The sequence below is a fragment of the Curtobacterium caseinilyticum genome, assembly GCF_030363035.1.
In the GTDB taxonomy this organism is placed as follows: Bacteria; Actinomycetota; Actinomycetes; order Actinomycetales; family Microbacteriaceae; genus Curtobacterium; species Curtobacterium caseinilyticum.
This window is the reverse complement of record NZ_JAUCMN010000001.1, coordinates 113814-226856: the sequence shown is the minus strand read 5'-3', so window position 1 is coordinate 226856 and position 113043 is coordinate 113814. Positions and strand designations below refer to the sequence as shown.

Below are 113043 nucleotides of genomic sequence, written 5' to 3'. Positions count from 1 at the left end.
AGAAGCGTCACGAGATCATGCAGCTCGAGCTCCTCAAGCCGAAGTTCGCCGTGCTCGACGAGACCGACTCCGGCCTCGACGTCGACGCGCTGAAGATCGTCTCCGAGGGCGTCAACCGCGCGAAGGCAGCGACCGGCCTCGGCGTGCTGCTGATCACGCACTACACGCGCATCCTCCGCTACATCAAGCCGGACTTCGTGCACGTGTTCGTGGCGGGCAAGGTCGCCGAGCAGGGCGGCCCCGAGCTCGCCGAGCGCCTCGAGAACGAGGGCTACGACCGCTACGTGCAGGCCGCAGCGGCGGGCAACTGATGATCACCGCGCTCTCCCCGGAGAAGTTCGACGAGGTCGTCGAGGGCCTCAAGGAGGTCCAGGACCCGGAGCTCGGCGTCAACATCGTCGACCTCGGCCTGATCTACGACCTCGCGATGGACGACGAGGCGAACGCGCTCGTCATCAGCATGACGCTGACGAGCGCGGGCTGCCCGCTGACGGACGTCATCGAGGGCGACACCGCGAACGCGCTCGACGGCATCGTCGACGCGTTCCGCATCAACTGGGTCTGGATGCCGCCGTGGGGTCCGGAGCGGATCACCGACGACGGGCGCGAGATGATGCGCGCGCTCGGCTTCTCGATCTAGACGCCACCACCGCAACGGACGGGAGGCGCGGTGCCGGCCGGCACCGCGCCTCCCGTCCGTCTGTCCGCGCGCCGCGCGCGGGGCGCGCTACCGGGGTCGCCCGATCAGTTGCTCACGACGCGTTCCCGCGGCGTGTCGTGCGTCCTCGGCGAACCGCCCACAGCGCGTCGTGCGGCCGCTGTCCCCGCGAGACCGCGAGCCCCCATGACGACGGGCCCCGCACCGAGGTGGTGCGGGGCCCGTCGGTGTACGGAAGCGTCAGCGGCGGCCGACGAGCTTCCAGGCCAGGGGCAGGACGCCCGCGGCGATGAGGGCCTTGGCGACGCCCCCGACGATGAACGGGTAGAGGCCCGCGCTGAGCACCGACTGCAGGTCGTTCGGCAGACCGAGCGCGCCGAGGGCGACGGCGAGGTACGGCAGGCCGGTGACGAAGGGGATCGCGCTCGCGAGGAGCATCGCCACGGTGGCGCGGCCGACCTTGCGGTCCCAGTTGCGGCGGGCGAGCCAACCGATCAGACCGGCAGCGGGCACGAACCCGATCACGTAGCCGAAGCTCGGGAGCGCGAGGGCCTGCAGGCCACCCTGCATGTCGGCGAAGAACGGCGCGCCGGCGAGACCGGCGACCGCGTAGACGAGCAGCGCGAGCATGCCGCGCCGGGCGCCGAGCGTGGCACCGACGAGCACGACCGCCAGCGTCTGGCCCGTGATCGGCACCGGCCACATCGGGACCTCGACCTGCGCCATGGCGGCGGTGAACAGGGCGCCGCCGGCGACCAGGGCAGCGTCGGTGGCGAGCCCCGAGGTGCGAAGACGGTCGGCGAGGACTGCGCGGCGAGCGAACCCGGTGGCGTTCGTCATGGATTCTCCTAGAATGGACTGCTGGTCCCGTTCGGGACCATCGGTCCCGTCAGCGTAGCGGTGCACCTCCCGCACACGTCGTTGTGCACATCACCAACTGATTGGACGTCCTCCTGTGCTTGCCGTGCACGACCTCGAGATCCGCGTAGGCGCTCGCCTCCTCATGGAGCACGTGTCCTTCCGTGTCGAGAAGGGTGACAAGATCGGGCTCGTCGGGCGCAACGGCGCCGGCAAGACCACGATGACGAAGGCGCTGGCGGGGGAGTCGCAGCCGACCGACGGCAAGATCGAGCGGTCCGGCGAGATCGGCTACCTGCCGCAGGACCCGCGCTCCGGGAACCCCGAGGACACCGCACGGAAGCGGATCCTCGACGCCCGCGGGCTCGGTGAGCTCGTCGAGGGCATCCGTCAGGCGACGCTCGACATGGCGAGCGACGACGCCGACGTGGCCGAGAAGGCGATGCGGCGGTACAGCAGGCTCGACGACCAGTTCAACGCGCTCGGCGGGTACGCGGCCGAGGCCGAGGCCGCCTCGATCGCATCGAACCTCAAGCTGCCGGACCGGATCCTCGACCAGCCACTCAAGACGCTCTCCGGTGGTCAGCGCCGTCGCATCGAGCTCGCGCGGATCCTGTTCTCGGACGCCGAGACGATGATCCTCGACGAGCCGACGAACCACCTCGACGCCGACTCGATCATCTGGCTGCGCGAGCACCTGAAGACGTACCCGGGCGGCGTCATCGTCATCTCGCACGACGTCGAGCTCGTGGACGAGGTCGTCAACCGCGTCTTCTACCTCGACGCCAACCGGCAGACCATCGACGTCTACAACATGGGGTGGAAGCTCTACCAGCGGCAGCGCGCCGCCGACGAGGAGCGCCGCCGCAAGGAGCGCGCGAACGCCGAGAAGAAGGCCGCGACGCTCAAGGACCAGGCCGCCCGGTTCGGCGCCAAGGCCACGAAGGCCGCCGCCGCGCACCAGATGGTCGCGCGTGCCGAGAAGCTGCTGGCGGGGCTCGAGGACGAGCGCGCCGTCGACCGAGTCGCCAAGCTGCGGTTCCCGACGCCCGCTGCGTGTGGGCGGACCCCGCTCATGGCGGAGGGACTCTCGAAGTCGTACGGGTCGCTCGAGATCTTCGCCGGGCTCGACCTGGCGATCGACCGCGGCTCGCGGGTCGTCATCCTCGGCTTCAACGGCGCCGGCAAGACGACGCTGCTCCGCATCCTCGCGGGCGCCGACCAGCCGGACACCGGCGAGATCCTGCCCGGGCACGGTCTGCGGATCGGGTACTACGCGCAGGAGCACGAGAACATCGACGTGAACCGCACCGTCATCGAGAACATGGTGTCGGCGTCGCCGAACCTGACCGAGACCGAGGCGCGCCGCGTGCTCGGCTCGTTCCTCTTCACGGGCGACGACGGCTACAAGAAGGCCGGTGTGCTCTCCGGTGGTGAGAAGACCCGGCTCTCGCTGGCGATGATCGTGGTCTCGGGCGCGAACGTGCTGCTCCTCGACGAGCCGACGAACAACCTCGACCCGGCATCGCGCGAGGAGATCCTCGGCGCCCTCGCCGGCTACGAGGGCGCGGTCGTCCTGGTGTCGCACGACGCCGGCGCGGTCGAGGCGCTCAACCCCGAGCGGGTCCTGCTGCTGCCGGACGGCACCGAGGACCACTGGAACAAGGACTACGCCGAGCTCATCGAACTCGCGTAGCGGTCCGGTGCCGGCCCCGCTCGGCACCGGCGTCCACCCGACACACCCCCTCGTCAGCGAGACGCCGCCGGATCCGGCGGCGTCTCGCTGCGTCGACGGTGTTCCGGTGCGACGACGGCCTGCGGGCGCGAGGTGCGCGGTGCGACGCGACCGGGCGGCGGACGGGAGGCGCGGTGCGGGGCCGCCCCGCGCCTCCCGTCCGCCAGTGGGTCACCGGACGCCGTGTCCCGACCGGTCAGCAGCGAAGAGCGGTCAGCGAGCCGCGTTCAGCAGCTCGTCCTCGATCTCGTCGTCGGACCTCGGCTTGGCGTCCTTGCGGCGCTTCCGTTCGAGTGCGCGCTCCCGCTCCTCGGGGTCGTCCTGGTTGAGGTTCCGGTACTCCTGGACCATCACGTACGCCAGGAACCCGAAGCCGCCGGCGGCGAAGAGGAACCACTGGATGAAGTAGCTGAGGTGCAGCCCGGTGTCGGCAGAGGGGCGGTCCCAGCCGAGGGGCCGGGACTCTGCGGGCGCCGGCGACTCGGCGGCGAGCTGTCCGTACGCGCCCGTCCAGATCGGCGTACCGACCTTCTCGGCGACGTCGGTGAGGGTGACCGACTGCACCTGGTCGGTGTGCGACGGGTCGGACCGACCCGGGATGCGCGGTTCGCTCTCCTGCAGGCGTGCGGTCACCGTGACCTCGCCGCTCGGCGGAGCGGGGACGTGGTCGGGCGCGTCCTGCCGGTTACCGGTCGGGACCCAGCCGCGGTCGACGACGAACGCGCGGCCGTCGGCAGTGACGAGGGGGGTGAGGACCTCGAAGCCCGGCTGGCCGTTGTGCACGCGGTTGCGGACGAGCAGCTGGTCGTCGACGTCGTAGCGCCCGGTGACCTCGACGCGGAGCCACTGCTGGTCGTCGCTCCAACTCGATGGTCGCGGGAGCGCCTGCTCGACGGGGACCGGGGTGTGGTCGTAGTTCCGGGCGATCTGTTCGTTCTGCCGGACTGCCTCGTTCCGGCGGTCCCACTGCCACATGCCGAACAGCGTGCAGATGATCGCGAAGGCGACCGCGATGGCGAAGTACCCGAGCCACCGACGACTGCGGACGAAGCCCCAGCCGACGGAGGGTTCGCGCGACGCGGTGTCACCGGCGTCGTGGCTGTCGCTCGCGTCGCGGCTGTAACCTGCGTCGCGGCTGTCGCCTGCGTCGCGGTCGAGCACCGCCGTGTGGTCGACGCGGGACCGAGCAGCGCCCTCGCGCTGGAGCTTGGCGGCGTGCTTGCGGCCGTAGCGAGCGGTGGGGTCGAAGTCGTCCGTCATCGTCCGGTGCCGGTGGAGCGCACCCCGACGTCGTTCTTCGGAGCGTCCTCACGCGCGCGGACGTCGTCGAGGTGGTCGACGTCCTCCTGCATGCCGGTCACGCGGACCGGGAACGAGCGGGACCGCAGGTAGTCGGCCAGGAAGTCGCAGTGCTCCTCGCACGCGGCCCAGATCTTGACGCGGTCCGTCGCGTGGATGCGCGGGTTCCGCCAGTTGATCCGCCACTCGGCCGTGTTCGTGCAGCCGGCTCGGGAGCAGACCGGCGTCGAGCCGGGCTCGGTGAACAGGTCGAAGGTGGCCCCCATCAGCGGCGAGCCCGGGGCTTGGCGGACCAGACGCGGGAGCGGTCGCCGTTCCGCTGCCATTCCTCCTGCGCGTGCTGGGCCTGCTCGCGCAGCCGCTCCTGCTCGGCGCGGTAGGCCTGGGCCCTGGCGTCCTCCTGCTGCTCGCGGAGCCGCGGGTCCACGGCGTCGTAGAGCTCGATGGCGCCGGCGGGTGTGACGATGTCGCTCTCGGCGCGGCTGCCGGCGTTCGCGAGGATCACCGCGACCCAGGGGATGACGGCCGCGAACACGATCGGGATCACCGCGAGCCAGGTGTGCCAGGTCGTCCAGACCAGCACGGCGCCGATGAAGCACACCACGCGGACGGCCATCTGCCACACGTACTTGGACAGGCGGTGCGCACGGTCCAGCTCGGGGGAGTCCGGCAGAGACGTGATGCTCTGCGTGTGTCCCGTGGTGTGCGTCGCGTGGATCCGGCGCTGCGTCGACTTCATACGGTGTTCTTCCATTCGCCCGGACCCAAGCCTAAGCCCGCACCACCGACAGTGTGCCTGCCACCCGGGGGACAGCCGACGGGATCGGCTCCGGTACGCTCGTCCGGGCGTGTCCGGCTGGTCCACCGATCCCGGCGCGCCGCGTCACCACCACTCGAACGGAGCGATCATGACCACCCCCCGTACCGTCCTCATCACCGGCGGCAACCGCGGCATCGGCCACGCCCTCGCCACCCGCTTCGTCGCAGCCGGACACCGGGTCGCCGTCACGTCCCGCAGCGGCCAGGGCGGCCCCGAGGGTGCGCTGACCGTCGCCGCCGACATCACCGACACCGCCTCGGTGGACGCGGCCTTCACGCAGGTCGAGGCCGAGCTCGGGCCGATCGAGGTCCTCGTCGCGAACGCCGGCATCACGAACGACCAGCTCCTGCTCCGCATGTCGGAGGAGGACTTCACGAGCGTCATCGACACGAACCTGACCGGCACCTTCCGGGTCGTCAAGCGCGCCACGAAGGGCATGATGAAGGCGAAGTTCGGCCGCATCGTGCTGATGTCGAGCGTCGTGGGCGCCTACGGGCAGGTCGGCCAGGTGAACTACGCGTCCTCGAAGGCCGCGCTCGTCGGCATGGCACGCTCGATCACCCGCGAGCTCGGGTCGCGCGGCATCACGGCGAACGTCGTCGCGCCCGGCTTCATCCAGACCGACATGACCGCGGCGCTCCCGGAAGAGCTGCAGGCCGAGTTCAAGAAGCAGATCCCGGCCGCGCGGTACGGCACCGTCGACGACGTGGCCGACGCGACGCTGTTCCTGGCGAGCGACGGCGCCGGGTACGTCTCCGGCGCCGTGATCCCGGTCGACGGCGGCCTCGGGATGGGCCACTAGCCACACCGAGCTGAGCCGTCCCGCGCCGACCCGCGGCGTCCGCCAGCGGGGGCCGAGCCGGGCGAGACTCGCGCTGGGCGACGAGTCTCGCGGCCGGCAGCCCGCGATCGGTCGCTCAGCGCGAGCCTCGGGCACGCGCGGCGCCACGTGCGCGCGAGGCCGCGCCGGGTCAGCCGCGCAGGCCCAGTGCGGCGAGCACGGGGGACAGGTCACGGTCGACGACCGCGACGTCGGCCTGCTCGCGAACCCTCGGCTTCGCGTCGAACGCGACGCTGAGCGCCGCGACGCGCATCATCTCGAGGTCGTTCGCGCCGTCGCCGACCGCCACGGTGCGCGACGCGTCGATCCCGTCGGCCTCGGCCCACTCCCGGAGCGCGGTCGCCTTGGCGTGCGCGTCGACGACGTCGCCGAGCACCCGCCCGGTGAGCGTGCCGTCGACCACCTCGAGCCGGTTGGCACGGCAGTGGTCGAGACCGAGTCGCTCGGCGAACGGGTCGAGGACCTCGTGGAACCCGCCGGACACCACGCCGACGGTCCCACCCGCGGCGTGCACGCCGCGCACCAGGTCCGCAGCGCCGCGGGTGACGCGGACCGCCCCCTGCGCGCGCCGGAAGACGTCGGCCTGGAGGCCCGCCAGGGTCGCGACACGCTCCCGGAGGCTCTCGGCGAAGTCGATCTCACCGCGCATCGCGCGCTCCGTCACCGCCTGCACCTGTGGCCGGGTCCCGGCGTGGTCGGCGAGCAGTTCGATGACCTCGTCCTCGAGCAGCGTGGAGTCGGCATCGAGGACGACGAGGAAGCGGGGCACGCACCAACGGTACCGACAGCAGGAGGCGCGGCCGACGTCTGTGACGTCAGCCGCGCCTCCAGGCCGGTGGGGTGTCGCGGCTAGGCCTCGACGCGCACGCCCTTGCCCACCACCGTGATGCCCGACTCCGTGACCGTGAAGCCGCGGGCCTCGTCCGTCTCGCGGTCGACGCCGACCTGCGCGCCCGGCGCGATGACGACGTCCTTGTCGAGGATCGCGCGGTTCACGACCGCACCCGCGCCGATCGACGCGCGCTCGAAGACGATGGAGTCGAGGACCTTCGCACCCGAGTCGATGCCGCACCACGGGCCGATCACGCTGCGCTCGACCTGCGCGCCCGACAGCAGGCAACCCAGCGAGACGATGGAGTCCACCGTCGAACCGGTGTTGCCGTTGCCGTCACGGACGAACTTCGCGGGCGGCAGGTTCGTCTGCTGGTTGAAGATCGGCCAGTCCTGGTTGTACAGGTTGAACACCGGGACCGGCGCGATGAGGTCCATGTGCGCGTCGAAGAACGAGTCGATCGTCCCCACGTCGCGCCAGTAGTAGCGGTCGCGCTCGTTGGACCCGGGGACGTCGTTGCGCTGCAGGTCGTACACGCCGGCGTCACCGCGTGCCACGAAGTCCGGGACGATGTCGCCGCCCATGTCGTGCTTGCTCGACTCGATCTGGCCGTCGCGGAGCACGGCGTCGACGAGTGCGTCGGCGTCGAAGACGTAGTTGCCCATCGATGCGAGGATCTCGCCGGGGGAGTCGGCCAGGCCGACGGCGTCCTTCGGCTTCTCGAGGAACGCGTCGATCTTGGTCGGGTCGTCCTCGTCCACCTGGATGACGCCGAACTGGTCAGCGAGCCCGATCGGCTGCCGGATCGCCGCGACCGTGGCACTGCGGCCGGAGGCGATGTGGGCCTCGATCATCTGGTGGAAGTCCATGCGGTAGACGTGGTCGGCACCGACCACGACCACGATGTCCGGGCGCTCGTCGCGGAGCAGGTTGAGCGACTGCAGGATCGCGTCGGCGGAACCCGCGAACCAGCGCTTGCCGAGTCGTTGCTGCGCCGGCACCGACGCGACGTACGACCCGAGCAGTCCCTCCATGCGCCAGGTCTCGGCGACGTGACGGTCGAGGCTGTGCGACTTGTACTGCGTCAGGACGACGATCTTCTGCAACCCGGAGTTCACCAGGTTGGAGAGCGCGAAGTCGATGAGGCGGAAGTTGCCGCCGAACGGGACTGCGGGCTTCGCGCGGTCGGCCGTGAGCGGCATGAGCCGCTTCCCCTCGCCTCCGGCGAGCACGATGCCGAATACCTTCTTTGGTGCCATGTGGTTCACAGTAGGCGTCCGGACTGCGAACCCGTTACGTTGAGTCCGTGCGAGTCGATCTACTGACCAGGGAGTATCCGCCGGAGGTCTACGGCGGAGCGGGTGTCCACGTGGCCGAGCTCACGGCTGCGCTGCGGTCGGGGACGGACACGGACGTGCAGGTGCGTGCCTTCGGCGGCCACCGCGACGAGGAGGGCGTGACCGCCTACGGCACCCCGGCCGGGCTCGAGGGCGCGAACGGTGCGCTCCAGGCGCTCGGCACCGACGTCGCGATCGCCGCGGACGTCGAGGGTGCGGACCTCGTGCACTCGCACACCTGGTACGCGAACGCCGCGGGACGCATCGCGCAGCTCACCCACGGCATCCCGCACGTGGTGACGGCGCACAGCCTCGAGCCGCTGCGTCCCTGGAAGGCCGAGCAGCTCGGTGGCGGCTACCGCCTGTCGAGCTGGATGGAGCGCGAGGCGTTCGAGCAGGCCGACGGTGTCATCGCGGTGTCGAAGGCCATGCGCGCCGACATCCTCCGCTCGTACCCGTCGATCGACCCCGCGAAGGTCCACGTCGTCTACAACGGCATCGACATCGACGAGTGGAAGCCCACCGTCGACGAGGACGCCGTGCGGGCGCTCGGGATCGACCCGACCCGTCGCTCGGTGGTGTTCGTCGGGCGCATCACCCGGCAGAAGGGCCTGCCGTACCTGCTGCGCGCGGTCGCCTCGCTGCCCGAGGACGTGCAGGTCGTGCTCTGCGCCGGGGCACCGGACACGCCGGAGATCATGGCGGAGGTCACCGGCCTCGTCGACTCCCTCCGCGCGACCCGCCAGGGCGTGGTCTGGATCGACCGCATGCTGTCCCACCGGGAGATCGTCAACGTGCTGTCGTCCGGCACCGTCTTCGTGTGCCCCTCGGTCTACGAGCCCCTCGGCATCGTGAACCTCGAGGCGATGGCGTGCGGCATCCCCGTGGTGGGCACCCGGACCGGCGGCATCCCCGAGGTCGTGGCCGACGGCCTGACCGGGCGGATCGTCCCGATCGACCAGGCGCAGGACGGCACCGGCACGCCGAACGATCCCGATCGCTTCGTCGCGGACCTCGCCGCCGGCCTCGAGGAGGTCCTGGCGGACGAGGGGCTGGCCAAGCTCATGGGACGCGCCGGACGCCTGCGCGTCGAGAGCGAGTTCACCTGGGACGCGATCGCCCGTCGGACACGGCAGGTCTACGACGAGGTGCTCGCCCGGAAGCCGTAGGCTGGGGCCATGCCCTCGGTCGTGCGCTTGTCAGACGTCTCCGTGGTCCGCAACGGGGCCACCATCCTCGACACGATCTCGTGGGAGGTGCAGGACGACGAACGCTGGGTGGTGCTCGGTGCCAACGGCGCGGGCAAGACCACGCTGCTGCAGGTCGCCGGAGCGCAGACGTTCCCGACCTCGGGCACCGTCGAGGTGCTCGGCACGGAGCTGGGCGGCGCCGACCTGTTCGAGCTGCGTCCGCGCATCGGCTTCGCGTCGACGGCCCTGGCCCGCCGGATCCCGGTGACCGAGAAGGTCGTCGACGTCGTGCTCACCGCCGCGTACTCGGTGACGGGGCGCTGGAACGAGGAGTACGAGGAGCTCGACGTCCGCCGAGCCCAGCGCGTCCTCGACGAGTGGGGCCTCGGCGCGTTCACCGACCGCACCTTCGGCGAGCTCAGCGACGGCGAGCAGAAGCGGGTGCAGATCGCGCGCGCGGTGATGACCGACCCCGAGATCCTGTTCCTGGACGAGCCCGCGGCGTCGCTCGACCTCGGTGCGCGCGAGAGCCTCGTCCGGACGCTCGGTGGCTACGCGCAGAGTGCTGACTCACCGGCCATCGTGATCGTCACGCACCACGTCGAGGAGATCCCCGAGGGCTTCACGCACGCCCTGGTGCTCGCCGACGGGACGATCCAGGCCGCAGGGCCCATCGACGACGTGCTGACGGCAGCGACGCTGTCCGAGGCGTTCGGCGTCGAGCTGACCGTGTCGAAGGACGCCGGTCGGTACACGGCACGCGCGGCCTGACGCTCCCGATCCGTGCCGTCGTCTGGTAACGTGGACGGCTGGCGCACGCCGCAGACTTCCCGCGCGGTGCTCGTCCGGGTCCTCCCGGACCGGGCATCCGCGCACCTCCCACCATCTCCAACCGAGGAATCTCCATGAAGACCGACACCCACCCCGAGTACAACGCCATCGTCTTCCGCGACCTGGCTTCCGGTGAGACGTTCCTGACGCGTTCGACCGCGACCAGCGACAAGACCATCGAGCTCGACGGTGCGACCTACCCGGTCATCGACGTCGAGATCTCGTCCGCGTCGCACCCGTTCTACACGGGCAAGCAGCGCATCCTCGACTCGGCCGGTCGCGTCGAGAAGTTCAACCAGCGCTTCAAGGGCTTCAGCAAGTAAGCAGCCCACGCGCTCGGAACGGGCGGTCCTCCTGCGGGAGGGCCGCCCGTTCGACGTTGCGGGGCGTGTTCGCGTGGCTGCCCGACGGATGCCCGAGGTCCCGCGCCCAGCGACACCTCCCGGCATCGGCGGTGCGCGAGGTGTCGCTCTGCGCGTGAGGACGGGAGGCGCACGGCGGTCCGGCGCGGTGGCTGCCCGCGCGGTATGGCGGCCGGGAGGCGCGGAGGCGGTCCGTCGCGGTGCCAGCGGTCGTGGTGTGCGTGGCGGGGAGGCGCGTGGCGGCGAGGCGCGTGGTCGGTCGGACGCGTCGAACCACGGCTGCGACGACGAACCAGGGGCGGGCCGTGGTTCGACGTCGGGAACGTGGTTCGTCGTGTCCCACGGCAGCGCGGCCGCTCGCTGCGCGCCGGCAGCGGGGCGCGCGGCGGAGCGCCACCAGAGGGCGCCGGGTGTGCCCCGCGCCCGGGCGTCAGCTGTTGCGGTGGGGCCAGCGTCCGTCGGCGGTGAAGGACGGGTCGCGCTGCTTGCGCATGTACTCCTGGAACGAGGACGCCTGCTCCGAGCACCAGGCGACCTGCTTCCGGTGGAGCTCCTCGGCAGAGACGCCGAGCTCCTCCGGGTACTTCGCCGCGATGGCCTGCGCGACGCGCCCGGCAGCGACCGCGTCCGCTCCGGCGTCGTGCGCATCGGACAGCGTGACGCCGTAGAGCTCCGACGCCGCCTCGAGCGTGCGCTTCCCCTTCCGGTAGGTGTCGAGCGCCTTGTCCATCACGAGCGGGTCGACCACGTTTCCGATGACGGGCGAGGCGATGCCGTGGCGCTTCGCCTCACGGTCGAGCACGGTCAGGTCGTACGGCGCGTTGTAGATCACGAGCGGGATGCCCCGGGCGAACACGGCCTCGACCGCGGCGACGATCTCGGCGACGACCTCGGCCGCGGGTCGCCCCTCGGCCTGCGCGCGCTCGGTGGTGTAGCCGTGCACGGCGGCGGCGCCCTCGGGGATGGCGATGCCCGGGTCGGCGACCCAGGCGCCGCCCACGATGGAGCGGCCGGTCATGTCGATGAGCCCGACGTGGGCGGTGACGATCCGGGCGGTCTCGACGTCGACGCCGGTCGTCTCGAGGTCGAACACGCCGAGGGCGTGCCACCAGGGACGCCCGCTGAGGTCCTGCACCGCGGGGGAGGTCGGTGCGGGCGTGTCGAGCGCTGTTGCGGAGTACGTCACGGCACGAGGCTAACGGGACCCCACGACACGCTCGACGCGACCCGCCTGCCGGGGGCGAGCCGCGCCTCCCGTCCGGCGCGCACCTCGGCGGAGCCAGGCCGCTCTCCATGGAGCAGCACCTGTCGGGTCACGCGCCGCCACCCGACGACCCCTGCTCCACCTGGAGCGCGGCGACGCTGCACCGCCCGGCGAGGCGACGCCCGGCGCGGCGAAGCCCCGCGCGGTGCGGCGAGGCGCGGAGCGGCGACGCCCAGCGCCGCGCGCCCAGGGCGGCGACGCACGCGTCGCAGCCCCGCGCGCCCCGGGCGCGTCAGACGCCGACCGGCGCCCCGACGTGCAGCCAGTAGAACGACTGCGTGCCCATGGTCAGTGTGACCTTGCCCTCGTCGTCGAAGGACGGGAACGAGCCGCCGCCGAACAGGTCGTACAGCGGTCGCCCCGCGAACTCCGGCGCCGAGATCGTGACCGACGTCGGGTTCGTGGCGAACGAGAAGACGCACAGCACGTCCTCGGCGGACGGGCCGAACTGCTGCCCGGAGCCCTCCCACGAGCGCACGAACGCCAGCACGGAGTCGTTCGTCGTGTCCTGCACGTGCAGCGACCCCATGCCGAACACCGGGTGCGCCTTGCGGACGTGGATCACGTTGCGGACCCAGTGCAGCAGCGAGCGGGACTGGGCGAGCTGCGCCTCGACGTTGACCTGCGCGTAGTTGTAGACGAGCGACTGCACGACGGGCAGGTACAGCTTGCCCGGGTCGGCGGTGGAGAAGCCCGCGTTGCGGTCCGGCGTCCACTGCATCGGCGTGCGCGACGAGTCGCGGTCCGGCAGCCAGATGTTGTCGCCCATCCCGATCTCGTCGCCGTAGTACAGGAACGGTGACCCCGGCAACGAGAACAGCAGCGCGTGGATGAGCTCGAGCTCCGCGCGGGAGTTGTCGAGCAGCGGTGCGAGTCGACGGCGGATGCCGATGTTCGACCGCATCCGTGGGTCGTAGCCGTACCAGCCGTACATGGCCTGCCGGTACTCCTCGCTCACCATCTCGAGCGTCAGCTCGTCGTGGTTGCGGAGGAAGACGCCCCAGGCGGCCTTCTCGGGCACGTCGAGGGTCTCGGACAGGATCGCCTTGAGCTCGGCGGCGTGCTGGGCGCGCAGCGAGTAGAAGATGCGCGGCATGACCGGGAAGTCGAACGCCATGTGGCACTCGGGCTCCTCGTCGGTGCCGAAGAAGGCGGCGGTCTCGCGCGGCCACTGGTTCGCCTCGGCGAGCAGGACGCGACCGGGGTACTCGTCGTCGACCATCTCGCGGAGCTTCTTGATGAACTCGTGGGTCTCCGGCTCGCCCTCGCCGTTGCCCTCCTCCGACTCGAACAGGTACGGGATCGCGTCGAGCCGCAGCCCGTCGACACCGAGGTCGAGCCAGTGCCGCACGACGTCGTACACGGCCTCGACCACGGCCGGGTTCTCGAAGTTCAGGTCGGGCTGGTGCGAGAAGAACCGGTGGAAGAAGAACTGCCGGCGGACCGGGTCGAAGGTCCAGTTGGACTCCTCGGTGTCGACGAAGATCACGCGGATGTTCTCGTAGTGCTCGTCCGTGTCGCGCCAGACGTAGAAGTCGCCGTAGGGGCCGTCCGGGTCCTCGCGGGACTGCTGGAACCACTCGTGCTGGTCCGACGTGTGGTTGATCACCATGTCGATCACGATGCGCATGTTGCGTTCGTGCGACTTCGTGACGAGCTCACGGAAGTCGTCGAGGGTGCCGAACTCGGGCAGGATCGCCTTGTAGTCGGAGATGTCGTACCCGCCGTCGCGCATCGGCGACTGGAAGAACGGCGGCAGCCAGAGCGCGTCGACGCCGAGCCACTGCAGGTAGTCGAGCTTGCCGATGACGCCCTGGATGTCCCCGATGCCGTCGCCGTTCGAGTCGACGAACGAGCGGATCATGCACTCGTAGAAGACGGATCGCTTGTACCACTGCGGGTCCAGCGTCAGTCCGGGCAGCTGGATCGGGGCCGTGAACGTCAAGCGTGCTCCTCGTCGTCGGCGGGCCGCCGACGTGGCCCGACCAAGGACACAGTAGGCGCGTGCTCCTGCTGCTGTCCGCGGGTTGCGGTCACGACCGCGCGGGACGGCCGGACGGGAGGCACGCCCTCCTCCACGAAGCACGTCGCGCCCGGCGTCGTCCACGGGTTGGCGCGGGGCGCTCGCGCCGGGCCGCGGATTCGTAGACTGGCCGCGATGCAACCGCCCGTGATCTCCCCGTACCAGTCGCTCGTGGCGGCGACGCCCGTCGTGCACCGTTCGGTCACGGCCGACGGGCGGACCACGCACTACTGGGTCTACGGGCCGGACGACGCCACGGAGACCGTGCTCGCCGTGCACGGCTTCCGCGGCGACCACCACGGACTCGAGACCATCGCGGCGCACCTGCGCGGTGTGCGCGTGATCGTGCCGGACCTGCCCGGGTTCGGCATCTCCGACCCGCTCCCGGTGTCGGACATCGACGCGTACGTCGGCTGGCTCACGGGCTTCCACCGTGCACTCGCGCTCGGGCGGGACACCGTCGTGCTCGGGCACTCATTCGGGTCGATCGTGACCGCTGCCACGGTCGCCGCCGGGCTCGCGACGCGGCTCCTCGTGCTCGTGAACCCGATCGCCGCGCCGGCGTTGCAGGGGCCGCGGGCGATCGGCACCGGCATCGCCATCGGGTACTACCGCGCCGGTGCGGTGCTGCCGCGGCCCCTCGGTCTCGGTCTACTCCGGAACGGTGCGATCGTCCGGGCGATGAGCGTGGCCATGCTCAAGTCCCGTGACCGCGAGCTGCGCCGCTGGGTGCACGACCAGCACGACCGGTACTTCTCGGCGTTCGCGGACCGCACGAGCGTGCTCGAGGCGTTCCGCACGTCGGTGACCCACGACGTGTCGGAGTACGCGGACCGCATCGACGTCCCCGTCCTGCTGGTCGCCGCGGAGCACGACGACATCACCGCCGTGCCCGAGCAGCGTGCGCTGGCGGCACGGCTGCGCGACGCCGAACTGGTCGTGGTGCCGGAGGTCGGCCACCTCGTCCACTACGAGACGCCCGGTGCCGCTGCCGACGCGGTCCTGCGCCGCATGGAGGACACACGTCGGAAGCGTGGGGGCAGGGGCTCCGCGACGAAGACAGCGCCGGGGTCCGCAGCGCCGAGGTCTGCAGCGCCGAAGGGTCCGGCGGCCACGGGCGCGGGGGAGTCGGCGTCGTGACGCGGCTGCGCATCGGCATCGACTGCCGCTACGTCCGGATCGGCCGCCACGACGGGATCAGCCGCTTCACCGCCGGTGTGGTGGCGCACCTGCCCGACCGGCACGACCACGTCCTGCTCGTGCACGACGAACGGCAGCTCGAGTCCCTGCCGGACGGGATCCCGTGGGAGCTCGTCCCCGCGCCCACGGACGCCGGCGAGCCGTTCGTCGCGCGCGTGGTGAACCGCCTCGGGCTCGACGCGGTGTTCTCGCCCATGCAGACGATGGGGTCGCGTGGGCGGCGGTACGCCCTCGTGCTGACCCTGCACGACCTCATCTACTACCGGAACCGCACGCCCCCGCGGGAGTTCTCGTGGCCGATCCGGCTCGGGTGGCGGCTCTTCCACCTGAGCTGGGCACCGCAGCGCTTCCTGCTGAACGGCGCCGACGGGGTCGTCACGGTGTCGGTGACGACCGCCGGGCTCATCGAGCGGCACCGTCTGACGAAGCGTCCGGTCACCGTTGCGTACAACGCCGCAGACCCCGCCGAGCCCCGGGTCGCTGCGGACGGCCGACGGCGCACCCTCGTCTACATGGGGTCCTTCATGCCGTACAAGAACGTGGAGACCCTGGCCGCAGCGCTGCCGTTGCTCGGCCCCGAGTGGACGCTCCACTGCATGTCGCGCGTGTCCGACGCCGACCGTCGGCGGCTCGAGCGGCTCGCGCTCGCGGGGTCGATCGTGTTCCACGACGGCGCCTCCGACGAGGAGTACCTCGACACGCTCCGCTCCGCCACCGCGCTGGCGACGGCATCGTACGACGAGGGCTTCGGCATCCCGCTCGTCGAGGCCATGGGTGTGGGCACGCCGGTCGTGGTCAGCGACGTACCGATCTTCCGCGAGATCGGCGGGGACGCGGCCGAGTACTTCGACCCGTCGTCCCCCTCCGCGGTGGCAGCGGCGGTCCGTCGGCTCGAGGACCGCTGGGACGAGGCGTCCCGGGCGTCACTCGCGCGGGCTGCCCGGTTCCGCTGGCGGGACTCGGCGGAGCAGGTGACCCGAGCCGTGGAGCGGGCGGTGGCCGACCGACAGCGGCGTCACTGACCCGTGTGGTCCTCCCGGCGAGCGGAGGTGTCAGAACGACGTCCGGGACGCCACCTCGGCATCCGGGAACACCGCGTGCGTCCGGTCGGTCGCGACGGCCATGACGGCTCCGAGCCCCTGCCCCCGGCCGGCCGTGACGACCTCGACGCGCTGCGCGTCGGGATCCTCGGAGGGGCCGTCGGCGGTCCACGAACACCGCACGGCGGAGACACCCCCGATCGTGGCGAGGGACCGCGCGAGCGTGAGGCGCCGCTCCGACACGGCCGCGTCCTTCGTCACCCCGACGCGCAACGACTCGAAGCGGACCTCGACGCCCACGCGCACGCCGTTGCCGTCGGCCTGCGCCACTGCTGCGCTGAGCGCCCGCACGAGCGCCGTCTGCCGGTCCTCGGACATCCCGGGTGCCGCGACGACGACGGCAGTGGCGTCGTAGCCCGCGAAGGACCGCTTCTCGCTGCGTCCGTCCTGCACGCGCTGGACCCCGTCCACGTCGGACGCGAGTGCGCGGAGCCGGTCGAGCGCGGCCTGCGGCTGGGGGAAGACACCGCCGACCCCGCTCTGGACGCTGCCGATGATCGTCGTCAGCACGAGGGCGAGCACGACGCCGACGACGACGACCGAGACCGCGATGACGGAGCCACGGCGGACGCGCTGCCGGTTCGAGGGACTGGCGACCGACGCCGTGTCCGGGCCGAACGCTCGGTCGAGGTCGTCCTCGTCCGGGCCGGTGCCGCGGCCGGACCACCGCGCCCACTCCGGTCCTGAGTCCGGTCCCTGGATCGTCATGGTGTCCCCCTCGCGCGCGGATGCGAGCACGGCCGACGCGGTGCGGTCGTCCGTGGATCGGAGCCTAGTCCGGCGCGGCCCGGGTCCAGACGGCGTGGCGGGTCACGGTCCTGCAACGGTGCCGCAGCTGCGCCGCGCAGCGCAGACACCCGCGAGGCAACACGGGCGCCCCCGAGGGCCGAGGGCGCCCCCTCCGCCCGTCGATGGAGCAGGAAACGTCGGCGCGGCGGCCCACACTCGACAGTTCCTGCTCCACCGACGTCGCGGGGGAGGGCGCGAAGCGCGCGCGGGAGGGCGCGGAGCGGGCAGGCGCGGCCCGGGGTGCGCCCGCGCGGCGCTCAGCCCCGGCGCTCGAGCGGGTTCTGCTCGGCGAACGACTCGTCGCCGGTCAGCTCCGACACCTCGTCGACGGGGTCGTCGAACCGGACGAGTTCGGCGCGGAACCGCTCCGGGTCCCAGCGGAACGAGTGCACCGAGCCGTTGCGGATCGGCGTCGACCAGCGCTCGGCGGTGCCCGGGGCTGCGGCGTTCACGACGCTGCGGATCACCGCACCGTGCGTCGCGACGACCACCGACCCGGCGTCGAACCGCACGGCGATCTCGGCGAGGGTCTCGGTCGCCCGCGCGAGCAGGGCCGTGCGGGACTCGCGCCCCGGGATCGCGTCGTCCGGGTAGCGTGCGGCGACCTCGGAGTCGGTGAGCCCCTCGGCCTCGCCGTAGGAGCGCTCGGCGAGCCCCGCGTACGTGTCGGGCTCGGGCAACCCGAGGTGCCGGGCGATGATCGCGCCGGTCTCGAACGCGCGGGACAGCGGCGACGCGACGACGGCGTCGAAGCGACGTCGCCGGAGCAGCAGTGCGGTGGCGGTCGCCTGCGACCGGCCGGTGTCGTTGAGGGGGATGTCGGTCGAGCCCTGGATGCGGCGCTGCGCGTTCCAGTCGGTCTCGCCGTGCCGGACCAGGGTGAGGAGCGTCGTCACCCGTCGATCATCGCAGACGGCAGCAGGCGTGCTGCCAGGGCCTCGAGCGTCTCGGTGGTGCCGGCGTCGAGCTTCGCGACGGCACGACGGTCGCTGCGGGTCGAGCCCCGGTTGACGATGACGACCGGGTGCTTGCGGCGGGTGGCGTGGTCGACCAGGCGGACGCCGGAGTTCACGGTGAGCGACGACCCGACGACGAGCAGGGCGTCGGCGTCGGCCACGATCGACACGGCCTCGCGGAACTTCTCGGCGGGCACGAACTCGCCGAAGAACACCACGTCGGGCTTGAGCACGCCGCCGCACACCGAGCAGTCGGGGACGCGGAAGCGCTCGACGTCGGTGATCTCGACGTCACCGTCCGGCTGCAGCTGCACGGTGCCGGGGTCGTCGATCCACGGGTTGTCGCGGTCGAGCACGGCGGCGAGGTCGGCACGCGAGAACACCTGCCCGCAGGTCAGGCACACCGCCCGGTCCATCGACCCGTGCACCTCGACCACGCGACGCGACCCCGCCCGGAGGTGCAGGCCGTCGACGTTCTGCGTGACCACGCCGTTCACGACCCCGGCGTCCTCGAGTGCGGCGAGCGCCCGGTGCCCGGCGTTCGGCCGCGCCGCGGCGAACGTCCGCCAGCCCAGGTGCGAGCCCGCCCAGTAGCGCTGTCGCTTCGCCGGGTCGGAGCGGAACTCCTGGAACGTCATCGGCTTCCGGACGACGCGGCCCGCGCCGCGGTAGTCGGGGATGCCGGAGTCGGTGCTCAACCCGGCGCCGGAGAGCACTGCGATGCGCTTGCCCGCCAGGAGTTCGACGACGCGGTCGAGCTCGTCCTGCATCGGGTCGGTCAGCACGTCGTCCACGGTACCCTCAACAGCCGTACGCCCAGCCCTCTTCCCACGAAACGAGCCCCGTGCACGCCGTCCGCATCGACTCCCTCGACGACCCCCGCCTCGACGACTTCGCCCGGCTCACCGACGTCGCGCTCCGCCGCGTGACCGAGCCGGAGGGCGGTCTGTACATCGCCGAGTCGAACACGGTGATCGAGCGGGCCGTCCGCGCCGGGCACGTCCCGCGGAGCGTCATCGTGCAGGAGAAGTGGCTCGACAGTGTGCTGCCGCTCGTGGCGGACCACGACGGCCCGGTGTTCGTCGGGCCGGACGAGCTGCTCGAGGACCTCACCGGCTTCCGGATGCACCGGGGCGCCCTCGCCGCGATGCACCGACCGGCGCTGCCGACCGTCGCCGAGGTCGTGCGCGACGCGAAGGTCGTCGTCGTGCTCGAGGACGTGGTCGACCACACGAACGTCGGCGCCGTCTTCCGGAGCGTCGCCGGGCTCGGTGCGGACGCGGTGCTCGTCAGCCCGCGCTGCGCCGACCCGCTGTACCGCCGCAGCGTCCGCGTGAGCATGGGCACGGTGCTGCAGGTGCCGTGGACGCGCATCGGGGAGTGGCCCGCCGCGGGCGAGGAGCTACGCGAGCAGGGCTTCCACCTCGCCGCGATGGCGCTGACCGACCGCTCGGTGGACCTCGACGCCTTCGTCGCCGACGTGCCGGAGCGGGTGGCGCTCGTGATGGGCACCGAGGGGCAGGGCCTGACCGACGCCGCGATCGCCTCGGCGGACACGACCGTCCGCATCCCGATGGCGCACGGCGTCGACTCGCTCAACGTCGCCGCCGCCAGCGCGGTCGGGCTGTGGGCCGTCACGCACGCGCAGCGCGCCGCGCGCGCCGCCGGCTGACTGCGCCGTCGACGCGCGTCCCGTCGGCAGCCCGGACCGAGCGCTGCTCGCGCCGCCGGCTGGACCCCGTCGTCGAGTGCGTCCCGCTCCCGGCCCGGGCGGAGCGGCGGGGCCTCAGGCGGTGTCTGACGGGAGGCCCGTGCCGACCCCGTCGGTCGTCCAGCGTGCCGCCGTGGTCACCAGGGTGCGGTCGGATCCGGCACCGCCGGTCAGGCACAGCCCGACAGGAGCGCCGTCCACCACCAGCGCGGGGACGCTGAGCGACGGCACCCCGCCGACGCTCGCGAGCGCGGTCATCGCGGTCGTCGCGGTGCGGACCCGTTCGAGCTCCGCGGTGCCCGCACCGAGCGCCGGTGCCGGCCCCGGTGCGGTCGGCGCCACGAGGACCCGTCCCGCCAGCGCCGCGCGGACCGCTGCGCGGATCCCCGCGAAGCGTTCGCGGGCTCCGGCGACGAGGTCCGGCGGGTTCGCGGCGGCCGCGGCGAACCGGTCACCGACGACGGCACCGAGCGCGCCCGGGTGGGCGGCGATCCATGCGCCGTGCACGGCCGTGGCCTCGGCGCCCTGCACGAGCCGGAGCAGTTCGCGCAGGTCCTCGAGCGTCGGCAGGCCGAGGTCGTCGAGCGTCACCACCGCCAGGTCCCGGACGACCGCGCGGAACGCGTCCTGCGTCGCGGGGTCGGCTGCCGCGACGAGCTCGGCGAGCACGACGGGCTCCGGTCTGACGGCTTCCCCAGCGGCCGGGAGGACGGACGCGTCGAGCGCGCCGAGCAGCGTCGTCGCGTCACGGGTGAGCCACCCGACGGTGTCGAAGGACGGCGCCAGGGGCAGCAGCCCGCTGCGGTCCACCAGCCCGTGGGTGGTCCGGAGGCCCCAGAGTCCCTGGTACGAGGCGGGGATCCGCAGCGAACCCGCGGTGTCGGTGCCGAGTCCGACGTCCGCCGCTCCGGACCGGACGGCCGACGCGGATCCGCTGGACGAGCCTCCCGGCAGTGCCGACGGGACCGCGCCGTTCGGGGCCGTGCCGTGGTGCTCGTTGCGACCGGTCAGGGCGTAGGCGAACTCGTCGGTCCGCGCGATCCCGCGCACCGCCGCACCGGCGGCGAGCAGCGCGGCGACCGCCCCGGCGGACGCCGTGGCGGGCTCGGACTCCCGCAGGTACGTCGGGTTGCCCGCACCGACGCGGTGCCCGGCGATCGCGTACAGGTCCTTGACCGCGACCGTCGTGCCGTCGAGGGGGCCGCTGCCCGTCGGCGGGACGAGCGGGTCACCGACGACCCGCCACACCGTGGTGTCGAGGGGCCGCGCGCGGCCGGTGACGTGCGCCGCCTCGATGCGCCAGACGTCGTCGCGTCGGCGCCAGAGCTGCGTCTGCAGACCCGACCCGCCCGCGTCGAACGACGACGCCGAGACGACGAGCGCCAGGTCGTCGGCGAGGGGGCGGACCTCGACGCGGCTGAGGTGGCGCGACGCGACGCCGCCGCGGGCACCGCGGAAGGCGCTGATCGCCTCGTGCCCGACGAGCAACCCGCGGTCGTCGCCGCGGAGGGTGTCGGGGGAGCGGACGAAGGCGTCGTCGAGCGCGGCGAGGTCGTCCTCGGCGAGGGCACGTTCGTAGGCGTCGAGCGCGTCGAGCAGTCCGTCCGGGACCCCGGCGGTGGCCGTCACCGGACGTCCGCGAAGTCGGCCTTGCGGATGCGTGCGTGCGCTCCGGTGACGAGGTCGACGACCTGGGAGACGTCGAAGTCGGTCGCGGCGCTGAGGTAGGCGTACGCGAGGTGCGGCTCCATGCCGTACCGCGCCCCGAGGATCGCGATCGCGTGGCGCACGCAGTGCCGGACGGCCTCGTCCAGGTCGGGGTCGAGGCCCGTGGGCACCAGGTACTCGTGCGTCTCGACCAGCGGCCACGCGAGCTCGCCGAACCGCTGGGCGGCCTCGGCCGCCGGGGTGACGTCGAAGCGGATCGTCGCGCGGAGCGAGGCCTCCATCGCGGTGAGCGCCACCTCGCCGTCGCCCTGCGCGAAGTGCGGGTCGCCGACGTACGCGAGGGCGCCGGGGACGAGCACGGGCAGGTGGAGCTGCGCACCGACCTGGAGCAGGTTCACGTCGATGTTGCCGCCGTGCCGGCCGGGCGGGACCGAGTGCAGCCGCTCACCCGGTGTCGCGACGCCCATGATGCCGAGGAACGGCGCGAGCGGGAAACGTGCGTACCGGTCGCCGCCCTCGGTGATCGGGATCCGTCCGCGCGGGCCGTCGTCGCCGGGCACGACGTCCGCGAAGACGCTCACGGTGCGGCCGTCGACGGGGTACTCACCGTGCAGGGCGCCGCGGCCGTGCCGGTTCGACACCACGCCGTACGGGACGCGGGGGAGCGTCTCGAGGACGGTCATGGTCAGGACGTCCCCCGGCTCGGCGCCCTCGACGGCGATCGGGCCGGTGACGACGTGCGGACCGTCGTGCTCGGGGTGTCGACGACCGGTGCGGGCGACGGCGACGGCGTCGTCGAGCACCTGCTCGGGCGGGACGCCGTACCGCCCGAAGAACGCGACCGGGTCACCGCCCTGGTCGGGCAGCAGGCCCTCGTGGCTGACGGTGTCGATCGTGGCGTCGTCACCGGGCGCCAGGGAGAGGACGGGCCGGTCGTCGGCGTTCGGCAGGCGGCCCCACAGCACCCGGTCGGCCTCGGCCGGCAGGTAGCGACGTGACCGCACCGGACCCGCCCCGGGCTGCAGGACGGTCGTGGTGTCGGTCGGTGACGCTCTGCGGGGCCGTGACGCCGGGTCGGACGGGGACGCCGTGGTGTCGCGTGCGGTGCCGTGGTGCATGTCCAGCACGCTAGGGGCTGGCCTCCGGTCGACCAGGGTCGGGCGCTGATGTTTTACGTGATCGTCACACGGACCTGCGGCCCTCGCCGGCCGGGGTGCGCCGCGCACGCACCCCTCAGCTGGGCCGTCGGTCCCGCCCGGTACGCTCGGGTGCCGTGCCACGAGTCGTCAGCAGCCCTCGCTCCGCCGTCCGGCGGCCCGTGACCATCGCCGTGGTCGCCGTGCTGGTGCTCGTCGCCGGGTACCTGGCGGCCGCGGCCCTCGTGCCGTTCGCACCGGCGAGCGCGACGACCACCGGGTACGCAGCACCGACGTCCACGGTGCCCGACCTCCGGTTCCCCGGGTACGGAGCGACCGCCGTGGAGGCCACCGACTTCCCGGAGAGCCTGCGGACGAGCGGGGACACCGGGCAGCGGTCGATCGCGAGCATCACCAAGGTCGTCACGGCGCTCGTGGTGCTCGACGAGGAGCCGCTCGACCGCGGGCAGGACGGGCCGACGATCCGGTTCGACGCCGAGATGCGGGCGCTCTACGCGACGTACCTGGCGAAGAACGGCGAGGTCGCCCCGATGCCGGACGGGCTGCGCCTGTCCGAGTACCAGACCATGCAGGTCATGCTCATGGAGTCGGCGAACAACTACGCCGGGGCACTCGCGCTGTGGGCGTTCGGGTCGATGGACGCGTACCAGCGCGCCGCGTCGGCCTGGCTCCAGCAGCACGGGCTCGACGACACCGAGATCCACGAGCCCACCGGCCTCGACCCCGACAACCGGTCGACCGCCACCGACCTGGTCCGGCTCGGGCAGCTCGCCCTGGCGGACCCCGTCGTCAAGGAGATCGTCGGGACGAAGCAGGTGACGGTGCCCGGTGCCGGGACGGTCGAGAACTCGAACGAGCTGCTCGGACTCGACGGCGTCGAGGGCATCAAGACCGGCACCCTGGACCAGGCCGGGGCGTGCCTGCTCTTCGCCGCCACCTACGAGCGGGGCGGACGCCAGGTCACGGTCGTCGGGGCGATGCTCGGCGGGGTCGACCACGACACGCTCGACGTCGACGTGCAGCGACTGCTGCGGTCGGTCGCCGACAACTTCCAGGTGGTGCCCCTCGCCCACGCCGGGCAGACCTTCGGGACGTTCTCGACGCCCTGGCGGGACGAGGCCGACGCGGTCGCGGCGCAGCCGGCCGAGGTCCTCGTGTGGGGAGCGACGAAGGTCACCGCGAAGGTGCGCCTGGACACGATCACGGTCGGTGTCCGCGGTGAGCGCGTCGGTTCCGTGCGCTTCTCGGTCGAGGACCACGACCCGGTGACGGTGCCGCTCGTGCTCGAGCGCTCCATCGAGGACCCCGGTGTCCTCTGGCGGTGGACGAACCCGTTCCGGGGCGTGGCCGTCACCGCAGCCCCGACGGCCGCGGCAGCCCCGACGGCTGCGGCGGCCCCGACGGACGCTGCCGCCCCGGCGGACGCCGACGCCGTCGTCGCCGGTCCTGGTGCTCGGTGGAGTCCGTACCGCCTCGCCGCGTAGTGTCGTGCGCGTGACGACGACGTTCCCGCGCAGCACCCCGTCCGCCCTCGGCATCGACGCCCGCGGGATCGCCGCGTTCCTCGACGCGCTCGAGACGACCCCCGACGTCGAGCCGCACAGCGTGATGCTCCTGCGCCACGGCCAGCTGGCGGCGTCCGGCTGGTGGTCGCCGTACGCTCCCGACCGGGTGCACCTGCTCTACTCGCTCAGCAAGAGCTTCACGGCGGCGGGCGTCGGCATCGCCGTCCGCGAGGGCCTCGTCGACCTCGACGCCACCGTGCTGTCGTACTTCCCCGAGCTCGACGACGACGTCACCGACGAGCGCAGCCGCCGGATGCGGGTGCGGCACGTCCTCGCGATGGCGAGCGGGCACCGCGAGGAGACCCTCGAGCGCGCCAGGGCCGCCGACCCGGACGACCTGGTGCGCGGCTTCCTGCTCACCCCGCCGGACGAGGAACCCGGCACCGTCTTCGCCTACAACCAGCCGTGCACCTACACGCTGGCCGCGATCGTGCGTCGGGTCACTGGTGGGTCACTCGTCGACTGGCTCCGGCCGCGGCTCCTCGACCCGCTCGGCATCGACGACCTCGCCTGGAAGCGCGACGAGACCGGCGCGGAGCTCGGGTTCAGCGGCTGTCACGCCCCGACCTCGGCGGTCGCGGCGCTCGGGCAGCTGTACCTGCAGGGCGGCGTGTGGGACGGGCAGCGGATCCTCGACGAGGACTGGGTCGCCCTCGCCACGAGTCGGCAGGTCGAGAACCCGGACGAGGAGAACCCCGACTGGTCCCAGGGGTACGGCTTCCAGTTCTGGATGGCCCGCCACGGCTTCCGCGGCGACGGCGCCTACGGGCAGTTCTGCGTCGTGCTGCCGGAGCAGGACGTCGTCCTCGCCCTGACCGGGCAGACGGTCGACATGCAGGCCGTCCTCGACGCGGCCTGGCAGCACCTCCTGCCCGCGATCGACGCCGCGGACACCGCCTCCGCTGCGGACACCGCCCTGGAGGCTCGGCTCGCCTCCCTGGGGCTGCCGCCGGTCGCCGGGGCGGTCCCCACCGAGGGCGCGGCCGGCTCCTACGAGACGACCGGCGTGTTCGACGCGGTCCGGCTCGACCACGGCGACGGCGGCTGGCGGGCGACACTGGAGGTCGACGGTGGCCTGCTCGCGGTGCCGGTCGGGACGGGCGAGTGGGCGGTCGAGGGGCCCCTCGCGGCGAGCGCGGCGACGGCTCCCGACGGTGCGGTGCTGCTCGACGTCCGGTTCGTCGAGACGCCGCACCTCGCGCACGTCCGCCTCGACCCCGCGACGGGCACCGCCACGAGCGAGTGGGCGACCCAGCCGCTGCACGACGGGCCGCTCACGCTCCGCCGCCCCGCGGACTGAGCAGCGCGGGCCGACCAGCGGAGACCGAACAGCGGGGACTGCGCAGTGCGGGCTGCGCAGCCGGGCCGGTGTGCGAGCGGTGCCAGCGGACCGACCGGAGTGCGCGGTCAGGGCGTGTCGGAGCGGTGCTCGACGACGTCCTGCAGCTCGGGGCGCTTCGGCGAGATGCCGTCGCCGGACGACGTGTGCCTGATCCGCCGCACGACCCAGGGCACGAGGTACTCCCGCGCCCAGCCGAGGTCCTCGACGCGGGCCTCCCGCCACGGCCGTGCCTCGAGCGGCTCCGGCACGAACGGCTCGAGGCCGTGGTCGACGTCGAGCGTGTCGAGGACCGCGGCCGCCACCGTCGCGTGCCCGGTCGGGGAGTGGTGCAGTCGGTCCGGCGCCCACATCCGCGGGTCGCGGAGCACCCGCAGCGCCCACATGTCGGCGACGAGCGCGCCGTGCTTCAGCGCGATCGCGTGCAGGTTCTCGTTGTAGATCGCCGTCTTGCCCCGCACCATGCCGAGCACCGGCGTCATGCCCACGTCGGGTCCGGTGAACAGCACGACCGTCGCACCTCCGCCGCGCAGCCGCTCGACCATGCCGTCGAACCGCTCGGCGAGCTCGTCCGGGTCCGAACCGGGACGGATGATGTCGTTGCCGCCGGCGGAGACCGTAACCAGGTCCGGTCGGAGCGCGAGGGCGGGTTCGACCTGCTCGTCGACGATCTGCCCGAGCAGCCGTCCGCGGACCGCGAGGTTCGCGTAGGCGAAGTCGTCGGTGCGGTGTGCGAGGACCTCGGCCACCCGGTCGGCCCAGCCACGGTTGCCACCCGGCACCGTCGGGTCCGGGTCCCCGATCCCCTCGGTGAACGAGTCACCGATCGCGACGTACCTGGACCACGGATGACGATCTGACACGCACCGAACCGTAGTCTCGTGCCATGACGAAGGCCAACCCCGCCTGGAGCCTGCCCGACGACCTGCTCGACCGGATCGCAGCGCGGGCGCCCGGGTACGACGCCGACAACGTCTTCTGCGCCGAGGACCTCGACGAGCTTCGGGCGGCGGGGTACCTGCGGATCGGCGTCCCGACCGAGCGCGGCGGGGCGGGGCTCGGACTCGCGGCGACGGCCGAGGTGCAGCGGGTGCTCGCGCAGGCCGCACCGGCGACGGCGCTCGGGCTCGGGATGCACCAGGTCTGGGTGCAGGCGGCCCGCAGCGTGTCCGCGCGGGGCGGGTCGTTCCTCCAGACCGTCACCGACCACGCGGCCGACGACCACCTGCTCGCCTTCGGGGTCAGCGAACCCGGCAACGACGCCGTCCTGTTCGACTCGACCACGACGGCGGAGCCGGACGGCGACGGCGGCTACCGGTTCACCGGGACGAAGGTGTCGACGTCGCTCGCGCCCGCGTGGGACGTGCTGAGCGTCTTCGGGAAGGACACCAGCGGTCCGGAGCCGCGTCTGGTCCACGGCTTCGTGCTGCGGTCCGACGGCGACGTGGAGCACCTCGACGACTGGGACACGCTCGGCATGCGGGCGACGCAGAGCCGGACGACGCTGCTGCGCGGGGTGCACGTGCCGGCGGCGCGGATCGTGCGGGTGCTGCCGGTGGGGCCGACGCAGGACCCGCTCGTGTTCGGGATCTTCGCCGCGTTCGAGCTGCTCGTGGCATCGGTGTACGTCGGGATCGCCTCGCGTGCCGTGGACCTGGCGGTCGCCGCGGTCTCGGCGCGCGCCGGGCGCGACGGGGTCCTCCGGTCGCAGGACCCCGACGTGCGCCGGGCGATCGCGGACGCCCGCGGAGCCGTCGACGCGGTGGCGCTGCAGGTCGGCTCCCTCGCCCGGTCGGTGGACGAGCAGGACGACCTCGGCGCGCGGTGGTTCCCGCTGCTCGTCGGGACGAAGGCACGTGCGGTCGACACCGCGCAGCACGTCGTGGACGAGGCCATGCGGCTCGTCGGCGGGCGGGCGTACGGCGCGACGTCGGAGCTCGCGCGGCTGGCCCGTGACGTCCGAGCGGGGCAGTACCACCCGTCGACGCGGGACTCGGCGGCGCGGACGATCGCCGCGGCGGAGCTCGGGCCGCTGGCGTAGGACCCCGGCCGGCGCTGTCGGTGGGCCGTGGCATCATCGCCGGGTGAGCAAGCAGGACGGACGCAACCGACTCGTCTCCGACCGCCCGGTCGACGACGTCACGGCGACGGTCCTGCACGTCGACATGGACGCCTTCTTCGCATCCGTCGAGCTGCTGGACCGCCCCGACCTCCGCGGGCTGCCGGTCATCGTCGGGCACGACTCCGACCGGTCCGTCGTCACCGCTGCCACGTACGAGGCCCGCAGGTACGGCGTGAACTCGGCGATGCCGATGGCGGTGGCGAAGCGCCGGTGTCCGAACGCGGTGATCGTCGAGCCGCACTTCGAGAAGTACAGCGCCAAGTCCGCCGCGGTGATGCGGGTCTTCGAGCAGTTCACGCCCCGGGTCGAGAAGCTCGGCATCGACGAGGCGTTCCTCGACGTCTCGGGGGCGATGCGCCTCTACGGCACCCCGTGGGAGATCGGCCGGGCGATCCGTGCGGCCGTCCTCGCCGAGACCGGTCTGCACTGCTCGGTCGGCGCGGCGTCGACGAAGTTCGTCGCGAAGCTCGCCTCGAGCCGGTCGAAGCCGGACGGCCTGCTCGTGGTCCCCGCCGAGCACACCGTGGCGTTCCTGCACCCGCAGCCGGTCTCCGCGCTGTGGGGCGTCGGGGGCACCACGCAGGAGAAGCTCGAGCGCCGCGGCATCCGGACCGTCGGCGACCTCGCGCACACCCCGTTGCCCTCGCTCGTCGCCGCGCTCGGACCCGCCGGCGGACAGCGGCTGCACGACCTGTCGTGGGGACGTGACCCGCGCGTCGTCGACACCGGCGTCAGCGAGAAGTCCGTCGGGCACGAGGTCACCTTCGGCCGCGACCTGACCGAGCGCGACGACGTCGCCCGCGAGCTCCTCCGGCTCGCGGACAAGGTCGCCGTCCGACTCCGCCGCGCCGACGTGCAGGCCCGGACCGTGGCGCTCAAGGTCCGGTACACCGACTTCTCCACGCTCACGCGCTCCCGCACGCTCGCCGAACCGACCGACGTCGCGAAGCGCTTGCACCACGAGGCCGTCGAGCTGTACGACGTGCTGCACCGACCGGGCAACCGCATCCGGCTCATCGGCGTCCGTGGCGAGAACCTCGTGCCGGCCGCCGCGAGCAACGCCCTGTGGGACGACGACGCGCCGTGGCGCGAGACCGAGACCACCGTCGACGCCGTCGCCGCGCGCTTCGGTGCGGGCGTGCTGCGGCCGGCCTCGCTCGTCCGCGGCACGCCCGAGCAGCGGCCGCCGCACGCTCGGCAGGACCCCGCGTGACGGTAGGATCGCGTGAAGTGAGCGCAGCGGAACAGGACGACCAGCAGCAGCCCGCGACGCTGTGGAGCGACGGCTCCGGGCCGATCGCCGGCGGCGCAGGGCAGGACCCGGCGACCGGTCACGAGCCGGCAGCCGTGGGTGCCGCCCGCCCGCACGACGAAGCCGTGCAGCAGGCCGAGAACGCCGGCAACGCCGCGGCCGAGCACCTGTCGCCGGCGTTCCCCGAACGCGCCGCCTGGGGCACCGCGTCGAAGCTCCGCGCCTGGCAGGTCGAGGCGCTGACGAAGTACTTCGAGACCGAGCCGCGCGACTTCCTCGCGGCGGCGACCCCCGGCGCCGGCAAGACCACGTTCGCGCTGCGGCTCGCCACCGAGCTCCTCGCGCGGGGCACCGTCGACCGCATCGTCGTCGTCGCCCCGACCGAGCACCTCAAGCGCCAGTGGGCGGACTCGGCCGACCGGGTCGGGATCCGCATCGACCCGATGTTCAAGAACGGCGACGGCATGTTCGGTCGCCACTACCAGGGCGTCGCCATCACCTACGCCCAGGTCGGCATGAACCCCGAGGTGCACCAGAAGATCACCGAGGGCGGTCGCACGCTCGTCATCCTCGACGAGGTCCACCACGGCGGCGACGCGTTGACCTGGGGCGACGGCATCCGTGAGGCCTTCACCAAGGCCACCCGCCGGCTCTCGCTCTCCGGGACCCCGTTCCGCTCGGACACCGCGCCGATCCCGTTCGTGCAGTACGCCCCCGACGAGCAGGGCATCCGCACCTCGGTCTCCGACTACAACTACGGCTACGGCCGCGCGCTCAAGGACGGTGTCGTCCGTCCGGTGCTGTTCATGGCGTACGCGGGCCAGATGCGGTGGAAGACCCGGATGGGCGACGAGATGTCGGCGTCCCTCGGCGAGCAGGTCACGAAGGACATCACGGCCCAGGCCTGGCGCACCGCGCTCTCACCGGAGGGCGAGTGGATGCCGGCCGTGCTGTCCGCTGCCGACAAGCGCCTGACCGAGGTCCGCCGGGGCGTGCCGGACGCCGGCGGTCTGGTCATCGCGACGGACACGACGACCGCCCGTGCCTACGCGCGCATCCTGCAGCAGATCACCGGGGAGCGACCGACCGTGGTCCTCTCCGACGAGGCCGCCGGGTCGAGCCGCATCCAGGCCTACGCCGAGGACACGTCGCGCTGGATGGTCGCCGTCCGCATGGTGTCCGAGGGTGTCGACGTGCCCCGGCTCTGCGTCGGCGTCTACGCGACGAGCGCGAGCACGCCGCTGTTCTTCGCGCAGGTCATCGGCCGGTTCGTCCGCGCGCGGCGACGCGGGGAGACCGCGAGCGTGTTCCTGCCGAGCGTGCCGAACCTGATGGCGCTCGCGGCGACCCTCGAGCTCGAGCGTGACCATGCGCTCGACCGGCCGAAGGACGCCGACGACGGGATGTACAACCCCGAGGACGCCATGGTCGCCGAGGCGAACAAGGAGGACCGGGCGTCTGAGAGCCTGCTCGAGGTGCAGCCGTTCGAGGCGCTGGACTCGCAGGCGTCGTTCGACCGGGTGCTCTACGACGGCGGCGAGTTCGGCACCGGGGGAGAGGTCGGCTCGCTCGAGGAACTCGACTTCATCGGCATCCCCGGGCTGCTCGAGCCGGACCAGGTGCGCGACCTGCTGCGGGCCCGCCAGGCCACCCAGGCGAAGCGGTCGAAGGGACGGACGGCGAAGGACGGCCTGCCCAAGCCGAAGCCGGACGAAGCCCGACCGATGTACCAGACGCTCAAGGAGCAGCGCACCGAGCTCGCGCGGCTCGTCTCGATCTGGTCGCGCCACGCGAACGAGCCGCACGGCGCGATCCACGCCGAGCTCCGCCGGATCAGCGGCGGCCCGGCCGTGGCGCAGGCGAGCATCGAGCAGATCCAGAAGCGCATCGACGTGCTCCGCTCCCGCATCGGCAACCGCCGGTGACCGCCTGTGACTCCAATGACCGCCGGCGACCTCGGTGACCGCCGGCAACCGCCGGTGACCGTCGGCCGGACCGCACCGTGATCGAGCCCGTCGACGACCGCACCTGGCTCGTCAGGCGCACCCCGGAGTCCTCACCCGAGGCGATCATCGACCGCTTCGGCGGCGGCTACCGGCTCCGACGGTTCTCGCTCACCGAGTCGCGGCGTACCCAGCACGGCGTGTACACCGGCCTCGACCTCGCCGAGACCGCGTGGTGGCGCCTGCAGGACCGTCCGCGCGGACGGTAGCGATCCGCACCCACGGTCGCCGGATCGTGCGGCGCGGCTTGGTGACGCGGACAGGGTTCTTCCGGTAGACCGGACCCATGGCAGACTCCATCCCCCACGTCCTCGTCCTCGGCGGCGGCTCCGCCGGCTACACCACGGTCAAGCAGCTGCAGAAGCACGCCGCGACCGTGCCGATGCGCATCACGCTGGTGGACCAGAACACGTACTACACGTACCTGCCGTTCCTGCCCGAGGTGGCCGGCGGGCACATCGCCCCGAAGGACGTGACCTTCGAGCTGCGTCGCGCGCTCAAGAAGACCCGCGTCATCCAGGGCAAGGTCACCGGCATCTCGTCGAAGGACAAGACCGTGTCGATCGCCACGGCCGGCGGTGACGACCGCACGCTCGGCTACGACCAGCTCGTCGTCGCGCTCGGCTCGGTCACGCGCACGTTCCCGACCCCCGGGCTCGAGGAGTACGGCGTCGGCTTCAAGACCGTCGAGGAGGCCGCCTACGTCCGCGCGAAGCTGCTCGACAACATCGCGAAGGCCGCAGCGACGCGTGACGAGGACGAGCGTCGTCGCCTGCTGACGAGCATCTTCGTCGGCGGCGGCTACACCGGCGTCGAGGCGATCGGCGAGCTCTTCGACGTGTCGCAGGCCGCCATCAAGACCTACCCGTCGCTCGCCGGCGAGCAGCCGCGCTGGGTCCTCATCGACGCGCTCGACCGCGTCGCACCCGAGGTCGGTCCGGAGCTGTCGAAGTGGACCCTCGAGTCGCTGCGCGCCCGCGGCATCGACGTCCGCCTGAAGACGACGATGCCGAGCGCCGAGGGCGGCGTGATCAAGCTCTCCGACGGCGACGAGTTCGCCGCCGGTCTGCTCGTCTGGACCGCCGGCGTCAAGCCGAACCCGCTCCTCGACGCCACCGACCTGCCGCGTGGCCCGAAGGGGCACCTCGCCGCGAACGCGAAGCTCCAGGTCGAGTCCGAGGACACCCACGAGGTCGTCCCGGGCGTCTGGGGCCTCGGTGACGTCGCCCAGGTCCCCGACCTCACCGCCGAGAAGCAGCCGGCGTACTACCCGCCGAACGCGCAGAACGCGGTCCGCCAGGCCGTCGTCGCGGCCGACAACGTGGTCGCCACGATCACCGGCAAGCCGCTCGAGGAGTACCGCCACCCGTCGATCGGCACGGTCGCCTCGTACGGCGTCGGCAAGGGCGCTGGCAACATCAAGGGCGTCAAGATGACGAACCTGCTCGCCTGGCTCGCGCACCGCTCGTACCACGTCTACGCGATGCCGACCCTGAACCGGAAGGTCCGCATCGTCATCGGTTGGATCACCGGTGCGGTGTCCGGTCGGGACGCGACCTCGCTCATCAAGGAGACGGACCCGCGACGCAACTTCGTCGAGGCGTCCAAGAGCTGACGTCACCACCTGACGGACGGGAGGCGCGGTGCCGGACGGCACCGCGCCTCCCGTCCTTTGTGTGTCACCTCACACCGTGCCGCGACGATCGTGACGCGCACGAGCGAGAGGAGCGTCCATGCGCGCCATGACGTACCGCGGACCCTACCGGGTCCGCGTCGAGGAGAAGCCGGATCCCCGGATCGAGCACCCGAACGACGCCGTCGTGCGGGTGGAACGGGCTGCGATCTGCGGGTCGGACCTGCACCTGTACCACGGCATGATGCCGGACACCCGGATCGGTCACACCTTCGGGCACGAGTTCATCGGCGTCGTCGAGCAGGTGGGTCCGTCGGTACGCAGCCTGGCCGTCGGCGACCGCGTCATGGTGCCGTTCCACATCTCCTGCGGCAGCTGCTGGTTCTGCGCCAGGGGCCTGTTCACGAACTGCCACAACGTCAACCCGAACGCCACCGCGGTCGGGGGCATCTTCGGCTACTCGCACACCACGGGCGGGTACGACGGCGGGCAGGCGGAGCGCGTGCGCGTGCCCTTCGCCGACGTCGGGCCGCAGGTGATCCCGGAGTGGCTCGACCCGGACGACGCCCTGATGATGACGGACGCGCTCGGCACCGGGTACTTCGGGGCGCAGCTCGCCTCGATCCGGGAGGGCGACACCGTCGTCGTGCTCGGCGCCGGCCCCGTCGGCCTGTACGCGGCGAAGTCGGCGTGGTTCATGGGCGCGGGCCGCGTGATCGTCGTCGACCAGCTGGAGTACCGGCTGGAGAAGGCGCGGACCTTCGCCCACGCCGAGACGATCAACTTCGCCGAGGTCGACGACGTGGTGCTCGAGATGAAGAAGCAGACCGACTTCCTCGGCGCGGACAGCGTGATCGACGCGGTCGGGGCCGAGGCGGACGGCAACTTCACGCAGCAGCTCACGAGCGCGAAGCTGAAGCTGCAGGGTGGTTCGCCGACGGCGTTGAACTGGGCGATCGACGGCGTCCGCAAGGGCGGCACGGTCTCGGCGATGGGGGCCTACGGACCGATCCCGAACGCCGTGAAGTTCGGCGACGCGATGAACAAGGGCGTGACCATCCACATGAACCAGGCGCCGGTGAAGCGCCAGTGGCCGAGGCTGCTCGAGCACATCCAGGCGGGGCACCTCAAGCCGAGCGAGATCATCACGCACCGGATCCCGCTCGAGCACATCGACGAGGCGTACCACCTGTTCTCGGCGAAGCTCGACGACTGCATCAAGACCGTGATCGTGCCGTGAAGGAGGCATCCGTGTCCGACCACACCCCCTACATCGCCGACCCGCCCCGACGGGTGCCGTCGTCCGCCGAGCTCCGCGAGCGCATCCCCGGGTGGGGCAGCGACCTCGACACCGCCGACCGGCCGTCGGTCCCGAAGCTCTCCCGCGAGGTCGGGCTGGCCTCGGGTGCGCACTGGGACGTCCCCGACCAGCAGCCCGGTGCCGAGGGCCGCGAGCGGTCGATCGAGCACGCCCACGTCACGCCCGTGTTCGGCACGGCCCAGCCGCTGTCCGGGCTCGCCGGCGTCGTGAAGCGGTACGCCTACCGTCGGTTCAGCGAGGGGCGGCTGGCGCACTGGATGCTCCTCGTCCTCGGCGACCGCATCGACGTCGCGACCCACCGGGTCACCGATGCGCTGCGCGGCCGTCCGGACCGGGTGCTGCACGAGACCGGTGTGCGCGCCGAGCTCGGCAACCGTCCGCTCGCGTCCCGGTTCGGCTCGTCGCGCCGGGACTGGCGGCACGGCTTGCTCGACCCGGTGGTCGCGAACTGGGGCTGGCTGGCCGCGATCGGCGCCGTCGTGCTCGTGGTGCGGCGCCTGCGCAGGTCCTGACGGGGGGCGCGGCCGATCGCACGCCGGACGGTTGTGCGTCCGGCCACGCCCCGGACGGGGGTGCGGCCGGCCGGCCACGCGCCGGACGAGCTTGCGCCGGCTTGCGCCGGACTGGGTGCGGCCGGTCACGCGCCGGAGGGGTGAGCGGCCGGCCACGCGCCGGACGGGAGGCGTGGTGCGGGGCCGCCCCGCGCCTCCCGTACGACGCTGGGACGCCTGCCCGCGCGTGCTCGTGCCGTCCGCGCGCATCCGAGCGTGCGCCGCTGAGCGTGCGCGTCGGTTCGCACGCCTTCGACGATATCGCGCTCGTCGATCGACAGTCGCGATGTCGCACGATGCACATGCATCAACGGTGCGCGTCCGTTCGCGCGCCTTCGGCGACATCGCGCTCGTCGATCGACAGTCGCGATGTCGCACGATGCACATGCATCGCCCCGCACACGTATTGCCCCACAGGCGCACCGACGAGGAATGCCCCCCGGCCGACGGGCCAGGGGGCATCGCTCTTCTTGTGTCCGAGGGGGGACTTGAACCCCCACGCCCTAATACGGGCACTAGCACCTCAAGCTAGCGCGTCTACCAATTCCGCCACCCGGACAGGGTGTTCATTCACTTGTGCGGCTGTCGCACCGGGCTGTTTCCCCGGCGTTCCTGCCGAGAGAAGACACTAGCACGGCTCGGAACGGGCGATGAACACGGGCGCGCATCCCGGGCGAGTCCCCCGGAACGACGCGGATGTCCGGGGGTCGGGGTGGGGGAGGGGCGGCGCGTCGGGCGGGTAGCGTTGGGGGCATGAGCGACGCCCAGCCGACCGAGCCGGACCTCGAGGCCACCGCTGCCATCGCGCGGGACCTGATCCGCATCGACACGACGAACTGGGGCGAGGGGAAGTCGCGTGGGGAGACCGAGGCGGCGCACTACGTCGAGGCGAAGCTGCGCGACCTCGGGCTCGAGCCGCAGCTGTTCGAGTCGGAGCCGGACCGGGTGAGCGTCGTGGCCCGGGTGCCGGGGCGTGACCGCGACAAGCCCGCCCTGGTGGTGCACGGGCACCTCGACGTGGTGCCTGCCGACCCGACGAACTGGTCGGTGGACCCGTTCGGCGGCGTGGTCCGCGACGGCATGCTCTGGGGTCGCGGCGCGGTCGACATGAAGAACATGGACGCGATGATGCTGACGTCCCTGGCCGACGTCGTCGAGCGGCAGGGTGCGCCCGAGCGCGACCTCGTGATCGCCTACTTCGCCGACGAGGAGGCCGGCGGGGTGCTCGGCTCGCACCACGTCGTCGACCACCACCCTGAGGTCTTCGCGGGTGCCACGGCGGCGATCAGCGAGGTCGGCGGCTACTCCATCACGCTCGGGGACCGTCGCGCGTACCTGCTGCAGACCGGCGAGAAGGCGCTCATGTGGGTCAAGCTCGTGGCACGCGGCACCGCGGCGCACGGCTCGCACGTCATCCGGGACAACGCGGTGACGAAGGTCGCGGCGGCGGTCGCCCGGATCGGCAGCGAGGAGTGGCCGGTCCGCCTGTCCGCCACGACCGAGGCGATGGTCGCGGAGGTCGCCCGCTTCCTGGGCGTCGACCCGCAGACGACCGGCCCGGACGAGGTCGCGCTCGCCACCGGTTCGGCGTCGCGCTTCATCCACGCCGCCCTGCACACGACGTCGAACCCGACGGTGCTCACCGCCGGCTACAAGCACAACGTCATCCCGGACACGGCCGAGGCGCTCGTCGACATCCGCTGCCTTCCGGGCGACGAGGAGGCCGTGCTCGCACGCGTCCGCGAACTCGCCGGCGACGACGTCGAGGTCGTGACGTCGTTCCGCGACGTCGGGCTCGAGCAGGACTTCGGTGGCCCGCTCGTCGACGCCGTCCGCGACGTGCTCGGTCGGCACGACCCGGGTGCTCCCGTGCTGCCGTACCTGCTCTCCGGCGGCACCGACAACAAGGCGCTCTCGACGCTCGGCATCGCCGGCTACGGCTTCGTCCCGTTGCAGCTGCCCGCCGGCGTCGACTTCCCCGCGATGTTCCACGGCGTCGACGAGCGCGTGCCCCTGGACGCCCTGGCCTTCGGGCGGCGCGTCCTCGGGGACCTCCTCGCCACGTACTGATACATTGCCGGGTCGCCGCACCCCGGTGGCCCCGACGACCGGCACGAAAGGCCCCGCTCGATGCACATCCTCGAGGCGATCTTCCTCGGCTTCGTGCAGGGACTCACCGAGTTCCTGCCCGTGTCCTCCAGCGCGCACCTGCGCATCGTGGGGCTCTTCCTGCCCGATGCGAAGGACCCGGGCGCGGCGTTCACCGCCGTGACCCAGCTCGGCACGGAGACCGCCGTCCTGATCTACTTCTGGAAGGACATCACCCGGATCGTCGGGCGGTGGTTCCGCTCGGTGTTCCGCCAGGACGTCCCGAAGGGGGACCCGGACGTCCGTCTCGGGTGGCTCGTGATCCTCGGCACGATCCCGATCGGCATCGCGGGGCTGCTGCTCAAGGACTCCATCGAGACCACCTTCCGGTCGCTGTGGATCGTCGCGATCGTGCTCATCGTGTTCGGTGTGGTGCTCGGCGTGCTCGACGTCGTCGGGCGCAAGGTCCGTCCGATCGAGCAGATGACGTTCCGGAGCGGCCTGCTCATCGGCGTCGCGCAGATGCTCGCCCTCGTGCCGGGCGTCTCGCGGTCGGGTGCGACGGTGTCGATGGGCCTCGCGCTCGGCTACACCCGACCCGCAGCGGCGCGCTTCGCGTTCCTGCTCGCCGTGCCCGCCGTGTTCCTGTCCGGCTTCTACGAGGCCGCGACGAGCCTCGGCGACCACGGCGCCCCGTTCGGCCTCGTCGACACGCTCGTCGCGACGGTCGTGGCCTTCGTCGTCGGGTTCGTCGTGATCGCGGCGTTCATGAACTACATCGCGAAGCGCAGCTTCCTGCCCTTCGTGGTCTACCGGATCGCACTCGGTATCGTGCTCATCGTGTTGCTGTCGCTCGGAGTGATCCAGCCGTGAGGGCCTGGCAGGTCCCGTCCGTCCCGTCCGTCCCCGGTGACGCACCCCGGCCCGTGGTGCACGACACCGCGGCGGGGAAGCCCGTCGACCCGACGCGGGGTGAGGAGCGCGCGGCGCTCTACGTGTGCGGCATCACGCCGTACGACGCCACCCACCTCGGCCACGCGGCCACCTACCTGGCGTTCGACACCCTCGGGCGTGCCTGGCGCGACGCCGGGCTCGAGGTCGAGTACGCGCAGAACACCACGGACGTCGACGACCCGCTGCTCGAGCGCGCGGAGCGGGACGGTGTCGACTGGCGCGAGCTCGCCGCGTCGCAGATCGACCTGTTCCGCCGCGACATGGAGGCGCTCCGCGTCCTGCCGCCGGACGACTTCGTGGCGGTCACCGACGAGGTCGAGCGGATCGCCGAGGCCGTCGCGTACCTGCAGGAGACCGGCTACGCCTACGACGTCCCGACCGAGGGCTCCGAGGGTGACGACGTCTACTTCGACGTGAACCGTCCGACCGAGGCGTGGGCGCTCGGCGACGAGAGCCGTCTCGACCGCGAGACCATGCTCGTGCTGTCGGCCGAGCGCGGCGGCGATCCCGAGCGTCCGGGCAAGCGTGACCCGCTCGACCCGCTGCTCTGGCGTGCGGCCCGCGCGGGGGAGCCCAGCTGGGACACCGAGGTGGGTCCGGGCCGGCCCGGCTGGCACATCGAGTGCAGTGTCATCGCCGGCGACAAGCTCGGCCTGCCGATCAGCGTGCAGGGTGGTGGGAGCGACCTCGTCTTCCCGCACCACGAGATGAGCGCCGGGCACGCTGCCGCCCTCGCGCACCAGCCGCTCGCGAACGCGTTCGTGCACACCGGGATGATCGCCTACCAGGGGTCGAAGATCTCCAAGTCCCTCGGCAACCTGGTCACCGTGCGCGGCCTCCTCGACGACGGCGCGGACCCGCGGGCGATCCGCCTCGCGCTGCTGTCGCACCGGTACTCCGACGACTGGGAGTGGTTCGACGGCGAGCTGACGAGCGCGACCACGCGGCTGCGGACCTGGGACGCCTGGGCGACGGGCGAGCGCGAGGGGCACGTGGACGACGCAGACCAGGCGATCGCCCGCATCCGCGCCCGCGTCGCCGACGACCTCGACACCCCGGGTGCGGTCGCGGCGGTCGACACCGCGATCGCAGCGGGGACGCGCGCGACGCCCGAGCTCGTCGACCTCGTCGACGCCCTGCTCGGCATCCGTCTGGGCTGACGCGGACCGGACGGCCCGCCCGGGCAGTCGCGGCGACCGCGGACGGACAGGAGGCGCGGTGCCAGCCGGCACCGCGCCTCCCGTCTGCAGCCTGGTCGCGGCTACTGCTGCGGCGGCTGCGGGGGCCGCCACGGGCCCTCGCCGCCGGCTGCGCCGCCGTCCTTGCCGTCCTTGCGCTCACGGCGGCGGAGGTACTGCTCGAACTCCTGCGCGATCGCGTCGCCCGATGCCTCGGGGGAGTCGACCGTGTCCCGCGCCTGCTCGAGCTGCCCGATGTAGCTGGCCATGTCCTCGTCGTCGGCAGCGAGGGCGTCGATGCCCTCCTCCCACTCGGTCGCCTCGTCGAGCAGGCTGCCGCGCGGCACCGTGACGTCGGCGAGCTCCTCGATCTTGTCGAGGAGCGAGAGCGTGGCCTTCGGCGACGGGGAGTTGTGCACGTAGTGCGGGACCGATGCCCAGAGCGAGAGCGTGGTGAGTCCGGCGGTGTCCATCGCGTCGGAGAGCACCCCGAGGATGCCCGTCGGGCCCTCGTACGACGACCGGTCGACGTCGAACGCGGCACGCACACCCGCGTTCTCGCTCGACACGAACACCGAGATGGGACGGGTGTGCGGGACGTCCGCGAGCATCGCACCGACGAACACCACCGCGTCGATCGAGTACACGTCGGCCAGGTCGATGACCTCGGCGCAGAAGCCGCGCCACGTCCGCGACGGCTCGGGACCGACCAGGACGAAGACGTCGCGCTCGGTCTCGGAGCCGGTCGCACCGACGACCGGCCGGCCCTCGGCGCCGGGACCGTGCAGCACGATCCGGGGCCACCGGATGCCGCGCGAGCCGTCCTCGGCGGTGCCGACCTCGGGGCGGTTGAACTGGTAGTCGACGTACCGCTCGCCGTCGATCTCGCGCAGCTCGTCGAGCTCCAGCGCGTCGACGATGCGGCGGGCGAGGCCGCTGGCCGCCTCGCCGGCGTCGTTCCAGCCCTCGAACGCGACGACGAGCAGCCGGCCGTCGCTGAAGGGGGAGTGCTGTGGCACGGAGGGGCCTCCTGGTGGTGGAGCGGGGCGCGCGCGACACCGCGCGCGGCCGGACACGGTCGATCACCCAGGATAGGCCGAGGCCGGGCAACGACACCGCCCCGTCCGCCCGGAGCGGAACCCGTGGCGCCGTCCGCGCCCCGGTAGACTCGTCGCCCGTGACCGCCCAGCACCCCGAACGCGTCCTCCCTGCAGCCGTGCTGTGGGACATGGACGGCACGATCATCGACACCGAGCCGATCTGGCAGCAGTCCCAGGTGGAGCTCACCGCCCGGTACGGCGCGGAGTGGACCCACGAGGACGGTCTGTCCCTGGTCGGCAGCGGACTCGAGCGGTCCGGCGAGATCCTCCGCGACAAGGGCGTCGACATGGAGGTCGAGGAGATCGTCGAGTGGATGACGGACTACGTGATGGAGCGCCTGCAGGCCGGTGAGCTGCCGTGGCGCCCCGGTGCCCGGGAGCTCGTCGAGGAGCTGCACGACCGCGGTGTCCCCACCGCCCTGGTGACCATGTCCCGCCGCAAGATGGCACTCGTGACCGCCGACGCGCTCGGTGCCCGCGGTTTCCGTGTCGTCATCGCCGGTGACGACGTCGAACGCCCGAAGCCGCACCCGGACGCCTACCTGGCGGCCGCCGCGCAGCTCGGGGTCGCGCCGACCGCCTGCGTCGCGATCGAGGACTCGGCGACCGGTGTCGCCTCGGCGGTGGCGTCCGGTGCGGTGACCGTCGCGGTCGAGCACATCGTGCCCCTGTCCGAGATCGCGGGCGGCGACGTGCACCTGACGACCCTGGCCGACGTGGACGTCGACCGGCTCGTCGAACTGACCAGCCCGGCCCTCGCGGCCCGTACCGAGACGGCGACCCGATGACCGACGCACAGCCCACCGACCAGACCGCGGCACACAGCACCGCCGCGCAGCCGACGGACGGCACGGAGGCGCTGCCGCACACCGCGGGCGGGGCGCCGCACACCCCGCCGCGCGGCCCGTTCCGCGCGGGGGACCGTGTGCAGCTCACCGGGCCGAAGGGCAAGCTCACGACGCTGTCGCTCGAGACGGCCGGCGAGTACCACACCCACCGTGGCGTGCTCCGCCACGACGACGTCATCGGCCGGCCGGACGGGTCCGTCATCCGCGCGAGCACGGGCGACGAGTACCTGGCGTTGCGTCCGCTCCTCAACGACTACGTGATGTCGATGCCCCGCGGTGCGGCCATCGTCTACCCGAAGGACGCGGCACAGATCGTCGCGTTCGCCGACGTCTTCCCCGGCGCCCGCGTCGTCGAGGCGGGCGTCGGGTCGGGCGCGCTCTCGCTCTTCCTGCTCCGCGCGATCGGCCCGACCGGCCGGCTGCAGTCCTTCGAGCGCCGCGAGGAGTTCGCGGCCATCGCCCGGGGCAACGTCGGCACCTTCCTCGGCGCCGTCCCGGACAACTGGTCGGTCACCGTCGGCGACCTCGTCGAGGAGCTCCCCGGAGCCGCCGAGCCGCAGAGCGTCGACCGCGTGGTGCTCGACATGCTCGCCCCGTGGGAGTGCGTCGACGCCGCGGCCGACGCCCTCGCGCCCGGCGGGCTCATCGTCTGCTACGTCGCCACGGTCACGCAGCTGTCCCGGACGGCCGAGGCACTCCGCGACACCGGCCGGTTCACGGACCCGCAGTCGAGCGAGACACTCGTCCGCACCTGGCACGTCGAGGGCCTGGCCGTCCGTCCCGACCACCGCATGGTCGGGCACACCGGCTTCCTGGTCACCGCACGACGCCTGGCCGACGGCGTCGTGCTGCCCAACCTGAAGCGTCGCGCAGGCAAGGCGGAGTTCTCCGACGAGGACGTCGAGGCATGGACGCCCGGCGCGGTGGGAGAGCGGTCCGCCAGCGACAAGAAGCTCCGCAAGGTCGCCCGCCAGGCGGCCGCGCAGGCCCGCAAGGTCGCAGCGGCCGAGGCCGGGGTGGGCCCGGACGACGCCGCCGACGGCGACCGCTAGGCTACGCATGCCCGTCCTGCACCGAACGGAAAGAGGGTCCGTGCGCACCATCCCCGCACTCCTGGTCACCATCGGCCTCGCCGCGTCGTTGACGGCGTGCGCGTCCGACGGTGCCGGTACGACGCCGTCCTCCTGCGCCGCACCGGGAGCCGCCTCGGCCGCGGTGACCGCATCGGGCGCGTTCGGCAAGGAACCGAAGGTCACGGTGCCGTCCGGGCTGACGACGACGGGCACCCAGGTGTCGGTCCTGCGCTCCGGTGACGGCCGCGAGATCGAGGACGGCACGCCGGCCCTCGTCGAGTACACCCTCGTCGACGGTGCGACCGGTCAGGTCGTCCAGACCAGCGGCTACTCCGGGCAGACCGCGCCGATCACGGCGGGCGCCCAGAACTACGGCCCGCTCGGGACCGCGCTCGAGTGCGCCCACGTGGGCGACCGGCTCGCCGTGGCGGTGCCGAAGAGCGAGCTGAGCGGCAGCGCGACCTCGGCGAGCGGTTCCTCGCGGAAGGCCGAGGACGCCGTCATCGCGGTGATGGACGTCAAGCAGGCCTTCGACGCGCGTGCGACGGGGACCCCGCAGCTCGCCGGTGACGGCATGCCCGCCGTGGTGCTGGCGCCGTCCGGCGCCCCCGGCATCACGATCCCGTCGTGGGACGCGCCGAAGGACGACGCGCTGCACCTGCTCCGCAAGGGCTCGGGCGCGCTGCTCACCGCGAAGGACACCGCGGTCATCAAGTACACGGCCGTCTCGTGGGCCGGCAGCAACGGCGACTCGACGGTCGTCGGGTCGAACTGGACCGACGGCTCGGGTGCCCAGGCGATCCCGTTGGCGAAGGGCCAGGTCATCGACGGCGTCCGGAACGCCGTGCTCGGCCACCGCGTCGGCGACCAGGTCCTCGCGATCGTGCACCAGCAGAGCGGCACCACCGCGTACGTGATCGACGTGCTCGGGAAGATGCCCGCCTGACGCCCGCCGAGCGTCCACCGACGGCAGCGCGGGTGCACTCCGGTGCATCCGCGCTGCCGTAGGATCGGGCTCGTGCCAGCCACCCGAGCCCCCCGCGTGCCCGCCGAGGAGCGGCTCTTCAGCCTGGTGCTCGCACTGCTGTCGACGGAGTCCGGCCTGACCAAGGCGGAGATCCTGGCGAACGTGCAGGGGTACCGGCAGCGCTACTCGCCCGGCGGCGACAACGCGTCGCTCGAGCGCCAGTTCGAGCGCGACAAGGACGACGTCCGCGAGCTCGGCATCCCGCTCGAGACGATCGAGACGCCCGGTGCCGCCGGCAACAACCAGACCCTGCGCTACCGGATCCCGAAGGGCGAGTACGACCTCCCGCTCGACGTCCGCTTCACGCCGGACGAGTCGGCACTGCTCTCCCTGGCGGCGATGGCGTGGCGCGAGGGGGCCCTGTCCACGGACTCCCGCCGCGCGCTGCTGAAGGTGCGCTCGGCGGGCGCCGACGACGGTGACGCGGCACCGGGCCGGACGACGGCGGGCATGACCGCCTACGCGCCACGGCTCCGTGCCCGCGACGCCGCGTTCGAACCGCTCCGGTCGGCGCTCGACCGAGCAGCGGCCGTCCGGTTCGACTACATCACCCCGGGTGAGCACGAGCCGCGTCGCCGCGAGGTCGCACCGCTCGCGCTCGTGCAGCACGCCGGTCGGTGGATGCTCGCGGCGCACGAGTTCTCCACCGGGGGCACGAAGAACTACCTGCTGTCCCGGATCGTCGGGCCGGTCTCGACGTTCGAGGCCGGGCAGCACCCGGCTCCGGCCGGTGCCGCGGAACGTGCCCTGGCCGAGCTCGACCGCGTGTGGGCCGAGCGCAGCGCGCGCATCCGGGTGGTGCCCGGATCGGACGCCGAGCGCCGACTGCAGCGCCGTCGGGGGACCGAGGTCGACGCGGACGGCGTGCTCGTGCTGCACCACGTCGACCCACAGATCCTGGCCGAGGAGCTCGCGGCGTTCGGACCGGAGGTCCGGGTGCTCGAGCCGGCGTCGCTGCGCGAGCGGGTCGTCGCCCGACTGCGCGCACTCGTCGCCGACCACACCGATCGCACCGGAGGCGCCCGTGGCTGACCAGCACCCCCTGCAGGCGCAGGACAAGCTCGCGTTCCTGCTCGTGCTGGTGCCCTACCTCATCGACCACGAGCGCGTGTCCGTCGCCGAAGCAGCACGGCACTTCGGCGTGCCGGAGCAGCGGATCCGTCGTGCGGTGGAGCTGATCGCGGTGTCGGGCGTGCCCGGCGAGACCATGCAGTACCAGCACGGTGACCTCTTCGACATCGCGTGGGACGACTTCGAGCAGAACGACATGATCGTCCTGACGAACCTCGTCGCGATCGACGACGCGCCCCGGTTGTCCGCCCGCGAGGCCTCCGCGCTCATCGCCGGACTGCAGTACCTGTCGGCGCTGCCCGAGGCGGCGGACCGCGACGCGATCCGGTCGCTCATGGCGAAGCTGTCCCGCGGTGCCGGGGGAGCGGCGTCGAACGTCGCCGTCGGTCAGGACCTCCACGACGCAGCCCTGGCGACGATCCGGAGTGCGGTGGCCGGCGGACGGGGCCTCGCGTTCGACTACGTCGGACCGCGCACCCAGGGCGGTCCCCGTCGTGTCGACCCGCTGCGCGTCGAGTCGATCGACACCGACTGGTACCTGCGCGCGTGGGACCTCGACCGGCAGGCCCTCCGCACCTTCCGGCTCGACCGGATGTCGAACGTCCGCGTCGACGACCGTGCCGCCGAGAAGTCCATCGACGACGTCGTCATCCCGGACACGCTCTTCCAACAGTCCGGGGGTGACGTCATCGTCACGGTCGAGCTCGACTGCTCGTCGCTGCCGCTCGTCGCCGACTACCTGGCGGACACTGCCGACTCCGAGGACGCCGACGGTCGCGTGCGCATCCGGCTCGCCGCGTCGAACGGCTTCGACGGGGTGGTCCGGCTCGTCGCCGGTCTGCCCGGTCGGGCCGTCGTGCTCGACCCGCCCGCGGCGCGGGCCGCCGTCCGCGCGTTCGCCGAGGCAGCCCTGGCCGCCGACTGATCGGTCGACGCGGCTCCGCAGCCCGGCGCGAACGACGCGGCGCAACGCCCCGGTGCGGCCGTCGCACCCCGGCAGAGCGGAACGCGACGTCCGCACCGGGGCGCAGCCGACGCAGGTGACGGACCGACCGGCTCCGCCGCGCCGGACGGGAGGCACGGCGTCAGCCCGCCCCGCGCCTCCCGTCCGGCCTCGCCGCGCCGGACGGGAGGCACGGGGTCGGCCCGCCCCGTGCCTCCCGTCCGGCAGCGGGCTGAGCGTCCGTCGTGCCCGGCCCGACTGTCGGTCCCGGTCCCGTAGGATCGATCCATGGCTTCGACGACCGCGAGCGGGCGAGCGAAGCGGCCCGGTGGTCCGAAGAAGGACGCCGAAGGTCGCATGTCGCTCGGGCAGCACCTCATCGAGCTGCGCAACCGGTTGTTCAAGGCCGTCATCGCGGTCGCTGCCTGCGCGATCGGCGGGTGGTTCCTCACCCCCTTCGTGCTCGACGCCCTGCGGCAGCCGGTCACGCAGCTGGCCGAGGTCGGCGGGCACACGGCCGAGCTGAACTTCCCGATGATCACCGGGGCGTTCGACCTGCGGCTGCAGATCGCGATCACCATCGGCATCGTCATCTCGAGCCCGGTGTGGCTGTACCAGGTCTGGGCGTTCATCGTGCCGGCGCTCGTCCGGCGCGAGAAGCAGTACGTGTTCGGCTTCCTCGGCACCGCGATCCCGCTGTTCTTCGCGGGGTGCTGGTTCGGCTGGTACGTCCTGCCGCACATCGTCGGCATCCTCGGCAGCTTCGTCTCGCAGCAGGACACCTCGATCGTCGACGCGAAGGCGTACTACGACTTCGTCATCAAGCTCATCGTGGCCGTCGGCATCGCGTTCGTGCTGCCGGTGTTCCTCGTGCTGCTGAACTTCGTCGGGGTGCTGTCGGCGAGCTCGATCATCAAGTCCTGGCGTGTCGCGATCCTCTGCATCCTCGTCTTCTGCGCGATCGTCACCCCGTCGGCTGACGTCATCTCGATGTTCCTGCTGGCGATCCCGATGACCGTGCTGTACATCGCCGCGTGCTTCGTCACGTGGATCCACGACCGCCGCGTCGCCAAGAAGCAGGCGAAGCTCGACGAAGAGTACGGACTGTGATGACGACCGGACTCAGCCCCGCCGAACGGTTCCAGGCGGCGAAGGTGCGGAACCGTTCGCGCAACCTCGAGCTCTTCCGCTCCGACCTGCGCTTCGACCTCGACCCGTTCCAGATCGCAGCGTGCGACGCGCTCGACCAGGGGCGCAGCGTCCTGGTGGCGGCACCGACCGGTGCCGGCAAGACCATCGTCGCCGAGTTCGCGATCTGGCTCGCGATGCGCCAGCCCACGGCGAAGGTCTTCTACACGACGCCGATGAAGGCGCTGAGCAACCAGAAGTACAACGAGCTCGTCGCCGACTACGGCGAGTCCGAGGTCGGACTCCTCACCGGTGACACGAACGTCAACCCCCGAGCCCGCGTGGTCGTGATGACGACCGAGGTGCTCCGCAACATGATCTACGCGGACTCCGACCTGCTCGACGACCTCGCGTGGGTCGTGCTGGACGAGGTCCACTACCTGGCCGACCGGTTCCGCGGGGCGGTGTGGGAAGAGGTCATCCTGCACCTGCCGACCGAGGTCCGGCTCGTCTCGCTCAGCGCGACCGTGTCCAACGCCGAGGAGTTCGGCGACTGGCTGCAGACCGTGCGCGGCGACACCGACGTCATCGTGTCCGAGGACCGTCCGGTGCCGCTCGAGCAGCACGTGCTGGTCGGTTCGAAGATGGTCGACCTGTTCGACTCCAGCGGCGCCGCGGCAACCAACCGCGTGAACCCGGAGCTGCTCCGGCTCGTCGGCGGTGCCGCGCGCAGCGAACGGCACGGCGGCGGGCACCGCGGACGACGCGGCCGCGGCGGGTACCCGGAGCGACGGGGGCCCCGCACCGAGAAGATGTACCGCGAGCAGATCGCGAAGGTGCTCGACGAGCGCATGCTCCTGCCGGCGATCTTCTTCGTGTTCAGCCGCAACGGCTGCGACCAGGGCGTCCGCCAGGTCCTCCGCTCCGGGATCTCGCTGACGACGGCCGACGAGCGCGCCGAGATCCGGGAGACCGCGGAGTACCACTGCCGGACCCTGCTCGACGAGGACCTCGCCGTGCTCGGTTACTGGGAGTGGCTCGAGGGCCTCGAGCGTGGCGTCGCCGCACACCACGCCGGGCTCCTGCCGGCGTTCAAGGAGGTCGTCGAGGACCTCTTCCAGCGCAAGCTGCTCAAGGTCGTGTTCGCGACGGAGACCCTGGCGCTCGGCGTCAACATGCCGGCCCGCACGGTCGTGCTCGAGAAGCTCGAGAAGTTCAACGGCGAGGCCCGGGTCCCGATCACGCCGGGGGAGTACACGCAGCTCACCGGTCGTGCCGGTCGTCGCGGCATCGACGTCGAGGGGCACTCGGTCATCCAGTGGTCCGACGGCCTCGACCCGCAGGCGGTGGCCTCGCTCGCGAGCCGCCGCACGTACCCCCTCAACTCGTCGTTCAAGCCGACGTACAACATGGCCGTGAACCTCATCGAGCAGTTCGGTCGGCAGCGCACGCGTGAGGTCCTCGAGACCTCGTTCGCGCAGTTCCAGGCGGACCGCTCCGTCGTCGACCTGGCGCGCAAGGTGCGGTCGCAGCAGGAGTCGCTCGACGGGTACCAGAAGGCGATGCACTGCCACCTCGGCGACTTCACCGAGTACGCCGCCCTGCGGCGCCGCCTGTCCGACCTCGAACGCACGAACGTCCCCGGCGGCCGCGAAGCGTCCCACGGCGCCCGTCAGGAACGCCAGGCGGCGATCACCGAGGTCCGGCGACAGCTGCAGCGCCACCCCTGCCACGCGTGCCCCGACCGCGAGGCACACGCCCGCTGGGCCGAGCGCTGGTACAAGCTCAAGCGCGCCAACGACAAGCTCGTGCAGCAGATCCGCTCCCGCACCGGCGCGGTGGCGACGACGTTCGACCGCGTGACCGACGTGCTGCTGCAGCTGGGCTACCTGGTGGCGACGGGGGACGACGAGGCGACCGTGGCCGCCGGCGGTCGTCGCCTGCAGCGGATCTACGGGGAGCGCGACCTGCTCGTCGCGGAGTGCCTCGAGGCCGGGGTCTGGAAGGACCTCACACCCGCGCAGCTCGCAGCCATGGCCGCGACGATCGTCTACCAGCCCCGCCGTGAGGACGCCCCCGGCACCGAGCACGCCCTGCCGCGGGGCGCGTTCCGCCCGGCCCTCGACGAGACCCTGACGATCTGGGCACGACTCGACGACGTCGAGCGCGACGCCCGGCTCGCCGGCTCGCAGCCACCCACCCCGGCGATGTCGGTCGGCATGTTCCGGTGGGCGTCGGGCTCGGCGCTCGACGACGTGCTGCGGACGCTCGACATGCCCGCCGGTGACTTCGTGCGCTGGTCCAAGCAGGTCATCGACCTGCTCGACCAGGTCCGGAACGCCGGCGACGACGAACTCGCCCAGACCGCTCGACGGGCGACGGACGCGGTGCGCCGCGGCATCGTCGCCTACGCGACGGTCTGACGGGAGGCCCGGTGCGCGTTCCCGACGCTGCCGCGCGTCCGCAGGACGCCGACGTCACCGCGAGACGCCGCGTCCCGCGCGGGACCGCGGCAGGTCCCGTGGCGCCCCGTGGAGTCGACGGCGTCCCGCCGGTCTGGCGGCGCTCCGAGTTCGCGGCGCTCCCACTCCGGACCGCCTTCCCGCTCGCGGTGGTCGGCGGGCTGCTGTTCGCCCTGTCCTTCCCGTCGCCGGGCTGGTGGTTCCTCGCCTACCCCGCGATGGCGTGCATGCTCCTCGCCGCGATGGGCCAGCGCGCCCGTCGGGCGGCGTGGCTCGGGTACGTGGCCGGTGCCGCGTTCTGGCTGCCGGGGATCTCGTGGGCCGGGCGGTACCTCGGGCCGGTCCCGTGGCTGGCGCTCGCGCTGTTCGAAGCCGCGTACTTCGCCCTCGGCAGCGTCGCCGTCGCCCTGGCGTACCGCTGGGTCGCACGCGTCCTGCCGTCGACCGCCTGGCGTGTGTGGGGCCTCCCGGCCGTCGTCGCCGGTCTCTGGACGGGCCGCGAGTGGTTCTCCGGGAGCTGGCCGTACGAGGGCTTCGCCTGGGGGCGCGTCGGCCTGTCGCAGTCCCAGGGCCCGTTCACGCACCTCGCCGCGTACGTCGGCGTGCTCGGTGTGACGTTCGTGGTCGTGTACTGCGTCGCGGTGGTGGTGTCCCTGGCGCTCGTCGTGCCGCACGCTCCCGGTGCCGTGCTGCGTGCGCCGGTGCGGGTCGCGACCGCGGGGCTGCTCGTCGCCGTCGTGCTCGCGGTGCCGGCGTGGCCGACCCGGGTGGACGGGAGCATCCGCATCGAGTCCGTGCAGGGCAACGGTCCGGCCGGCTACTTCGACCGGGCGCAGCCGGGCGAGGTCCTCGCCGCACAGGTCGCGGCCACCGACGTCGAGGCCCGTGACGTCGACCTCGTGGTGTGGCCGGAGGCGGCCGCCGAGGCCGACCCGCGGCAGTTCAGAGCCGTCGCCGAGGCGCTCGACTCGGTCGTCGACACCGTCGGTGCACCGCTCGTCGCCGGCGCGATCACGCAGACGCCCTCGGGTGTGCTGCACAACACGTCCTTCGTGTGGACCGCGGACGGCTGGCAGTCGTCCTACGACAAGAAGCGGCCCGTGCCCTTCGGCGAGTACGTCCCCGACCGCTGGTTCTTCTCGAAGCTCGCACCGTCGCTGATCGGACTGCTCCAGCGTGACTACACGCCGGGGACCAAGCCGAACGTCCTCGACGTCGCGGGCATCCGGGCCGGCATCGCGGTCTGCTTCGACATCGTCGACGACGGCTTGACCTCCGACATGGCCCGCGGGGGAGCGCAGGTGATCCTGGCGCAGACCAACAACGCCGACTTCTCCGGCACCGACGAGAACCTGCAGCAGCTGGAGATCGCGCGCCTCCGGGCGGTCGAGACCGGGCGGTCGCTCGTGAACATCTCGACCGTCGGCGCATCCCAGGTGATCGACCCGACCGGACGGACGATCGACCGGGTGCCCGCGTACACGGCGACGTCGATGGTGACCGACGTGCCACTCGGTACCGGGACGACGCCGGCGACCGTCGTGTCCGGCTCGGTGACGCTGCTGGTGTCCCTCGGGTCGCTCCTCGTGCTGCTCGCGTGTGCGCCGTGGCGGCGCCGCCCTTCCCGTTCGGCGCAGCGCGCTTCCTGAGCGCCGCGACCGCCCACTGGGAACGCTCTGTGAATGCGCCCCATCGGGATGCATCCTGCGTGGGACAGTGTTGAGGAGGGCAGACGAGCGAGAGGAGCACACACATGGCTGATCGGAGTCTCCGCGGGATGCGGCTCGGGAGCCAGAGTCTCCAGAGCGAGGAGGGCGTCGAGCTCTCCGACCGGAAGCGCGCGGTCTACCAGACGGAGTCGGGGGAGACGTTCGACGTCGTCTTCTCCGCCGAGGCCGACGTGCCGCAGACCTGGTCCCAGCCGCGGACCGGACGCGAAGGACGACTGCTGGGCGACGACGGGATCCCCGTCGAGGTCGCAGCCGAGGACGTCAAGGCGCCGAGGACCCACTGGGACATGCTGCTCGAGCGGCGGTCGCGTGAGGAACTCGAGGAACTGCTGCAGGAACGGCTGCAGTTCCTGCGCGCTCGACGCGGCGCCTAGGCAGACCACGAACGACGACGCCCGCCCCGGACCGGGGCGGGCGTCGTCATGTCAGCGGCGTGTGTCAGCGCCGACCGGACCCGTCGCTGCCTCGGTGGCCAGAGGCGTCGTCGGTCGGCGACGCCGGGTCGACGATCTGCTGGTCCGTCGCGTCGTCGGCGGCGGCGAGGTGTTCGTCGACGCTGCGGTCCGACTCCGCCAGCCGCTGGTCGAGTTCGGAGTCCGGCACGATGTCCGCGGCCGTGGCGTCGGCACGCGGAGCAGCCGCCGACGCTGCGTCGGCCGTCGCGGTGTTCGTGAGGCTCTCGTTCGCGAGCTTCGAGATGCGGGACAGGAAGTCCGTGCCGCCACCGGCTCCGGCGACCGGGCCGGTACCGGTGCGCCCGGTGGTGAAGCCCTTCGCGATGCCGGACAGCGCCTCGGTGAACTCGCTCGGGATCATCCAGAGCTTGTTCGCGGTGCCCTCGGCGATCTTCGGCAGCGTCTGCAGGTACTGGTACGAGAGCAGCTTGTCGTCCGGGTCACCGGTGTGGATCGCGTCGAACACCGTGGCGATCGCCTGCGCCTCGCCCTCGGCGCGCAGGACCTGCGCCTTGGCGTCACCCTCGGCGGCGAGGATCGCCGCCTGCCGCTGGCCCTCGGCCTCGAGGATCTGCGACTGCTTCGTGCCCTCGGCCTGCAGGATGGCGGCACGACGGCTGCGCTCCGCGCGGAGCTGCTGCTCCATGGCGTCCTGGATCGACACGGGCGGCTCGATGGCCTTGAGCTCGACGCGGCCGACGCGGATGCCCCACTTGCCCGTCGCCTCGTCGAGCACGACGCGCAGCTGTCCGTTGATGTTGTCACGGCTCGTCAGGGCTTCTTCGAGGTTCAGCCCGCCGACGACGTTGCGGAGCGTGGTCGTCGTGAGCTGCTCGACCGCACCGAGGTAGTTGGCGATCTCGTACGTGGCGGCTCGGGCGTCGGTCACCTGGAAGTAGACGACCGTGTCGATCGAGACGACCAGGTTGTCCTCGGTGATCACCGGCTGCGGCGGGAACGACACGACCTGCTCGCGCATGTCCAGCAGCGGACGCAGACGGTCGATGAACGGCACGAGGATGTTGAGGCCCGGGTTGAGCGTCTTGTGGTACTTCCCGAGTCGCTCGACGATGCCGGCCGTCGCCTGCGGCACGATGCGGATCGCGCGGGACAGGACGACGATCACGAAGATCACGACGACGAGGACGAGGACGAGCAGAGCGATCGTCCCGGGTGTGATGGTCACGAGGTGGCCCTTTCTCCGAGGCGGACGACCGCGGTCGACCCCTCGATGGACTCGACGACCACGGGGGTGCCGAGCGGTGGTGTGCGGTCGGGGGAGTCCGTCGCGAGGCGGGCGCTCCAGGTCTCGCCGTTCGCCAGGCGCACCTGGCCGGGCGTCGACGACGTGAAGGCGACCGCGACCGTGCCGGGGAGCCCGATGAGCCCCTCGATGTTGGTGCGGTGCGGGTCCGCGCTCCGGCCGAGTGCCGCGAGCAGCCGCGGCCGCACGAGCGACAGCAGGAGCAGCGCCACGGCGGCGGCGACGATGGCGGACAGCCACCACGGTGCTCCGAGCAGGGCTGCGATCAGCCCGCCGGCCGCACCGGCTGCGAGCATCAGGAAGATGAAGTCGAGGGTGAAGACCTCGACCACCCCGAGCAGCAGTGTGAGTCCGATCCAGACGATCGTCTGGATCCAGTCGGTGTTCACGCGATCTCCCTCCCTCGGTCGCGCGCTCCGGCGTGCAGCGTCGCGACGGCCGGTCTGATTCCGTTCAACATATCAAGCGGTGCTCGTCTCCGCCTGTGACCGTGCCGCTGGTTGGTAGGCTCGTCCGCGGCCGACCGGCCCGAACAGCGACCTGGAGAACACGACTGTGAGCAACCCCCTCGCCCCCGGATCCCTCGCCGACAAGCGCGCCCTCGTCACCGGGTCCTCGCGCGGCATCGGCGCCGACACCGTCGGCTACCTGGCGGAGGCCGGCGCGAAGGTCGTCGTGAACTACCGCAACAAGGCCAAGCGTGCCGAGCAGATCGCCGAGAAGGTCGTGGCAGCCGGCGGCGCCGCCCTCGCCGTGGGTGCCGACCTGACCGACCACGAGTCCGTGCAGGCGATGGTGGACACCGTCGTCGCCGAGTGGGGCGGCATCGACCTCCTCGTGCTCAACGCCTCGGGCGGCATGGAGTCCGGGGTCGGCGAGGACTACGCGCTGCGCCTCAACCGCGACGCCCAGGTCGACATGCTGCAGACCGCCGTGCCGCACATGCCCGCTGGGTCCCGCGTCGTCTTCGTCACGAGTCACCAGGCGCACTTCGTCGAGACCGCCGAGACCATGGACGAGTACGTGCCCGTCGCGAAGAGCAAGCGTGCCGGCGAGCTCGCGCTCCGCGAGCTGGTCCCGCAGCTCGAGGCCGCCGGCATCGAGTTCGTCGTCGTCTCCGGCGACATGATCGAGGGCACCATCACGGCCACCCTGCTCAACCGCCTGAACCCCGGTGCGATCGAGGGCCGTCGGCAGGAGGTCGGCAAGCTCTACAGCGTGTCCGAGTTCGCCGCCGAGATCGCCCTGGCAGCGGTCGAGCCGATCCCGGCCGACCACACGAAGCTCGTCGGCGACGTCAGCGGCTTCACCGCCTGACCCGACGCGGGTAGCGTCGGCCGCGTGACCGCTGCACCCGGCCTGCGCCTGACCTCCCGCATCCTCCTGCTCGACCCCGACGACCGCGTGTTCCTGATGGACACGCGGTCGCCGTCGTCCGACGGCTCGCACCGCTGGATCACGCCCGGCGGCGGGGTCGACCCGGGGGAGTCGCACCGCGACGCCGCCGTGCGGGAACTCCGCGAGGAGACCGGCATCGTGATCGACGACCCGGGCGAGCCCGTCTGGACGTGGGACTTCACCGTCGAGTGGGACCTGGCCGACCACGACCGCGGCCACGCCGAGTTCTACGTCGTCCACACCGAGGGGTTCGCGCTCTCCGACGCCGGGTGGACCGAGGACGAGCAGGTCGACATCCTTGCGTCGCGCTGGTGGACGGCCGACGAGCTCGACGCCACGGACGAGCCGTTCGAGCCGGCCGAGCTGCCCGCGTTGGTGCGGCGTCACAGCCGGACCTGAACCAAGCTCGCAGGAAGCGCATACCTTGTGCCCAGACGGCCGCGAGCAACCCGTGCCAGCGGCCCCTGACACGAGGAGCTCCCATGTCCACGAACGGTTACCCGCCGGCACCGAACACCCCGGGCGCTGCCCCCGCGACGCGTGGCGGCAACGGGCTGGCGATCGGATCGCTCGTCCTCGGCATCATCGGCACGGTCCTCGGCCTCTTCGTCGCCATCGTCGGCATCATCGCGGGTGTCGTCGGTCTGGTGCTCGGGATCCTGGCGCGCCGCCGTGGACTGAGCCGCGGCATGGTGCTCGCCGGCATCATCCTCTCGGTCATCGGCATCGTCCTGGGCATCATCGGCTACATCGCCACCGCCGTGCTGCTCACGCAGTCCTGAGCCACTGATCTGGCCGGAGACGGACGGGAGGCGCGTGGCGGACTCGCCACGCGCCTCCCGTGCGTCCGTGGCCGGGTCGCGCACCGACGCTCGCCGCCCGGAGACCGCCTCGGCTGGCGGCGAGTAGCGTCCGCTCCATGAGCTACAGCCAGCCCGACCCTGCAGAAGAGACCACCCAGGCCGAAGCGCCCGAGCAGCCGGACACCGGCAGCTCGGGCGTCGAGGAGGACGGCCGCGAACAGGCCGCCCTCGAGGTCGACACCGATGACGTCCCCACCGGGGACGAGGACCCGCAGTCCTCAGGCTCCTGACCGGAGCGTCGCCGCGACGAGCTCCCCGACCAGTTCCGGGTAGGGGAGCCCGATCGCGGCGAACATCCGCGGCACCTGCGACCGCTCCGTGAACCCCGGCGCGGTGTTCACCTCGTTCAGCACGACTCCGTCGCCCGTGACGAAGAAGTCGAACCGGGCGACGCCGGCGCACCCGAGGGCGGTGTAGAGGGTCCTCGCTGCGGACTCGATGCGGTCGTGCTCGGTGGACGTCAGCTGCGCGGGTACCGTGAAGGCCGCTGATCCGTCGTACTTCTCGGCCGTGCCGAACACCTCGCCCTCAGCGACACCGATCTCGAGCGTCGCGCCGACCCGGAGCGCTCCGGCGCGGTCACGGAAGACGGCGACGTCGACCTCGCGTCCGGTGACGAACCGTTCGACCAGGACGTCCGTGCCCGCGGCGCGGGCAGCGGCGATCGCACGGGCGTACTCCTCCGGTCGGTGGACGACCGAGACCCCGTTGCTCGACCCGCCCGTGGTGGGCTTCACCACGACGGGCAGCTCCGCGGGGAGCACCGGGTCGACCCCGGTCCCGACGAGCACGGCCGGAGCGGTCGCGACGCCGATCGCCTCGGCGACGAGCTTCGTCACCCACTTGTCCATCCCGAGTGCGCCAGCCCGGACGGGCGATCCCACGACCGGGACGCCGATCATCCGCGCGAGCCCGGCGAACGCGCCGTCCTCGCCGTCGACCCCGTGCAGGACGGGCAGGACCGCGTCGCACGACGTCAGGGCGGCGACGGCCTCTGCCGCGGTCAGCACGGCGCCGTCGGTGTGCCGCCACCCGCCGTTCCGGTCGATCGTCAGGGGGACCGCGACCGTCCCGTCGCGGCGGACGGCTCGGGTGGCCGCCGCCGCCGATGCGAGGGAGACCTCGTGCTCGTTGTTGGCGCCGCCGCCGACGACGGCGATCCGCAGGGTCCGGTCAGGCACGAGCGGCCGCCGTCCCCGTGGCTGCACCGGCCGGCGCGGTGCTGTGCACCCGGCGGACGCGGGGCCCGATGCCGGTGACGATCTCGTGCTCGATCGTGCCGGCCCAGCGCGCCCAGTCGGCGACGGTGGGCTCGCCGGCGGTCCCGCGGCCGAACAGCGTCACGGTCTCTCCGGGCCGCAACCGGTCGTCCCCGGTGTCGACGACGACCATGTCCATCGAGAAGCGGCCGACGACCGGGCGTCGCCGACCCCTGACCTGCACCTCGGCGCGGTCCGATGCTGCCCGGGGGAGTCCGTCGGCGTACCCGAGGGGGAGCAGGGCCAGGTTGGTCGGCCGCTCGACGACGTGGTCGTGTCCGTACCCGATCCCGGCGCCGGCGGCCACCGCACGCGTCGACACGACCGGCGCGGTGAGTGACAGTGTGGGGACGAGCGCGTCGGACGTCGCGGACGGGTCGATGCCGAACAGCCCGGCACCGATGCGGTGCAGACCGTGTCCGGACCCGACGCCCGTGATCGTCGCGGCGGTCGCCGCCAGGTGCGTCACGAAGCCGGACAACCCACGGCGGCGGGCCGTGCGGACCGCGTTCGCGAAGCGCAGCGTCTCACGCGCGTTCTGCGGGTCGTCGGGGCGGTCGGCACAGGACATGTGGCCCATGACCCCGACGACGCGAACCGTGCCGTGCCGTTCGAGCAGGGCGGCTGCTGTGCACAAGGCGGCCCAGGTGTCGTGCGGAGCCCCGTCCCGCGACATGCCGAGGTCGACGTGCAGGTGCACCCGGGACGTGCGACCGACCCGGGCTGCCGCGCGGCTGACGGCGTCGAGCAGTTCGGTGCTCGACACGGCGAGGTCGACGTCCGCCGTGACGGCCGAGTCGAAGTCCGCGTCGACCGGGTTGAGCCAGCTGAGCACCGGGACGTCGACGCGGTCGGCGCGGATCGCCAGGGCCTCGGTGACCGAGGTGACGCCGATCGCAGTCGCGCCCGCAGCGACGACGGATCGGGCGACCGAGCCGTGTCCGAAGGCGTCCGCCTTGAGGACAGCCATGAGGTGTCCGCCGGTCCGGTCCGCGAACCACGCGGTGTTGGCGCGGACGGCGTCGTCGTGGACGACGAGTTCCGCGGTGCTGCTCGACCTCGAGCCTGGTGTGTGCATGCTGTTGAGCCTGGCTCATTCGATCGCACCCGAGCATCGGTCGCGCGGATGATCGGAACCGGCCGCTGGACCGACGTCCGGACGGCGCGAGGATGACGTCCAGCGGAGCGCCGGCAGCGCTGGACCACCACCGGAACGCCGACCACGTCGGCCGCGGCGCTGCTCGCGGCTCGTTCAGATGCGCCGATAATGCATATTATGTCAACTCAGCGATTGCTGACTCGGTGTCACGGGGTCGGCCGCGGTGTCGCCAGGGGCTTCCCCGCGGCGTGCACCGCGACGAAGACCAGCACGAGTTCCTCGTCCGACACGTTCGACGCCTCGTGGTCGACCATCGGTGGTTCGACCAGGACGTCACCCGGCCCGAAGAACCGCTCCGTCTCCGCCGTCCGGTGACGCAGACGCCTGCTCGCGACGATGCCCGTCTGCCAGGCGTCGTGCCGGTGCCATCCGGTCGAGGTGCCCGGCGGGATCCTGGCGACGAGCGACCGGACCGCCGCTCCGTCCCCGCTCGACGGTCCTGACCCGACGAGCTCGGTCCCGAGCGGCTCGGTCCCGATCTCGACGGTACGGATGCTCGACTCCTCCACACCGGTAGTATGCACAACATCACCGGGATCGTCCACGGGTCCCGGCGCGTGTGTCTGCTGCCCACCCGTGAACTGCTCGAAGCTGGCACTGGCATCGTCGACAGTCACCGAGACCGACCGAGCGTCCCGGAAGGACCCCATGCCCTCGACTCCCCCGGCTCCGGATGCCCGGAAGGAACCTGCGTTCCCGGTCAGGATCACGAGCCGCCCCGCCGCTGCCCTCGTCACGCTCGGCTTCGTGGTGGTCCTCCCGCTGGTGTTGCTCGCCGTGTCGACGGTCCTGCCCGGCACGGACGGCAGCCCCCTCGGTTCGCAGGACGCGCTCGTGCGACAGGCGGTCGGTGACGGCACCGCGCTGGTGGTCGTCGCGGCGCTCGTCAGCCTGCTCGGCGGCTGGCGCAGCGTCGTCGCCGAGCCGCGCACGCGTTCCCGGTGGGGTGTCGTCATCCTCGTCGGCTACGCCGTCCTGGCCGCGGCCACCTTCACGACGCCGCTGCGTCCGGGCAGCGGCGACTACCTCGGGGCACTCGCCGTCGCCGTCGTGGCGGTCGCGCTCGTCGAGGAGCTCGTGTACCGCGGCGTCCTGGTCGTCGGCTTCCGACGGGCCCTGCCGGAGTGGGTGGTCTGGCTCCTGTCGACGGCGTCGTTCGCGCTCACCCACGCCCTCGGGCAGGGCCTCGACGGGTTGTTCCAGGTCCAGATGACGTTCGTGCTGGGATCGGCCGCCTACCTCGTACGCCGGGTGTCCGGTTCGATCGTCGGCCCGGTCGTGCTGCACGTGCTCTACAACGCCGTCCAGGGCTTCCGGACGCAGACCGCCGACGGGGTCCCCGCCGTGCTCAGTGCCGCGACCGTGCTGTTCCTGTTCGCGGCAGCCGTCGTCGGCCTCGTGCTGGCGATCCGCCACCCGCGCGACGACCGCCGGGCCTGATCAGCCGTCGGGCCTGATCAGCCGTCGGGCCTGATCAGCCGTCGGGCCTGATCAGCCGACGGGCCCGGTCGACTGCCGGGCCTGAGCTCGCAGACGGGCTCAGAACACGGCGACCGTCATGCCGGAGCCACTCGCGGGACGGTCCATCGCCTCGAGTGCTCCCGGCAGGTCGTCGAACCCGATCCTCGTACCGATCGACTCGGCGGGACGCAGTCGACCGGACACGACCTCGTCGAGCATCGCGGCGTACTCCCCCACGCCGATCCCGTGGCTCCCGAGGAGTTCGAGCTCGTCGGCGATGACGCGGCCCATCGGGATCGCCGGTGCCGCCTCGTCGTCGAGCAGGAGGCCGACCTGGACGTGCCGTCCGCGGGGACGCAGCGACGCCACGGCCGCCACCGAGGTGGCCCGGCTGCCGTACGCGTCGACGGACACGTGCGCGCCACCCGCGGTCTCCCGGTGCACGGCCGCCACGACCTCGTCGTCCATCAGGATCGGGGTCGCGCCCAGCGCGGCGGCGCGTTCGAGCGCCGGGACCGAGACGTCGACGGCGACGACCCGGGCGCCGGCCGCGACGGCGACGAGGACCGTCGACAGTCCGACACCGCCGCACCCGTACACGACGACCCACTCCCCCTCCGCGACCCGGCCACGGGCGTGCAGGGCGTGGAAGGCGGTGCCGAAGCGGCAGCCGAGCGCGGCTGCCTCGGCGAACCCGACGGCGTCGGGCAGGGCGACGAGGTTCACGTCGGCGTGCGGGACCACCACGGACTCCGCCCACGAGCCCTGCAGGGTGAACCCGGGCTGCTGCTGGCGCGTGCACACCTGCGTCGCCCCGTCGCGGCACTGGTCACAGGCGCCGCACGCGAAGACGAACGGCGCGGTCACCCGGTCGCCGACCGCGGACGCGGTGACGGCGGCGCCGACCGCCGTGACCACGCCGGAGAACTCGTGCCCCGGGACGTGCGGCAGCCGCACGGAGTCGTCGTGGCCCTTCCAGGCGTGCCAGTCGCTGCGGCAGACCCCGGTCGCCGCGACGCGGACGACGACGCCGTCGTCCGGTGCGGTCGGCTCAGGGAGCTCGACGATCGCGGGGGTGGATCCGAACCGGTCGTACTGGACTGCGCGCACCCGCCGATCCTGGCACACGCGGTGCGGTCACGAGCGAGTCGGCGACCCATGACGGACGGGAGGCGCGTGGCGGATCCGCCACGCGCCTCCCGTCCGTCGTCGGGTCAGTACGCGATGCGCCCGTTCCGGTCGTGGAACTCCCCCGTCGGCCCGTCCGCCCCGATCGTCGCCAGGGCGACGGTCGCATCCGTTCCCTCGGTCACGGTCTGGTGTCCGCCGAACCCGTTGAACGCGGTCGCCGTGTAGCCCGGGTCGCTCGCGTTCACCCGGAACCCGGGCAGGTTCTTCGCGTACTGCACGGTCATCGCGATGAGCGCCGCCTTCGACGCCGCGTACGGCACGGCGGCGACCGGGTACTCGTCGTGCCCCGGAGTCGTGAGCCACCTCGTGAAGCCGACACCGGACGCGACGTTCACGACGACCGGGTTGGACGATGCGCGCAGCAACGGCAGCGCCGCCTGGGTCACGCGCACCACGCCGGTCACGTTCGTGGCGAGCACGTCGTCGATCGCTGCGGCGTCGAGGTCGTCCACCCCGAACGCACTACCGAGCACGCCGGCGTTGTTCACCAGGACGTCGAGCTCCGGCAGCGACGCGACGGCCGCATCGACGGAGGCCTGGTCGGTGACGTCGAGCTGCACGACGTGGGCGCCGAGCGCCCGTGCGTCGTCGCCGGACGCGGTGTCGCGCATCCCGGCGTACACGGTGTGGCCGGCCTCGATGAGGCGTCGCGCGGTCTCGAGGCCGAGGGATCGGTTCGCTCCGGTGATGAGTGTCGTCGTCATGCCTCCACCCTGCTCCCCCGGTGCCCTGGCTCCCAGGCACCGGTCGACGGTGGGACCAGCGGTACCAGGACCGACGGCGCCGGTTCGTCCAGGATGGGACCATGAGCGAGTTCGCCGACGTCCTGCGGTCTTGGCGCGACCGGGTCCGTCCCGAGGAGGTCGGCCTGCCCGCCGGAGCGGGACGGCGGACGCCGGGGCTCCGGCGCGAGGAACTGGCTGCGCTCGCCGGGGTGAGCGTCGACTACGTCGTCCGGCTCGAACAGGGTCGCGCGACGAACCCGTCGCCGCAGCTGCTCGGGGCCCTCGCGACGGCGCTCCGCCTGACCGAGGCGGAGCGCGACCACCTCTTCCGGGTGGCGGGCGCGGCACCGCCCTCACGCGGGGTCGTCCCCCGCCACGTGTCGCCCGGCGTGCAGCGCATCGTCGACCGGCTCGGCGACGTGCCGATCGCGGTGTTCACGGCGGCGCACGACATCGTGCTGTGGAACGACCTCTGGGCGGCGCTCAACGGCGACCCCTCGCGGTGGACGGGGATCGAGGGCAACCTCGTCTGGCGCCACTTCACGCAGGGGCACGACGGCGTGGCGTGGGACGACACCCACCAGGAGGACTTCTCGAGCGACCTGGTCGCGGACCTCCGCGCCGCGTCCGGCCGCTACCCCGCCGACCGCGAGCTGGCCGCCCTCGTCGCCCGCCTGCGTCGCGAGTCGCGCGAGTTCGCCCGACGTTGGGAGACCGGCCGCATCGCCGAGCACCGGACGAGCCGCAAGGTCGTGACGAGCCGGGTGGGCCCGGTCGAGGTCGACTGCGACGTCCTCACGGTGCCGGGCAGTGACCTGCGCATCGTCGTGTACACCGTGACACCGGGCTCACCGGACGCCGCGGCCCTCGACCTGCTCCGGGTGACCGGTCTGCAGGAACTCCCGACGGCCTGAGGCCTTCCGGCCGGTACTACTCCCCGAAGCCGCTGCGCACGAGGGCGACGAGCGTGTCGACGGCGTCCTGCGCATCCGGGCCGTCGGCCTCGATCGTCACGGTCGCCCCCTGCGGGAGCGCCAGCGCCATGATCGCGAGCAGGCTCTTCGCGTCGACGCCGTTCACGCGGACGCGGGCCTCGTGCTTCGCGGCCGCCTTCACGAACTCGGCGGCGGGGCGGGCGTGCAGCCCGCTCTCGTTGACGAGCTCGACGGTCGCCGACGCGACCGTCTCGGGGACGGGACCACCGTCGTCGACGGGTGTCGCGCCTCCTGGCCGGTCGCCGGACGGACGGGAGGCGCTGCTCACGTCCTCCGCGGAGGCTGCGGCGGACGCCGCCGCGGCGAGCACGGCGTCGACGTCGCCACCCGTCTGCGCGGCCACGGCCGCGGCGACGGTGCCCTCGACGAGCGGGGCCTGCGAGACGTGCACGCGCGCCCGGTCGGCCTCGTCGAGGAAGTCGAGCGCGGTGTCGGTGGTCAGGTAGGCCGAGCCGAGGTCGCAGAGCACGACGACGGCGTCCGCCGACGACAGCGCGCCGATCCCCTCCGTGATCGCCTCGAACGACGTACCGATGCCGCCGTCCTCGGTGCCGCCCGCGGCGACGAGCGGCACGTCCGCCGCCATCTGCCGCGCGAGCTCGACGGTCCCCGTCGCGATCGCCGCGCTGTGCGAGACGACCAGGATGCCGACGGTCACGCGGCGTCCACCGCGGCGCGCAGGATGTACGCCGTCGACTGGGCACCGGGATCGCGGTGCCCGACGGCGCGCTCGCCCAGGTAGCTCGCACGACCCTTCCGTGCGACGAGCGGCTCGGTCGACTCGGCCCCGGCCACCGCGGCGTCCGCAGCCGCTGCGAGCACGCGCTCCGGACCCTCGCCGGCGGCGGCTGCCGTGCTCGCGGCGTCGACCGCGGCGGACCACGCGTCGACCATGGTCTTGTCGCCGACCTCGGCCTTGCCGCGCGACACGATGCCGTCGCGGGCGGCGGTGAGCACGGCGACCAGGGTGTCCGCGTCGAGCTCGGCGGTGTCACCGGCGGCCTGCGCGGCCTTCAGGTAGGCGGTGCCGAAGAGCGGGCCGGCCGCGCCGCCGACCGTCGAGATGAGCTTGGTCGCGACGGTCTTGAAGACCGCTCCCGGGGTGTCGAAGGTTGCGCTGTCGACGGCCTCCACGACGGCGCGGAACCCGCGGTCGAGGTTCTCGCCGTGGTCCCCGTCGCCGATCTCGCGGTCGAGCGTGACGAGTTCAGCCCGGTGGTCGTCGATGGTCGCGGCGGTGCGGCGCACCCAGTCGATGGCCCATGCGGTGTCGAGCGCCAATTCGTGTCCCTTCCTGGATGATGGTCGGTGGTCAGCGACCCCAGCGCAGCGCGGGGGTCTCCACCGGGGCGTCCCAGAGGGTGGTGAGCTCCTCGTCGAGCACCGTGACGGTGATCGAGAAGCCCGGCATCTCGAGGGACGTGACGTAGTCCCCGACCAGGCTACGCGCGACGTGGTGGCCGCGGTCGGCGAGCACCTCGGCGGCGCGCCGGTAGACGATGTACAGCTCGGACAGCGGCGTCCCGCCCATGCCGTTCACGAGCAGCAGGAGCTCCGAGCCCGCCGGAGCTGCGAGGTCGGTGAGGACCGGCTCGAGCACGCGGTCGACGAGCTGGTCCGCCGGCGCCATCGGGATGCGCTCGCGCCCGGGCTCGCCGTGGATCCCGATGCCGAGCTCGACCTCGTCGTCGGCGAGCGTGAAGGACGGCTCTCCGGCGTGCGGGACTGTGCCCGAGCCCAGCGCCAGCCCCATCGAGCGGGTGACCTCGTTGACGCGGCGGGCGACCGCCGCGACCGCGTCGAGGTCGTCGCCGCGCTCGGCGGCTGCACCGGCGCACTTCTCGACGACGACCGTCCCGGCGACGCCGCGTCGGCCGGCGGTGTACAGCGAGTCCTGCACGGCGACGTCGTCGTCGACCACGACGGCCTCGACGCGGACGTCGTCCATCGCCGCGAGCTCGGCGGCGGTCTCGAAGTTGAGCACGTCACCGGTGTAGTTCTTCACGATGTGGAGCACGCCCGCTCCCCCGTCGACGGCCTTCGTCGCCGCGACGATCGGGTCGGGCGTCGGGCTCGTGAACACCGGACCGGGGACGGCGGCGTCGAGCATGCCGGGGCCGACGAAGCCGGCGTGGAGCGGTTCGTGGCCGCTGCCGCCACCGCTGACGATGCCGACCTTGCCCTGCACGGGTGCGTCCGCCCGGTGGAGGTGGACCGGGTCCTCGACCAGGACGACGTGTCCCTCGTGGGCCCGGGCGAAGCCTCGGACGGTCTCGGTGACGACGGCCTGCGGATCGTTGATGAGCTTCTTCATGCTGACCTCCACGGGTGCGGGGCCGACCGCGGGCGGGGTCACACCGCCGTCGTCGACCGGAGTGCGACCACCCTACAGCGGGCGCCCGTTCGCACCCCGTGCACGTTCGTGCACAGCCTTGTCACCCGACGGCGTGCCGTCGACGCCCGAGGATGCCTCGGCGCACAGTCCTCGTGCACGTTCGTGCACTTTGCCCGACTTCGCTCGGCGGCGCATCGCGCGGTGGCGATCGCGCTCACTATGCTCGGCCCCAATCACTCAACGGGGAGTGCCGGACGCAGCAGCACCACCGGACCCCCACCCACTCGCACTGGAGGTCACCGATGGACGGCATCGGCGTCAATTTCATGTCAGAGCTCGTCGGGACGGCGTTGCTCATCATCCTGGGTGGCGGCGTCGTCGCCGCCGTCTCGCTCACGAAGTCGAAGGGCTTCGGCGCCGGCTTCCTCATGGTCACGATCGGCTGGGGCTTCGCGGTCTTCGCCGGTGTCCTCGTGTCCTACAAGTCCGGCGGCCAGCTGAACCCGGCGGTCAGCCTCGCGCAGATGCTGCTCGGCAACATCAGCTTCGGCACCATGCTCATCTACTGGGTCGCCCAGCTGCTCGGCGCGTTCATCGGTGCCGTCATCGTCTGGCTCGCCTACAAGCAGCACTTCGACGAGGAGCCCGACGCGGCCGCCAAGCTCGGCGTGTTCTCGACCGGCCCGGCGATCCGCAGCTACGGCTGGAACCTCGTCACCGAGGTCATCGGCACCTTCGTGCTGGTCTTCGTCATCCTCGGCATCACGAACGGCAAGGCCCCGGCCGAGCTCGGTGCCGTCCCCGTCGCCTTCCTCGTGATCGCGATCGGCGTCTCGCTCGGTGGCCCCACCGGCTACGCCATCAACCCGGCCCGTGACCTCGGCCCGCGCATCGCCCACGCGATCCTGCCGATCAAGGGCAAGGGCACCAGCGACTGGGCCTACAGCTGGGTCCCGGTCGTCGGCCCGCTCATCGGTGCCGCCCTGGCCGCAGGCGCCTCGACGTTCCTGCTCCCCGTCGTCTCCTGACGACGACCCGTCCACCACACCGAACGCAACCCCAAGGAGAACCCATGGCCGACTACATCGTCGCCATCGACCAGGGCACGACCTCGACGCGCGCCATCGTCTTCGACCACTCCGGCTCGATCGTGTCCGTCGGACAGAAGGAGCACGAGCAGATCTTCCCGCGCGCCGGGTGGGTCGAGCACGACCCGGCGGAGATCTGGGACAACGTCCGCGAGGTCATCGGCCAGGCCCTGTCCCGCGCCGACATCACCCGCCACGACGTCGCGGCGGTCGGCATCACGAACCAGCGCGAGACCGCGGTGGTCTGGGACAAGACCACCGGCAAGGCCGTCTACAACGCCATCGTCTGGCAGGACACCCGCACCCAGTCGATCGTCGACGAGCTGGCCGACGGCGACACCGACCGCTACAAGGCGATCGTGGGCCTGCCGCTCGCGACGTACTTCGCCGGTACGAAGATCGCCTGGATCCTCGAGAACGTCGAGGGTGCTCGCGAGAAGGCCGAGGCGGGCGACCTGCTCTTCGGCACGACCGACACCTGGGTGCTCTGGAACCTGACCGGCGGCACCGACGGCGGCGTCCACAAGACCGACGTCACGAACGCGTCCCGCACGCTGTTCATGGACCTCGAGACGCTGCAGTGGCGCGACGACATCCTGGCCGACTTCGGGGTGCCGAAGTCGATGCTCCCGGAGATCGTCAGCTCCTCCGAGGTGTACGGCCACGTCGAGTCGTCGAGCCTCCTCCGCGAGGTCCCGATCGCCGGCATCCTGGGCGACCAGCAGGCCGCGACCTTCGGTCAGGCCGCGTTCGACCAGGGCGAGTCGAAGAACACCTACGGCACCGGCAACTTCCTCATCTTCAACACGGGCACCGAGATCGTCCGCTCGGAGAACGGGCTGCTCACGACCGTCGGGTACAAGCTCGGCGACCAGGAGACGCACTACGCACTCGAGGGCTCGATCGCCGTCACGGGTTCGCTCATCCAGTGGCTCCGCGACAACCTCGGCCTGATCGGCAGCGCACCCGAGGTCGAGGCGCTCGCGAAGACCGTCGAGGACAACGGCGGCGTGTACTTCGTGCCGGCGTTCTCGGGCCTCTTCGCGCCGTACTGGCGTCCGGACGCCCGCGGCGCCATCGTCGGTCTCACCCGCTACGTCAACAAGGGGCACATCGCCCGTGCCGCCCTCGAGGCGACGGCGCTGCAGACCCGCGAGGTCCTGGACGCCGTCAACGCGGACTCCGGCGTGGACCTGACCGAGCTCAAGGTCGACGGCGGCATGACCGCGAACGACGCGCTCATGCAGTTCCAGGCGGACATCCTCGACGTGCCGGTCGTCCGCCCGGTCGTCGCGGAGACCACCGCCCTCGGCGCCGCCTACGCCGCCGGCCTGGCCGTCGGCTTCTGGGCCAACCTCGACGAGCTGCGCGCCAACTGGCAGGAGGACAAGCGCTGGGAGCCGCAGCTCGACGCGGCGGAGCGCGAGCGCACGCTGCGCCTCTGGAAGAAGGCCGTCACGAAGACCTTCGACTGGGTCGACGAGGACGTGCGCTGACACGCGTCTGAGGTGACCGCCTGGAGGCGCGGTTCCGGTCCCACGGACCGGCACCACGCCTCCAGTGCGTTGCGCTGGTGCGCGTGGCGGGGTCCGCGGTCCTGCCGGTCCCGCAAGACGCAACGAGGGCGCCTCCTCGCAGCGGAACAGTGCTGCGGGGAGTCGCCGACGTTGCGTCTTGCGGGCCTCGACGCGGGGTCAGACCGCGGGCGCCGCGCCGACCCAGTCGGCCAGTTTGCGCGCTCCGGCACCGGAGTCGACCGCCTCGGCCGCGACGGCGAGCTGCTCGCGGAAGCGGGTGAGGATCGGGCGGTCGGCCTGCTCCGGGTCCTCGGCCAGGCGGAAGGACACCAGGCCTGCCGCGGCGTTGAGCAGGACGATGTCGCGGACCGGTCCCGTCTCCCCCGCGAGCACGCGGTGCACCACGGCGGCGTTGTGCGCCGGGTCGCCGCCGAGCAGGTCCTCGGTGCGGGCCCGGGGGATGCCGAGGTCACGCGGGTCGAGGTCGTGCTCGGTCACCCGTCCACCGGTGACCTCCCAGATGTGCGAGTGCCCGGTCGTGGTGAGTTCGTCGAGGCCGTCGTCGCCGCGGAAGACGAGCGCGGTCGCCCCACGGGTCTGGAACACGCCCGTGATGATCGGGACGAGCTCGAGCTGCGCCACGCCCACCGCGTTCGCCTCGCACCGGGCGGGGTTCACGAGCGGACCGAGGAAGTTGAACACGGTCGGGACGCCGATCTCGCGGCGCACCGGCGCGGCGTGCGCGAAGCCAGGGTGGAAGGCGCTGGCGAACGCGAAGGTCAGACCGACACGCCGGAAGGTGTCCGCGACACGCGCGGCGTCCATCGTGAGGTCGAGGCCGAGCGCGGCGAGCACGTCGCTCGATCCGGACTTGGACGAGCTGGCACGGTTGCCGTGCTTCACGACCGGCACGCCCGCGGCGGCGATCACGATCGCGGCCATCGTCGACACGTTCACGGTCCCCACGACGTCGCCACCGGTCCCGACGATGTCGAGTGCCATCGGGTCGACCTCCAGCGGGACGGCGGCGTCCAGGATCGCGTCGCGGAACCCGACGACCTCGTCGACGGTCTCGCCCTTCGCCCGGAGCGCCACCGCGAAGGCCGCGATCTGGGCGGCGGTCGCGCGCCCCTGCACGATCTCCTCCATGGCCCACGTGGACTGCCTGATCGAGAGGTCCTCGCGCGCCATGAGCGAGCTGATGACTGCTGGCCAGGAGAGTGTGGGCGACATGGCTCGATCGTACTGAGTTCGAACGACCCGCCAGTGTCCTGCGAAAACACTGTCAGTGGTTTCGGCCATAATGGAGGACGTGACTAGCACCCCTCTCTCCAGATCCGCCAGCGGTCCGGTCCTGAACAGGCCGAACGCCGTTGCCGTGGGGACGATCGTGTGGCTGGGCAGCGAGGTCATGTTCTTCGCCGGCCTGTTCGCGATCTACTTCACGCTGCGCAGCACCTCGCCCGAGCTCTGGGCGACCGAGACCGCCAAGCTCGAGGTGCCCTTCGCCTCGGTGAACACGATCATCCTGGTGCTGTCCAGCTTCGCCTGCCAGTTCGCGGTCTTCGCCGCGGAGCGCTTCCAGGTGCACCGCACGAGCTGGAACCCGAAGGACTGGGGCATGACGGAGTGGTTCTTCGTCACGTACTGCATGGGCGCGATCTTCGTCTGCGGCCAGATCTTCGAGTACGCCAACCTCTGGCACGAGGGCGTGACGCTCTCCTCGAGCGCGTACGGCTCGGCCTTCTACATGACCACCGGCTTCCACGGCCTGCACGTCACGGGTGGTCTCATCGCGTTCCTCCTGACCCTCGGCCGTGGCTTCGCCGCCAAGAACTTCGGTCACAAGGAAGCGACCACCGCGATCGTCGTGTCGTACTACTGGCACTTCGTCGACGTCGTCTGGATCGGCCTCTTCGCCGTCATCTACCTTCTCAAGTAGGAACTGGATAGCCCCCACCGCATGTTCACCAGAAGCAAGTCCAAGAAGGGCCGCCGTTCCCCGATGGCGACCGTCTCGCTCATCGTCGTGGGTCTCATGACCACCGGCGGTGCGTACGCGCTGTTCAGCTCGACGGCCAACGCCGACGACAGCACCACCTCGGCGGTGTCCAGCCAGTCGAAGGTCAACGAGGGCGAGAAGCTCTTCGCCTCGAACTGCGCGACCTGCCACGGGCTCGACGCCCAGGGCACCGGTGAGGGCCCGTCCCTCATCGGCGTCGGTGCCGCCTCCGTCGACTTCCAGGTCGGGACGGGTCGCATGCCGATGGCCGCCCAGGGCCCCCAGGCCGAGGAGAAGCCCGCCCAGTTCACCGACGAGCAGGTCGACGCCATGGGCGCGTACGTCGCCTCGCTCGGCCCCGGCCCGTCGGTCCCGTCCTCCGAGCTGACGGACGGCAAGAACGGCGACGCTGCAGAGGGTGCCGAGCTCTTCCGCATCAACTGCGCCATGTGCCACAACGTGGCCGGCGCCGGTGGAGCCCTGACCGAGGGCAAGTACGCCCCGAACCTGCAGACCGTGTCCGGCAAGCACATCTACGAGGCCATGGTCACGGGCCCGCAGAACATGCCGGTGTTCAACGACCTGAACCTCACGCCCGAGCAGAAGGCCGACATCATCACGTACCTGAAGTACGTGCAGGACAACAAGTCCCCGGGCGGGTTCGCCCTCGGCTCCCTCGGCCCGGTGGCAGAGGGTCTGTTCATCTGGATCTTCGGACTCGGTGCGGTCGTCGCGATGACCGTCTGGCTGACCGCGAAGTCCAACTGATCGTCCGTGTCGAACGACACTGAAGGGAACACCATGGCAGAGCACGACGACGAGGCACTGAACTCGTCCTCGGCTGTCGAGAAGCACGGCACGACCAGCACGTCGGCCGGCACCGCCGTCGTCGCCGCGGACCCGTTCGAGAACCCGGGTGAGCCGCCGCACCGCGCTCGGCGCACCGACGTCGACCCGAAGAAGCAGCGCCTGGCCGAGCGTCAGGTCGCCACGTTCTTCTACCTGTCGATCGTGGGCAGCGTCCTCGCGATCGCGGCGTACATCGCCTTCCCGATCGACCCCGAGGACTTCGGCACCGTCCGTGCCGGCAACCTCTGGCTCGGTCTCGCGATCGCCCTCGCGCTCCTCGCGCTCGGCCTCGGCGCCGTGTACTGGTCGAAGTCGCTCGTGGTCGACCGCGAGATCACTGAGATGCGGCACGGTACCCGCGGCACCGACGCGACCCGCGCCAAGGCGGTCGAGGCGTTCCAGCTCGCCGACAAGGAGTCCGGCTTCAGCCGTCGCAAGCTGATCCGCAACTCGATGATCGGCGCCCTGGCAGCCTTCCCGCTCCCCGGCATCGTCCTCGTCCGCGACCTCGCTCCGGCTGAGGACCCGAACGAGCTCCTGCGTCACACCTTCTGGAAGTCCGGCATGCGCCTGACGAAGGACCCGACCGGTCTGCCGATCAAGGCCTCGGACGTCACCATCGGCTCGGTCTTCCACGTTATCCCGGACGGCATGCTCGACTCCGAGCACATGCTCGAGGAGAAGGCCAAGGCCTCCGTCCTCCTCATGCGTCTCGACCCGAAGGACCTCAACCCCTCGAAGGGGCACGAGGACTGGGGCTACGACGGCATCGTCGCCTACTCCAAGATCTGCACCCACGTCGGGTGCCCGGTCGCGCTCTACGAGCAGCAGACGCACCACCTGCTGTGCCCGTGCCACCAGTCGACGTTCGACGTCTCGAACAACTGCGAGGTCATCTTCGGCCCGGCTGCACGTCCCCTCCCCCAACTTCCGATCGCGATCGACGACGACGGCTACCTGGTCGCACAGAGCGACTTCCACGAGCCGGTCGGACCGTCCTTCTGGGAGCGTGAACGCTGATGACCAGCACCACCACCACCAGCGCGCCGACGACGGCCACCCGGCCCGAGCCGACGCGTGGGTCCCGCCTCATCGGGGCCACCGCCAACTACATCGACGAGCGCACCAGCATCTCCGGTCTCGTGAAGGAGGTCGGGCGCAAGATCTTCCCCGACCACTGGAGCTTCATGCTCGGCGAGGTCGCGCTCTACAGCTTCGTCGTCGTCCTGCTCTCGGGGACGTTCCTGACGTTCTTCTTCCAGGCGTCGATGACCGAGGTCGTCTACAACGGCTCGTACGTCCCGCTCAAGGGCGTCGCGATGTCCACCGCGCTGCAGTCGACGCTGGACATCTCGTTCGACATCCGCGGCGGTCTGTTCGTCCGACAGATCCACCACTGGGCTGCGCTGCTGTTCGTCGCCTCGGTGATGCTGCACATGGCGCGCGTGTTCTTCACCGGCGCGTTCCGCAAGCCGCGTGAGCTGAACTGGGTCTTCGGCTTCCTGCTCTGGGTCCTGGCCATGGCCGAGGGCTTCACCGGCTACTCGCTCCCCGACGACCTGCTCTCCGGCAACGGTCTCCGCATCATCGTCGGCATGATCGAGGGCGTCCCGGTGATCGGCGTCTGGATCGCCTACCTGCTCTTCGGCGGCGAGTTCCCGGGTACCGACATCGTCGGCCGTCTCTACACGCTGCACATCCTGCTGCTGCCGGCGATCCTCGTCGCGGTGCTCGGTGTCCACCTCGTGCTGGTCGTCATCAACAAGCACACGCAGTTCGCGGGTCCGGGCAAGACCAACGAGAACGTCGTCGGTGTGCCGATCCTCCCGGCGTTCGCCGCGAAGGCAGGCGGCTTCTTCTTCATCGTCGCGGGCATCCTCGCCCTGATCGCGTCGCTCTTCACGATCAACCCGATCTGGAACTACGGCCCGTACGACCCGTCCCCGGTCTCCGCGGGTACGCAGCCGGACTGGTACATCGGCTTCGCCGACGGTGCGCTCCGTCTGGTTCCGCCGCACTGGGAGGTCGTGTGGTTCGGCTACACGGTGTCCTTCAACATCCTCGTGCCGATCGCCGTCCTGGTGGGCCTCATCGTCGCCATCCTCATGTACCCGTTCCTCGAGGCGTGGGTGACCGGGGACAAGCGTGAGCACCACCTGGCCGACCGCCCGCGCAACGCCCCGACGCGGACCGCCATCGGCGCTGCCGGCATCGTGCTCTACCTGAGCCTGATGTTCGCCGCTTCGTCGGACATCATCGCCACGCACTTCATGGTGTCGATCGAGCACGTGATCCACGTCATCCAGGCCACGACGGTCCTCGGCCCGTTCGTCGCCTTCTGGATCACGAAGCGCGTCTGCCTCGCGCTGCAGAAGAAGGACCGCGAGATCGTCCTGCACGGGTACGAGTCGGGCCGCATCGTCCGTCTCCCCCACGGCGAGTACATCGAGGTGCACGAGCAGCTCGACGAGTACGAGCGCTGGAAGCTCCTGCAGTTCAACGAGTACAAGCCGCTGATGATCCGTCCGGACGCCAAGGGCCGGATCACCGGGGCGCAGAAGGTCCGTGCGAACCTCTCCCGCTTCTTCTTCGAGGACCGCATCGCGCCGGTCACGAAGGCGGAGCTCGAGGCCGCGCACGCCGCGCACCACGGCCCGGAGCTGGAGGGCGACCACCAGGCCCAGGCTCCCGCGCTCGGGGCCGGCAACCACTAGGCGCTCGCTCCCCCGCACGACCGAACCCCCCGTCCGACCGGACGGGGGGTTCGTCGTCGCCGGACCGCCACCGTCGGTTCACCGCGCATTCAGAGTGGCGTGCTGGACTCGTCCCAGACGGTGTGGCAACGTGTTGCACCACGCATCCGCCAACGGAACGAGCACCCGATGGACAGCCGGACGGCCGAACACCCCAGGCCGAACCACTTCCTCCTCCACCTCAGCGACACCCACCTCGTGGCGGGTGACGGCGCCCTGTACGGCGACGTCGACTCCGCAGCACGGCTCTCAGCGATCATCGCCGACATCGAGGCCTCCGGCACCCGCCCGGAGGCCATCGTGGTCACCGGTGACGTGGCCGACAAGGGCGAGGCCGGCGCCTACGTCCGGATCCGCGACATCGTCGAGCCCGCTGCACGCCGGATCGGTGCGCAGGTCATCTGGGCGATGGGCAACCACGACGAACGCGGCGCGTTCCGCCAGGAGCTGTTCGGGCTGCAGCCCACCGACCGCCCTGTCGACTTCGTCTACGACGTCAACGGTCTGCGGGTCATCACGCTCGACACGAGCGTGCCCGGTGCCCACCACGGCGAGGTCTCCCCTGCGCAGCTCGACTGGCTGGCCGAGGTCCTGTCCGAGGCAGCGCCGCACGGCACCATCCTCGCCATGCACCACCCGCCCGTGCCGAGCGTGCAGGACCTCGCGGTGCTCGTCGAACTCCGTGACCAGGCCGCGTTGGCCGAGGTCGTCGAGGGCTCGGACGTCATCTCGATCATCGCTGGACACCTGCACTACTCGACGAGTGCCGTGTTCGCCGGCGTCCCGGTGTCGGTCGCGAGCGCCACCTGCTACACGCAGGACCTGACGGAGTACCAGGGTGGGACCCGTGGACAGGACGGCGCGCAGTCGTTCAACCTCGTGCACGTGTACGGCAACAACGTCGTGCACTCGGTGGTGCCGATCGGGCACTACGCGACGGTCGGCGAGCCGGTCTCCTCGGAGCAGACCGAGGCGCGCCTGCGTGCCGCGGGTGTGACGATCGTGCCGGCGGTCGAGCCTGCGCCGGTCACGTCGAGCATCCCGGTCTTCACGCTCGACGCGGTGCCAACCTCCCCCATCCGCCGCTGACGCGACGCCGCGCGCCCTCCCGAGCGAGGCGGCGCACCGCGTCACGGACCTGACGGAGGCGAGCCGTGCCGCCCGTCCGCCGCCCGACCGAGTACGACATGCCGTGAGCGGAGCGCCGGACGGGCCCGAGCCGTCGCGCGACGGCGCTCGGATCGACCGAACCGGCTCACTCAGCAGACGGCCTCGGTCGGCATCGACGGCCGGCCGGCCGGCCCCGGCCGGCCGGCAACCGGCCGTCAACCGGCCATCACTGGTCGGTGGGCTGCTCCCACGGCGCCGGGAACGGGAAGTACTTCTCGAGGAAGTCCGTCACGCGGCGCGTGCGCTCCTCGTCCGAGACCTCGGGGAAGCTGCCGTCGTTCAGGCAGAAGAAGTCGACGTTCCGCTTCTTGAGCAGGTCCTCGAGCGCCTTGAGCCCGGACTGCATCGTCGTGTCGACGTACCGCACCGGGGCGTTCTCCTGCACGATCGCACGCCCGGTGAGCAGTGCGTAGTAGTGGTACAGCGAGTTCGTCACGGAGATGTTGTCCGCAGCACGGAACCGCGACGCCGCCGTCGCCTGGAACTCAGCCGCGAACTCGTGCTCCATCTCGGTCATGATCGACGCGCGGAGCGGGGTCGGAGCGTGCTCGAGGTGTCGGGTCGTCACCGCGCCGAACCGCTGCTGCAGCAGCCTGCGGTTGACGCGCGCGGAGTTCTCGAAGCCGCTCCGCGCCGGGTTGTTCGAACCCAGGCCGATGCGGGTCGTGGCGAGGATGAACTTCGACACCGAGCCAGGACTGAAGAAGACCGACGGCTCGACCATGCGACCGAAGAACATGTCGTCGTTCGAGTAGATGAAGTGCTCGCTGATGCCCGGGATGTGGTGCAGCTGCGACTCGACGGCCTGCGAGTTGTGCGTGGGCAGCACCGACGGATCGGCGAAGAACTCCTCGCTCCGCACGATCCGCACCTTCGGGTGGTCGGCGAGCCACGCGGGTGCCGGGCTGTCCGTGGCGATGTAGATCTGCCGGATCCAGGGGGCGAAGGTGTGCACGGACCGGAGGGCGTACTTGAGCTCGTCGATCTGGCGGAACCGGGCGGGGGCGTCGTCGCCCTCGCCCAGCACGGCGTTCGCCTGGGCGGCCTGACGCGCACGCTGGTACTCCACCGCGTTGCCGTCGACCCACGAGAACACGATGTCGATCGGGAAGCGGATGTCGGAGACGTGGTCGTCGAACATGTGCTCGACCGTGCGCCAGGTGCGGCCGTAGCGGTCGATGTCGACGAGGACGAACTCCTCGATCGGCAGGCTCCGCCGCATGAGCGCGTTCTCGACGGGCGCGAGGACCTCGGTGTCGGTGACCCGCCAGAACTCGAGCTGCACGCTCGTCTCGGCGCCGTAGCGCAGGCGTCCCAGCGGTTCGAGCCGCGGGCGGAAGACCCGCAGCACGGGCTCGTCGACGGAGCCGAGCCCGTCGTCGATGACGAGGACCGCGGGCTTGCCGGGCGGCTTCGCGTAGAAGGGCTCGTTCGCCGCGGCGGCCATGACCGCGCTCTCGGCACGCTGCCGGTCGCGTTCGTCGAGGGCGATGACCGGGCGGCGGTCGTTGCCGCGGATGAGCAGGTGGTCGACGTCACCGGCGGTGAGCGCGTCGTCGAGGAACAAGAGGTCCTCGATCATCGACTGCTGGGGCGTGAGGTGCCCGTTGACCAGCGTCAAGCGGCCCTTGCGGACGACGACGTCAGGACGGTCGAGACCGCCGGAGGACGGTCGAGGGTTCAGCAGAGGACTCTCGGTCGCCGGCTCGGTCTCGTGGCTCATCCATGCCCTTCGGGTCGTGGTCGGGCCCACTGCCCGACCCTACGATCCTACCGTCCGCCGGGGCAGGCGGACCGCGCGGGCCGACGGCGGCCGGCTGCTCGCGCCGGGACGCCGGTCACCGCCGGGAGGCGCGCCCCGCCTCCGCCTCGCGCGGCACCTTCACGAGGATGCCGACGACGATGAAGAGCGCGGCTGCCAGGACCTGCGACGCCGCCCACACCTCACCCGGGACCGGCACGACGACGACGGGGTTCCAGCAGACGGCGACGGCTGCCATCAGGACCGCAGCCCACCAGGACCGGCCGCGGACCGCGAACACCAGCACGATGAGCGCCAGGACCGTGACACCCCACCGTGCGAAGACGAAGCCGGACGAGTCGACGATCGCGACGCAGGCGAGCAGCACCACCGCCGCGAGCAGCGACGGCGCGAGGGCGGGCCGGGTGAAGGGCGGGGTCCCACCGGTCGCCGACGGCCCGCGGGACGGCGATGGGGCGACGCCGGCGCTCGGTCTCGACGGCACGCCGTGCAGCGACGAGCCCGCCGGGGGCCGGCCCTTCCGCGGCATCAGGCGCCGGCCTCCTCGAGGTCGATCGCCTGGATCGGGCGGGACATCGGCGGCAGGCCCCGCACCCGCTCGAGGGCCGGCAGGAGTTCGTCGACCACGGCACGGTACCCGTCGTCGTTGAGGTGCAGACCGTCCTCGGTGAAGCGCGCCGCCAGGTGGTCCTCCTCGGCGAGGGCCGGCCACAGGTCGAGGTACTGCGCGTGGCAGGTCGCGACGAACTGCCGGAGGTGCCGGTTGGCCTCCTCGATCTTCACGCACCAGTCCGCCTGGCGCGGCAGGATCGACACCAGCAGCAGGCGGACGCCGGGGAGCTCCCGTCGGAGCGTCACGAGGACCGACTCGACGCCGCGGACGACGTGTTCGACGCTCGAGCGGTGGTTGCCGAAGTCGTTGGTGCCGATGAGCAGGACGATGACCTCGGGCTGCTCGGCGACCACGGCGTCGAGCCGGGCGAGGACGCCGTCGGTGGTGTCACCGCCGACGCCGTGGTTGCTCGTGCGCTCACCCGGGAGCCACTGGTCCCAGGAACCCTGCTCGGTGATGCTGTCGCCCAGGAACAGGACGCTGGGGTGTTCCGTGGTCATGCTGCCTCCTCGTGTGCCGGTTCCTGGTGCCCATTCTGCTGGGTCCAGTTCCGGCCCGTCGACTCCGTGTGCTGTGACTCCCGTTCGGCGGCGGCGGTGATGCGCTCGACCATGCCGGGGAAGATGACGCCGTGGAAGGGCAGGATGCCGTACCAGTAGAGCCGACCGGCCAGGCCCTGCGGGAAGTAGATCGCCCGCTGGTGGTAGTCGCTCCCACCGTCGTCGCTCGGCGTGACCGTCATCTCCAACCACGCGCGACCAGGCGACTTGAACTCGGCGCGCAGACGCAGGTAGCGCCCGCGCTCGAGCCGTTCGACCCGCCACCAGTCCAGCGCGTCGCCCTGCTCCAGGCGGCGCTGGTCCCGTCGGCCCCGGTTGAGGCCGACACCGCCCGCGAGCTTGTCCAACCAGCCACGCGCGACCCACGCCAGGGGGAACGAGTACCAGCCGTTCTCACCGCCGATCGACTCCACGACGCGCCAGACGTCCTCGGCGCTCGCGTTCGAGTGCCGCTTGCGGTCGTCGACGTACACGGTGTGCCCGGCCCAGTCGGGGTCGCTCGGCAGCGGGTCGGCTGAGGTCGCGGCGAGGGTCGCGTTGCGCCAGCTCGTCTCGACCTCGCCCGAACGCATCTTGGTCAGGGCGAGCCGGACGGCACGGCGGTACGAGGTCAGACCGCCCTCGGGGCGCGGGACGTACTCGTCGATGTCGTGCTCGCGCTGGACGCACTCGAACTGCAGGGACTCGATGATCGGCGTCGCCAGCTTGCGCGGGATCGGCGTCACGATGTTGAACCAGTGGGCGGAGAGCCCCGGCGTCAGCACCGGCAGCACGGTGAAGCGTCGCTGGGGCAGCTTCGCCTCGACCGCGTAGCCGTTGAGCATCTGCCCGTACTTGAGCACGTCCGGGCCACCGATGTCGAACGTGCGGTTGACGTCCGCAGGGATCTCGAGCGCCTGGACGAGGTAGTAGAGCACGTCGCGGACCGCGATCGGCTGGATGCGGTTGCGGACCCAGCGCGGTGCGGGCATCCAGGGCAGGACGTCGGTGACGTGCCGGATCATCTCGAACGAGGTGCTCCCGGAGCCGATCACGACGCCGGCCTGGTAGGCGATCGTCGGGACGCCGGAGCCGAGCAGGACGTCGCCGACCTCCTTGCGGCTCCTGAGGTGCTTCGACAGCTCGCCCTCGGGGTGCAGCCCGCCGAGGTACACGAACCGACGGACGCCGGCGTCGTGGGCCGCACGGGCCATCGTCTCGACGGCGTCGCGCTCGGCGCGCTCGAAGTCACCGTCCGCGCCCATGGCGTGCGCGAGGTAGTAGACGGCCTCGATGCCCTGCACCGCGACGCGGACGGCCTCACCGTCCTGCAGGTCCCCCTCGGCGATCTCGACGTCGTCGTGCCAGGGGACGTCCTGCAGCTTGCGGGGCGTGCGGACGAAGACGCGGACGTCGTGTCCGGCCTCGAGGAGCCGGGGGACGAGACGTCCGCCGATGTAGCCGGTGGCACCGGTGACGAGGACCTTCATGCTGGGCACGGTACGCGTCCCGCCTCCGGGTAGGCTTGCCGGGTGGACAACGCAGCGCTGCCCGGAGACCCGAAGGCCCTCACCGCCGATGCCGTGCGGGCCCTCATCGACCACGCGATCCTCAAGCCGGAGCTGACGCGCTCCGACGTCGACGCCCAGCTCGACGAGGCCGCCGCGTACCGCGTCTTCAGCGTCTGTGTCCGTCCGAGCGACGTCGCGCACGCCGTGGAGCGCCTGCAGGGGACCGGGGTCGGCGTCGGCACGGTGATCGGCTTCCCGCACGGCACCACGTCCACCGCCGCGAAGGTCGCCGAGTCGCTGCAGGCCCTGGCGGACGGCGCGTTCGAGCTCGACATGGTGCAGAACGTCGGCGCGGCGAAGTCGGGCGACTGGGACCGCGTCGAGCAGGACGTGCGGGCGGTCGTCGACGCCGCGGGCGACACCGTCGTGAAGGTCATCCTCGAGACCGCGTTCCTGACCGAGGACGAGGTCGTGGCGGCCTCGCGCGCTGCCCAGCGCGCAGGGGCGGCCTTCGTCAAGACCTCCACCGGGTTCGCGGGCGGCGGCGCGACGGTCGAGCACATCCGCCTGATGCGCGCAACGGTCGGCTCGGACACCGGCGTGAAGGCGTCCGGCGGGGTCCGGGGCCTCGACACCCTGCTCGAGATGGTCGCGGCCGGTGCGAACCGCATCGGCACGAGCGCATCGGCCCGCATCCTCGACGAGCTCGCGCACCGCGCGGAGACCGGGGCCGCGTCCGCCCTCGGCGACGACTCCTCGTCCTACTGACCCGACCCAACCAGCACCGGGCCGGTGCCCACCGGACGCGACGCGCGCCGGGAACCGCACCGAGCCTCCAGACCGCCGCATCGGAGCGAGCATGTCCACCACCGCACCGCAGTCCAGCCTGCTCGCCCTCGCCGTCGACCTCGGCGGCACCAAGGTCGAAGCCGCCCTCGTGACCGACCAGGGCGTCGTCGTGGCCGGGACACGGCACCGTCACCCCACGGGCCCGCAGCGGACCTCGGACGAGCTGCAGGCGGCGGTGGACGAGGTCGTCACCGCGACGCTCGCCACGCTGCCCGCCGACGCCGCCCTGGTCGGCGTCGGGATCGGTTCGGCCGGGCCGGTGGACGAGGAACACGGCCTCGTCTCGCCGCTCAACATGCCGGTGTGGCGCGGGTACCCGCTGCGCGACCGCATCGCCGCCCTCGTGCCGGACGGCGTGCCCGTGACACTCCGCATGGACGGCCTGGCGATCACCCTCGCCGAGCACTGGGTGGGCGCTGCGCAGGGGTCCGACCACGTCATGGGCATGATCGTCTCGACGGGCGTCGGCGGCGGGCTCATCCTGCACGGCCGCACCGTCAGCGGACCGACCGGCAACGCGGGGCACATCGGCCACGTCGAGTGCGGCGGCTTCGACGACCCGTGCGCGTGCGGCGGCACCGGCTGCCTCGAGGCGATCGCCAGCGGCCCGAAGACCGTCGCGTGGGCGCAGCGTCAGGGCTTCGCCGGCACCACGGGCGAGGAGCTGTCCGCGGCGTACGCGGCCGGCGATGCGGTCGCGGTCGCGGCCGTGCGGCGCAGCGGCCGTGCCCTCGGGCAGGCGATCGCGGCCGCGACGAGCCTGGTCGACCTCGAGGTCGTGGCGATCGGTGGCGGGTTCTCGCACGTGACGCCGGACCTGTTCGAGTACGCGCGCGAGGCCGTTGCCGAACGCGTCGAGTTCGGCTTCGTGACGAAGGTGCGGATCGTGCCGACCGCCCTGTCGCAGGACGGTCCGCTCATCGGTGCGGCGGCGCTGGTGCACCGCGCCGACGTCCTGCGCTGAGCAGCTGGACTGCGGAACCGCTGAGCCGCTGGACCGCTGGCTGGCTGGTCCGTTGCACCGCCCCGGCGCTGGACGGCGTCGCCCAGGGTGATCGCTCTCCACAGGGCCGGGCGGCGGAGTGGGGTGTCCGGCAGGATGGCGGGATGCCGTCGCCCCACCTGCTGACCAGCGACGACTGGCCGGAGGCGGAACTGCGCGCCGCGGTGCTCGCCGGCGAGCTCGTCCCCGTCGGGCAGTGCTGGGCCTCCCCTGCCGAACCACAGCTCCCCGCGCTCCGAGCCGCAGCACACGCGTGGGGCCTACCCGACCGACGCCTGGTCGCGAGCGGTCGCTCGGCTGCGTGGATCTGGGGAGGGACCTCGCGTCCGCCGGCCGTGTCGGAGGTGAGCATCCCCCCGACCATCCGGGTGCGGGTCGACGCCGACGTCCGGCTGCGCGAGGTGCGCCTCGACCCGAGCGACGTCGTCGACCTGGACGGCGTGCGTGTCACGACGCCACTGCGGACCGCCGTCGACCTGCTCCGAGCGCCCGGGACGTCCGAGCCGGGCGCGATCACCGCCCTGCAGGGTCTGCTCGGCGCCGGTGTCGTCTCCGCCGGCGATGTCCGGGCGCGCCTCGACGCGCTCGGCACGATCCCGATGGCGCGTCAGGCCGCCCGGCGCTTCGACCGGGTGACGACGCTCAACCCGCGCTGACCCGGTAGACGTCGTAGACCGCGTCGATCCGGCGCACCGCGTTGAGCACCCGGTCGAGGTGCGTCGTGTCGCCCATCTCGAACACGAACCGACTGAGCGCCAGCCGGTCGGAGGACGTCGACACCGTCGCCGACAGGATGTTCACGTGGTGGTCCGTGAGCACACGGGTCACGTCGCTGAGCAGCCCGGAGCGATCGAGCGCCTCGATCTGGATCTGCACGAGGAACACCGACTTCGACGACGGGGCCCACTCGACCTCGATCATCCGGTCCGGCTCGTTCATCAGCGACTTGACGTTCGTGCACGACGCCTGGTGGACCGAGACGCCCTGCCCACGGGTGATGAAGCCGACGATCTGGTCGCCGGGTACAGGCGTGCAGCACTTCGCGAGCTTCACCAGGATGTCCGGCGCCCCGCGGACGAGCACACCGCTGTCGCTGTTCCGGAGCTGGCGGCTCGTGACCTGGCGCGGGAAGGCGAGCTCGGGCTCGTCGGTCTCCGTCTCGGCCTGGACGTTGCCGAGCACCTTCTCGATCACGGACTGCGTCGAGACGTGGCCCTCGCCGACGGCGGCGTAGAGCGCCGAGACGTCGTCGTACCGCATCGACGAGGCGACCTCGGCGATCGAGTCCTGGCTCATGATGCGCTGCAGCGGCAGGTTCTGCTTGCGCATCGCCCGGGCGATCGCGTCACGGCCCTGCTCGATCGCCTCTTCGCGGCGCTCCTTCGTGAACCACTGCTTGATCTTGTTGCGCGCCCGCGGGCTGCGCACGAAGGTCAGCCAGTCCTGACTCGGGCCGGAGTCGGGGTTCTTCGACGTGAAGATCTCGACGACGTCACCACTCGACAGCGTGCTCTCGAGCGGCACGAGCCGCCCGTTCACCTTGGCACCCATCGTGCGGTGCCCGATCTCGGTGTGCACGGCGTAGGCGAAGTCGACGGGAGTCGCGCCGGCGGGCAGGCCGATGACCTTGCCCTGCGGGGTGAAGACGTAGGTCTCCTTCGCGCCGATCTCGTAGCGCAGCGAGTCGAGGAACTCCCCCGGATCGCTCGTCTCGGCCTGCCAGTCGGTGATGTGCGCGAGCCACGCCATGTCCTGGTCGTCGGTGGACGTCACCGTGTCGGCATCCCGTCCGGCGGCACGCTGCTTGTACTTCCAGTGTGCGGCGACGCCGAACTCGGCGCGCTGGTGCATCTCGTGCGTGCGGATCTGGATCTCGACCGCACGGCCCTGTGGGCCGAGCACGGTGGTGTGCAGCGACTGGTACAGGTTGAACTTCGGCGTCGCGATGTAGTCCTTGAAGCGGCCGGGCAGCGGCGTCCAGCGCGCGTGCACCGAACCGAGCATCGCGTAGCAGTCGCGCACCGTCGGCACGAGGACCCGGATGCCGACCAGGTCGTAGATCTCGTCGAACTCGCGCCCGCGGACGATCATCTTCTGGTAGATCGAGTAGTACTGCTTCGGCCGTCCCATGACCTCGCCGCGGACCTTCGCGGCCTTCAGGTCCTTCTTGAGCGTGCCGATGACGTTCTGCACGAACTGCTCGCGCTTCGGCTGGCGTTCCTTGACCAGGCTGTCGATCTCGACGTAGAGCTTGGGGTGCAGCACCGCGAACGACAGGTCCTCGAGCTCCAGCTTGATCATCTGGATGCCGAGCCGGTGTGCGAGCGGCGCGTAGATCTCGAGCGTCTCCTTCGCCTTGCGCGTGGCGGAGGCGGACTCGACGAAGCCCCATGTGCGGGCGTTGTGCAGACGGTCGGCGAGCTTGATGACCAGGACACGGATGTCCTTGGACATCGCGATGACCATCTTGCGGACGGTCTCGGCCTGGGCGCTGTCGCCGTACTTGACCTTGTCGAGCTTGGTGACGCCGTCGACGAGCATCGCGATCTCGTCGCCGAAGTCGGCACGCAGCTCGTCGAGCTGGTAGTCGGTGTCCTCGACGGTGTCGTGCAGGAGCGCCGCGGCGATGGTGATCGTGCCGATGCCGAGGTCGGCGAGGATCTGCGCGACCGCGACGGGGTGCGTGATGTACGGCTCCCCCGACTTGCGCTTCTGCCCGTCGTGCGCGCGCTCCGCCACCGAGTACGCCCGCTCGATGAGCGTGACGTCGGCCTTCGGGTGGTGCGAACGAACCGTCCGGATGAGCGTGTCCACGGCACCGGCGGGCTGCGCCCGCGAGAACAGGCGCGGCAGCAGCGACCGCAGGGATCCGAGGTTCCCGGTGGTCGTTGCGTTCAACGGACTGGAGGGACGTGGCGCGGAACCGGGACGGCTCGCGCTGGGCACCGGGGCGCCCTGCGTCGATGCGTTCTGCGGCGAGGACTCACGGGTGTCCGTCATGGTGCGCCTCCTGCGACCGCTGTCCGGGTACGGTCCGGCAAGCCTACGCGTGTCCGGTCAGTGCTCGTGACGCGGTTCGCCGTGGGCGTCGTGTCCGTGGGCACCGTCGGCTGCGCCGCCGTGCACGACGGGCTGGCCCGCCTGCTCCCACGCGACCATGCCGCCGGTCAGGTTGACCGCGGGCACCCCCGACTGCTCGAGGGCGGCGACCACCCGGGCCGACCGCGCCCCGGAGTGGCAGACGACGATCGCGGGCTGGTCGCCCCCGTCGATCTCCTGCCAGCGTGCGACGAGCTCCGACATCGGCACGAGGGTGGCCTCGGGCGCGTGGACGTCGTCCCACTCCCCCTGCTCGCGCACGTCGAACAGCCGGGCACCCGCATCGAGGCGACGGCGCGCCTCGGCGACGTCGACGTCGTGCACCTCGATCGCCATCAGGCGACCTCGGCCGCGGCGTCGACCTCGCGCTGACGCTTCTCGGCCGCACGCGTCTTCTTCGCGTCGGCCTCCTTGACCTTGGGCTCGTTCTCGCGCAGGTGGGCGTACATCGGCGACGCGATGAAGATCGTCGAGTAGGTGCCGACGATGATGCCGATGAACAGCGCGAGGGAGATGTCCCGCAACGTGCCCGCGCCGAGCACGTACGAGCCGATGAACAGGATCGCCGCGACCGGGAGCAGTGCGACCACCGACGTGTTGATCGAGCGCACGAGGGTCTGGTTGACGGCGAGGTTGACCGACTGCACGAAGGTGCGGTGCGACTCCTGCGCGGTGTTCTCCCGCACCTTGTCGAAGACCACGACGGTGTCGTACAGCGAGTAGCCGAGGATGGTCAGGAAGCCGATGACCGCGGCCGGGGTGACCTCGAGCCCGACGATGCCGTAGACACCGGCGGTGATGAGCAGGTCGTGGAGCAGGGCGGCCATCGCGGAGACGGACATCTTCCACGTGCGGAAGTACACGGCCATGACCACCGCGGCAAGGGCGAGGAAGATGACGAGTCCGCGGATCGCCTGCGCGAGGACGTCCGCACCCCAGGTGGCACCGATGTACGTCGACGCGACCTGGTCCTCGGAGACGCCGTACGCCTCGGCCAGGGCGTCCTGCACCTCGGTGGTCTCACGATCGGTCAGCTGCTCGGTCTGGACGCGGATGCCGTCCTGCCCGACCTGCGAGACCCGCGGGATGCCCTCAGGGACGATCGACTCGACCGTGCGCGTCGCGATCGACTGGTCGAGGTCCTTCGCGTCCGAGATGGTGAACTCGGACCCGCCCGTGAACTCGATGCCGAGGTGGTAGCCGCCGCGGAGCCACGGCACCGCGAGGGACACCACGATCGCGATGAGCGCGATGAGGTACCAGGTCTTCCGACGCCCGACGATGTCGTAGGAGCGCTTGCCCGTGTAGAGGTCGCTGCCGAACTGGCTGAAGCTGGCCATCAGTCGTCCTTCCCGTCCGGCGTGGAGCCGTTGTCGCCGGAGGCCTGCTGGGCCTTCCGCTCTGCGATCGTCTGGCGGCGCTGGGCCTCCCCCGCGCTGCGCTGACGCTTGCCGTCCACGACCGGCGCGCGGAACTGCGCGCGACCGCGGTAGACCGCGCCGAGGGCGGACGGATCGAGTCCGCTGAACTTGTGCCCCTCGCCGAAGAACCGGCTGCGGGCGATGAGCTGCATCATCGGGTGCGTGAACAGCACGACCACGACGACGTCGATCAGGGTGGTGAGGAGCAGCGTGAACGCGAAGCCCTTCACGTCGCTGACCGCGAGGATGTAGAGCACGACCGCCGCGAGGAAGTTGATCGAGTCGGACGCCAGGATCGTGCGGAGCGCCCGCTTCCAGCCGGACTCGACGGCGCTCTCGAGGCCGCGGCCGTCGCGCAGTTCGTCACGGATGCGTTCGAAGTAGACGATGAACGAGTCCGCCGTGATGCCGATCGCGACGATCAGACCGGCGACGCCGGCGAGCGACAGCCGGTAGTCGACGCGCCACGACATGATCGCGATGACCAGGTAGGTGAGCACCGCGGCGACACCGAGCGACAGGACCGTGACGAAGGCCAGTGCCCGGTACTGGATGACCGAGTAGATCACGACGAGGATCAGGCCGATCAGACCGGCGACGAGACCGCCGACGAGCTGCGCGGTGCCGAGCGTCGCCGAGATGTTCTCGTTCGACTGCACCTGGAAGTTGATCGGCAGGGCACCGTACTTCAGCTGGTCAGCCAGGGTCTTCGACGACTCGGCGGTGAAGTTGCCCGTGATCTGCGCCTTGCCGTTGGTGATCGCGGCGTTCGACGCCGGCGCCGTGATGACGGTGCCGTCGAGGACGATCGCGAACTGGTTCTGCGGCGGCTGGAGCTTGACGAGCCGGCTGGTGACGTCGCGGAAGTCGTCCGAGCTCTTGCCCTTGAACGTCAGGTTGACGGCCCACTGCCCGGTCGTCGCGCCCTGTGAGTCGGTGGCGAGGCCCGAGGTCGCGTTGCTGATGCCGGACCCGGAGACCTCGACCGGGCCGAGGATGTACTTGGCGGCGCCGTCCTGGTCACAGGTGACGAGGGGTTCGTCGTCGGGAGCCGTCGTGACGTCGTCCGGCGCCTTGCAGTTGTAGTTCGTGTAGAGGTCCTGCAGTGCGGGCGTGACCTGCGACAGGTCGCTGCCGTTCGTCGGCTTCGCGCTCGGCGTCGACTGCAGCGACGCGGGCGGCGAGTACGGCGTCGGTGACGCCGAAGCGGATGCGGACCCACCGACGGCGGAGTCGGTCGCGGCCTCGGTGTAGAGCACCGGGCGGAAGGTCAGCTTCGCCGCGGCCTCGATCCGGTCGATCGTCGCCTTGTCGGGCTTGCCCGGGATCGACACGACGATGTTGTTCGTGCCCTGGGTGTTGATCTGGGACTCGGAGACGCCGGTCGCGTTGATGCGCTGGCGGATGATGTTGACCGCCTGGTTCAACTGCTGCGAGGTGACCGACCCGCCCTCGGTGTTCTGCGCCGCGAGGGTCAGCTGCGTGCCGCCCTGCAGGTCGAGCGCCAGCTCGGGGACCCAGCTCGCGCCGGCGAACCACTTGTCGGTGTCGTCCTTGCTGTTGGCAGCGAGCACCGACGCAGCGGTGTTCAGGCCTGCCAGGGCGGCCATGATGATCACCAACCAGGTGAGCGAGCGCAGCGCCTTCTTGACGGGTGTCGATCGTGCCACCGGTCGTCTCGTCTTTCTGTTCAGGACCGACGGCGACGCCGGCGGCAGAGGTGTGGCCGCCGGGTCACGGGGACCCGGCGGCCATGGGTGTCAGTCTTCGGTCTTGCGCTTCGCAGCGTCGGTCTCGGTGGGCTCGACGCGCTCACCGAACTCGGGCTCGACCCGACGGTCGTCGGCGCGGGTGTCCCCGGTGCCCAGGTCGATCGCCGGCTTCGCCGCGGTCTCGTCCTCGGCCACGACGGTCGTCTCGACGTCCGAGGCGTTGTCGTCGACGACGCGCGACAGGGTCTGACGGTGGACCGTGACGACGGTGCCCGGGGCGATCTCGACGTCGGCGGTGACCTTCTCGTCGTCGACGGAGAGCAGCGTGCCGTACAGCCCGAACGAGAGCATGACGCGGGCGCCCGGGACCATCTTCGTCTGCAGCTCCGCCTGCTGCTTCTTGCGCTTGCGGCTGCTGTAGAACATGAAGGCAGCGAACGCGACGATGATGACGATGAGGAAGAGTGATTGGTCCATGGGGCGTTGCCTTCTCTGGTTGCTCGGTTCCAGCCGGAGCGGTCGTTGCTCGGCTTCGGGCCGTAGCAGTCTAGGGCACGGGTGTGGCCGTGATCGGGCAGCGCACTGTGAGCACGCTGCTCGGTTGCCGGCCGAAGCAGTGGGCGCCGACGGAGACGCGCCGTCGCTCAACATACTACATGTCGATCAATCGTCGAAGAGCCCTGGCTGTCCGGCCGTCCCGTCGCCCGGCGTGATCCCGAAGTGGCGCCAGGCCTGTGGAGTCGCGATGCGACCCCTCGGGGTCCGCGTGACGAGGCCGACGCGCACGAGGAACGGTTCGACGACGGACTCGATGGTCTCGGACTCCTCGCCCACGGACACCGCGAGCGTGTTGAGCCCGACCGGACCGCCGTCGAACCGGGTCAGCATGGTCTCGACGACCGCGCGGTCGAGCCGGTCGAGGCCGAGCTCGTCGACGTCGTACAGGTCGAGCGCGCCCTGCACCGCCGCCATGCCGTCGGTCGTCCGGTGCACGAGGGCGTAGTCCCGCACCCGGCGGAGCAGGCGGTTCGCGATGCGTGGCGTCCCACGAGAGCGCCCGGCGATCTCGCGCAGGGCCGATCGGTCGATGGCGAGCTCGAGCAGGTGGGCGGCTCGGATCAGGACCTGTTCGAGCTCGTCCTTCTCGTAGAACTCGAGGTGTGCCGTGAAGCCGAAGCGGTCGCGGAGGGGGTTCGGCAGGAGGCCCGCGCGGGTGGTCGCACCGACGAGCGTGAACGGGGCGAGGTCGAGTGGGATGCTCGTCGCGCCGGCGCCCTTGCCGACCATGACGTCGATCCGGAAGTCCTCCATCGCCAGGTAGAGCATCTCCTCCGCCGAGCGCGCCATGCGGTGGATCTCGTCGATGAACAGGACCTCGCCCGGCACCAGCGACGACAACACCGCCGCCAGGTCCCCCGCGTGCTGGATCGCCGGACCGCTGGACATGCGCAGGGGGCGACCGGACTCGTGCGCGACGATCATGGCGAGGGTCGTCTTGCCGAGCCCGGGCGGTCCGGCCATGAGGATGTGGTCGGGCGTGCGGTCCTGCAGCGCCGCGGCCTTGAGCAGCAGGTCGAGCTGCCCCCGGACCTTGCGCTGCCCGACGAACTCGTCGAGCGACTTCGGACGCAGTGCGCCCTCGAACGCCAGCTCTTCCTGCGACTCGGCACCGGCGGACGTGATGCCGCTCACCGGCCGGCTCCGGCGGGACGCAGCGTGCCGAGCGCGGCGCGGAGGAGTGCCTGCGTGCCCATCGCCGCGGCGCCCGGGTCGTTCGCGACGACGGCGTCGACCGCGGACTGCGCCGCGTCCTCACGCCAGCCGAGCCCGACGAGCGCCGTGACCACGTCCACCGCCGCCGGGTGGGCGGCACCGCTGCTCCCGACGGTCGCGGCCGGAGCCTGCTCGAACGCGACGAGCTTGCCGGACAACGCGACGATGATGAGCTTCGCGGTCTTCGGTCCGATGCCGGACACCTTGCGGAACGCGGCGTCGTCCTCGCGCGCCACGGCGTTCGCGATCTGCGCCGGATCGAGGTGTGCGAGCACGCCCAGGGCCGACTTCGGTCCGACGCCGGACACCCCACGCAGCAGGTCGAACACCTGCAGCGCCTCGCTCGAGTCGAACCCGAAGAGCAGGTGCTCGTCCTCACGCACGATCATGGCCGTGCGGAGGAAGACCTCGGACCCGAGCCGCATCGTGAGGGCCTGCGCCGGCGTCACGGTGACCGCGTAGCCGACTCCGCCGACCTCGATCACGACGGCCGATCCGGCGACGTCGATGCAGGTTCCCCGGAGGCTCGCGATCATGCCCACGAGCCTAGGGCCGCCCACCGACGAAGCCGGACCGCCGCGCGGCTGCGGCCTCGGCGCGGGCGAGCGGGGTGTCGGCCGCGCCGGTCTGCGCGTCCCGCCACGCGCGCTGTGCCGGGGTGAGGGTCGCCGGACCGGGACCGACCCGGTCGGGTGATCCGAGCCTCCAGGCATGGCACACGGCCAGCGCGAGCGCGTCCGCGGCGTCGGCCGGCTTGGGTGCCTCGTCGAGCCCGAGCACCCGCGCGATCATGGTCTGCACCTGCCGCTTGTCGGCGTTGCCGTAGCCGGTGACGGCGGCCTTGACCTCGGACGGGGTGTGCAGCCCGACGGGCAGGCCGCGGGCCGCCGCTGCGTGCAGCGCCAGTCCCGCGGCCTGGGCGGTGCCCATCACGGTCCGGACGTTCGCCTGGGCGAAGACGCGCTCGACGGCGACCGCGTCCGGTCGGTGCTCGTCGATCTCGGCGGCGATGCCGTCGGCGATGCGGAGCAGACGCTGTTCCAGGGCCATGTCGGCCGGGGTGCGCACGACCGTCACGTGGACGAGCCGTGCGCGCCGGTTGGGTGCGACCTCGACGACGCCGACACCGCACCGGGTGAGCCCGGGGTCCACCCCGAGCACACGGAGCACCGGACTAGTCCTCGTCCTCGTCGAGCTCGGCCTGGACGTCCGCGGGGATGTCGAAGTTGGCGTAGACGTTCTGCACGTCGTCGCTGTCCTCGAGCGCGTCGATCAGCTTGAACACCTTGCGCGCCGTCTCGGCGTCGACCGGCACCTTCACGCCGGGGACGAACTCGGCGTCGGCGGAGTCGTAGTCGATGCCGGCGTCCTGCAGCGCGGTGCGAGCCGCCACCAGGTCGCTCGCCTCGGTGATGACCTCGAAGCCGCCGCCCTGGTCGATGACGTCCTCGACACCCGCGTCGAGCACGGCCGTCATCACGGTGTCCTCGTCGAGACCGTCGGTCTTCGTCACCGAGATGACACCCTTGCGGGAGAAGTTGTAGGCGACGCTGCCCGGGTCGGCCATGGTGCCGCCGTTGCGGGACATCGCCGTCCGGACCTCGGCCGCGGCGCGGTTCTTGTTGTCCGTGAGGCACTCGACGAGCATGGCGACGCCGTTCGGGCCGTAGCCCTCGTACATGATCGTCGAGTACTCGATCGACTCACCGGTCAGACCGGCACCGCGCTTGATCGCGCGGTCGATGTTGTCGTTCGGCACCGAAGTCTTCTTGGCCTTCTGGACGGCGTCGACCAGGGTCGGGTTGCCCGACAGGTCGGCGCCACCCATCTTGGCCGCGACCTCGATGTTCTTGATGAGCTTGGCGAACGACTTCGCACGGCGCTGGTCGATGACCGCCTTCTTGTGCTTGGTCGTTGCCCACTTGGAATGCCCGGACACGGTGCTCCTTGCGTCTAGCGGAAGATCCGGACCAGTCTACCGGCCGGGAGGCGCGGGTCGCCGCCGCCCCGCTGGTGCTCGCCCCGCAAGACGCAACCTCGGCGGCAGTGCGCAGCGCGGTACGGCAGCGAGTATCCGCCGCCCTTGCGTCTTGCGGAGCGGAAGGGTCCGAGACTAGGCGGAGCGGACGAGGTCGAGGAAGCGACGGTGGAAGCGGTCCTCGCCGGCGACCTCGGGGTGGAACGCGCTGGCCAGCACGTTGCCCTGCTGCACCGCCACGACCTGGCCGTCCGCGAGGGCCCCGAGCACCTCGACGTCCGTGCCGTGCTCCTCGACCACGGGCGCGCGGATGAACACCGCGTGCACCGGGGCCTCGCCGAGCGCCGGCATCGGGATGTCGGTCTCGAAGGAGTCGTTCTGGTTGCCGAAGGCGTTCCGGCGAACGGTCGTGTCGAGCACGCCGAGCGTCTGCTGCCCCGGGATGCCCGCGGCGATCCGGGAGGACAGCATGATCATCCCGGCGCAGGTGCCGTAGGCGGGGAGGCCGTCACGGATCGCAGCGCCGAGCGGCTCGGCGACACCGAACGTGCGGGACAGCTTGTCCATGACGCTCGACTCGCCGCCGGGGATCACCACGCCGTCGAGCGTGTCGATCTCCTCGGGCCGACGGAGCGGCACCACCTCGGCGCCGAGCTCCGTCAGCGACGCGATGTGCTCGCGGAAGTCGCCCTGCAGCGCGAGGACCCCGATGCGGGGCCGGGCGCTCACCAGCCGCGCTCGGCGAGGCGGTGCGGCGCGGGGACGTCGGCGACGTTGATGCCGACCATGGCCTCGCCCAGCCCACGGGAGACCTCGGCGATGACCTTCGGGTCGTCGTGGAAGGTGACGGCCTTGACGATCGCCGCGGCGCGCTTCGCCGGGTCGCCCGACTTGAAGATGCCGGAGCCGACGAACACGCCGTCCGCGCCGAGCTGCATCATCATCGCGGCGTCGGCCGGGGTGGCGACACCACCGGCGGTGAAGAGCACGACCGGGAGCTTGCCGGTCTGCGCGACCTCCTTCACGACGTCGAAGGGAGCCTGGAGCTCCTTCGCGGCGACGTAGAGCTCGTCCTCCTTGAGGTAGCGCAGCGCCGCGATCTCCTTCGAGATGGTGCGGATGTGCTTCGTGGCCTCGGAGACGTCGCCCGTGCCGGCCTCGCCCTTGGAGCGGATCATCGCGGCACCCTCGGTGATGCGACGCAGGGCCTCACCCAGGTTGGTGGCGCCGCAGACGAAGGGGGTGGTGAAGTTCCACTTGTCGATGTGGTTGACGTAGTCGGCGGGCGACAGCACCTCGGACTCGTCGATGTAGTCGACACCGAGCTCCTGCAGCACCTGCGCCTCGACGAAGTGGCCGATGCGGGCCTTCGCCATGACGGGGATCGACACCGCGGCGATGATCTCCTCGATCATCGACGGGTCGGACATGCGGGCGACGCCGCCCTGCGCGCGGATGTCGGCGGGAACACGCTCGAGGGCCATGACGGCGGTGGCGCCGGCCTCTTCCGCGATGCGGGCCTGCTCCGCGTCGATGACGTCCATGATGACGCCACCCTTGAGCATCTCCGCGAGGCCGCGCTTGACGCGGTCGGAGCCGGTGATCGAGGTGCCGTTCGTGCCCGAGGTGCTGGTGCTGTCGCTCATGATGCCGACAGTCTAGTCCGCAGCGGGCCAGCCTTCGGCGACGAGTCGGCGGGTGTCCCCGAGCATCTGCGACATCGACTTCGTCCGGGCGATGATCGGGAAGAAGTTCGAGTCCGACGCCCACCGCGGCACGATGTGCTGGTGCAGGTGCGCGGCGACCCCGGCACCGGCGATCTCGCCCTGGTTCATGCCGATGTTGAAGCCGTCGCAGTGCGACACCGCACGCAGCACGCGCATCGCCGTCTGCGTCAGCTCGGCCATCTCGCGGGTCTCCTCCGGCGTCGCCTCGTCGTAGAGCGGGACGTGGCGGTACGGGCAGACGAGCAGGTGCCCGTTGTTGTACGGGTACAGGTTGAGCAGGACGTAGGCGTGCTCGCCGCGGGCGACGATCAGTGCGTCCTCGTCGGACCGGTGCGGAGCCTCGCAGAACGGGCAGTCGTCCTCGTGCCCACGGCCCTTGCCCTCGCGCCCGGCGTCGATGTACGCCATCCGGTGCGGGTTCCACAGGCGCTGGAACGCGTCCGGCACCGCGGCGCCGGTCGCGGCGTCACGGATCACCAGCGGATCGTCGGCGCCGCCGGTGCCCGCGGCACCGATCGCACCCGTCGCGCGGGCCGCAGCCGACGTGTCGGGCGCATCCGGGGCCCCGGAGCCGGCCACGTCGACGACGTGACCGGTCCCGGGGACGTGCTCGGTGCCTCCCGGCCGCTCCTGGTCCATCAGACCTGCGCGCGCTCGCGGATGGCGGTGAGGATCCGGTCGACGGCCTCGTCGACGGGCACGCCGTTGTCCTGGCGGCCGTCGCGGAAGCGGAACGAGACCGCGCCGGCGTCGCGGTCGTCGCCACCGGCGATGAGCTGGAACGGCACCTTGGCCTTGGTGTGCGTGCGGATCTTCTTCTGCATGCGATCGTCCGAGTGGTCGACCTCGGCGCGGACGCCGTGCGAGCGCAGCTTCGCGACGACCTCGTCGAGGTAGTCGCCGTACTCGGCCGCGACCGGGATCGCGACGACCTGCACCGGGGACAGCCACGCCGGGAACGCGCCCGCGTAGTGCTCGGTGAGGACGCCGAAGAACCGCTCGATCGAGCCGAACAGGGCGCGGTGGATCATCACCGGACGCTGCCGCGAGCCGTCCGGAGCCGTGTACTCCAGCTCGAAGCGTTCCGGCAGGTTGAAGTCGAGCTGCACGGTCGACATCTGCCAGGTGCGGCCGATGGCATCGCGCGCCTGCACCGAGATCTTCGGGCCGTAGAACGCCGCACCCGCGGGGTCCGGCACGAGCTCGAGGCCGGACTCCTCGGCGACCTCGCGCAGGGTGTTCGTCGCGACCTCCCACACGTCGTCGTCGCCGACGTACTTCTCCGGGTCCTTCGTGGACAGCTCGAGGTAGAAGTCGTCGAGGCCGTAGTCGCGGAGCAGCGAGAGCACGAACTGGAGCGTCGTGGTCAGCTCCTCCTTCATCTTCTCCTGCGTGGTGAAGATGTGGGCGTCGTCCTGGGTCATGCCGCGGACGCGGGTCAGGCCGTGGATCACGCCGGACTTCTCGTTGCGGTAGACCGTGCCGAACTCGAACATCCGCAGCGGCAGGTCGCGGTACGACCGGGCCTGCGAGCGGTACGCCAGGATGTGCATCGGGCAGTTCATCGGCTTGAGGTAGTAGTCCGCCCCCTGCCGGGTGACGTTGCCGTCCTCGTCGCGCGCCTCGTCCATGTGCATGGCCGGGAACATGCCGTCCTTGTACCAGCCGAGGTGGCCGGACTGCTCGAACAGGTCACCCTTGGTGATGTGCGGCGTGTAGACGAAGGAGTAGCCCTCCTGCTCGTGCCGACGGCGCGAGTAGTCCTCCATTTCGCGGCGGATGATGCCGCCCTTCGGGTGGAAGATCGCCAGGCCCGAGCCGATCTCGTCCGGGAACGAGAACAGGTCGAGTTCGGCACCGAGCTTGCGGTGGTCGCGCTTGGCGGCCTCCTCGAGCCGGAGCTGGTACGCCTTGAGCTGGTCCTTGTCGGGCCACGCCGTGCCGTAGATGCGCTGGAGCTGCGGGTTCTTCTCCGAGCCGCGCCAGTACGCCGCCGCGACGCGCATGAGCTTCGACGCGTTGCCGATCCAGCGGGTGTGCGGGACGTGCGGTCCACGGCAGAGGTCCTGCCACATGACCTCGCCCGACTTCGGGTCGACGTTCTCGTAGACCGTGAGCTCGCCGGCGCCGACCTCGACGCTCTCGCCGGAGTCGCCCTCGTCCGCGGCGCCCTTCAGACCGATGAGCTCCTGCTTGTAGGGCTCCCCCGCCATGCGCTCGCGGGCTTCCTCGTCGGTGACGACGACGCGACGGAAGCGCTGGGCCTGCCGGATGATCCGGTCCATGCCCTTCTCGATGGCCTTGAGGTCCTCGGGCGTGAACGGTTCGGCGACGTCGAAGTCGTAGTAGTAGCCGTCCGTCACGGGCGGGCCGATGCCGAGCTTGGCATCCGGGTTGATCTGCTGCACGGCCTGCGCGAGCACGTGCGCGGCGGAGTGCCGGAGGATGTCGAGTCCGTCCTGCTCCTGCAGGGTCACGGCCTCGGCGGTCTCGCCGTCCTGCACGGCCGCGTCGAGGTCCTTGAGGACGCCGCCGACGCGGATGGCGACGACGCCGCGCTCACCCTCGAAGAGCTCGGTGCCCGTCGTGGTCGTCGTCGCGGTGCGGGGCTCGGGTGCCTGGGGCAGGTCTGCGGGCTCGGCGTTCTCCGGCGATGCGGCGACTGACTCGGTCACGATCGTGGTGCTCCTCGGTTGGTTCAGGGGTGGGTCAAGACTAGTGCGCGAGCCGGGCCGGTTCAGGCGGGGACGCGGCCGAGCGTCGTGACGGGCAGACGGGGCTCGAGGCGCTCCCGACCGGCGAGGCCGTCGAGCTCGAGCAGCGACGCGAAGCCGATCGCTTCGTACCCCGCGCGCTCGAGCAGGGTGACCGTCGCGGCAGCGGTGCCCCCGGTGGCGAGGACGTCGTCGACGACGAGCACCCGCGTGCCCTGCGGCAACTGCCCCGGGCGGAGTTCGAGCTCGGCCTCGCCGTACTCGAGCGCGTACTGCTCGCTGAGGACCTCACCGGGGAGCTTGCCGGCCTTGCGGACGGTCAGGACGCCGACCTGGTGCTGTGCGGCGATCCCACCCGCGAGGGCGAAGCCGCGGGCCTCGATGCCGGCGACCGCCTGGAACCCGGCGCCGATCGCGAACGGCGCGGCGAGGGCCTCGCACACGCGCCCGAAGGCCACGGGGTCGGAGAAGACCGGCGTCACGTCGCGGAACAGGATGCCGGGCTTCGGGAAGTCCGGGACGATGGCGGTGAGGCGTTCGACGAGTGCAGCTGCGGTTTCGGTCACCGGACAACGGTACGGGAGGCGCGGGGTGCGTCGCGCGCACGGGTTCCGGTCCGTGCGTGGCCGGCCGGGCGCCGGACGGCGCGAGCGGGTGGACGAGTGGCCGGGCGCGGCGTCTCGTCGCACGACGCGCCGCGTGCGGTCGCGCTCGTCGCACGACGCGCCGCCGGGCGAGGACCCGGACGGCGCGTCGTGCGACCGCGAGGCCGCGGCGCGCGGCGCGTCAGCGCCACATGCGCATCGCGGCGCCCTCCACGAGCAGGGCGACCTCGCGCTCGCGCAGCTCGCGCTCGAGCCGCTGCCGCGTCGCGAAGTCGACGGACGGCCGCACGCGGTGGGTCCGACGGCTCCAGATGATGAGGGACATGCCGACCCGCAGGGCGATGCGGTCGGCCAGGGACACGCGACGCTGCTGGTCGACGGTGTCGGGCGGACGGATGGACGTGGTCTTCGATGACACGGTGGTTCGCTTTCGAGCAGGACGCCCGGGACCGGGCGCGACGGACCGACCCGGGTTGCGGGCACGGCGAAGGCACCCGGAGAACGGGCGCACGGAGAATGCAGGAATGCAACGGGGTGCATTCCGCAACGGTTCCGGAACGGAACGAGGAATGACGATCCGAGGACGTAGGCGCCGCAGGGTCAGCCGTTTCCGGTGCGACCGTCAGCGCGTATTCTCCGCGGGCCGATCAGACCCGCTGAGCGGAGATCGGACGCGGAACGCGAGCAGGTGCAGCGGACCCCGACGAGGCGGGGACGGCAGGTGTCGACCGGTGCGGAACGCCCGAGGTCAGCGGACCAGGAGGGAGGTCCAGCTGGTCCCACGGATCCCACGGAACGGAGTCGTCGTGGTCATGAACATGGTCAGCCCCCTCTCTCGGTCTCGTGCTGACTGGCGTGCTCGTGAACACTATCCACATTCCCAACGCGCCCGCAACCCATTCTCCGGAATCGGTCTGGATTGCATTCCCGGACACGCAGAACGGCCCCGGTACCGATTCGGTACCGGGGCCGTTCTCGACGCACTGACTAGACCGTCGCGGACTCCTCGACCCGGGCGACGAGCGCGTCGTCGACGACGTCGATCCGGACGGTGTCGCCGCGGTGCACCCGCTCCTCGACCACGAGGGTCGCGATCCGGTCGTCGACCTCGCGCTGGATGAGCCGACGGAGGGGTCGGGCGCCGTACTCGGGCTCGTAGCCGTGCTCGGCGAGCCAGTCGGTCGCCGCGTCGGACACCGACAGCGACATGTCCTGCGCGAGCAGCCGGAGCGCGGTGTCCTGCAGCAGCAGGTCCACGATCGACCGGAGCTGGGAGCGCTCGAGCTTGCGGAACAGCACGATGTCGTCGATGCGGTTGATGAACTCCGGCCGCATGGCCTCGCGGAGCTTGCCCATCACCCGCGCGCGCAGGTCGTCCTCGGCGTAGCCGTCGGTCGATCCGACCGCCGAGAACCCGAGGGCGCCGGAGCGCGACGCGAGGAACTCGGACCCGATGTTCGACGTCATGATCACGACCGTGTTCCGGAAGTCGACCGTGCGGCCCTGCCCGTCCGTGAGACGACCGTCGTCGAGCACCTGCAGCAGCAGGTTGAACACGTCCGGGTGGGCCTTCTCGACCTCGTCGAGCAGGATCACCGAGTACGGGTTCCGACGGACGCGCTCGGTGAGCTGCCCGGCCTCGTCGTACCCGACGTACCCGGGAGGGGCACCGACGAGCCGCGAGACCGTGTGGCGTTCGCCGAACTCGCTCATGTCGAATCGGAGCATCGCCGACTCGTCGCCGAACAGCGACCCGGCCAGGGCCTTCGCGAGTTCGGTCTTGCCGACACCGGTCGGACCGAGGAACAGGAAGCTGCCCACCGGACGACGCGGGTCGCCCATGCCGGTCCGGCTGCGCCGGACGGCGGTCGCGACGGCGCGCACCGCGTCGTCCTGCCCGACGACGCGCTCGTGGAGCTCGTCCTCGAGTGCGGCCAGGCGGGTGCGGTCGCCCTGCGTCAGGCGCGTCGCGGGGATGCCGGTCGCGCGGGACACCACCTCCGCGACGTCGGCCTCCGTGATCACGCGGTCGGCCGGGGTCGGACGGGAGGCGCGACCAGCGTCACCCTGCGAGGCGGCGGTGATCCGCGCCTCCAGTCCGTCGATCTCGTCGCGCAGACGCGACGCCTCCTCGTAGTGCTCCTCGGCGACCGCCGCGTCCTTCGACGCGGTCAGCGTGATGATCTGGTCACGCAGCGCCTCGACGTCCACGTCGCCCGACAGGGCGAGCCGACGACGTGCGCCGGCCTGGTCGACGAGGTCGATGGCCTTGTCCGGCAGGTGGCGGTCGGTGACGTAGCGGTGCGACAGCTCGACCGCGGCACGGAGCGCCTCGGGCGTGTAGGTGACGTCGTGGTGCTCGGCGTAGCGGGGCGCGAGGCCGGTGAGGATCGCGACCGCGTCCTCGACGCTCGGCTCCCCCACCGTCACCGGCTGGAAGCGGCGCTCGAGCGCGGCGTCCTTCTCGATCCGGCGGTACTCGTTCAGCGTCGTCGCGCCGACGAGGTGCAGGTCACCGCGCGCGAGGCGTGGCTTGAGGATGTTGCCGGCATCCATCGATCCACCCTCGCCACCGCCACCGGCGCCGACGACGGTGTGGAGCTCGTCGACGAAGACGATGAGCTCGTCGGCGTGCGCGGCGATCTCGTCCATCGCCGTCGTCAGGCGCTCCTCGAAGTCGCCGCGGTAGCGCGTGCCGGAGAGCATCCCGGCGAGGTCGAGCGCGACGACCCGCTTGCCCTGCAGGAGCGAGGGGACGTCGCCATCGGCGATGCGCTGGGCGAGGCCCTCGACGATCGCGGTCTTGCCGACGCCGGGCTCGCCGATGAGCACGGGGTTGTTCTTGGTGCGGCGGAGCAGGATCTCGACGGTCTGCTCGATCTCGTCGGCGCGGCCGATCACCGGGTCGATGCCACCCTGCCGGGCGCGCTCGGTGAGGTCGGTGCCGAACTGGTCGAGCGTCGGGGTGTCGGACCGGGCTCCGTCCGCGGTCGTGGTCTGGTCGGTGCCGGGCATCGGGCGTCCCTCTCGTGCTGCGGCCGCGGCCTGCTGGGCGTGGTCCTGCATGACCTGCGGCGTGACGCCGGCACTCGCGAGCAGCTGCCCGGTGACGGTGTCCTGGTCCATGACGAGCGCGAAGAACACGTGCTCGGGATCGGTGTACGTGCTGCCGAAGCCGCGCGCGGCCTGGGTGGCCTCGAGCAGGATCCGCTGCGCGGTGGCGGTCAGCGCGGGCCGACCGGACTGCTCGGGACGTGCGGCGCGCGCCATCGGCAGGCGCTGCTCGACCTCGTCGGCGAACTGCTCCGGGTCGACGCCGGCGTGCCGGAGCACCGCGGTGAACGGGTCGGTGCGGACGAGCACGTGCAGGATGTGCAGCGCGTCCACCTCGTGCTGCCCCTGCTCGACGGCGTACTCCGCCGTGCGCTGGAGCACCTCGTGGGTGCGGCGGCTCAGCAGCCGCGTGATGTCGACCGGGCGTCCCAGCGGTACGGATCGCTGGGCGCCGGTGCTCTGGGCCGCGAGGAGTCGCGCGAGGAACTCGTCGAACGAGTCACTGCCGCTGGTCGGGCCGAACGTCTCTGGCAACGGGACCTCCTGGGAACTTGAGTGCCTTCGACTCAATGCAACGCAGGGCGGCCCGCGTCATTCCCGGTGGACGGAAGAAGTTGCGTCGGGCCGACTCAGGTCCGGGCGATGGGCGCGGTGGACGCCTCGGTGACCCGCACGAGGTCCGCGGGGGCGACCTCGATGTCGAAGCCGCGACGACCACCCGAGACGAAGATGCTCGGGTAGGTCAGGGCGGACTCGTCGACGACGGTGCGCAACGGCGTCCGCTGTCCGACGGGGCTGATCCCGCCGACGACGTAGCCGGTGCGCTTCTCCGCCAGGGCCGGCTGGGCGAGCGTCGCCTTCTTGCCGCCGAGCGCTGCGGCGATCGCCTTGAGGTCGAGGCGGTTGGCGACCGGGACGACCGCGACCGCGAGCTGGCCGTCGACCGACACCACGAGCGTCTTGAACACCTGTTCCTCGCGGAGGCCGAGGGCAGCGGCGGCCTCCTCGCCGAAGTTCGTCGCGGTCTCGTGGTGCTCGTAGACGTGCGGCGTGAACGGGACCCCCGCCCGCTCGAGGGCGAGGGTCGCTGGGGTGCTCGGCGATCCTGCGGTCATGCCTGCGATCCTGCCCGTCCGCACCCGACCGTCGACGGCGGCACGCGGAGGTTACGCTGAACGGACCATGACCGTCGTCGAACTGCTGCTCCGCGCGCTCGCCGCGCTGCAGCTCGGCGATGCCTCGGTGGTCGCGCCAGCGCCGCTGCTCGCCGTGGCCGCCCTCGGCCTGGCCGCGGTCGCGGCGACGGTGCTCGTCGTGCGGCTGCTCGCGACGGCGTTCGGCCTCGACGCCGATCCGACCCGTGCCGGGGCACCCGGCGCGGCGGCGGACCGGCCGACGCGCATCGCGTGGAGCCACCCCGACGCCGACGGCCAGGTGCGGTCCCGTGCCCCGGGAGCGGCGCTGCCGACCTGACCGCCGGCGTGTGGTCGGGTCACGTGACCGCGTACCCCTCCACCGAACGGATCGTCATGGACATCACCACCCTGCCCGTCGTCGGGAGCCTGCTGCACGCCGGCGCCGACCTGCTCACCACGCTGACCGCGGGGCTCTCCCCCGTCGCCGGCGGCGCCGCGGCCGCGCTCGCGGTCGTCCTGCTCACCCTCGCCGTCCGGCTCGCACTCGTCCCGCTCGCCGTGCTGCAGATCCGGGCGGAACGGGACCGCCGTCGTCTCGCCCCGCAGCTCGCCGCGCTCCGACGCCGGTACGGCCACGACACCCGCCGACTGCAGGAGGCGGTGCAGCGCCTGTACACGTCGGAGCGGGTGTCGCCGCTCGCGGGGTGCCTGCCGGTGCTCGCGCAGGCTCCGGTGCTCTCGCTCGTGTACGCACTGTTCACCCACGCCACGATCGACGGTGTCGTCAACGCCCTGCTCGGTGCGACGCTCGTCGGGATCCCGCTCGGCCAGTCGCTGCTCGTGGTGCTCACGTCGCCGCTCTGGACGCAGGCGTGGATCGTGCTCGTGCTCCTGGCGCTGCTCGCCGTGACGGTCGAGCTGGCCCGGCGTGCCGGCCTCCGGTGGAACCCCGTGGAGGCACCCCCGGTGGGCGCGCCCGGCAGCGGCGTCGCGGCGGCGTCCGCCCGCTGGGTCCCGTTCGTGTCCGTCGTGTTCGCCGCGGTCGTGCCGCTGGCGGCGACGCTGTACGTCGTCACGAGCGCCGTGTGGTCCCTCGGGGAGCGCGCCGTGCTGCGCCGTCTGTTGCGCTGACGCGGATCAGCCGCCCTGGCCCTCCTGCTGCGGGCCCTGGTCGACGGGATCGTACTCCGATCCGCGGCCCTGTTCCTCGTCGGGGGTCGGCACGTGCCGCTCGGTGCCGGAGCCGTCGGGGCTGGTCGCGACGTAGTCGGCCTCGCCGGACTGCGTGTCGTGGCTGAGCGGCTCGAGGGTCTCGGGGTCGGCGTCGTGCCGGACGGCGTCGTGCCGCTCGCCGCCGTCCTCGCCGCCTCCCGCTCCCTCGCCACGGTGGGTGGTGGGCGGGGTGGTGGGCACGCCGGTGCCCGTCCCGTCGGCCGTTGCTGCGTCGTCGGTTCCGGTCGTCATGTGCCCGGTCTACCCGCACGCCTCTGGACGGTCGCCGCAACCGGGCGGACGCGGGAGCGGGACGGTGGGAGCATGAGGGTCGTCCGGTGCGTCCGGACCGGGAGTGCGCATGACCGACGAGGACGTCACAGCGGAACGGGCACGGCTCGAAGCACTCGCGTGGGGTGTCGGGTCGTCGCCCGAGGAAGCCGCACGGGCCCGGCTCGCGCTGCGGGCGATGCCAGCCGCAGGTGCGGTGGCCCGCAGCGACGCACCGGCCCGGAGCGACAGACCAGCCCGGAGCGACGGACCAGCCCGGAGCGACGCACCGTCCTGGCCCGCGGGCACCGCCGCGGTCCGGTCCGAGCGGACGGCGACCGGGAGCGCGACACCCGACGACACCGTGACCGGGAGGGCCGCGGCCGACGGCACGGCGGCGGGTGCCACCGCGCCGGGCGTCGGCGGACGCGATGCAGCGGACGTGACCATCGCGATGGACGCGACGGGCGGGGGCGACGCGGGGGACGCGGACGGTGCGGCGAGCCACGGGGCCGGGGCGGGCCTCCCGACCGGGGCGGGCACCTGGCGGGCGCGCGTGCGGGGACTCCTCTGGACCGCGCGTCCGCGCGCCTGGATCGCGCTCGGCGCCCTCGCCGTCCTCGGCCTGACCTTCGCGGCGGGCACGCTGGTCGGGACGTCCTCCGGGCAGCAGGTCGCTGCGCCGAGCACGACACCGACCCCGGGCACCGTCACGCTCGAGGAACTGCTCGACGTCCCCCAGACCTCCGCGGACCAGCTGCCGGGGCCCGTCGGGGCGCCGGTGAGCCTCCGGACGACGCGGCTCGTGTTCACGAACCGCGCCCTCGACGGCAGCGCGTTCGAGACGCCCTGGAACGTGTGGGCCGGCGTCGGGACCGACCGCGAGACCATCTGCCTGGTCGCGACCGCCAACCGGCTCGAGTCGACGACCGCGTGCTACCCCCGCGACGACGCGCTGCACGGGAACGTCTCGCTGTCGGCGCAGTCGATGAGCGGCACGCTGACCATCACCGTGCGCGGAGGCGCGGTGCAGGGGACCGTGACGAACGAGAACTGATCGGGCTCCCCGCGTCCGGAGTGCGTTGGAGCGCTCCTGGGACTTCCGGTGACGCACTCGCGCGATCCGGACGCGCCGTGCAACACTGGACGAGCGCACTCGCCGTGGAGTCGTACAACCACCACGTCCGGGTCGACCGGTCCGGACGACGAACCGCGAGCGCGCACCGCCCCCGTCGTCACCCCGACGGTCCGACGCGCGCTCCGGCATCCCCGGAGGAGGTCAGCAGCGTGTCCACGAACACCACCACCTCGGCCGTGTCGACGAACACGCGGCCGATCACCGTCACCACCCAGTCCGTCGTCGGCATCGCCGTGCTCGGACTGGCGACGTTCTTCGCGATCACGACCGAGCTGATGCCCGTGGGCCTGCTCGGCACCATGAGCCGCGACCTCGGGGTCTCCGAGTCCCGCATGGGCATCGTCGTCACGGTCTACGCAGCGGCGGTCGCGGTCCTGGCGCTCCCGCTCACGGCGTTCACCGCGCGGCTCCCCCGCAAGGCGGTGCTCGTCGCCACCCTCGTCGGCTACGCGGTGTCGAACGTCATGGTCGCCCTCGCGCCGACGTTCGCGGTCGTCTGCGCCGGCCGGGTCGTCGGTGGCGTCGCGCACGCGCTCTTCTTCTCGGTGGCGTCGGCGTACGCGACGCGCATCGTGCCGCCGCGCCTGGCCGGGCGTGCGATCGCGTTCGTCTACTCCGGCAGCTCCCTCGGCTTCGTGCTCGGCGTGCCGCTCGCGACGTGGGTGGCGCAGAGCACCGGGTGGCGCCCCGCCGTCGGTGGCGTCGCGCTCGCCGCAGCCGCGCTCGCCGTGGTCGCCGTGGCCTTCCTGCCGAGCGTCGGCGGGACCGCTTCGCCGCACATCGGCTCCCCGCGTGCATGGGCCCGGACCGGACTGCTGTCCGTCGTCGTCGCCGACCTGCTGCTGTTCGCCGGGCACTACGTCGTCTACACCTACATCGGCCCGTACGCGATCGACGCGGGGCTCGACGCGGGCATGGTGAGCGGCGCGCTCCTCGTGCTGGGCGGCACCGGGGTCGTCGGACTCTGGCTCGCGGGGGTGTTCGTCGACCGGGCGCCGCGGCAGACCCTCGTCGCCGCCGTCGCCGTGATGGCCGCCGCCTTCGCCGTCCTGCCGTTCGTGCACGGGTCGCTGCTCGGCACGATGGCGGTCGCGGGTGTCTGGATGGCGGCGAACGGCACCACCGGCACGCTCTTCATGGCTGCGGCGATCCGCACGGGTGGGGTCTCCCCCGACATCGCCGGCGCGCTCGTCAACGCTGCGTCGAACATCGGGATCGCCGGCGGTGCCGCCGTCGGCGGACAGGCCCTCGGGATCGTCGGCCTGCAGTACCTGCCGTTCGCCGGGGCCGTCGTCCTGGTCGGCTCGCTCGGTGTCGTGCTCGTCGCACGCCGCGGGTTCCCGGTGCACACCCACACGCAGGAACACCTGTCGACGTCGTCGATCGAGGCGATCACCTCGTCGCTCGCGGTCGTCACGACCTCGGTGCCGGTGGTCAGTCGGGCGATCCAGACGTTGACCGGGTCGGTCGCCGTCTCCACCGGGTCGCTGCGCACCCGTCGCCAGCGCTGAGGCGCGGGCTTGGGGCGGGCGGAGCGGAGCGGGCGCCTCGGGCGGCGTCGAGGTTCCACGATCGCGGCACCTCGGCGCTCCCCGCGGCGCCTTCCGGGACCCGGGCGTTCCGCGGACGGCGAGTAGTGGGACCTCGGGGGTGCGGGCCGAGCGCGTCGCCGACGGCCGAGCGACGGGAGCGGGGCGGATCGGCAGTGCGCCGGCCCGACCCGCTCCCGTCGTGTCGTCAGTCCTGCGGGTCCGAGGCGCGACGGCGCTTCCGGACGGTCAGCAGTCCGCCGCCGAGGAGCACGAGGACGCCCGCGGCGACCAGCCCCGGCGTGAGCTCGGCACCGGTGAACGCCAGTCCGCCACCGCCGGTGACCCCGCCCCCGCCCGACCCGACCGGCGACGTGCCCGGCGTGCTCGGGGCCGGTGCGCCCGGCGTGGTCGGGGTCGGCGTCGGTCCGGAGGTCGGCGGGACCGCAGCGGCCGGCACGACGACCGCGAGCGACGTGGGGGCCACCCCGACGGCGGCCGTCGTCACCACCACGGGTTCGCCGGCGCCGTCGTCACCGGTGGCGACGACCGAGTACTCCGTCGACGGTCGCAGTCCGGTCAGCACGAACCCGCCTTCGGCGTCCGTCGTGGTGGAGACGGCGCTGCCTGCACCCGGGTCGGTGGGCGTCGCGACGACCTCCGCCGCGGCGGCGGGCGCACCGTCGGCGTCGGTGACGGTGCCCGGCTGGTCGACCGTCGGCAGGGGCAGGACGAACGCGACCGGGGTCGGCGCCGCTCCGGACCCGACCGTCGTGACCGTCTGCGCGTCGGCACCGTCGACCGTCAGGACGTAGGGCGTCGCGGGCGTGAGCCCGACGAGGTCGAAGGAGCCGTCCGCGCCGGTCTCGACGACGACCGCCGATCCGGCCCCCGCGTCGGCCGGTCGCGCCGTCACCGCCGTCCCGGCGACCGGTGAGCCGTCGCTGTAGGAGACCGTGCCGGCCTGCGACACCGTCTGCTGGACGGGCGAGGCGAACGGGAAGTCGGCCGTGGCGGTCCCGTCGGCGGTCACCGTGACGGTGACCTCGGTCGGGCCGGTCGCGCCCGTGACGGGTGCGATCGTCCGGACCGTGTACGTACCCGGGCGCAACCGGAGGTCGTAGGTGCCGTCCGCCGCCGTTTCGAAGGTCGTGACGACCTCGCCGCCCTGCAGGAGTTCCACCGTCGCCGGTGCGGCCGGCGCGGCCCCGTCGAGCGTCACCCGACCGCCGACCGTCCCGAGGGGGGCCTGGACGACGATCGGCGGCACGGTGACGGACGGCGCCCCGGCGGCGCCCGTCGTCGCGGTGACCGGCGTCCCGCCGTCGGTGGTGGCGCTGATCGCGGTGCCCGCGGGCAGCCCCGGCGCCGTCCACCGACCGTCGCCGTCGGTGCCGACCTCGGCGAGGGTGGTTCCGGTGGCCGGGTCGGTCACCACGACCGTGGCGTCGGCGACCGGGACGCCGTCGGTGTCGACCACCGTGCCGTCCACGCCGACCGTGCCCGGCGGGGTGACGAACCCGAAGTCGGCGCCCGTGACGTCCGCGCGCAGTGCGATCGCACCGGGTGCGGTCTGCACCGTGGCGTTCTCGGGCGGGGTGATCGAGACGCGGTAGCCGTCGGCCTGCGTCAGGGCGTCGAACGCGTAGGCGCCGTCGTCGTCGGTGGTGGTGGTGTACTCGGTGCCGTTCGGCGCGGTCGCGGTGACGAGGGTGCCCAGCAGCGGCGCCCCGTCGAGCGTCGCGACGCCGGACAGGGACGACGTGCGGTTCGCGAACCAGGTCTGGTACACGGGGAACCCGCTGCGCTGCTGGTACGTGATCGTGAGGGTCGCGAGGGACGCGGTCGGCGTGAACCACGCCGACGCGCCCGCCGTGTCGCTCGCCGTGGCGTTCCCGCTCAGCACGCCGGTGGTCGCGTCCCAGGTCGGGACGTCCTGACCGACCGGGATGCCGCTGTCGTCCGACGGGCAGGACCAGCCGCCGGGCGAGACCGCCGAGCAGGAGTTGTAGACGCCCCGGAACCCGAGCTGGCCGACGGATGCGGGCGTGCCGTCCGCGAGCGTCGCGGTGATCGTCGCCTGGTCGGCGTCGACGTCCCCGAGGACGAACGACCACCCACCGGCGCCGGGGGTGCCGCCCGCGAACGTGTAGGTCGTGGTCGCGGGGCCCTGCGGGTTGTTCGCCGCGGGGCGCTGGTTGAGGTACGGGTTGCCCCTGCTGCTGCCGTACACCGTGCCGGACGGCGTCGCGGGTCCCTGCCAGGTCGACGCACCGCTGGGCACGGTCGCCTGGCTCGCGTCCGATGTGAAGGTCGTCGCCGGGAAGCCCGGGAGGGCCACGGCACCGGAGTACGCCCGGGCCGTACCGCCCAGTGTGAACGTCCCCCAGTGCCCGGCGGTCACGGCGGACGCGCTCGTGACCCCGCTCACCGCCAGCCCGGCTCCGAGCACGACGGCGATGCTGCCGGCGGTGATGCTGCGCCATCTGCGCATGTGAACTCCCCTGTCCTGGCGTCCCTGCCCCAGCGTGACCCTGTCCCAGCGGGCCCCTGTGCGGGATACCGACTCGGCGGGACCCTGACCCGGAACGACCTGTCGAGACGCGACCCTGTCCTGACGCTTGCTCAGACTATCCACGGCACCCGGACGAGGGCCAGACCCGAGGTCACGGAACGGCGACGACGCGCACCAGGCGGTCGAGCGCGGCGACCTGCCCCGCGACGAGGAGCCCGCGGGCCTCGTCGACCGGCACCCACCGTGCGTCGTCGACCTCGGGCACCTCCACGGACTGGCCGGAGCCGCGCGGTAGCTCGAGCCGCACCGTGTTGCTCCGGACGGCGTCGACGACGAACTCCTCGGCGTGCAGGGCGAAGACCCGCACCCGCTTGCCCGACGACTGACGGACCTCGCCGAGGTCGACGACCTCGCCCTGGGGGGCAGGGACACCGATCTCCTCGGCGAACTCGCGACGTGCCGCTCCCAGGGCGTCCTCCCCGTCCTCGAGCAGGCCCTTCGGGATCGACCACGCCCGCGGACGTCGGCGCCAGAAGGGTCCGCCCATGTGCGCGATGTACACCTGCAGGTCGTCGGCAGGTGGCGCCCCACGGTGCAGGAGGAGTCCGGCGCTGGTGACCACGGGCCGAGCGTACCGGCACCGCCCGGAACCGACCGGCCGGCGGCGAAGACGAGCCCGGCACCGCCCGGTACCGATCAGCCGACCGTGACGATCAGCCGGCGGTCCCGCGGAGCGTGGCCGCCAGCCGCCCGGTGAGCCAGGCGACGCCCCGCTCGTTCGGGTGCAGCGCCCCGGGCTCGAGGTCGATGCGGCTGAGGTCGCCGGTGCCGGAGAGCGAGACCCCCGCCACGTACGGCCGCGCCGTCGCGCACGCCGAGTGGGCCTGCGAGTCGGCGAAGACGTCGACGAAGGTGACCCCCGCTGCTGCCGCCGCTGCCGCCGACACCTCGTCGAGCGCCTCCTGCACCCCGTGCAGGTACCGCACGTCGGTGTTCGTGAACGGGTAGGTGTCCCGCGGGAAGGACCCCGCGAGCGACCCGAGGTCGAGCGCGGAACGGAAGCACCCGCGCTCGGGCGTGTGCGCGGCGTCCGGGAAGATCGCCGGGTACCCGAGCAGCACGACCTCGGCGTCCGGCGCCGCGCGGCGCACCGCGGCGAGCGTGTCCGCGATGCCGAGGGCGACCCGCGACCGGATGCGCACCTCGAGGTCGTCGACGCCGTCGTGGACGAGCGTGCTCCGGCAGGACGGGGCGTCGCGCCCGGAGAAGACGGGACCGCGCGACGAGAGCGCCAGGCACGACGCGGCCGTGCCGAACAGGTCGGCGTCGTTCCCGCCGATGGTGAGCGTGACGAGCCGGGTCCGCTCCGACAGCGCCCGGACCTGAGGCGGCACCCCGCGGAACTGGTGGCCGGAGACGACGTCGCGGCTCGTGGCCCCGGCGCAGCTGACGTCCGTCAGGTCCAGGCCGAAGCGTGCCGCGATCCGGTGCGGGTAGTCCCGTGCCGACTGCCCGCACGCGTTCGTCGGCAGCCGGGTCGGGTCGGGCAGACCGTAGCCGGCGGAGTACGAGTCACCGAGGGCGACGTACTCGCTGCCCGGTGGGAGGTCGGCGAGGGTCTCGGCCGGGTCGTCGGTGACCGGGTAGGGCTCGGGCACGGGCCACATCGGCGCGGCCACGGCGTCCCCGCCAGCACCACCGGGGGCGCTCCACGGACCCGTGACGACGCCCCACGGTCCGACGACCGCGGCGGCCGCGACGGCGAGCACCGCTGCGAGGGCGACGAGACGTCTCGGACGGGCGGTGCGGCGCAGGGGATCCTCCGAGCGGGTCAGGGCGACGGCGCGGACACGAGCCGAGCCGGCGCGGGGACGTCGACGCGACCACACGAGTCGAGCCGGACGGACAAGGATACCCGTCTGACCCGACCGACCGGACCGGACGGGGGCGGTTCCCCGTCCGGTCCGGTCGTCGCGGTCAGCGCCGACCCAGGCGCCGCTCGCCGCCGCTGCCGGTCTGGTACTGCAGCCCGTAGTGCTCGTACAGCACCGGCTCGGTCGACGCCTCGAGCTCGCCGTCCGTGGGGATCGTCGGCGAGTCCTTCGCGAGCTTCTTCGAGAAGGCGGCGCGCAGGTGCTTGGGGGCGACCGTGGCACCGACGAGCGGCACGAACAGCAGCTTCTGGAACCCGGGCATCCCGGTCGTGACGGCCGCGAACGCGGGGTCCGACGTCGCGGTGTCGTAGTAGATGCTCTCGAGCGTGCCGATCTTGTCCTCGGTGTCGTCGACGACGGGCAGGCCGATCCAGTCTCGGATGTTGGCGGCTTCGAACACGGGTGCTCCCTTCGAGCGGTGGTCCGTCGACCGGATGGGTCTCCGGGCGAGCGGGTGGGTCTCCGGCGACGCTACCGCGGCGGCGCCGACGGGTTCACGGGGTCGCGGACGCCTGCACCGGCAACGAGTCCACCGCGGCGAGCACGTCGTCGGCCCCGACGGCGAGGAGCGCCGGGTCGGGGTCCTCGGCGAAGACGTCGCCACGACGGACCGACGCGTCGGTGAGCACGACGTGCGGACCGGAGGCCGGCGGCCCCCACGCCTCGGGCGGGGCGGGACCGAAGACGACGACCGACGGGATCCCGTAGGCCGAGGCGAGGTGGGCGGCGCCCGTGTCGACGGTCACGACGAGCGAGGCCGCGGCGATGACTCCGGCGAACGCCTGCAGCTCGAGCGCGCCCGCGAGGACCGCCGACGGCTCGAGACCGGCCGCCTGCGCGACGGTGGCGGCGCGCTCGACGTCGTCCGCGCCTCCCGTCAGGACGACGTCGAGGCCGCGTGCCCGGAGCCCGCGCACCACGTCGGCGAAGCGGTCGGTGGGCCAGTGCCGTGCCCCGTGGAAGGCGCCGACGTGCACGACGGCCGCGCCCGGCGCGACCGACGGTGCCTGCGGGCGGGCGATCGCGACCTCGTCGGGGTCCGCCGGGATGCCGTGCCACGTGACCAGGTCCGCCCACCGCTCGCGTTCGTGCACGTCGTCCGGCCACTCGGGGCCGTCGTACCCGTGGGTCGGGTCGACGTGGCCGATCACGCGGCGGGCACCGAGTGCGGCGACGAGGTCCGAGGACTCCGGGCCGGCGCCGTGCAGGTTCACGGCGACGTCGACCGATCCGGCGGGTGCGGCGATCGGGTGGTCGAGCCCGTGCTGCGCGAGGTGCACGTCCACCGGCAGCAGCTCGACGACCGGCGCGAGCCAGGCGGTGGTCGCGAGCGTGATGCGGTGGTCGGGGAAGGCGCGGCGCAGGGCGTGCAGGGCCGGGACGGCGACGAGCGCGTCGCCGAGCTTGATGGCGCGGAGGACGAGCAGGTCCGGGCGCCCGTCGGACGGGGGCAGAGCGGGGACGGCGGTCACGCACCGACGCTATCCGGACCTCGCTGTGGCGGTTCCCTGCGGCGACCCGGTACCAAGGAGCATGGCTCTCGCGAAGGACCGCGTCGTGCGCGGTCTGCTCTTCGACCGTGACGACACCCTCGTCATCGACGTTCCCTACAACGCCGACCCGCACAAGGTCGTCCCCGTGCCCGGTGCCCACCGCGCCGTGGAGCGTGCCCGTGCCGCGGGACTGCGCGTCGGTGTCGTGACGAACCAGTCCGCGATCGCGAAGGGGCTGGCCACGCGCGAGCAGGTCGACGCCACGAACGCCCGGGTCGACGAGCTGGTCGGACCCTTCGACGTCTGGTGCGTGTGCCCGCACGACGCCGGCGACGGTTGCCCGTGCCGGAAGCCCCGGCCCGGGATGGTCCTCGACGCGGCGGAGCGGCTCGGGCTGGACCCGTCCGAGCTCGTCGTCGTCGGTGACATCGGGGCCGACGTGGGTGCTGCCGTCGCTGCCGGCGCACAGGGCATCCTCGTGCCGACGCCTCGGACCCGCGCCGAGGAGGTCGACGCGGCGGAGACCGTCGCCACCGACCTCGACGGGGCGCTCGACCTCGTGCTGGCCCGCGTCCCGGCCGCCCGCGCGTGAGCGGGGACCGACGCACGGGTGGCGACCCGACCGACGAGACGGCCCGGCCGCGCGTCCTGGTCGTCCGGCTCGACTCGTTCGGCGACGTCCTGGTCGCCGGCCCGGCGGTCCGCGCAGTGGCCGCCGGAGCCGCCCACGTCACGATGCTCTGCGGTCCGCAGGGAGCACCGGCTGCGCGCCTGCTGCCCGGCGTGGACCGGGTGCGCGTGTGGGCGGCCCCCTGGGTGACGGAGACGGCCCGGCCGATCGACGACGCCCTGCTCGGCGAGTTCCGCGCGCTCGTGACCGAGGAGCAGCCGGACGAGGCCGTCGTGCTCACCTCGTTCCACCAGTCCCCGCTGCCGGTGGCACTGCTCCTCCGGCTCGCCGGGGTCGCGCGCGTGTCCGGAGCGTCCGTCGACCACCCGGGGTCGCTCCTGGACGTGCGGCTGCGGCCCGGCGAGGACCTGCCCGAGGACCTCCCGGAGCCGGAACGGGCGCTCCGCATCGCGCAGGCAGCCGGCTTCGCGCTGCCGCCGGAGGACGACGGGAGGCTCGCGGTGCGCCAGGACGCCGTCGCACCACCCGAGGTGGCCGCCCTGGGCCGGTACGTGGTCGTGCACCCCGGCGCGAGCGTGCCGGCCCGCTCGTGGCCGGAGGACCACCACCGCGCGCTCGTCGCGGCCTACGCCGAGCGCGGCGTGCCCGTGGTCGTCACCGGCAGTCCGGGCGAGCGGGCGCTCACCGCGGCGGTCGCCGGCCGGACCGGGGTCGACCTGGGCGGCCGGACCTCGCCCGCCGAACTCGCCGCCGTCCTCGCCGGCGCCGAGGTCGTGGTCGTCGGCAACACCGGGCCCGCGCACCTCGCCGCCGCCGTCGGTGCGCGCATCGTCAGCCTGTTCTCCCCCGTGGTCCCCGCCGTGAAGTGGGCGCCGTACGCACCGGACGTCGAACTGCTCGGCGACCAGGGCGCCCCGTGCCGACTCAGCCGGGCCCGGGAGTGCCCGGTCCCAGGGCACCCGTGCCTGTCCGGAGTGCGCGTCGAGGACGTCCTCGCCGCCCACGACCGCCTGATCGCACGCGGGTGAGCGCACGACGCGCCCCTCGCCCGACTGCGCTCAGCGGATGAAGCAGGAGAAGCTGCGAGGAGCAGCAGCAGCCGGTGCGTAGCGTGCGGCACTGCTCCTCCTGCTCCTGCTGGGCGGCTCGCGCGCACGACGCGCGGGCGTCTGCGGAGCGACTGTTCGGAGGGGCACCGAACCGTCGAAAGGCCCTGCATGCGGATCCTCGTGTGGCACGTGCACGGCGGCTGGATGGACGCCTTCGTCCGCGGCCCCCACGAGTACCTCATCCCGACCACCCCGGCCCGTGACGGCTGGGGCCTCGGTCGCGGTGGCCGCGACTGGCCCGACTCGGCGATCGAGATCGACCCCGCCGACCTGGCAGACGCCGAGGTCGACGTCGTCGTCCTGCAGCGCACCGAGGAGCTCGAGGAGGCCCGTCGTCTGCTCGGTGGCCGACCGGTGCCGATGGTGTTCGTCGAGCACAACGCCCCGCGGGTGGACGTCCCCAGCAGCCTGCACCCGATGCGCGACCGCGACGACCTCGTCATCGCGCACGTCACGCACTGGAACGCGCTGATGTGGGACTGCGGCACGACCCGCACGACCGTGATCGAGCACGGCGTCGTCGACCCCGGGCCGCTCTACACCGGCGAACTCGAGCGCTTCGGCGTCGTCATCAACGAGCCGGTCCGTCGCGGCCGTGTCGTCGGCACCGACCTGCTCCCCCGCTTCGCCGACGTCGCGCCGGTGGACCTCTGGGGCATGGGCACGGAGCGCCTGCCCGAGCTCGGCTTCGGTGACCGCGTCGTCGCGCTCGGCGACGTCCCCGCCGACCCGATGCACGCCGCGCTCGCGCAGCGCCGGGCCTACGTGCACCCGAACCGCTGGACCTCCCTCGGCCTCTCGCTCATCGAGTCGATGCACATGGCGATGCCGGTGCTCGTCCTCGCCACGACCGACGCGGCGCGCACCGTGCCCGCCGAGGCCGGCGCGATCGCGACCGACGTCGAGGAACTGGTCCGTGCCTCCAGGACGCTCCTGGAGGACCCCGAGGAGGCCCGCCGACGCGGTGCCGTCGCCCGTGAGGCCGCGCTGGCGCGGCACGCGCTCGGCCGGTACCTCGCCGACTGGGACGACCTCCTCGACGACGCGGTCGCGCGCGGTGCGCGACGCGAGCACGCGGCGACCGCCGCGCTGGAAGGGAGCCTCCGATGAAGATCGCGATGGTGTCCGAGCACGCGAGCCCCCTCGCCGTGCTCGGCGGTGTCGACGCCGGCGGACAGAACGTGCACGTCGCCGAGCTCTCCGGAGCCCTCGCCGACCGCGGCCACCAGGTGACCGTCTACACGCGGCGCGACGACGCCGAGCAGCCCGTCCGCGTGCTGCTGCGTCCGGGCGTCGAGGTCGTGCACGTCGACGCGGGCCCCGCGCGGCACGTGCCGAAGGACGACCTGTTCCCGTACATGGACACGTTCGCGTCCGTCCTCGCCGCCGAGTGGTTCGTGGACCGCCCGGACGTCGTGCACGGGCACTTCTGGATGTCCGGCCACGCCGCGCTCGAGGCCGTGAAGCAGGTCCAGACGCGCGCCGGCGGCGTCCGGATCCCGGTCGTGCAGACCTTCCACGCCCTCGGGGTCGTCAAGCGTCGCCACCAGGGCACCGCCGACACGAGTCCCGCGGAGCGCGAGTGGATCGAGCCCGCGGTCGGCCGCAGCGCCGACCAGGTGGTGGCGACGTGCTCCGACGAGGCCTTCGAGCTCAAGGCGCTCGGGGTCCCGCTGCACGCGATCTCGGTCGTGCCGTGCGGCGTCGACACCGAGCTGTTCCGCCCCGACGGACCCGTCGAGGAACGCGGCCGGCCGTTCCGCGTGCTGACGGCGTCGCGTCTGGTCCGCCGCAAGGGCGTCGGCACGACGATCGCGGCACTCGCGAAGCTCCTCGACGAGGGCCGCGAGGCCGAACTCGTCGTCGTCGGTGGTGCCGGCACGGCCGGGGCCGACCTGGCCGACGACCCGGAGTACCAGCGCCTCGACGCGCTGGCCCGCTCCCTGGGCGTGCGCGAGCACGTGACCTTCCGTGGACAGCTCGGCCAGCACGACATGCCCGCGGTCTACCGCAGCGCCGACGTCGTCGTCTGCGCTCCCTGGTACGAACCGTTCGGGATCGTGCCGCTCGAGGCGATGGCGTGCGGCCGCCCGGTCGTCGCGTCGAGCGTCGGCGGCCTGATCGACACGGTCGTCGAGGACGCGACCGGCCTGCACGTGGCGCCCCGTGACGAGGACGCGGTCGCCGCTGCCGTCGGCACGCTCCTCGACGACGCCGAGCGCCGCGAGGCGTTCGGCCGCGCCGGCCGCCGGCGCGCAGAGACCCGCTACACCTGGCACAAGGTCGCCGCGGACAGCGAGCGCGTCTACGAGCGCCTCGTCGGCGGCCTGCCGGTCACGACGCCCGTCGCCGCCACCGGCGGTACCGCGTCGTCCCCCACGGCACCAGCAACCCTGACCCCGGGCTCCCGCCCCGGACGCGCCGCGCGGAACGCCCGCACGACGTCCGCGGCGATGCCGCACCCGACGGAGAGGACCGCACGATGACCATCGAGCAGCAGACCGGCACCCGCGAGCCGGCGACCGAGAGCGACAGCGTCCGCACGGTCGTCGACCACGTCGCCGCATCCGTCCCCGTCATCGCGTCGCTCGTCGACCACAAGGACCACATCGCGGCCTGGGCGGACGACATCGCCGCTCGCCTGGTCGCCGGCCGGCGACTCCTCGCCGCGGGCAACGGCGGGTCCGCCGCCGAGGCGCAGCACCTGACCTCCGAGCTCACCGGCCGCTTCGACGGCGACCGCCCGGCGTACTCCGCGATCTCCCTGCACGCGGAGAGCTCCGCGGTCACCGCGATCGGCAACGACTACGGCTACGACGAGGTCTTCGCCCGCCAGGTCACGGCACACGCCCGCGCCGGCGACGTCGTCGTCCTGCTCAGCACGAGCGGCAAGAGCCCGAACCTGCTCCGCGCCGCCGCGGCCGCCCGGGCCGTCGGTGCCCGCTCGATCGCGATGACCGGCCCCGGCCCGAACCCCCTCGCCGAGGCGGTCGACGACGCGATCTGCATCGACGGACCGTCCGCGAACGTGCAGGAGGCCCAACTGGTCCTCGTGCACGCGCTCTGCCGGGCCATGGAGCCCGCCCTCCGACGCGGTGGCCGCCGGTGAGCGCGGTCCGTTCCGCCGGCCGTTCCACCGTCGCCCGTCGTCGGATCGTCGTCGTCGGGGACACCCTGCTCGACGTGGACGTGTCCGGTACGAGCGAGCGCCTG

110 protein-coding genes and 1 tRNA gene (2 of these 111 running past the window's edge) are annotated in these 113043 nt (G+C 72.2%); 57 read left to right on the top strand and 54 right to left on the bottom strand.

Annotation, left to right across the window (positions count from 1 at the left end; all coding sequences use genetic code 11):
• Positions 1-311, top strand: the final stretch of a protein-coding gene (gene sufC, locus QUG93_RS01090; RefSeq protein ID WP_289471780.1) for a Fe-S cluster assembly ATPase SufC. Its footprint begins 457 nt before the window's first position; 311 of the gene's 768 nt are visible here — the last part of the coding sequence; the start codon falls outside the window, past its left edge; its stop codon occupies positions 309-311.
• Complete coding sequence (locus tag QUG93_RS01085) at positions 311-640, top strand: metal-sulfur cluster assembly factor (RefSeq protein ID WP_022902786.1); 330 nt, start codon at positions 311-313, stop codon at positions 638-640. Before sufC ends, QUG93_RS01085 begins: the two co-directional genes overlap by 1 nt.
• A gap of 258 nt (positions 641-898) precedes the next feature.
• Here the strand turns inward: QUG93_RS01085 and QUG93_RS01080 are convergent, their stop codons facing one another.
• Positions 899-1498 (bottom strand): biotin transporter BioY, encoded by a 600-nt coding sequence (locus QUG93_RS01080; protein ID WP_289471779.1) that lies wholly within the window; start codon positions 1496-1498, stop codon positions 899-901.
• 115 nt (positions 1499-1613) lie between these two features.
• Between QUG93_RS01080 and QUG93_RS01075 the strand changes: the two genes are divergently transcribed.
• Entirely contained in the window at positions 1614-3212 is a 1599-nt protein-coding gene (locus QUG93_RS01075) for an ABC-F family ATP-binding cassette domain-containing protein (RefSeq protein ID WP_289471778.1), read from the top strand.
• A 252-nt stretch (positions 3213-3464) separates the two neighbouring features.
• On the opposite strand, the gene QUG93_RS01070 is transcribed toward QUG93_RS01075, so the two are convergent.
• The 3 genes from QUG93_RS01070 to QUG93_RS01060 are packed head-to-tail and all read right to left on the bottom strand — an operon-like array spanning position 3465 to position 5304.
• On the bottom strand, positions 3465-4511 hold the full coding sequence (locus QUG93_RS01070) for an SURF1 family cytochrome oxidase biogenesis protein (RefSeq protein ID WP_289471777.1): 1047 nt from the start codon (positions 4509-4511) through the stop codon (positions 3465-3467).
• Complete coding sequence (locus QUG93_RS01065; protein WP_434533060.1) at positions 4508-4816, bottom strand: hypothetical protein; 309 nt, start codon at positions 4814-4816, stop codon at positions 4508-4510. Before QUG93_RS01065 ends, QUG93_RS01070 begins: the two co-directional genes overlap by 4 nt.
• Positions 4816-5304 (bottom strand): DUF3099 domain-containing protein, encoded by a 489-nt coding sequence (locus tag QUG93_RS01060; RefSeq protein WP_289471776.1) that lies wholly within the window; start codon positions 5302-5304, stop codon positions 4816-4818. The genes QUG93_RS01065 and QUG93_RS01060 overlap by 1 nt, the downstream gene beginning before the upstream one ends.
• Positions 5305-5458: 154 nt before the next feature.
• Between QUG93_RS01060 and fabG the strand changes: the two genes are divergently transcribed.
• Positions 5459-6172 (top strand): 3-oxoacyl-ACP reductase FabG, encoded by a 714-nt coding sequence (fabG, locus tag QUG93_RS01055; RefSeq protein ID WP_289471775.1) that lies wholly within the window; start codon positions 5459-5461, stop codon positions 6170-6172.
• Positions 6173-6341: 169 nt separating this feature from the next.
• Here fabG and serB read toward each other — a convergent pair whose 3' ends face one another.
• Both serB and QUG93_RS01045 read right to left on the bottom strand, forming a co-directional pair.
• Positions 6342-6980 carry a phosphoserine phosphatase SerB gene (gene serB / locus QUG93_RS01050; RefSeq protein ID WP_289471774.1) on the bottom strand — a complete coding sequence of 213 codons (639 nt, stop codon included), beginning with the start codon at positions 6978-6980 and terminating at the stop codon, positions 6342-6344.
• Between the two features lie 80 nt (positions 6981-7060).
• Positions 7061-8302, bottom strand: a complete 1242-nt coding sequence (locus QUG93_RS01045) for a glucose-1-phosphate adenylyltransferase (protein WP_289471773.1) — start codon at positions 8300-8302, stop codon at positions 7061-7063.
• Positions 8303-8349: 47 nt separating this feature from the next.
• On the opposite strand from QUG93_RS01045, the gene glgA reads away from it, so the two are divergent.
• The 3 genes from glgA (at position 8350) to QUG93_RS01030 (ending at position 10724) form a co-directional block, all read left to right on the top strand.
• Complete coding sequence (gene glgA / locus QUG93_RS01040) at positions 8350-9549, top strand: glycogen synthase (RefSeq protein WP_289471772.1); 1200 nt, start codon at positions 8350-8352, stop codon at positions 9547-9549.
• Positions 9550-9558: 9 nt separating this feature from the next.
• On the top strand, positions 9559-10341 hold the full coding sequence (locus QUG93_RS01035) for an ABC transporter ATP-binding protein (RefSeq protein WP_289471771.1): 783 nt from the start codon (positions 9559-9561) through the stop codon (positions 10339-10341).
• Positions 10342-10475: 134 nt separating this feature from the next.
• Positions 10476-10724 carry a type B 50S ribosomal protein L31 gene (locus tag QUG93_RS01030; RefSeq protein ID WP_022905175.1) on the top strand — a complete coding sequence of 83 codons (249 nt, stop codon included), beginning with the start codon at positions 10476-10478 and terminating at the stop codon, positions 10722-10724.
• 469 nt (positions 10725-11193) lie between these two features.
• On the opposite strand, the gene QUG93_RS01025 is transcribed toward QUG93_RS01030, so the two are convergent.
• Together QUG93_RS01025 and treS are read right to left on the bottom strand one after the other, a co-directional pair.
• A complete protein-coding gene (locus QUG93_RS01025; protein WP_434533059.1) occupies positions 11194-11949 on the bottom strand; it encodes an exonuclease domain-containing protein in 756 nt (251 codons plus the stop codon).
• A 310-nt stretch (positions 11950-12259) separates the two neighbouring features.
• Positions 12260-13972: a maltose alpha-D-glucosyltransferase gene (gene treS / locus QUG93_RS01020; protein WP_289471770.1), complete on the bottom strand. Its 1713-nt coding sequence runs from the start codon at positions 13970-13972 to the stop codon at positions 12260-12262.
• A 213-nt stretch (positions 13973-14185) separates the two neighbouring features.
• Between treS and QUG93_RS01015 the strand changes: the two genes are divergently transcribed.
• Both QUG93_RS01015 and QUG93_RS01010 read left to right on the top strand, forming a co-directional pair.
• A complete protein-coding gene (locus tag QUG93_RS01015) occupies positions 14186-15190 on the top strand; it encodes an alpha/beta fold hydrolase (RefSeq protein WP_289471769.1) in 1005 nt (334 codons plus the stop codon).
• 5 nt (positions 15191-15195) lie between these two features.
• Positions 15196-16272: a glycosyltransferase family 4 protein gene (locus QUG93_RS01010; protein ID WP_289472042.1), complete on the top strand. Its 1077-nt coding sequence runs from the start codon at positions 15196-15198 to the stop codon at positions 16270-16272.
• A 30-nt stretch (positions 16273-16302) separates the two neighbouring features.
• Here QUG93_RS01010 and QUG93_RS01005 read toward each other — a convergent pair whose 3' ends face one another.
• The 3 genes from QUG93_RS01005 to QUG93_RS00995 form a co-directional block, all read right to left on the bottom strand.
• A complete protein-coding gene (locus QUG93_RS01005) occupies positions 16303-17058 on the bottom strand; it encodes a hypothetical protein (protein ID WP_289471768.1) in 756 nt (251 codons plus the stop codon).
• A gap of 338 nt (positions 17059-17396) precedes the next feature.
• A complete protein-coding gene (locus QUG93_RS01000; protein ID WP_289471767.1) occupies positions 17397-18035 on the bottom strand; it encodes a histidine phosphatase family protein in 639 nt (212 codons plus the stop codon).
• On the bottom strand, positions 18032-18865 hold the full coding sequence (locus QUG93_RS00995; RefSeq protein ID WP_289472041.1) for a Sir2 family NAD-dependent protein deacetylase: 834 nt from the start codon (positions 18863-18865) through the stop codon (positions 18032-18034). Before QUG93_RS00995 ends, QUG93_RS01000 begins: the two co-directional genes overlap by 4 nt.
• Before the next feature lie 74 nt (positions 18866-18939).
• Between QUG93_RS00995 and QUG93_RS00990 the strand changes: the two genes are divergently transcribed.
• On the top strand, positions 18940-19767 hold the full coding sequence (locus QUG93_RS00990) for a TrmH family RNA methyltransferase (protein ID WP_289471766.1): 828 nt from the start codon (positions 18940-18942) through the stop codon (positions 19765-19767).
• Between the two features lie 114 nt (positions 19768-19881).
• Here the strand turns inward: QUG93_RS00990 and QUG93_RS00985 are convergent, their stop codons facing one another.
• On the bottom strand, positions 19882-21435 hold the full coding sequence (locus QUG93_RS00985; RefSeq protein ID WP_289471765.1) for an AtzH-like domain-containing protein: 1554 nt from the start codon (positions 21433-21435) through the stop codon (positions 19882-19884).
• Positions 21432-22592, bottom strand: a complete 1161-nt coding sequence (locus QUG93_RS00980) for an acetamidase/formamidase family protein (protein ID WP_289471764.1) — start codon at positions 22590-22592, stop codon at positions 21432-21434. Before QUG93_RS00980 ends, QUG93_RS00985 begins: the two co-directional genes overlap by 4 nt.
• Positions 22593-22747: 155 nt before the next feature.
• Between QUG93_RS00980 and QUG93_RS00975 the strand changes: the two genes are divergently transcribed.
• Positions 22748-24115, top strand: coding sequence for a D-alanyl-D-alanine carboxypeptidase family protein (locus tag QUG93_RS00975; protein WP_289471763.1), 1368 nt, complete (start codon positions 22748-22750; stop codon positions 24113-24115).
• 10 nt (positions 24116-24125) lie between these two features.
• Positions 24126-25496, top strand: coding sequence for a serine hydrolase domain-containing protein (locus tag QUG93_RS00970; protein ID WP_289471762.1), 1371 nt, complete (start codon positions 24126-24128; stop codon positions 25494-25496).
• A gap of 107 nt (positions 25497-25603) precedes the next feature.
• On the opposite strand, the gene QUG93_RS00965 is transcribed toward QUG93_RS00970, so the two are convergent.
• Entirely contained in the window at positions 25604-26398 is a 795-nt protein-coding gene (locus tag QUG93_RS00965) for an SGNH/GDSL hydrolase family protein (RefSeq protein WP_289471761.1), read from the bottom strand.
• Positions 26399-26421: 23 nt separating this feature from the next.
• On the opposite strand from QUG93_RS00965, the gene QUG93_RS00960 reads away from it, so the two are divergent.
• From QUG93_RS00960 to QUG93_RS00930, 7 genes are all read left to right on the top strand, one after another.
• Positions 26422-27576, top strand: coding sequence for an acyl-CoA dehydrogenase family protein (locus QUG93_RS00960; RefSeq protein ID WP_289471760.1), 1155 nt, complete (start codon positions 26422-26424; stop codon positions 27574-27576).
• Between the two features lie 43 nt (positions 27577-27619).
• Complete coding sequence (gene dinB, locus QUG93_RS00955; protein WP_289471759.1) at positions 27620-28870, top strand: DNA polymerase IV; 1251 nt, start codon at positions 27620-27622, stop codon at positions 28868-28870.
• Between the two features lie 164 nt (positions 28871-29034).
• A complete protein-coding gene (locus tag QUG93_RS00950; protein WP_289472040.1) occupies positions 29035-30834 on the top strand; it encodes a DEAD/DEAH box helicase in 1800 nt (599 codons plus the stop codon).
• Positions 30835-30911: 77 nt separating this feature from the next.
• The gene (locus tag QUG93_RS00945; RefSeq protein WP_289471758.1) at positions 30912-31121 is read left to right on the top strand and encodes a hypothetical protein; all 210 of its coding nucleotides are present in this window, start codon (positions 30912-30914) and stop codon (positions 31119-31121) included.
• 77 nt (positions 31122-31198) lie between these two features.
• Positions 31199-32527, top strand: coding sequence for an NAD(P)/FAD-dependent oxidoreductase (locus QUG93_RS00940; RefSeq protein WP_289471757.1), 1329 nt, complete (start codon positions 31199-31201; stop codon positions 32525-32527).
• A 118-nt stretch (positions 32528-32645) separates the two neighbouring features.
• Positions 32646-33785: a zinc-dependent alcohol dehydrogenase gene (locus QUG93_RS00935; protein WP_289471756.1), complete on the top strand. Its 1140-nt coding sequence runs from the start codon at positions 32646-32648 to the stop codon at positions 33783-33785.
• An 11-nt stretch (positions 33786-33796) separates the two neighbouring features.
• Complete coding sequence (locus tag QUG93_RS00930) at positions 33797-34378, top strand: hypothetical protein (RefSeq protein WP_289471755.1); 582 nt, start codon at positions 33797-33799, stop codon at positions 34376-34378.
• A gap of 512 nt (positions 34379-34890) precedes the next feature.
• Here QUG93_RS00930 and QUG93_RS00925 read toward each other — a convergent pair.
• Positions 34891-34976, bottom strand: a tRNA-Leu gene (locus QUG93_RS00925).
• A gap of 194 nt (positions 34977-35170) precedes the next feature.
• Between QUG93_RS00925 and QUG93_RS00920 the strand changes: the two genes are divergently transcribed.
• Genes QUG93_RS00920 through mshC form a run of 3 tightly spaced genes read left to right on the top strand, consistent with a single transcriptional unit; the run spans position 35171 to position 38619 of the window.
• Entirely contained in the window at positions 35171-36487 is a 1317-nt protein-coding gene (locus tag QUG93_RS00920; RefSeq protein ID WP_289471754.1) for a M20/M25/M40 family metallo-hydrolase, read from the top strand.
• A gap of 60 nt (positions 36488-36547) precedes the next feature.
• Entirely contained in the window at positions 36548-37378 is an 831-nt protein-coding gene (locus QUG93_RS00915; protein WP_289471753.1) for an undecaprenyl-diphosphate phosphatase, read from the top strand.
• Positions 37375-38619 (top strand): cysteine--1-D-myo-inosityl 2-amino-2-deoxy-alpha-D-glucopyranoside ligase, encoded by a 1245-nt coding sequence (mshC, locus tag QUG93_RS00910; protein ID WP_289471752.1) that lies wholly within the window; start codon positions 37375-37377, stop codon positions 38617-38619. Before QUG93_RS00915 ends, mshC begins: the two co-directional genes overlap by 4 nt.
• Positions 38620-38720: 101 nt before the next feature.
• On the opposite strand, the gene QUG93_RS00905 is transcribed toward mshC, so the two are convergent.
• Entirely contained in the window at positions 38721-39656 is a 936-nt protein-coding gene (locus QUG93_RS00905) for a proteasome assembly chaperone family protein (protein ID WP_289471751.1), read from the bottom strand.
• A gap of 158 nt (positions 39657-39814) precedes the next feature.
• On the opposite strand from QUG93_RS00905, the gene QUG93_RS00900 reads away from it, so the two are divergent.
• The 9 genes from QUG93_RS00900 to QUG93_RS00860 all read left to right on the top strand — a co-directional run bounded on the left by QUG93_RS00900 (position 39815) and on the right by QUG93_RS00860 (position 50393).
• Positions 39815-40525, top strand: coding sequence for an HAD family hydrolase (locus QUG93_RS00900; protein ID WP_289471750.1), 711 nt, complete (start codon positions 39815-39817; stop codon positions 40523-40525).
• The gene (locus QUG93_RS00895) at positions 40522-41637 is read left to right on the top strand and encodes a tRNA (adenine-N1)-methyltransferase (protein WP_289471749.1); all 1116 of its coding nucleotides are present in this window, start codon (positions 40522-40524) and stop codon (positions 41635-41637) included. The genes QUG93_RS00900 and QUG93_RS00895 overlap by 4 nt, the downstream gene beginning before the upstream one ends.
• Positions 41638-41677: 40 nt before the next feature.
• Entirely contained in the window at positions 41678-42604 is a 927-nt protein-coding gene (locus QUG93_RS00890; protein ID WP_289471748.1) for an FKBP-type peptidyl-prolyl cis-trans isomerase, read from the top strand.
• 72 nt (positions 42605-42676) lie between these two features.
• A complete protein-coding gene (locus tag QUG93_RS00885; protein ID WP_289471747.1) occupies positions 42677-43717 on the top strand; it encodes a helix-turn-helix transcriptional regulator in 1041 nt (346 codons plus the stop codon).
• Positions 43710-44681 carry a helix-turn-helix transcriptional regulator gene (locus QUG93_RS00880; protein ID WP_289471746.1) on the top strand — a complete coding sequence of 324 codons (972 nt, stop codon included), beginning with the start codon at positions 43710-43712 and terminating at the stop codon, positions 44679-44681. Before QUG93_RS00885 ends, QUG93_RS00880 begins: the two co-directional genes overlap by 8 nt.
• 375 nt (positions 44682-45056) lie before the next feature.
• On the top strand, positions 45057-45809 hold the full coding sequence (tatC, locus tag QUG93_RS00875; protein WP_289472039.1) for a twin-arginine translocase subunit TatC: 753 nt from the start codon (positions 45057-45059) through the stop codon (positions 45807-45809).
• Positions 45809-48250 (top strand): DEAD/DEAH box helicase, encoded by a 2442-nt coding sequence (locus QUG93_RS00870; protein WP_289471745.1) that lies wholly within the window; start codon positions 45809-45811, stop codon positions 48248-48250. Before tatC ends, QUG93_RS00870 begins: the two co-directional genes overlap by 1 nt.
• 98 nt (positions 48251-48348) lie before the next feature.
• A complete protein-coding gene (gene lnt / locus QUG93_RS00865) occupies positions 48349-49938 on the top strand; it encodes an apolipoprotein N-acyltransferase (protein ID WP_289471744.1) in 1590 nt (529 codons plus the stop codon).
• Positions 49939-50042: 104 nt separating this feature from the next.
• Positions 50043-50393: an RNA polymerase-binding protein RbpA gene (locus QUG93_RS00860; RefSeq protein WP_289471743.1), complete on the top strand. Its 351-nt coding sequence runs from the start codon at positions 50043-50045 to the stop codon at positions 50391-50393.
• A gap of 64 nt (positions 50394-50457) precedes the next feature.
• Here QUG93_RS00860 and QUG93_RS00855 read toward each other — a convergent pair whose 3' ends face one another.
• Positions 50458-51654: an SPFH domain-containing protein gene (locus tag QUG93_RS00855; protein ID WP_434533071.1), complete on the bottom strand. Its 1197-nt coding sequence runs from the start codon at positions 51652-51654 to the stop codon at positions 50458-50460.
• Positions 51655-51656: 2 nt separating this feature from the next.
• Positions 51657-52127 carry an NfeD family protein gene (locus QUG93_RS00850; RefSeq protein WP_289471741.1) on the bottom strand — a complete coding sequence of 157 codons (471 nt, stop codon included), beginning with the start codon at positions 52125-52127 and terminating at the stop codon, positions 51657-51659.
• A gap of 166 nt (positions 52128-52293) precedes the next feature.
• Here QUG93_RS00850 and QUG93_RS00845 point away from each other — a divergent pair, with 166 nt between their 5' ends.
• The 4 genes from QUG93_RS00845 to QUG93_RS00830 all read left to right on the top strand — a co-directional run bounded on the left by QUG93_RS00845 (position 52294) and on the right by QUG93_RS00830 (position 54229).
• Positions 52294-53055, top strand: a complete 762-nt coding sequence (locus tag QUG93_RS00845) for an SDR family oxidoreductase (protein WP_289471740.1) — start codon at positions 52294-52296, stop codon at positions 53053-53055.
• A 24-nt stretch (positions 53056-53079) separates the two neighbouring features.
• Positions 53080-53535: an NUDIX hydrolase gene (locus QUG93_RS00840; protein WP_289471739.1), complete on the top strand. Its 456-nt coding sequence runs from the start codon at positions 53080-53082 to the stop codon at positions 53533-53535.
• 83 nt (positions 53536-53618) lie between these two features.
• Positions 53619-53918 (top strand): DUF4190 domain-containing protein, encoded by a 300-nt coding sequence (locus tag QUG93_RS00835; protein ID WP_289471738.1) that lies wholly within the window; start codon positions 53619-53621, stop codon positions 53916-53918.
• 137 nt (positions 53919-54055) lie between these two features.
• Positions 54056-54229, top strand: a complete 174-nt coding sequence (locus tag QUG93_RS00830) for a hypothetical protein (protein WP_289471737.1) — start codon at positions 54056-54058, stop codon at positions 54227-54229.
• Here the strand turns inward: QUG93_RS00830 and QUG93_RS00825 are convergent.
• From QUG93_RS00825 to QUG93_RS00815, 3 genes are all read right to left on the bottom strand, one after another.
• A complete protein-coding gene (locus tag QUG93_RS00825; protein ID WP_289471736.1) occupies positions 54218-55180 on the bottom strand; it encodes a D-alanine--D-alanine ligase family protein in 963 nt (320 codons plus the stop codon). The genes QUG93_RS00830 and QUG93_RS00825 overlap by 12 nt on opposite strands.
• A complete protein-coding gene (gene alr / locus QUG93_RS00820) occupies positions 55173-56336 on the bottom strand; it encodes an alanine racemase (protein ID WP_289471735.1) in 1164 nt (387 codons plus the stop codon). Before alr ends, QUG93_RS00825 begins: the two co-directional genes overlap by 8 nt.
• 227 nt (positions 56337-56563) lie before the next feature.
• Positions 56564-56926: a cupin domain-containing protein gene (locus QUG93_RS00815; RefSeq protein ID WP_289471734.1), complete on the bottom strand. Its 363-nt coding sequence runs from the start codon at positions 56924-56926 to the stop codon at positions 56564-56566.
• Between the two features lie 139 nt (positions 56927-57065).
• Between QUG93_RS00815 and QUG93_RS00810 the strand changes: the two genes are divergently transcribed.
• Positions 57066-57857, top strand: a complete 792-nt coding sequence (locus QUG93_RS00810; protein ID WP_289471733.1) for a CPBP family intramembrane glutamic endopeptidase — start codon at positions 57066-57068, stop codon at positions 57855-57857.
• A gap of 99 nt (positions 57858-57956) precedes the next feature.
• Here QUG93_RS00810 and QUG93_RS00805 read toward each other — a convergent pair whose 3' ends face one another.
• Positions 57957-58988, bottom strand: a complete 1032-nt coding sequence (locus tag QUG93_RS00805; RefSeq protein ID WP_289471732.1) for an alcohol dehydrogenase catalytic domain-containing protein — start codon at positions 58986-58988, stop codon at positions 57957-57959.
• A 104-nt stretch (positions 58989-59092) separates the two neighbouring features.
• The gene (locus tag QUG93_RS00800; protein ID WP_289471731.1) at positions 59093-59773 is read right to left on the bottom strand and encodes an SDR family NAD(P)-dependent oxidoreductase; all 681 of its coding nucleotides are present in this window, start codon (positions 59771-59773) and stop codon (positions 59093-59095) included.
• Positions 59774-59874: 101 nt separating this feature from the next.
• On the opposite strand from QUG93_RS00800, the gene QUG93_RS00795 reads away from it, so the two are divergent.
• On the top strand, positions 59875-60708 hold the full coding sequence (locus QUG93_RS00795; RefSeq protein ID WP_289471730.1) for a helix-turn-helix transcriptional regulator: 834 nt from the start codon (positions 59875-59877) through the stop codon (positions 60706-60708).
• 16 nt (positions 60709-60724) lie between these two features.
• Here QUG93_RS00795 and dhaM read toward each other — a convergent pair whose 3' ends face one another.
• Genes dhaM through dhaK form a run of 3 tightly spaced genes read right to left on the bottom strand, consistent with a single transcriptional unit; the run spans position 60725 to position 63103 of the window.
• Positions 60725-61447: a dihydroxyacetone kinase phosphoryl donor subunit DhaM gene (gene dhaM, locus QUG93_RS00790; protein ID WP_289471729.1), complete on the bottom strand. Its 723-nt coding sequence runs from the start codon at positions 61445-61447 to the stop codon at positions 60725-60727.
• Positions 61444-62070 carry a dihydroxyacetone kinase subunit DhaL gene (dhaL, locus tag QUG93_RS00785; RefSeq protein ID WP_289471728.1) on the bottom strand — a complete coding sequence of 209 codons (627 nt, stop codon included), beginning with the start codon at positions 62068-62070 and terminating at the stop codon, positions 61444-61446. Before dhaL ends, dhaM begins: the two co-directional genes overlap by 4 nt.
• A 31-nt stretch (positions 62071-62101) precedes the next feature.
• The gene (gene dhaK / locus QUG93_RS00780; protein WP_289471727.1) at positions 62102-63103 is read right to left on the bottom strand and encodes a dihydroxyacetone kinase subunit DhaK; all 1002 of its coding nucleotides are present in this window, start codon (positions 63101-63103) and stop codon (positions 62102-62104) included.
• Positions 63104-63426: 323 nt separating this feature from the next.
• On the opposite strand from dhaK, the gene QUG93_RS00775 reads away from it, so the two are divergent.
• Positions 63427-64152, top strand: a complete 726-nt coding sequence (locus tag QUG93_RS00775) for an MIP/aquaporin family protein (RefSeq protein ID WP_289471726.1) — start codon at positions 63427-63429, stop codon at positions 64150-64152.
• 44 nt (positions 64153-64196) lie between these two features.
• Positions 64197-65708, top strand: a complete 1512-nt coding sequence (gene glpK / locus QUG93_RS00770) for a glycerol kinase GlpK (protein ID WP_289471725.1) — start codon at positions 64197-64199, stop codon at positions 65706-65708.
• A gap of 198 nt (positions 65709-65906) precedes the next feature.
• Here the strand turns inward: glpK and trpD are convergent, their stop codons facing one another.
• A complete protein-coding gene (gene trpD / locus QUG93_RS00765) occupies positions 65907-66962 on the bottom strand; it encodes an anthranilate phosphoribosyltransferase (protein WP_289471724.1) in 1056 nt (351 codons plus the stop codon).
• A 70-nt stretch (positions 66963-67032) separates the two neighbouring features.
• On the opposite strand from trpD, the gene ctaE reads away from it, so the two are divergent.
• From ctaE to QUG93_RS00740, 5 genes are all read left to right on the top strand, one after another.
• A complete protein-coding gene (gene ctaE, locus QUG93_RS00760) occupies positions 67033-67671 on the top strand; it encodes an aa3-type cytochrome oxidase subunit III (protein ID WP_058727853.1) in 639 nt (212 codons plus the stop codon).
• Positions 67672-67692: 21 nt separating this feature from the next.
• Positions 67693-68499 (top strand): cytochrome bc1 complex diheme cytochrome c subunit, encoded by an 807-nt coding sequence (gene qcrC, locus QUG93_RS00755; protein ID WP_289471723.1) that lies wholly within the window; start codon positions 67693-67695, stop codon positions 68497-68499.
• Positions 68500-68532: 33 nt separating this feature from the next.
• Positions 68533-69600 carry a cytochrome bc1 complex Rieske iron-sulfur subunit gene (qcrA, locus tag QUG93_RS00750; RefSeq protein WP_289471722.1) on the top strand — a complete coding sequence of 356 codons (1068 nt, stop codon included), beginning with the start codon at positions 68533-68535 and terminating at the stop codon, positions 69598-69600.
• Complete coding sequence (gene qcrB / locus QUG93_RS00745) at positions 69600-71294, top strand: cytochrome bc1 complex cytochrome b subunit (RefSeq protein ID WP_289471721.1); 1695 nt, start codon at positions 69600-69602, stop codon at positions 71292-71294. Before qcrA ends, qcrB begins: the two co-directional genes overlap by 1 nt.
• A gap of 168 nt (positions 71295-71462) precedes the next feature.
• Complete coding sequence (locus tag QUG93_RS00740; RefSeq protein ID WP_289471720.1) at positions 71463-72422, top strand: phosphodiesterase; 960 nt, start codon at positions 71463-71465, stop codon at positions 72420-72422.
• Between the two features lie 247 nt (positions 72423-72669).
• Here the strand turns inward: QUG93_RS00740 and QUG93_RS00735 are convergent, their stop codons facing one another.
• The 4 genes from QUG93_RS00735 to QUG93_RS00720 all read right to left on the bottom strand — a co-directional run bounded on the left by QUG93_RS00735 (position 72670) and on the right by QUG93_RS00720 (position 76907).
• Positions 72670-74226: a stealth conserved region 3 domain-containing protein gene (locus tag QUG93_RS00735; RefSeq protein ID WP_289471719.1), complete on the bottom strand. Its 1557-nt coding sequence runs from the start codon at positions 74224-74226 to the stop codon at positions 72670-72672.
• A 115-nt stretch (positions 74227-74341) separates the two neighbouring features.
• Complete coding sequence (locus QUG93_RS00730) at positions 74342-74794, bottom strand: DUF6804 family protein (protein WP_289471718.1); 453 nt, start codon at positions 74792-74794, stop codon at positions 74342-74344.
• Complete coding sequence (locus QUG93_RS00725; protein WP_289471717.1) at positions 74794-75378, bottom strand: GDSL-type esterase/lipase family protein; 585 nt, start codon at positions 75376-75378, stop codon at positions 74794-74796. The genes QUG93_RS00730 and QUG93_RS00725 overlap by 1 nt, the downstream gene beginning before the upstream one ends.
• Positions 75375-76907, bottom strand: coding sequence for an SDR family oxidoreductase (locus QUG93_RS00720; protein WP_289471716.1), 1533 nt, complete (start codon positions 76905-76907; stop codon positions 75375-75377). Before QUG93_RS00720 ends, QUG93_RS00725 begins: the two co-directional genes overlap by 4 nt.
• Positions 76908-76949: 42 nt before the next feature.
• Between QUG93_RS00720 and deoC the strand changes: the two genes are divergently transcribed.
• The 3 genes from deoC to QUG93_RS00705 all read left to right on the top strand — a co-directional run bounded on the left by deoC (position 76950) and on the right by QUG93_RS00705 (position 79436).
• A complete protein-coding gene (gene deoC / locus QUG93_RS00715) occupies positions 76950-77696 on the top strand; it encodes a deoxyribose-phosphate aldolase (protein ID WP_289471715.1) in 747 nt (248 codons plus the stop codon).
• Between the two features lie 91 nt (positions 77697-77787).
• Positions 77788-78741 (top strand): ROK family protein, encoded by a 954-nt coding sequence (locus QUG93_RS00710; protein WP_289471714.1) that lies wholly within the window; start codon positions 77788-77790, stop codon positions 78739-78741.
• Positions 78742-78884: 143 nt separating this feature from the next.
• On the top strand, positions 78885-79436 hold the full coding sequence (locus tag QUG93_RS00705) for a type IV toxin-antitoxin system AbiEi family antitoxin (RefSeq protein WP_289471713.1): 552 nt from the start codon (positions 78885-78887) through the stop codon (positions 79434-79436).
• On the opposite strand, the gene QUG93_RS00700 is transcribed toward QUG93_RS00705, so the two are convergent.
• The 17 genes from QUG93_RS00700 to ybaK form a co-directional block, all read right to left on the bottom strand.
• Positions 79423-81780: a RelA/SpoT family protein gene (locus QUG93_RS00700; protein ID WP_289471712.1), complete on the bottom strand. Its 2358-nt coding sequence runs from the start codon at positions 81778-81780 to the stop codon at positions 79423-79425. The genes QUG93_RS00705 and QUG93_RS00700 overlap by 14 nt on opposite strands.
• 57 nt (positions 81781-81837) lie before the next feature.
• On the bottom strand, positions 81838-82215 hold the full coding sequence (locus tag QUG93_RS00695; RefSeq protein ID WP_289471711.1) for a rhodanese-like domain-containing protein: 378 nt from the start codon (positions 82213-82215) through the stop codon (positions 81838-81840).
• A complete protein-coding gene (gene secF, locus QUG93_RS00690) occupies positions 82215-83219 on the bottom strand; it encodes a protein translocase subunit SecF (RefSeq protein ID WP_289471710.1) in 1005 nt (334 codons plus the stop codon). Before secF ends, QUG93_RS00695 begins: the two co-directional genes overlap by 1 nt.
• Complete coding sequence (secD, locus tag QUG93_RS00685) at positions 83219-84970, bottom strand: protein translocase subunit SecD (protein ID WP_289471709.1); 1752 nt, start codon at positions 84968-84970, stop codon at positions 83219-83221. Before secD ends, secF begins: the two co-directional genes overlap by 1 nt.
• 90 nt (positions 84971-85060) lie before the next feature.
• Complete coding sequence (locus QUG93_RS00680; protein ID WP_289471708.1) at positions 85061-85489, bottom strand: preprotein translocase subunit YajC; 429 nt, start codon at positions 85487-85489, stop codon at positions 85061-85063.
• A gap of 186 nt (positions 85490-85675) precedes the next feature.
• Positions 85676-86704 carry a Holliday junction branch migration DNA helicase RuvB gene (gene ruvB, locus QUG93_RS00675; protein WP_289471707.1) on the bottom strand — a complete coding sequence of 343 codons (1029 nt, stop codon included), beginning with the start codon at positions 86702-86704 and terminating at the stop codon, positions 85676-85678.
• The gene (gene ruvA, locus QUG93_RS00670) at positions 86701-87321 is read right to left on the bottom strand and encodes a Holliday junction branch migration protein RuvA (RefSeq protein ID WP_289471706.1); all 621 of its coding nucleotides are present in this window, start codon (positions 87319-87321) and stop codon (positions 86701-86703) included. The genes ruvB and ruvA overlap by 4 nt, the downstream gene beginning before the upstream one ends.
• A gap of 10 nt (positions 87322-87331) precedes the next feature.
• Positions 87332-87955 carry a crossover junction endodeoxyribonuclease RuvC gene (gene ruvC / locus QUG93_RS00665; protein WP_289471705.1) on the bottom strand — a complete coding sequence of 208 codons (624 nt, stop codon included), beginning with the start codon at positions 87953-87955 and terminating at the stop codon, positions 87332-87334.
• Between the two features lie 4 nt (positions 87956-87959).
• A complete protein-coding gene (locus tag QUG93_RS00660; protein ID WP_289471704.1) occupies positions 87960-88724 on the bottom strand; it encodes a YebC/PmpR family DNA-binding transcriptional regulator in 765 nt (254 codons plus the stop codon).
• 174 nt (positions 88725-88898) lie between these two features.
• Positions 88899-89492 carry a pyridoxal 5'-phosphate synthase glutaminase subunit PdxT gene (gene pdxT / locus QUG93_RS00655; RefSeq protein WP_289471703.1) on the bottom strand — a complete coding sequence of 198 codons (594 nt, stop codon included), beginning with the start codon at positions 89490-89492 and terminating at the stop codon, positions 88899-88901.
• Positions 89489-90409 carry a pyridoxal 5'-phosphate synthase lyase subunit PdxS gene (pdxS, locus tag QUG93_RS00650; RefSeq protein WP_058727871.1) on the bottom strand — a complete coding sequence of 307 codons (921 nt, stop codon included), beginning with the start codon at positions 90407-90409 and terminating at the stop codon, positions 89489-89491. The genes pdxT and pdxS overlap by 4 nt, the downstream gene beginning before the upstream one ends.
• Positions 90410-90421: 12 nt before the next feature.
• Entirely contained in the window at positions 90422-91129 is a 708-nt protein-coding gene (locus QUG93_RS00645) for an HIT family protein (protein WP_353067725.1), read from the bottom strand.
• The gene (gene thrS / locus QUG93_RS00640) at positions 91129-93165 is read right to left on the bottom strand and encodes a threonine--tRNA ligase (RefSeq protein WP_434533056.1); all 2037 of its coding nucleotides are present in this window, start codon (positions 93163-93165) and stop codon (positions 91129-91131) included. Before thrS ends, QUG93_RS00645 begins: the two co-directional genes overlap by 1 nt.
• Before the next feature lie 62 nt (positions 93166-93227).
• Positions 93228-93770 carry an adenine phosphoribosyltransferase gene (locus tag QUG93_RS00635; protein WP_289471702.1) on the bottom strand — a complete coding sequence of 181 codons (543 nt, stop codon included), beginning with the start codon at positions 93768-93770 and terminating at the stop codon, positions 93228-93230.
• A 220-nt stretch (positions 93771-93990) separates the two neighbouring features.
• Positions 93991-94227 carry a hypothetical protein gene (locus QUG93_RS00630; protein ID WP_289471701.1) on the bottom strand — a complete coding sequence of 79 codons (237 nt, stop codon included), beginning with the start codon at positions 94225-94227 and terminating at the stop codon, positions 93991-93993.
• 569 nt (positions 94228-94796) lie between these two features.
• Positions 94797-97397 (bottom strand): ATP-dependent Clp protease ATP-binding subunit, encoded by a 2601-nt coding sequence (locus tag QUG93_RS00625; RefSeq protein ID WP_289471700.1) that lies wholly within the window; start codon positions 97395-97397, stop codon positions 94797-94799.
• A gap of 95 nt (positions 97398-97492) precedes the next feature.
• Positions 97493-97978 carry a Cys-tRNA(Pro) deacylase gene (gene ybaK, locus QUG93_RS00620; RefSeq protein ID WP_289471699.1) on the bottom strand — a complete coding sequence of 162 codons (486 nt, stop codon included), beginning with the start codon at positions 97976-97978 and terminating at the stop codon, positions 97493-97495.
• Between the two features lie 67 nt (positions 97979-98045).
• Here ybaK and QUG93_RS00615 point away from each other — a divergent pair, with 67 nt between their 5' ends.
• On the top strand, positions 98046-98336 hold the full coding sequence (locus tag QUG93_RS00615) for a DUF6412 domain-containing protein (protein ID WP_289471698.1): 291 nt from the start codon (positions 98046-98048) through the stop codon (positions 98334-98336).
• 56 nt (positions 98337-98392) lie between these two features.
• Positions 98393-99130 carry a YidC/Oxa1 family membrane protein insertase gene (locus QUG93_RS00610; RefSeq protein WP_289471697.1) on the top strand — a complete coding sequence of 246 codons (738 nt, stop codon included), beginning with the start codon at positions 98393-98395 and terminating at the stop codon, positions 99128-99130.
• A 6-nt stretch (positions 99131-99136) separates the two neighbouring features.
• On the opposite strand, the gene QUG93_RS00605 is transcribed toward QUG93_RS00610, so the two are convergent.
• On the bottom strand, positions 99137-99463 hold the full coding sequence (locus tag QUG93_RS00605) for a hypothetical protein (protein WP_289471696.1): 327 nt from the start codon (positions 99461-99463) through the stop codon (positions 99137-99139).
• A 109-nt stretch (positions 99464-99572) separates the two neighbouring features.
• On the opposite strand from QUG93_RS00605, the gene QUG93_RS00600 reads away from it, so the two are divergent.
• Positions 99573-100538, top strand: coding sequence for a hypothetical protein (locus QUG93_RS00600; protein WP_289471695.1), 966 nt, complete (start codon positions 99573-99575; stop codon positions 100536-100538).
• Positions 100539-100768: 230 nt separating this feature from the next.
• Complete coding sequence (locus QUG93_RS00595) at positions 100769-102130, top strand: MFS transporter (RefSeq protein WP_289471694.1); 1362 nt, start codon at positions 100769-100771, stop codon at positions 102128-102130.
• Positions 102131-102356: 226 nt separating this feature from the next.
• Here the strand turns inward: QUG93_RS00595 and QUG93_RS00590 are convergent, their stop codons facing one another.
• From QUG93_RS00590 to QUG93_RS00570, 5 genes are all read right to left on the bottom strand, one after another.
• Entirely contained in the window at positions 102357-104642 is a 2286-nt protein-coding gene (locus QUG93_RS00590; protein WP_289471693.1) for a carboxypeptidase-like regulatory domain-containing protein, read from the bottom strand.
• 172 nt (positions 104643-104814) lie between these two features.
• Complete coding sequence (locus tag QUG93_RS00585; RefSeq protein ID WP_289471692.1) at positions 104815-105285, bottom strand: NUDIX hydrolase; 471 nt, start codon at positions 105283-105285, stop codon at positions 104815-104817.
• Between the two features lie 91 nt (positions 105286-105376).
• The gene (locus QUG93_RS00580) at positions 105377-106552 is read right to left on the bottom strand and encodes an SGNH/GDSL hydrolase family protein (protein WP_289471691.1); all 1176 of its coding nucleotides are present in this window, start codon (positions 106550-106552) and stop codon (positions 105377-105379) included.
• An 88-nt stretch (positions 106553-106640) separates the two neighbouring features.
• Positions 106641-106997: a PRC-barrel domain-containing protein gene (locus tag QUG93_RS00575; protein ID WP_289471690.1), complete on the bottom strand. Its 357-nt coding sequence runs from the start codon at positions 106995-106997 to the stop codon at positions 106641-106643.
• 94 nt (positions 106998-107091) lie between these two features.
• Positions 107092-108069: a glycosyltransferase family 9 protein gene (locus tag QUG93_RS00570; protein ID WP_289471689.1), complete on the bottom strand. Its 978-nt coding sequence runs from the start codon at positions 108067-108069 to the stop codon at positions 107092-107094.
• A gap of 61 nt (positions 108070-108130) precedes the next feature.
• Here QUG93_RS00570 and QUG93_RS00565 point away from each other — a divergent pair, with 61 nt between their 5' ends.
• The 6 genes from QUG93_RS00565 to QUG93_RS00540 form a co-directional block, all read left to right on the top strand.
• A complete protein-coding gene (locus QUG93_RS00565; protein ID WP_289471688.1) occupies positions 108131-108682 on the top strand; it encodes a D-glycero-alpha-D-manno-heptose-1,7-bisphosphate 7-phosphatase in 552 nt (183 codons plus the stop codon).
• Positions 108679-109749 carry a glycosyltransferase family 9 protein gene (locus QUG93_RS00560; protein WP_289471687.1) on the top strand — a complete coding sequence of 357 codons (1071 nt, stop codon included), beginning with the start codon at positions 108679-108681 and terminating at the stop codon, positions 109747-109749. The genes QUG93_RS00565 and QUG93_RS00560 overlap by 4 nt, the downstream gene beginning before the upstream one ends.
• Positions 109750-109938: 189 nt before the next feature.
• Positions 109939-110940 (top strand): glycosyltransferase, encoded by a 1002-nt coding sequence (locus QUG93_RS00555; RefSeq protein WP_289471686.1) that lies wholly within the window; start codon positions 109939-109941, stop codon positions 110938-110940.
• Positions 110937-112316, top strand: a complete 1380-nt coding sequence (locus tag QUG93_RS00550) for a glycosyltransferase (protein ID WP_289471685.1) — start codon at positions 110937-110939, stop codon at positions 112314-112316. Before QUG93_RS00555 ends, QUG93_RS00550 begins: the two co-directional genes overlap by 4 nt.
• A complete protein-coding gene (locus QUG93_RS00545) occupies positions 112313-112939 on the top strand; it encodes a D-sedoheptulose-7-phosphate isomerase (RefSeq protein WP_289471684.1) in 627 nt (208 codons plus the stop codon). Before QUG93_RS00550 ends, QUG93_RS00545 begins: the two co-directional genes overlap by 4 nt.
• On the top strand, positions 112936-113043 hold the beginning of the coding sequence (locus QUG93_RS00540; RefSeq protein ID WP_289471683.1) for a PfkB family carbohydrate kinase. It continues 1350 nt past the right edge of the window; 108 of the gene's 1458 nt are visible here — the first part of the coding sequence; its start codon is at positions 112936-112938; its stop codon lies beyond the right edge, outside the window. The genes QUG93_RS00545 and QUG93_RS00540 overlap by 4 nt, the downstream gene beginning before the upstream one ends.

Bases quoted from the DNA above. Each gene is read 5' to 3' on its own strand.
- QUG93_RS01045 (WP_289471773.1), bottom strand. From the start codon at position 8,302: ATGGCACCAAAGAAGGTATTCGGCATCGTGCTCGCCGGAGGCGAGGGG.
- QUG93_RS00810 (WP_289471733.1), top strand. From the start codon at position 57,066: ATGCCCTCGACTCCCCCGGCTCCGGATGCCCGGAAGGAACCTGCGTTC.
- QUG93_RS00960 (WP_289471760.1), top strand. From the start codon at position 26,422: ATGACGAAGGCCAACCCCGCCTGGAGCCTGCCCGACGACCTGCTCGAC.
- QUG93_RS00940 (WP_289471757.1), top strand. From the start codon at position 31,199: ATGGCAGACTCCATCCCCCACGTCCTCGTCCTCGGCGGCGGCTCCGCC.
- QUG93_RS00995 (WP_289472041.1), bottom strand. From the start codon at position 18,865: ATGCAGGACGAGCTCGACCGCGTCGTCGAACTCCTGGCGGGCAAGCGC.
- QUG93_RS00720 (WP_289471716.1), bottom strand. From the start codon at position 76,907: ATGAAGGTCCTCGTCACCGGTGCCACCGGCTACATCGGCGGACGTCTC.
- QUG93_RS00565 (WP_289471688.1), top strand. From the start codon at position 108,131: ATGGCTCTCGCGAAGGACCGCGTCGTGCGCGGTCTGCTCTTCGACCGT.
- QUG93_RS00545 (WP_289471684.1), top strand. From the start codon at position 112,313: ATGACCATCGAGCAGCAGACCGGCACCCGCGAGCCGGCGACCGAGAGC.
- QUG93_RS00935 (WP_289471756.1), top strand. From the start codon at position 32,646: ATGCGCGCCATGACGTACCGCGGACCCTACCGGGTCCGCGTCGAGGAG.
- QUG93_RS00775 (WP_289471726.1), top strand. From the start codon at position 63,427: ATGGACGGCATCGGCGTCAATTTCATGTCAGAGCTCGTCGGGACGGCG.
- dhaK (WP_289471727.1), bottom strand. From the start codon at position 63,103: ATGAAGAAGCTCATCAACGATCCGCAGGCCGTCGTCACCGAGACCGTC.
- ybaK (WP_289471699.1), bottom strand. From the start codon at position 97,978: ATGACCGCAGGATCGCCGAGCACCCCAGCGACCCTCGCCCTCGAGCGG.
- QUG93_RS00895 (WP_289471749.1), top strand. From the start codon at position 40,522: ATGACCGACGCACAGCCCACCGACCAGACCGCGGCACACAGCACCGCC.
- QUG93_RS00710 (WP_289471714.1), top strand. From the start codon at position 77,788: ATGTCCACCACCGCACCGCAGTCCAGCCTGCTCGCCCTCGCCGTCGAC.
- QUG93_RS01070 (WP_289471777.1), bottom strand. From the start codon at position 4,511: ATGACGGACGACTTCGACCCCACCGCTCGCTACGGCCGCAAGCACGCC.
- QUG93_RS00870 (WP_289471745.1), top strand. From the start codon at position 45,809: ATGACGACCGGACTCAGCCCCGCCGAACGGTTCCAGGCGGCGAAGGTG.
- alr (WP_289471735.1), bottom strand. From the start codon at position 56,336: ATGCACACACCAGGCTCGAGGTCGAGCAGCACCGCGGAACTCGTCGTC.
- ruvA (WP_289471706.1), bottom strand. From the start codon at position 87,321: ATGATCGCGAGCCTCCGGGGAACCTGCATCGACGTCGCCGGATCGGCC.
- QUG93_RS00730 (WP_289471718.1), bottom strand. From the start codon at position 74,794: ATGCCGCGGAAGGGCCGGCCCCCGGCGGGCTCGTCGCTGCACGGCGTG.
- qcrB (WP_289471721.1), top strand. From the start codon at position 69,600: ATGACCAGCACCACCACCACCAGCGCGCCGACGACGGCCACCCGGCCC.
- QUG93_RS00725 (WP_289471717.1), bottom strand. From the start codon at position 75,378: ATGACCACGGAACACCCCAGCGTCCTGTTCCTGGGCGACAGCATCACC.
- QUG93_RS00740 (WP_289471720.1), top strand. From the start codon at position 71,463: ATGGACAGCCGGACGGCCGAACACCCCAGGCCGAACCACTTCCTCCTC.
- glpK (WP_289471725.1), top strand. From the start codon at position 64,197: ATGGCCGACTACATCGTCGCCATCGACCAGGGCACGACCTCGACGCGC.
- QUG93_RS00915 (WP_289471753.1), top strand. From the start codon at position 36,548: ATGCACATCCTCGAGGCGATCTTCCTCGGCTTCGTGCAGGGACTCACC.
- QUG93_RS00645 (WP_353067725.1), bottom strand. From the start codon at position 91,129: ATGGACCAGGAGCGGCCGGGAGGCACCGAGCACGTCCCCGGGACCGGT.
- tatC (WP_289472039.1), top strand. From the start codon at position 45,057: ATGTCGCTCGGGCAGCACCTCATCGAGCTGCGCAACCGGTTGTTCAAG.
- QUG93_RS00555 (WP_289471686.1), top strand. From the start codon at position 109,939: ATGCGGATCCTCGTGTGGCACGTGCACGGCGGCTGGATGGACGCCTTC.
- secF (WP_289471710.1), bottom strand. From the start codon at position 83,219: ATGGCCAGCTTCAGCCAGTTCGGCAGCGACCTCTACACGGGCAAGCGC.
- QUG93_RS01035 (WP_289471771.1), top strand. From the start codon at position 9,559: ATGCCCTCGGTCGTGCGCTTGTCAGACGTCTCCGTGGTCCGCAACGGG.
- QUG93_RS01015 (WP_289471769.1), top strand. From the start codon at position 14,186: ATGCAACCGCCCGTGATCTCCCCGTACCAGTCGCTCGTGGCGGCGACG.
- qcrC (WP_289471723.1), top strand. From the start codon at position 67,693: ATGTTCACCAGAAGCAAGTCCAAGAAGGGCCGCCGTTCCCCGATGGCG.
- QUG93_RS00700 (WP_289471712.1), bottom strand. From the start codon at position 81,780: ATGACGGACACCCGTGAGTCCTCGCCGCAGAACGCATCGACGCAGGGC.
- QUG93_RS00735 (WP_289471719.1), bottom strand. From the start codon at position 74,226: ATGAGCCACGAGACCGAGCCGGCGACCGAGAGTCCTCTGCTGAACCCT.
- fabG (WP_289471775.1), top strand. From the start codon at position 5,459: ATGACCACCCCCCGTACCGTCCTCATCACCGGCGGCAACCGCGGCATC.
- QUG93_RS01030 (WP_022905175.1), top strand. From the start codon at position 10,476: ATGAAGACCGACACCCACCCCGAGTACAACGCCATCGTCTTCCGCGAC.
- QUG93_RS00695 (WP_289471711.1), bottom strand. From the start codon at position 82,215: ATGGCGATCGAGGTGCACGACGTCGACGTCGCCGAGGCGCGCCGTCGC.
- pdxS (WP_058727871.1), bottom strand. From the start codon at position 90,409: ATGAGCGACAGCACCAGCACCTCGGGCACGAACGGCACCTCGATCACC.
- QUG93_RS01005 (WP_289471768.1), bottom strand. From the start codon at position 17,058: ATGACGATCCAGGGACCGGACTCAGGACCGGAGTGGGCGCGGTGGTCC.
- QUG93_RS00610 (WP_289471697.1), top strand. From the start codon at position 98,393: ATGGACATCACCACCCTGCCCGTCGTCGGGAGCCTGCTGCACGCCGGC.
- QUG93_RS00615 (WP_289471698.1), top strand. From the start codon at position 98,046: ATGACCGTCGTCGAACTGCTGCTCCGCGCGCTCGCCGCGCTGCAGCTC.
- QUG93_RS00680 (WP_289471708.1), bottom strand. From the start codon at position 85,489: ATGGACCAATCACTCTTCCTCATCGTCATCATCGTCGCGTTCGCTGCC.
- QUG93_RS00800 (WP_289471731.1), bottom strand. From the start codon at position 59,773: ATGACGACGACACTCATCACCGGAGCGAACCGATCCCTCGGCCTCGAG.
- QUG93_RS01060 (WP_289471776.1), bottom strand. From the start codon at position 5,304: ATGGAAGAACACCGTATGAAGTCGACGCAGCGCCGGATCCACGCGACG.
- QUG93_RS00705 (WP_289471713.1), top strand. From the start codon at position 78,885: ATGCCGTCGCCCCACCTGCTGACCAGCGACGACTGGCCGGAGGCGGAA.
- QUG93_RS00795 (WP_289471730.1), top strand. From the start codon at position 59,875: ATGAGCGAGTTCGCCGACGTCCTGCGGTCTTGGCGCGACCGGGTCCGT.
- QUG93_RS00550 (WP_289471685.1), top strand. From the start codon at position 110,937: ATGAAGATCGCGATGGTGTCCGAGCACGCGAGCCCCCTCGCCGTGCTC.
- QUG93_RS01065 (WP_434533060.1), bottom strand. From the start codon at position 4,816: ATGGGGGCCACCTTCGACCTGTTCACCGAGCCCGGCTCGACGCCGGTC.
- QUG93_RS00835 (WP_289471738.1), top strand. From the start codon at position 53,619: ATGTCCACGAACGGTTACCCGCCGGCACCGAACACCCCGGGCGCTGCC.
- QUG93_RS00590 (WP_289471693.1), bottom strand. From the start codon at position 104,642: ATGCGCAGATGGCGCAGCATCACCGCCGGCAGCATCGCCGTCGTGCTC.
- QUG93_RS00605 (WP_289471696.1), bottom strand. From the start codon at position 99,463: ATGACGACCGGAACCGACGACGCAGCAACGGCCGACGGGACGGGCACC.
- QUG93_RS00860 (WP_289471743.1), top strand. From the start codon at position 50,043: ATGGCTGATCGGAGTCTCCGCGGGATGCGGCTCGGGAGCCAGAGTCTC.
- QUG93_RS01085 (WP_022902786.1), top strand. From the start codon at position 311: ATGATCACCGCGCTCTCCCCGGAGAAGTTCGACGAGGTCGTCGAGGGC.
- QUG93_RS00830 (WP_289471737.1), top strand. From the start codon at position 54,056: ATGAGCTACAGCCAGCCCGACCCTGCAGAAGAGACCACCCAGGCCGAA.
- QUG93_RS01080 (WP_289471779.1), bottom strand. From the start codon at position 1,498: ATGACGAACGCCACCGGGTTCGCTCGCCGCGCAGTCCTCGCCGACCGT.
- QUG93_RS00920 (WP_289471754.1), top strand. From the start codon at position 35,171: ATGAGCGACGCCCAGCCGACCGAGCCGGACCTCGAGGCCACCGCTGCC.
- trpD (WP_289471724.1), bottom strand. From the start codon at position 66,962: ATGTCGCCCACACTCTCCTGGCCAGCAGTCATCAGCTCGCTCATGGCG.
- QUG93_RS00980 (WP_289471764.1), bottom strand. From the start codon at position 22,592: ATGCACCACGGCACCGCACGCGACACCACGGCGTCCCCGTCCGACCCG.
- qcrA (WP_289471722.1), top strand. From the start codon at position 68,533: ATGGCAGAGCACGACGACGAGGCACTGAACTCGTCCTCGGCTGTCGAG.
- ctaE (WP_058727853.1), top strand. From the start codon at position 67,033: ATGGAGGACGTGACTAGCACCCCTCTCTCCAGATCCGCCAGCGGTCCG.
- QUG93_RS00600 (WP_289471695.1), top strand. From the start codon at position 99,573: ATGACCGACGAGGACGTCACAGCGGAACGGGCACGGCTCGAAGCACTC.